At 34.8% G+C, this 97,180-nt stretch carries 96 protein-coding genes, 1 tRNA gene and 1 pseudogene (1 of these 98 running past the window's edge); 64 read left to right on the forward strand and 34 right to left on the reverse strand.

Features of this window, described 5'->3' with window-relative positions:
• Positions 1–1,605, forward strand: partial view of a M14 family metallopeptidase gene (locus WBG07_RS16615; RefSeq protein WP_340203033.1) — the 3' portion only. The gene continues 126 nt to the left of window position 1, outside the view; 1,605 of the gene's 1,731 nt are visible here — the last part of the coding sequence; its start codon lies beyond the left edge, outside the window; its stop codon occupies positions 1,603–1,605.
• Here WBG07_RS16615 and WBG07_RS16620 read toward each other — a convergent pair whose 3' ends face one another.
• Complete coding sequence (locus WBG07_RS16620; protein ID WP_340202874.1) at positions 1,606–2,193, reverse strand: NUDIX hydrolase; 588 nt, start codon at positions 2,191–2,193, stop codon at positions 1,606–1,608.
• Positions 2,194–2,200: 7 nt separating this feature from the next.
• Between WBG07_RS16620 and pyrE the strand changes: the two genes are divergently transcribed.
• Positions 2,201–2,851, forward strand: coding sequence for an orotate phosphoribosyltransferase (gene pyrE, locus WBG07_RS16625; protein WP_340202876.1), 651 nt, complete (start codon positions 2,201–2,203; stop codon positions 2,849–2,851).
• 10 nt (positions 2,852–2,861) lie between these two features.
• Positions 2,862–3,254 carry an SRPBCC family protein gene (locus WBG07_RS16630; protein WP_340202878.1) on the forward strand — a complete coding sequence of 131 codons (393 nt, stop codon included), beginning with the start codon at positions 2,862–2,864 and terminating at the stop codon, positions 3,252–3,254.
• A 5-nt stretch (positions 3,255–3,259) separates the two neighbouring features.
• Here WBG07_RS16630 and WBG07_RS16635 read toward each other — a convergent pair whose 3' ends face one another.
• Positions 3,260–3,991 (reverse strand): biotin--[acetyl-CoA-carboxylase] ligase, encoded by a 732-nt coding sequence (locus WBG07_RS16635; protein ID WP_340202879.1) that lies wholly within the window; start codon positions 3,989–3,991, stop codon positions 3,260–3,262.
• Between the two features lie 96 nt (positions 3,992–4,087).
• Here WBG07_RS16635 and rsfS point away from each other — a divergent pair, with 96 nt between their 5' ends.
• The 6 genes from rsfS to WBG07_RS16665 all read left to right on the forward strand — a co-directional run bounded on the left by rsfS (position 4,088) and on the right by WBG07_RS16665 (position 8,861).
• Entirely contained in the window at positions 4,088–4,459 is a 372-nt protein-coding gene (gene rsfS / locus WBG07_RS16640) for a ribosome silencing factor (RefSeq protein ID WP_340202880.1), read from the forward strand.
• A 15-nt stretch (positions 4,460–4,474) separates the two neighbouring features.
• Complete coding sequence (gene ftsH, locus WBG07_RS16645) at positions 4,475–6,424, forward strand: ATP-dependent zinc metalloprotease FtsH (protein WP_340202881.1); 1,950 nt, start codon at positions 4,475–4,477, stop codon at positions 6,422–6,424.
• 105 nt (positions 6,425–6,529) lie between these two features.
• On the forward strand, positions 6,530–7,144 hold the full coding sequence (locus WBG07_RS16650; RefSeq protein ID WP_340202882.1) for an LUD domain-containing protein: 615 nt from the start codon (positions 6,530–6,532) through the stop codon (positions 7,142–7,144).
• A 1-nt stretch (position 7,145) separates the two neighbouring features.
• Positions 7,146–7,961, forward strand: coding sequence for a phosphatidate cytidylyltransferase (locus WBG07_RS16655; RefSeq protein ID WP_340202883.1), 816 nt, complete (start codon positions 7,146–7,148; stop codon positions 7,959–7,961).
• A complete protein-coding gene (locus WBG07_RS16660) occupies positions 7,951–8,598 on the forward strand; it encodes a phosphatidylserine decarboxylase family protein (RefSeq protein ID WP_340202885.1) in 648 nt (215 codons plus the stop codon). The genes WBG07_RS16655 and WBG07_RS16660 overlap by 11 nt, the downstream gene beginning before the upstream one ends.
• A complete protein-coding gene (locus WBG07_RS16665) occupies positions 8,598–8,861 on the forward strand; it encodes an acyl-CoA-binding protein (protein WP_340202887.1) in 264 nt (87 codons plus the stop codon). The genes WBG07_RS16660 and WBG07_RS16665 overlap by 1 nt, the downstream gene beginning before the upstream one ends.
• A 47-nt stretch (positions 8,862–8,908) precedes the next feature.
• On the opposite strand, the gene WBG07_RS16670 is transcribed toward WBG07_RS16665, so the two are convergent.
• Positions 8,909–11,539: a valine--tRNA ligase gene (locus WBG07_RS16670; protein WP_340203035.1), complete on the reverse strand. Its 2,631-nt coding sequence runs from the start codon at positions 11,537–11,539 to the stop codon at positions 8,909–8,911.
• 128 nt (positions 11,540–11,667) lie between these two features.
• Here WBG07_RS16670 and WBG07_RS16675 point away from each other — a divergent pair, with 128 nt between their 5' ends.
• Positions 11,668–12,078 (forward strand): DUF1573 domain-containing protein, encoded by a 411-nt coding sequence (locus WBG07_RS16675; protein ID WP_340202888.1) that lies wholly within the window; start codon positions 11,668–11,670, stop codon positions 12,076–12,078.
• A 50-nt stretch (positions 12,079–12,128) separates the two neighbouring features.
• On the opposite strand, the gene WBG07_RS16680 is transcribed toward WBG07_RS16675, so the two are convergent.
• Positions 12,129–13,424 (reverse strand): PDZ domain-containing protein, encoded by a 1,296-nt coding sequence (locus tag WBG07_RS16680; protein ID WP_340202890.1) that lies wholly within the window; start codon positions 13,422–13,424, stop codon positions 12,129–12,131.
• Between the two features lie 199 nt (positions 13,425–13,623).
• Here WBG07_RS16680 and WBG07_RS16685 point away from each other — a divergent pair, with 199 nt between their 5' ends.
• The 4 genes from WBG07_RS16685 to WBG07_RS16700 all read left to right on the forward strand — a co-directional run bounded on the left by WBG07_RS16685 (position 13,624) and on the right by WBG07_RS16700 (position 18,205).
• Entirely contained in the window at positions 13,624–14,814 is a 1,191-nt protein-coding gene (locus WBG07_RS16685) for a pyridoxal phosphate-dependent aminotransferase (RefSeq protein ID WP_340202891.1), read from the forward strand.
• Positions 14,815–14,818: 4 nt separating this feature from the next.
• A complete protein-coding gene (gene murB, locus WBG07_RS16690; protein ID WP_340202893.1) occupies positions 14,819–15,832 on the forward strand; it encodes a UDP-N-acetylmuramate dehydrogenase in 1,014 nt (337 codons plus the stop codon).
• Positions 15,833–16,351 carry a signal peptidase II gene (gene lspA / locus WBG07_RS16695; protein ID WP_340202894.1) on the forward strand — a complete coding sequence of 173 codons (519 nt, stop codon included), beginning with the start codon at positions 15,833–15,835 and terminating at the stop codon, positions 16,349–16,351. It begins immediately after the preceding gene.
• 774 nt (positions 16,352–17,125) lie between these two features.
• Complete coding sequence (locus WBG07_RS16700; RefSeq protein WP_340202895.1) at positions 17,126–18,205, forward strand: PD-(D/E)XK nuclease family protein; 1,080 nt, start codon at positions 17,126–17,128, stop codon at positions 18,203–18,205.
• A gap of 84 nt (positions 18,206–18,289) precedes the next feature.
• Here the strand turns inward: WBG07_RS16700 and WBG07_RS16705 are convergent, their stop codons facing one another.
• Entirely contained in the window at positions 18,290–19,636 is a 1,347-nt protein-coding gene (locus tag WBG07_RS16705) for an FAD-dependent oxidoreductase (RefSeq protein WP_340202897.1), read from the reverse strand.
• Positions 19,637–19,770: 134 nt separating this feature from the next.
• Between WBG07_RS16705 and WBG07_RS16710 the strand changes: the two genes are divergently transcribed.
• The 7 genes from WBG07_RS16710 (at position 19,771) to WBG07_RS16740 (ending at position 25,797) form a co-directional block, all read left to right on the forward strand.
• Positions 19,771–20,409, forward strand: a complete 639-nt coding sequence (locus tag WBG07_RS16710) for a flavin reductase family protein (RefSeq protein ID WP_340202899.1) — start codon at positions 19,771–19,773, stop codon at positions 20,407–20,409.
• Entirely contained in the window at positions 20,406–20,555 is a 150-nt protein-coding gene (locus WBG07_RS16715; protein WP_340202901.1) for a DUF2256 domain-containing protein, read from the forward strand. Before WBG07_RS16710 ends, WBG07_RS16715 begins: the two co-directional genes overlap by 4 nt.
• Positions 20,525–21,838, forward strand: a complete 1,314-nt coding sequence (locus WBG07_RS16720; RefSeq protein ID WP_340202903.1) for a DASH family cryptochrome — start codon at positions 20,525–20,527, stop codon at positions 21,836–21,838. The genes WBG07_RS16715 and WBG07_RS16720 overlap by 31 nt, the downstream gene beginning before the upstream one ends.
• 15 nt (positions 21,839–21,853) lie before the next feature.
• Positions 21,854–23,389, forward strand: a complete 1,536-nt coding sequence (locus tag WBG07_RS16725; RefSeq protein WP_340202905.1) for a cryptochrome/photolyase family protein — start codon at positions 21,854–21,856, stop codon at positions 23,387–23,389.
• A gap of 177 nt (positions 23,390–23,566) precedes the next feature.
• Complete coding sequence (locus tag WBG07_RS16730) at positions 23,567–24,409, forward strand: helix-turn-helix domain-containing protein (RefSeq protein ID WP_340202907.1); 843 nt, start codon at positions 23,567–23,569, stop codon at positions 24,407–24,409.
• Positions 24,410–24,514: 105 nt separating this feature from the next.
• Positions 24,515–24,919, forward strand: coding sequence for a DoxX family membrane protein (locus WBG07_RS16735; RefSeq protein ID WP_340202909.1), 405 nt, complete (start codon positions 24,515–24,517; stop codon positions 24,917–24,919).
• Between the two features lie 119 nt (positions 24,920–25,038).
• Positions 25,039–25,797 carry an SDR family oxidoreductase gene (locus WBG07_RS16740; RefSeq protein ID WP_340202910.1) on the forward strand — a complete coding sequence of 253 codons (759 nt, stop codon included), beginning with the start codon at positions 25,039–25,041 and terminating at the stop codon, positions 25,795–25,797.
• Between the two features lie 93 nt (positions 25,798–25,890).
• On the opposite strand, the gene WBG07_RS16745 is transcribed toward WBG07_RS16740, so the two are convergent.
• Together WBG07_RS16745 and WBG07_RS16750 are read right to left on the reverse strand one after the other, a co-directional pair.
• Complete coding sequence (locus WBG07_RS16745) at positions 25,891–26,112, reverse strand: hypothetical protein (protein ID WP_340202912.1); 222 nt, start codon at positions 26,110–26,112, stop codon at positions 25,891–25,893.
• Between the two features lie 23 nt (positions 26,113–26,135).
• Positions 26,136–26,573, reverse strand: coding sequence for a hypothetical protein (locus tag WBG07_RS16750; RefSeq protein ID WP_340202914.1), 438 nt, complete (start codon positions 26,571–26,573; stop codon positions 26,136–26,138).
• Between the two features lie 670 nt (positions 26,574–27,243).
• Between WBG07_RS16750 and WBG07_RS16755 the strand changes: the two genes are divergently transcribed.
• The 12 genes from WBG07_RS16755 to WBG07_RS16810 all read left to right on the forward strand — a co-directional run bounded on the left by WBG07_RS16755 (position 27,244) and on the right by WBG07_RS16810 (position 39,773).
• Positions 27,244–28,521 (forward strand): J domain-containing protein, encoded by a 1,278-nt coding sequence (locus WBG07_RS16755; protein ID WP_340202915.1) that lies wholly within the window; start codon positions 27,244–27,246, stop codon positions 28,519–28,521.
• A 53-nt stretch (positions 28,522–28,574) separates the two neighbouring features.
• Positions 28,575–28,973 carry an ACT domain-containing protein gene (locus WBG07_RS16760; protein ID WP_340202916.1) on the forward strand — a complete coding sequence of 133 codons (399 nt, stop codon included), beginning with the start codon at positions 28,575–28,577 and terminating at the stop codon, positions 28,971–28,973.
• A gap of 119 nt (positions 28,974–29,092) precedes the next feature.
• The gene (locus WBG07_RS16765) at positions 29,093–29,728 is read left to right on the forward strand and encodes a hypothetical protein (RefSeq protein WP_340202917.1); all 636 of its coding nucleotides are present in this window, start codon (positions 29,093–29,095) and stop codon (positions 29,726–29,728) included.
• A 592-nt stretch (positions 29,729–30,320) separates the two neighbouring features.
• Positions 30,321–31,328 carry a hypothetical protein gene (locus tag WBG07_RS16770; protein ID WP_340202919.1) on the forward strand — a complete coding sequence of 336 codons (1,008 nt, stop codon included), beginning with the start codon at positions 30,321–30,323 and terminating at the stop codon, positions 31,326–31,328.
• 323 nt (positions 31,329–31,651) lie between these two features.
• On the forward strand, positions 31,652–32,200 hold the full coding sequence (locus tag WBG07_RS16775) for a carboxymuconolactone decarboxylase family protein (protein WP_340202921.1): 549 nt from the start codon (positions 31,652–31,654) through the stop codon (positions 32,198–32,200).
• Positions 32,201–32,223: 23 nt separating this feature from the next.
• The gene (locus WBG07_RS16780) at positions 32,224–32,586 is read left to right on the forward strand and encodes a cupredoxin domain-containing protein (RefSeq protein ID WP_340202923.1); all 363 of its coding nucleotides are present in this window, start codon (positions 32,224–32,226) and stop codon (positions 32,584–32,586) included.
• 324 nt (positions 32,587–32,910) lie between these two features.
• Positions 32,911–34,119 (forward strand): phosphatidylserine decarboxylase, encoded by a 1,209-nt coding sequence (locus WBG07_RS16785; RefSeq protein WP_340202925.1) that lies wholly within the window; start codon positions 32,911–32,913, stop codon positions 34,117–34,119.
• 257 nt (positions 34,120–34,376) lie between these two features.
• Positions 34,377–35,870 carry a beta-1,3-glucanase family protein gene (locus tag WBG07_RS16790; RefSeq protein ID WP_340202927.1) on the forward strand — a complete coding sequence of 498 codons (1,494 nt, stop codon included), beginning with the start codon at positions 34,377–34,379 and terminating at the stop codon, positions 35,868–35,870.
• A gap of 41 nt (positions 35,871–35,911) precedes the next feature.
• A complete protein-coding gene (locus WBG07_RS16795; RefSeq protein WP_340202929.1) occupies positions 35,912–37,186 on the forward strand; it encodes a patatin-like phospholipase family protein in 1,275 nt (424 codons plus the stop codon).
• A 120-nt stretch (positions 37,187–37,306) separates the two neighbouring features.
• Positions 37,307–37,849: a DUF4287 domain-containing protein gene (locus WBG07_RS16800; protein ID WP_340202931.1), complete on the forward strand. Its 543-nt coding sequence runs from the start codon at positions 37,307–37,309 to the stop codon at positions 37,847–37,849.
• Positions 37,850–37,954: 105 nt separating this feature from the next.
• Positions 37,955–38,710, forward strand: a complete 756-nt coding sequence (locus tag WBG07_RS16805; RefSeq protein ID WP_340202933.1) for an isocitrate lyase/PEP mutase family protein — start codon at positions 37,955–37,957, stop codon at positions 38,708–38,710.
• Between the two features lies 1 nt (position 38,711).
• Positions 38,712–39,773 (forward strand): bifunctional transcriptional activator/DNA repair enzyme AdaA, encoded by a 1,062-nt coding sequence (locus WBG07_RS16810; RefSeq protein WP_340202935.1) that lies wholly within the window; start codon positions 38,712–38,714, stop codon positions 39,771–39,773.
• Positions 39,774–40,013: 240 nt separating this feature from the next.
• On the opposite strand, the gene WBG07_RS16815 is transcribed toward WBG07_RS16810, so the two are convergent.
• The 4 genes from WBG07_RS16815 to WBG07_RS16830 form a co-directional block, all read right to left on the reverse strand.
• Positions 40,014–40,814 carry a tetratricopeptide repeat protein gene (locus tag WBG07_RS16815; RefSeq protein ID WP_340202936.1) on the reverse strand — a complete coding sequence of 267 codons (801 nt, stop codon included), beginning with the start codon at positions 40,812–40,814 and terminating at the stop codon, positions 40,014–40,016.
• Positions 40,815–40,819: 5 nt separating this feature from the next.
• Complete coding sequence (locus tag WBG07_RS16820; protein ID WP_340202937.1) at positions 40,820–41,317, reverse strand: hypothetical protein; 498 nt, start codon at positions 41,315–41,317, stop codon at positions 40,820–40,822.
• Positions 41,318–41,441: 124 nt separating this feature from the next.
• Complete coding sequence (locus tag WBG07_RS16825) at positions 41,442–43,133, reverse strand: eCIS core domain-containing protein (protein WP_340202938.1); 1,692 nt, start codon at positions 43,131–43,133, stop codon at positions 41,442–41,444.
• A gap of 166 nt (positions 43,134–43,299) precedes the next feature.
• On the reverse strand, positions 43,300–43,851 hold the full coding sequence (locus tag WBG07_RS16830) for a ClpP family protease (RefSeq protein WP_340202940.1): 552 nt from the start codon (positions 43,849–43,851) through the stop codon (positions 43,300–43,302).
• A 162-nt stretch (positions 43,852–44,013) separates the two neighbouring features.
• Between WBG07_RS16830 and WBG07_RS16835 the strand changes: the two genes are divergently transcribed.
• A complete protein-coding gene (locus tag WBG07_RS16835; protein WP_340202942.1) occupies positions 44,014–44,673 on the forward strand; it encodes a hypothetical protein in 660 nt (219 codons plus the stop codon).
• Positions 44,674–44,684: 11 nt separating this feature from the next.
• Here WBG07_RS16835 and WBG07_RS16840 read toward each other — a convergent pair whose 3' ends face one another.
• Complete coding sequence (locus WBG07_RS16840; protein WP_340202944.1) at positions 44,685–45,857, reverse strand: MFS transporter; 1,173 nt, start codon at positions 45,855–45,857, stop codon at positions 44,685–44,687.
• A gap of 313 nt (positions 45,858–46,170) precedes the next feature.
• Between WBG07_RS16840 and WBG07_RS16845 the strand changes: the two genes are divergently transcribed.
• The gene (locus WBG07_RS16845) at positions 46,171–47,034 is read left to right on the forward strand and encodes a helix-turn-helix domain-containing protein (RefSeq protein WP_340202946.1); all 864 of its coding nucleotides are present in this window, start codon (positions 46,171–46,173) and stop codon (positions 47,032–47,034) included.
• Positions 47,035–47,117: 83 nt separating this feature from the next.
• On the forward strand, positions 47,118–47,831 hold the full coding sequence (locus tag WBG07_RS16850; protein ID WP_340202948.1) for a pirin family protein: 714 nt from the start codon (positions 47,118–47,120) through the stop codon (positions 47,829–47,831).
• 62 nt (positions 47,832–47,893) lie between these two features.
• On the opposite strand, the gene kynU is transcribed toward WBG07_RS16850, so the two are convergent.
• Positions 47,894–49,156 (reverse strand): kynureninase, encoded by a 1,263-nt coding sequence (gene kynU / locus WBG07_RS16855; protein ID WP_340202950.1) that lies wholly within the window; start codon positions 49,154–49,156, stop codon positions 47,894–47,896.
• A 63-nt stretch (positions 49,157–49,219) separates the two neighbouring features.
• Here kynU and WBG07_RS16860 point away from each other — a divergent pair, with 63 nt between their 5' ends.
• Positions 49,220–49,861 (forward strand): O-methyltransferase, encoded by a 642-nt coding sequence (locus WBG07_RS16860; RefSeq protein WP_340203037.1) that lies wholly within the window; start codon positions 49,220–49,222, stop codon positions 49,859–49,861.
• A gap of 65 nt (positions 49,862–49,926) precedes the next feature.
• On the opposite strand, the gene WBG07_RS16865 is transcribed toward WBG07_RS16860, so the two are convergent.
• From WBG07_RS16865 to WBG07_RS16885, 5 genes are all read right to left on the reverse strand, one after another.
• On the reverse strand, positions 49,927–51,429 hold the full coding sequence (locus tag WBG07_RS16865; protein WP_340202952.1) for a S8 family peptidase: 1,503 nt from the start codon (positions 51,427–51,429) through the stop codon (positions 49,927–49,929).
• A 49-nt stretch (positions 51,430–51,478) separates the two neighbouring features.
• A complete protein-coding gene (locus tag WBG07_RS16870; protein WP_340202954.1) occupies positions 51,479–52,027 on the reverse strand; it encodes a phosphatase PAP2 family protein in 549 nt (182 codons plus the stop codon).
• Positions 52,027–52,299, reverse strand: coding sequence for a Sec-independent protein translocase subunit TatA/TatB (locus WBG07_RS16875; protein WP_340202956.1), 273 nt, complete (start codon positions 52,297–52,299; stop codon positions 52,027–52,029). The genes WBG07_RS16870 and WBG07_RS16875 overlap by 1 nt, the downstream gene beginning before the upstream one ends.
• 92 nt (positions 52,300–52,391) lie before the next feature.
• Positions 52,392–54,695, reverse strand: a complete 2,304-nt coding sequence (locus WBG07_RS16880; RefSeq protein ID WP_340202957.1) for a M1 family metallopeptidase — start codon at positions 54,693–54,695, stop codon at positions 52,392–52,394.
• A gap of 64 nt (positions 54,696–54,759) precedes the next feature.
• The gene (locus WBG07_RS16885) at positions 54,760–55,266 is read right to left on the reverse strand and encodes a DUF6702 family protein (protein WP_340202959.1); all 507 of its coding nucleotides are present in this window, start codon (positions 55,264–55,266) and stop codon (positions 54,760–54,762) included.
• 36 nt (positions 55,267–55,302) lie between these two features.
• On the opposite strand from WBG07_RS16885, the gene WBG07_RS16890 reads away from it, so the two are divergent.
• Positions 55,303–56,640 carry a sialidase family protein gene (locus WBG07_RS16890; protein WP_340202960.1) on the forward strand — a complete coding sequence of 446 codons (1,338 nt, stop codon included), beginning with the start codon at positions 55,303–55,305 and terminating at the stop codon, positions 56,638–56,640.
• Between the two features lie 5 nt (positions 56,641–56,645).
• On the opposite strand, the gene WBG07_RS16895 is transcribed toward WBG07_RS16890, so the two are convergent.
• Together WBG07_RS16895 and WBG07_RS16900 are read right to left on the reverse strand one after the other, a co-directional pair.
• Complete coding sequence (locus tag WBG07_RS16895) at positions 56,646–57,338, reverse strand: hypothetical protein (RefSeq protein ID WP_340202962.1); 693 nt, start codon at positions 57,336–57,338, stop codon at positions 56,646–56,648.
• 89 nt (positions 57,339–57,427) lie between these two features.
• Positions 57,428–58,171, reverse strand: coding sequence for a carboxypeptidase-like regulatory domain-containing protein (locus WBG07_RS16900; protein ID WP_340202964.1), 744 nt, complete (start codon positions 58,169–58,171; stop codon positions 57,428–57,430).
• A 125-nt stretch (positions 58,172–58,296) separates the two neighbouring features.
• Between WBG07_RS16900 and pepE the strand changes: the two genes are divergently transcribed.
• Entirely contained in the window at positions 58,297–59,001 is a 705-nt protein-coding gene (gene pepE / locus WBG07_RS16905; RefSeq protein ID WP_340202966.1) for a dipeptidase PepE, read from the forward strand.
• Between the two features lie 32 nt (positions 59,002–59,033).
• Here pepE and WBG07_RS16910 read toward each other — a convergent pair.
• Positions 59,034–59,106, reverse strand: a tRNA-Gly gene (locus WBG07_RS16910).
• 153 nt (positions 59,107–59,259) lie between these two features.
• Here WBG07_RS16910 and WBG07_RS16915 point away from each other — a divergent pair.
• From WBG07_RS16915 to WBG07_RS16935, 5 genes are all read left to right on the forward strand, one after another.
• Complete coding sequence (locus WBG07_RS16915) at positions 59,260–59,538, forward strand: GNAT family N-acetyltransferase (protein WP_340202967.1); 279 nt, start codon at positions 59,260–59,262, stop codon at positions 59,536–59,538.
• A complete protein-coding gene (locus WBG07_RS16920) occupies positions 59,535–60,083 on the forward strand; it encodes a GNAT family N-acetyltransferase (RefSeq protein WP_340202969.1) in 549 nt (182 codons plus the stop codon). Before WBG07_RS16915 ends, WBG07_RS16920 begins: the two co-directional genes overlap by 4 nt.
• Positions 60,058–60,780: a M15 family metallopeptidase gene (locus WBG07_RS16925; RefSeq protein ID WP_340202971.1), complete on the forward strand. Its 723-nt coding sequence runs from the start codon at positions 60,058–60,060 to the stop codon at positions 60,778–60,780. Before WBG07_RS16920 ends, WBG07_RS16925 begins: the two co-directional genes overlap by 26 nt.
• A gap of 44 nt (positions 60,781–60,824) precedes the next feature.
• Entirely contained in the window at positions 60,825–61,592 is a 768-nt protein-coding gene (locus tag WBG07_RS16930; protein ID WP_340202972.1) for a M48 family metalloprotease, read from the forward strand.
• A 259-nt stretch (positions 61,593–61,851) separates the two neighbouring features.
• Entirely contained in the window at positions 61,852–62,019 is a 168-nt protein-coding gene (locus WBG07_RS16935) for a DUF6747 family protein (protein ID WP_340202973.1), read from the forward strand.
• A gap of 68 nt (positions 62,020–62,087) precedes the next feature.
• Here the strand turns inward: WBG07_RS16935 and WBG07_RS16940 are convergent, their stop codons facing one another.
• Positions 62,088–62,489 (reverse strand): ankyrin repeat domain-containing protein, encoded by a 402-nt coding sequence (locus tag WBG07_RS16940; protein WP_340202975.1) that lies wholly within the window; start codon positions 62,487–62,489, stop codon positions 62,088–62,090.
• A 281-nt stretch (positions 62,490–62,770) separates the two neighbouring features.
• Here WBG07_RS16940 and gpmI point away from each other — a divergent pair, with 281 nt between their 5' ends.
• The 8 genes from gpmI (at position 62,771) to WBG07_RS16980 (ending at position 71,726) form a co-directional block, all read left to right on the forward strand.
• Positions 62,771–64,288, forward strand: a complete 1,518-nt coding sequence (gene gpmI / locus WBG07_RS16945) for a 2,3-bisphosphoglycerate-independent phosphoglycerate mutase (protein WP_340202977.1) — start codon at positions 62,771–62,773, stop codon at positions 64,286–64,288.
• Complete coding sequence (locus tag WBG07_RS16950; protein ID WP_340202979.1) at positions 64,288–64,824, forward strand: thioredoxin family protein; 537 nt, start codon at positions 64,288–64,290, stop codon at positions 64,822–64,824. Before gpmI ends, WBG07_RS16950 begins: the two co-directional genes overlap by 1 nt.
• Before the next feature lie 121 nt (positions 64,825–64,945).
• Positions 64,946–65,617, forward strand: coding sequence for a TetR/AcrR family transcriptional regulator (locus WBG07_RS16955; protein ID WP_340202981.1), 672 nt, complete (start codon positions 64,946–64,948; stop codon positions 65,615–65,617).
• 6 nt (positions 65,618–65,623) lie between these two features.
• Positions 65,624–67,276 carry a peptidase domain-containing ABC transporter gene (locus tag WBG07_RS16960; RefSeq protein WP_340202982.1) on the forward strand — a complete coding sequence of 551 codons (1,653 nt, stop codon included), beginning with the start codon at positions 65,624–65,626 and terminating at the stop codon, positions 67,274–67,276.
• A gap of 10 nt (positions 67,277–67,286) precedes the next feature.
• Positions 67,287–68,645 carry an HlyD family secretion protein gene (locus WBG07_RS16965; RefSeq protein ID WP_340202984.1) on the forward strand — a complete coding sequence of 453 codons (1,359 nt, stop codon included), beginning with the start codon at positions 67,287–67,289 and terminating at the stop codon, positions 68,643–68,645.
• Complete coding sequence (locus WBG07_RS16970) at positions 68,642–70,045, forward strand: TolC family protein (protein WP_340202986.1); 1,404 nt, start codon at positions 68,642–68,644, stop codon at positions 70,043–70,045. The genes WBG07_RS16965 and WBG07_RS16970 overlap by 4 nt, the downstream gene beginning before the upstream one ends.
• A 74-nt stretch (positions 70,046–70,119) precedes the next feature.
• The gene (gene map / locus WBG07_RS16975) at positions 70,120–70,938 is read left to right on the forward strand and encodes a type I methionyl aminopeptidase (RefSeq protein WP_340202988.1); all 819 of its coding nucleotides are present in this window, start codon (positions 70,120–70,122) and stop codon (positions 70,936–70,938) included.
• 23 nt (positions 70,939–70,961) lie between these two features.
• Positions 70,962–71,726 (forward strand): class I SAM-dependent methyltransferase, encoded by a 765-nt coding sequence (locus WBG07_RS16980; protein WP_340202990.1) that lies wholly within the window; start codon positions 70,962–70,964, stop codon positions 71,724–71,726.
• A gap of 16 nt (positions 71,727–71,742) precedes the next feature.
• Here WBG07_RS16980 and WBG07_RS16985 read toward each other — a convergent pair whose 3' ends face one another.
• From WBG07_RS16985 to WBG07_RS17020, 8 genes are all read right to left on the reverse strand, one after another.
• Positions 71,743–72,792 (reverse strand): FAD:protein FMN transferase, encoded by a 1,050-nt coding sequence (locus WBG07_RS16985; RefSeq protein ID WP_340202992.1) that lies wholly within the window; start codon positions 72,790–72,792, stop codon positions 71,743–71,745.
• Positions 72,770–73,087 carry a Na(+)-translocating NADH-quinone reductase subunit F gene (locus WBG07_RS16990; protein ID WP_413788834.1) on the reverse strand — a complete coding sequence of 106 codons (318 nt, stop codon included), beginning with the start codon at positions 73,085–73,087 and terminating at the stop codon, positions 72,770–72,772. Before WBG07_RS16990 ends, WBG07_RS16985 begins: the two co-directional genes overlap by 23 nt.
• Before the next feature lie 125 nt (positions 73,088–73,212).
• Positions 73,213–74,505, reverse strand: a complete 1,293-nt coding sequence (gene nqrF / locus WBG07_RS16995) for an NADH:ubiquinone reductase (Na(+)-transporting) subunit F (protein WP_340202996.1) — start codon at positions 74,503–74,505, stop codon at positions 73,213–73,215.
• Positions 74,506–74,528: 23 nt separating this feature from the next.
• Complete coding sequence (gene nqrE / locus WBG07_RS17000; protein WP_340202998.1) at positions 74,529–75,143, reverse strand: NADH:ubiquinone reductase (Na(+)-transporting) subunit E; 615 nt, start codon at positions 75,141–75,143, stop codon at positions 74,529–74,531.
• A 26-nt stretch (positions 75,144–75,169) separates the two neighbouring features.
• On the reverse strand, positions 75,170–75,889 hold the full coding sequence (locus WBG07_RS17005) for an NADH:ubiquinone reductase (Na(+)-transporting) subunit D (protein ID WP_340203000.1): 720 nt from the start codon (positions 75,887–75,889) through the stop codon (positions 75,170–75,172).
• 8 nt (positions 75,890–75,897) lie between these two features.
• Positions 75,898–76,620 carry a Na(+)-translocating NADH-quinone reductase subunit C gene (locus WBG07_RS17010; RefSeq protein ID WP_340203002.1) on the reverse strand — a complete coding sequence of 241 codons (723 nt, stop codon included), beginning with the start codon at positions 76,618–76,620 and terminating at the stop codon, positions 75,898–75,900.
• Between the two features lie 2 nt (positions 76,621–76,622).
• Positions 76,623–77,792 carry an NADH:ubiquinone reductase (Na(+)-transporting) subunit B gene (locus tag WBG07_RS17015; RefSeq protein ID WP_340203004.1) on the reverse strand — a complete coding sequence of 390 codons (1,170 nt, stop codon included), beginning with the start codon at positions 77,790–77,792 and terminating at the stop codon, positions 76,623–76,625.
• A gap of 12 nt (positions 77,793–77,804) precedes the next feature.
• Entirely contained in the window at positions 77,805–79,160 is a 1,356-nt protein-coding gene (locus WBG07_RS17020; RefSeq protein WP_340203039.1) for a Na(+)-translocating NADH-quinone reductase subunit A, read from the reverse strand.
• A gap of 160 nt (positions 79,161–79,320) precedes the next feature.
• Here WBG07_RS17020 and WBG07_RS17025 point away from each other — a divergent pair, with 160 nt between their 5' ends.
• The 3 genes from WBG07_RS17025 to pruA all read left to right on the forward strand — a co-directional run bounded on the left by WBG07_RS17025 (position 79,321) and on the right by pruA (position 82,901).
• The gene (locus WBG07_RS17025; protein WP_340203006.1) at positions 79,321–80,577 is read left to right on the forward strand and encodes a type IX secretion system plug protein; all 1,257 of its coding nucleotides are present in this window, start codon (positions 79,321–79,323) and stop codon (positions 80,575–80,577) included.
• 222 nt (positions 80,578–80,799) lie between these two features.
• Positions 80,800–81,186 carry a Co2+/Mg2+ efflux protein ApaG gene (gene apaG, locus WBG07_RS17030; protein WP_340203007.1) on the forward strand — a complete coding sequence of 129 codons (387 nt, stop codon included), beginning with the start codon at positions 80,800–80,802 and terminating at the stop codon, positions 81,184–81,186.
• 86 nt (positions 81,187–81,272) lie between these two features.
• Positions 81,273–82,901: an L-glutamate gamma-semialdehyde dehydrogenase gene (gene pruA / locus WBG07_RS17035; RefSeq protein WP_340203008.1), complete on the forward strand. Its 1,629-nt coding sequence runs from the start codon at positions 81,273–81,275 to the stop codon at positions 82,899–82,901.
• 108 nt (positions 82,902–83,009) lie between these two features.
• Here the strand turns inward: pruA and rsmG are convergent, their stop codons facing one another.
• Positions 83,010–83,654 (reverse strand): 16S rRNA (guanine(527)-N(7))-methyltransferase RsmG, encoded by a 645-nt coding sequence (rsmG, locus tag WBG07_RS17040; RefSeq protein WP_340203010.1) that lies wholly within the window; start codon positions 83,652–83,654, stop codon positions 83,010–83,012.
• 138 nt (positions 83,655–83,792) lie between these two features.
• On the opposite strand from rsmG, the gene WBG07_RS17045 reads away from it, so the two are divergent.
• From WBG07_RS17045 to WBG07_RS17085, 9 genes are all read left to right on the forward strand, one after another.
• Positions 83,793–84,896 (forward strand): fatty acid desaturase family protein, encoded by a 1,104-nt coding sequence (locus tag WBG07_RS17045; protein WP_340203012.1) that lies wholly within the window; start codon positions 83,793–83,795, stop codon positions 84,894–84,896.
• A 27-nt stretch (positions 84,897–84,923) separates the two neighbouring features.
• Positions 84,924–86,114 (forward strand): pyridoxal phosphate-dependent aminotransferase, encoded by a 1,191-nt coding sequence (locus tag WBG07_RS17050; RefSeq protein WP_340203014.1) that lies wholly within the window; start codon positions 84,924–84,926, stop codon positions 86,112–86,114.
• Between the two features lie 254 nt (positions 86,115–86,368).
• The gene (locus WBG07_RS17055; protein ID WP_340203016.1) at positions 86,369–88,687 is read left to right on the forward strand and encodes a phosphotransferase; all 2,319 of its coding nucleotides are present in this window, start codon (positions 86,369–86,371) and stop codon (positions 88,685–88,687) included.
• A complete protein-coding gene (locus WBG07_RS17060; RefSeq protein ID WP_340203018.1) occupies positions 88,680–89,195 on the forward strand; it encodes a CDP-archaeol synthase in 516 nt (171 codons plus the stop codon). The genes WBG07_RS17055 and WBG07_RS17060 overlap by 8 nt, the downstream gene beginning before the upstream one ends.
• On the forward strand, positions 89,195–91,666 hold the full coding sequence (locus tag WBG07_RS17065; protein WP_340203020.1) for a PEP/pyruvate-binding domain-containing protein: 2,472 nt from the start codon (positions 89,195–89,197) through the stop codon (positions 91,664–91,666). Before WBG07_RS17060 ends, WBG07_RS17065 begins: the two co-directional genes overlap by 1 nt.
• Positions 91,641–92,381: a hypothetical protein gene (locus WBG07_RS17070; protein WP_340203022.1), complete on the forward strand. Its 741-nt coding sequence runs from the start codon at positions 91,641–91,643 to the stop codon at positions 92,379–92,381. The genes WBG07_RS17065 and WBG07_RS17070 overlap by 26 nt, the downstream gene beginning before the upstream one ends.
• A gap of 811 nt (positions 92,382–93,192) precedes the next feature.
• Positions 93,193–93,636 carry an HU family DNA-binding protein gene (locus WBG07_RS17075; RefSeq protein ID WP_340203024.1) on the forward strand — a complete coding sequence of 148 codons (444 nt, stop codon included), beginning with the start codon at positions 93,193–93,195 and terminating at the stop codon, positions 93,634–93,636.
• 486 nt (positions 93,637–94,122) lie between these two features.
• A complete protein-coding gene (locus WBG07_RS17080; RefSeq protein ID WP_340203026.1) occupies positions 94,123–94,683 on the forward strand; it encodes a Crp/Fnr family transcriptional regulator in 561 nt (186 codons plus the stop codon).
• A 62-nt stretch (positions 94,684–94,745) separates the two neighbouring features.
• Positions 94,746–96,239: an alpha/beta fold hydrolase gene (locus tag WBG07_RS17085; RefSeq protein WP_340203027.1), complete on the forward strand. Its 1,494-nt coding sequence runs from the start codon at positions 94,746–94,748 to the stop codon at positions 96,237–96,239.
• A 113-nt stretch (positions 96,240–96,352) separates the two neighbouring features.
• Here the strand turns inward: WBG07_RS17085 and WBG07_RS19525 are convergent.
• The 3 genes and pseudogenes from WBG07_RS19525 to WBG07_RS17100 all read right to left on the reverse strand — a co-directional run.
• Positions 96,353–96,481, reverse strand: a pseudogene (locus WBG07_RS19525) (IS1 family transposase); the annotation flags it as partial.
• 318 nt (positions 96,482–96,799) lie between these two features.
• On the reverse strand, positions 96,800–96,958 hold the full coding sequence (locus WBG07_RS17095) for a hypothetical protein (protein ID WP_340203029.1): 159 nt from the start codon (positions 96,956–96,958) through the stop codon (positions 96,800–96,802).
• A gap of 11 nt (positions 96,959–96,969) precedes the next feature.
• A partial coding sequence (locus WBG07_RS17100) for a hypothetical protein (RefSeq protein WP_413788833.1) occupies positions 96,970–97,180 on the reverse strand: 211 nt, incomplete at its 5' end.

Consider the following 97,180-nt stretch of genomic DNA (forward strand, 5'->3'; position numbering starts at 1 on the left):
ATTGAATTAGCAAGAGAATTTCCTGAAATAAATATTCAGACTATGGGGCTTACAGATAGTGGTATGCCTTTGCATATTGTAACCTATAATAAAGAAGGTAATTTTAACTTTGCTAAGATTAGAGAGCGCAATGCCATCATTCTTATCAATAATGGTATTCATCCAGGTGAAAGCGACGGAATTGATGCAACTATGATGCTTTTTAGAGATATGGCAACAGAAAAAATCACCCCTCCCAAAAGAACTGTTTTAGTTACTATACCTATATACAATATTGGAGGCGCTTTAAATAGAAATTCCACCACCCGATCTAATCAAAATGGACCAGAAGAATATGGATTTAGAGGGAATGCCAGAAATTATGATCTCAATAGAGATTTTATAAAAGGTGACACCCAAAATAGCTTTTCTTTTGCTGAAATTTTTCATTTAGTAAAGCCAGATGTTTTTATTGATAACCATGTAAGTAATGGTGCTGACTACCAGTATACACTTACCCACCTATTTACACAACACAATAAACTTGGTGGAAATTCTGGAAGTTATCTTCACAAACGTTTAATGCCAGAATTAGAAGACTCATTGGCAGCAAAACAATGGGATATCACTCCTTATGTTAATGTCTTTAATCGTCCTCCAGAAGTAGGTTTTTCTCAATTCATGGATTTCCCGCGTTATTCTACCGGATATGCATCTTTGTGGAATACTTTTGGCCTAATGGTAGAGACCCATATGCTTAAACCTTATAAAAAAAGAGTTATGGGTACGTATGAGCTGCTTAAAAGTACTATTGAAATTGTTGAAAAAAATAAAGACACCCTTACTCCGCTAAAAAGATCAGGCAATGAGAAATGGATACAAATGCAGTACTATCCCATACAATGGATTAAAGATACTACTCAATTTACCAATATCAAATTCAAAGGATATGAAGTAGACACTCTAGCTAGTGAGGTTACAGGGCTATCTAGGCTCTTATATGATAGGTCACGCCCTTTTGAAAAAACAGTAAAATATGAAAACTATTTTATCCCATCAGATAGTATTGAGATCCCTTACGCATATCTTATTCCAAAAGGCTGGTATAAGATAAAACAAAGATTAGAGGCCAATGGAGTTTCCTTTAATGAAATAGAGACAGACACCATTATACAGGCAGAAGTATATAAGATTGCTGCGTTTGAGACGGCCTCGCAGCCTTATGAAGGCCACTATCCGCATTTCAACACAAAGGTTACCAAAATCATAGACAGTATCCATTTAAGAAAAGGAGATTTAGTAGTAGAAACAGCACAGCCTGCCCTAAGGTATTTACTAGAAACTTTGGAACCTCAAGCTACAGATAGTTTTTTTAATTGGAATTTTTTTGATACTGTTTTGCAACAAAAAGAAGGATTTTCACCTTATGTTTTCGAAGATGAAGCATTAAAAATCCTTCAAAACGATTCTGTTTTAAATACATCTTTTCTTCAAAAGAAAAAAAATGATACTGTTTTTGCCAATAGTTGGTATGCACAGTTAGAGTGGGTTTATAAAAGATCGCCCCATTATGAAAAAGAACATATGACCTACCCAATCTTCAGAATTCCTAAAATTAAAGAATAATTAAAAATCAAATAAATCAACAATATTTTGATATGAATTAGAAAGTGCTTGTTTGGCTTCCTCAGCATTTTTCCAAACTACTTTCTCTATACCTTCATTCAATTGAGGTGTGAGTTTTCCATTGTAAGAAGTACGCATTTTGTACCAGTACGTTTCCTTTAATTTGAGCACTCCATTACGCTTAAAAAGATGATACGTTTTTCTATACAAAGACTTAATTTTTAGCTTTTTAACACCTGTTTCCTCTTTTACTTCCCTAATTGCCGCATCTGGAATGGTTTCCCCTTTATCTAATTTTCCCTTAGGTAAATCCCATTTGCCATTTCTAAAAATAAAAAGCACCTCTTTTTGATCATTTATCACATAACCTCCAGCAGCAATTACTAACGGCAGACGCTTTTTTAATTTCTCTAAAAGCAAGTCAGAATCCGGATGATAAAAATGAGCTTGCTTGATTTTCCCATGGTTAAGTTGTTTTACAACATCGGTAATATTTACGGTATCTATAAGGAATAAATTATGATCATTCTCTTTTGTAATCTCGTTTGTTAAAATAATAGGATGGTCGTTTACAAAAACTTTATACATTTGCAGTATGGTTTTAGATAAAGATACCGCTAAAAAAACAGCAGAACTTTTATTGCAAATTAATGCAATAAAATTAAATACCAAAAATCCTTTTTCATGGGCTTCGGGTTGGAAATCGCCTATATATTGTGATAATAGAATTATACTTTCTTTCCCTCCTATTCGTAATTTTGTTCGTGAAAACATAGCAAAACAATTAGAACAAGAGTTTGGAAAGCCAGATATTATAGCTGGAGTAGCTACGGGTGCAATTGGCATAGGCATGCTTGTTGCTGAGTATTTAGGACTCCCTTTTATTTATGTAAGACCAGAGCCTAAAAAACACGGGCGACAAAATCAGATTGAAGGCTTTATGGAAGCTGGTCAGAATGTAGTAGTAATAGAAGACCTCATAAGTACTGGAAAAAGTAGTTTGAACGCAGTAGCTGCTTTAAAAAATGCTGGAGCAAGAGTTAAAGGAATGATTGCCATATTTTCGTACGGATTTACTATTTCCGAAACAAGCTTTACAGAAAATGATGTAAAATTGATTACGCTTTCAGATTACACTTATTTATTAGAGCAAGCAGTACGCACTAACTATATCCAAGAAAACGAGCTTAACACACTGAATAATTGGCGTATTAATCCATCCGAATGGACACCAAATAACATTTAAAATTCAAAAAATGCAGCTAGAAAGCCCAAAAACAAAAGTTCATAAATCATCAGAAGAACTTTTCAATTTCCTGATAGATGTAAAAAATTTTGAAACCTTAATGCCTGAGAATATTAGTAAGTTTGAAGTATTAGAAGAAGGTAAATTTGTATTTGCCCTTAAAGGCATGCCAGAAATAATCTTGAAGCTAAAAGAAGAGCATCCTTTCCATAAGATAGTATTAGGTGCTGCCAGTGATAAAATTCCATTTAACCTTACGGCAGACATTAAAGAGATAGACAGTAGTTCTTCTGAAGCGCAACTTACTTTTGAAGGAGAATTCAATGCCATGATGGCCATGATGATAAAAGGGCCTATCACTAGTTTCATTAAGACTCTTTCTGAAAAGATGGGTAATCTCTAAAAATCTTAATAAAGTAATTTCACTTCCTTAATATCAAAATCCTCTTCTATTTCGTCTTCTAAAAGAATTTTTAGTTTTCCACTTGGTGTTACACCTTGAATAAACCCCATAAACCGTTCACCCTTTTTATTTTCGAAAGTAGAAGGTTTAAAAATGCGAAATAAATAAGACAAATAGATTTCTTTTAATTTAATCTGTGTATTCTCCTGCGTGTACATTTTTTCAAAATATCTAAGTTGCGCTAGCAGTTGATCTCTAATTTCTTCTACATCAAACTCTTTATTCGCCTGCATTTTCATAGAGGTAACCGCTTTCAATCCTTGAAAATTTAATTGATTTACATTGAGTCCAACTCCTATTATTGCAGTATCCATGACACCATTTTTGATAAATGTTTCTATCAAAATACCACAAATCTTTCTATTTGCTGACAAAATGTCGTTAGGCCATTTTATTTTTAAATCTGGAATTTCAAAATGCTCTAATGTTTTTACAACAGCCAAAGAAACCGCCATACTTAGAAAAAAATGTGCGCCTGTTTTTAAACATGAAACTTTCTTAAACACACTAGTTATCAAGTTTTTATCTGGTTCCGTTTGCCAAAGAGATCCCATCTGCCCTCTTCCTTCTGTTTGTTTTCTAGCAGTAACTACGGTATAATCTTGCAGTTTTTTTTCTTGAATTAACCGCTTTAAAAAAGCATTTGTAGAATCAATGGCATTAAGTTTGATTATCATGTGGTTATACAATATGGATTATTCTGTAATCTTATGTTAATTCTAAAGGAATAAGAAACAAAAAAGTAATAACTTTGCGTAAAATAAAGAAATTTAATGGCATTAGAAAAAAGTAGTGCAGATCAATTAATATCACTTGTTTTAAAAGGAATCGAAGAGGTTAAAGGAAAAGACATAAGTATTCTGGATTTGAGAAACATAGAAAATACGGTTTGCGACTATTTTATCATTTGTAATGGTACTTCTAACACTCAAGTTAATGCAATTGTCAATTCAATTCAAAAAACGGTAAGTAAGGAGACTAAAGATAAACCGTGGCATGTTGAAGGAGAAAGCAATGGGGAATGGGTATTACTTGATTATGTAAATGTGGTAGTTCACGTATTCCAAAAACACATCAGAGAATTTTACGATATTGAAGGACTTTGGGGAGATGCTAAAGTAACATCTATCCCAAGCAATTATTAATTTTATTATAGTTTAATGGCAAAAGACACTAACCCAAATAAAAAATCGAAATTCAGTTCTTACTGGATTTATGCGGTAATTTTGGTAATCATCATAGGATTTCAATTTTTCTCAGGAGGTAGTAGTTGGCAAAAACTAACTCAAACCACACCGCTGCAACTTCAAGAATTTCTTAAAAATGGGGATGTAGCAGAAATTAAAATTATCACTAATACAAGACATGCAAAAGTATTTCTTAAAGAAGAAGCGTTAGAAAAAGAAGAACACAAGGGTATTGATAATAAAACCCTCATTCCTTCAAATGCGAAAATCCCTAGTTATGAACTTGAGTTTGGGGATCTTCAAAATTTTGAAAATGAAATTAAAAAAACCATTTCGGAGAATAATTTAGATACTGTAATTCAATATGAACAGGAATCAAATTATTTCGCTGAAATTATAAGTTTCATACTCCCATTTTTATTAATTCTAGGTATTTGGATTTTTCTGATGCGAAGAATGTCTGGTGGAGGTGGCGGTGGCGCTGGTGCTCAAATATTTAATATTGGAAAATCTAAAGCAAAGCTTTTTGATGAAAAACTAGACACAAGAGTTACTTTTAAAGATGTAGCGGGTCTTGAAGGAGCAAAAGAAGAAGTAGAAGAAATTGTAGAGTTTCTTAAAAACCCGGATAAATATACCTCTTTAGGTGGTAAAATACCAAAGGGTGCCTTGTTAGTAGGCCCTCCAGGAACAGGTAAAACTTTGCTCGCAAAAGCCGTTGCAGGAGAAGCCAAAGTTCCTTTTTTCTCTCTTTCAGGTTCTGATTTCGTAGAGATGTTTGTTGGGGTGGGAGCCTCTAGAGTTCGAGACCTTTTTAAGCAAGCAAAAGATAAGTCTCCAGCTATTATATTTATTGATGAGATTGATGCCATTGGTCGTGCAAGAGGTAAAAATAATTTTACAGGTTCTAATGACGAACGAGAGAATACGTTAAATCAGTTACTAACCGAAATGGATGGCTTTGGCACCAATACGAATGTAATTGTTCTTGCCGCAACAAATAGAGCAGACATCTTAGACAAGGCATTGATGAGAGCGGGTAGATTTGATCGTCAGATTTACGTAGACTTACCAGATTTAAGAGAGCGTAAAGAAATTTTTGAAGTTCATCTTAGACCTATCAAAACCTCAGAAGCGCTTGATATGGATTTTCTGGCCAGACAAACCCCTGGTTTCTCAGGAGCAGATATTGCCAATGTATGCAATGAAGCTGCACTTATTGCAGCGCGTAATGGTAAAAAAGCGGTAGATCGTCAAGACTTCTTAGACGCTGTTGACAGAATAGTTGGTGGTCTTGAAAAGAAGAATAAAATAATTACTCCAGGTGAAAAGAAGACAATTGCTTATCATGAAGCTGGCCATGCAACTGTAAGTTGGATGCTTGAGCATGCGGCTCCATTGGTGAAAGTTACTATAGTCCCACGGGGACAATCTCTGGGGGCTGCTTGGTATTTACCAGAAGAAAGATTAATTGTTAGACCAGATCAGATGTTGGACGAAATGTGTGCAGCATTAGGTGGTAGAGCTGCAGAAAAGGTAATTTTTGATAAAATTTCTACAGGTGCATTAAGTGATCTTGAAAAAGTCACAAAACAAGCAAAAGCGATGGTTACCATTTATGGCCTTAATGATAAAATTGGAAACCTTACGTATTATGATTCAAGCGCGCAAGGGGATTATGGTTTTACCAAACCCTATAGTGAAGAAACTGCGTTGACAATTGATAAGGAAATTTCAGGAATTATAGAAGAACAATACGAGCGCGCGGTTGAACTTTTGAAAAATAATAAAGATAAACTCACAGAATTAGCAGAGCGTTTATTAGAGAAAGAAGTAATTTTTAAAGATGATCTTGAGAAAATCTTTGGAAAAAGACCTTTTGATAAAGAAGAAGAGGAAGAAGAAAAAACTATAGAAGGTTAATTGTCATATTGTTAATTTTTTAACAGAAATGTAAAGGCTAATAAAAAATTTCGTTAGCTTAGTAGTACCGTTTAATTCTATACTTAAATTTTCTATTCGTCCCAAATGTTGAGTGAATTTCTTAAAAAACTATTTGGCAACAAGAAGAACAAAGCTCCTTCTGGAACTAACCCAATAGAAAGAAGTAAATATATGCCGGAAATTATACTTCCGGTAGACGAAAAATTTACCATCAATTTTAAAAAAAATGGTGGTAAATTTATTTATTGTGACTCCTTAGAAGAATTAAGCGAAAGTTTTCATAATATACTTTGTGAAAATTCCTGGGAAAAATCGGATGTGTTTTGCAATGACACAGGATTACGTAAAAAATTTAAAAGTTTCAGTTTAAATTATATTAAAAACCCAAGAAAAGCTGCTTTTTTCCTTACAGGATGTGAAAATTTAGTAGCAGATATGGGCGCTATTTTAATAAGTTCTAATCAAATTGGAGAATTAAAACTTCCTGATTTTCCAGATAATTTTGTGGTGCTATCCACTACCAGTCAACTTATTGACACTATTGGCGAAGGACTACAACGTATCAAAAATGAAAGCGGTAAAAAAATCCCAACCAATATAACTACCATAAAACACTTTGACGTAAAAGACGAAAAAGACTTTCTTTCTTATGGAAGTAGTGCGAAAAACTTATATTTGTTGCTACTGGAAGATTTATAATATGAAAGAACTCTTCAAGCGATCTATTACTGGTATATTGTATGTTTTCTTATTACTGGCTGCGGTAATGCTAAATACACAAGCGTTCAATTTTTTATTTCTGGTATTTGGTCTAGTTTGCCTTTACGAATTTAAAAAACTTATTAAATTAAGTGGTTATTATATATTTCTTGCCTTTTTAGGACTTTGGTGGTTGTTTATTTACTTAATTGAAGATTTCCATCAAAAAAAATCTTTAGCCTTATTATTACTAGCCGCTACTATACTAACCAACTTTTTTCTATTAAGTGAATTGTTTGGAAAAAAAACTCCTAAATATTCCAATACTGCAAGATTCACCATCAGTCTATTCTATATTGGTACTGGCTGTATATTTTTAACAATGATTCCGTATTACGAATATCATTTTTCAAAATTTTTGATTATTGGTATTTTTGTTTTGATTTGGGTAAATGATTCTTTTGCATTTCTAGTAGGGAAAACTTTGGGGAAAAATAAACTCTTCCCTTCAGTATCACCAAAGAAAACAATAGAAGGCTTTGCAGGAGGTGTTTTTTTTGCATTAATTGCAGCGTATGTCTTGTCTAGATACCATAATGATCTTTCACTATTACAGTGGTTTGTTCTAGCCATTGTTGTGGTAGTAACAGGTACTGTTGGAGATCTTGTTGAATCTAAATTCAAAAGAATGGCTGGTGTTAAAGACAGCGGAGCAATATTACCAGGACATGGTGGGCTTTTAGATAGACTTGATAGTTTAGTCTTTGCAGCACCTTTTGCTTATTTAACTTTACAAATATTTGGTTATGTTTCATAAAGAAGGTCATAAAATAATTACTTTTTCACTTCTGTTCGTGATCATTGTATCATTGTGCGCTTTTTACTTCATTGATATCACTTGGCTGCGCCTGGGAATACAAATTGCAGCATTGATTTTTTTGATATTGATCTTACAATTTTTCAGAAATCCAAAACGTTCTCTATTTATCAATGAGACCACTGTAGTAGCTCCTGTTGATGGAAAAGTAGTGGTAATAGAAGAAGTGGAAGAAAAAGAATTTTTTAAGGGAAAAAGAAGGCAAGTGAGTATTTTTATGTCTCCCATAAATGTGCATGTTACTCGGTTTCCTATTGGAGGTAAAATCATTTATAGTAAATACCACCCTGGTAAGTATCTAGTTGCATGGCATCCAAAAGCCTCTGAAGAAAACGAAAGAACTACGGTGGTTGTAGAAAATAAAAATTTTGGAGCTGTTCTGTACCGCCAGATTGCTGGTGCATTGGCAAAACGAATCGTAAACTACGCCATTGAAGGCGAAACCGCAGCTCAGGGCGCTGATAGTGGTTTTATAAAATTTGGATCTCGGGTAGATGTATTTTTACCTTTAGATGCCGAAATAACCGTTCAACTCAATCAAAAAGTAAAAGGCGGCATAGATGTTATCGCCAAATAATGATGGAAAAGGATACATTATTGGATATCAAATTTAACGAAGCTGTAGACAAGGTAAATGAATATCACAGCCCTTTACCCGCAGATATTCTTTTGCGACTCTATGCGTACTACAAAATCGCAAATAAAAATTTTGAAAACCCCAGAAGCCGAAAGCCCTTAATAAATGCCTTTAAAACAAATGCCCTCTTTCAAGCAAAAGATGTGACAGAGGATGAAGCCAAACAGAAATATATTGATTTGGTGGAAAAATATATTTCTTAAACAATTCATCTAATTAACAAAACATAACGCAAGTTGAATGTCAAGTACTACTTCAACCCCGCTAAGCTTTCTTTAATCATCTCAATTTTAGCCAAGGCATCTGCTTCTTTCTTTCGCTCTATTTCCACCACTTTTTCCGGAGCATTGTTTACAAAACGTTCATTAGATAATTTACCACGAACCGATTTAAGAAAGCCTTCCGTATAGTTGAGCTCTTCTTTGAGTTTAGCAATTTCTTCTTCAATATTTACTGCGGTTTCAACCGGAATAAAATATTCATTAGATTTCACCCTAAAAGATAAAGCCCCAGAGGGTTTCTCGCTTATGTTTTCAATAGCGCTGAGATTGCCAAGCTTGGCAATTACCGAATGAAACCTCTCAGACACTCCTTCACTATTAAGAAGTAGTAGACTCAAGGACTCTTTAAAAGCAATTCCTTTATTTTTTCGAATAGTTCTAATACCGGAGATCACTTCAGAGGCAATTTCAAAATCTGCTAGCAACGTTTGATCTATGCGCTTAGCTTGCGGCCAATTTGCAACAATTAGCGCTTCCTCAGGAGTTCTTTTGGCTATTAAATGCCAAATTTCTTCCGTCAAGAATGGCATAAATGGATGTAACACTTTTAGATTATCTTCAAAAAGGCCAATAACCGCATTGTAGGTAGCTTGATCTATGGGCTGTTGATAAGGTGGTTTCACCATTTCCAATAACCAGGAGCAAAAATCATCCCAAATTAACTTATAAGTTCCCATTAAGGCATTTGAAATACGATATTTATTATAATCACTTTCAATACACTCTAATGCTTCATTAAATCTGGATGTATACCAATCAATAGCTAAGCTAGCAGATTCCGGTTGTTCTATAGATGAAGAAACTTCCCAGCCCTTTACCAGCCTAAAAGCATTCCATACTTTGTTTGAAAAAGCGGCTCCCTGCTTACAAAGATCTTCATCAAACATCAAATCGTTCCCCGCAGGCGAACTTAAAAGCATCCCAACTCTCACACCATCTGCCCCATATTTCTCTATAAGATCTAAGGGGTCTGGAGAATTCCCCAACTGCTTAGACATCTTTCTTCGTTGCTTATCACGTACAATTCCGGTAAGATATACATTCTTAAAAGGCTTCTCGCCGCGGTACTCATATCCGGCAATAATCATTCTGGCTACCCAGAAAAATAAAATTTCGGGTGCAGTCACTAAATCGTTCGTTGGATAGTAATAGTTTACCTCCTCATTGTCTGGCTCTAAAATGCCATTAAAGACACTTATAGGCCATAGCCAAGAAGAAAACCAAGTATCTAAAGCATCCTTATCACGCGTAAGCTGATCTAGGGAAAGTGCATTGTTACCAGACTTCTCTTTTGCTAATCTTAGCGCTTCCTCTTCATTTTCGGCCACTACATAATCTTCTTTTCCATCGCCAAAAAAATAGGCAGGAATTTGATGCCCCCACCAAAGTTGTCTGGAAATATTCCAATCCCGTACGTTTTCCATCCAGTGACGATAGGTATTGATAAATTTTTCTGGCACTAACTGCACGTCTCCATTTATAACCGCATCCAAAGCTGGTTTCGCAAGATCTTTCATCTTTAAAAACCATTGATCAGACAATCTGGGTTCTATAACCGCTTTGGTGCGCTCTGACGTTCCTACTTTATTGAGGTGATTTTCTGTTTTAAGTAAATATCCTTTAGCCTCTAATTCTTTTGCGATTGCCTTTCTAACTTCAAATCGGTCTTTCCCTTCATAGTGAAGTCCGTATGAATTAAGAGTAGCATCTTCATTGAAGATATCAATAATTTCTAGATTATGCCTTTCTCCTAGCGCCTTATCATTTGCATCATGGGCTGGTGTTACCTTTAAACAACCTGTTCCAAATTCAATATCTACATAGGTATCTTCTATAATAGGAATCACCCGATTACATATAGGAACAATTGCTTTTTTACCTTTTAAATGCGCATATCTTTCATCATCAGGATTAATACAAATGGCAGTGTCTCCAAGAATGGTTTCCGGTCTGGTGGTGGCAATAACCACTTTCTCGTTACTTCCCTCAATCTCATAAGCTATATAGTAGAGTAATCCCTGTTTTTCTTCATAAATAACTTCTTCATCAGAAAGGGTGGTTTTAGCTTCCGGATCCCAATTCACCATTCGGTAGCCTCTATAAATAAGACCTTTGTTATATAAGTCTACAAATACTTTGATTACCGAAGCAGACATATTGTCATCTAGGGTAAATTTAGTGCGTTCCCAATCACACGAGCATCCTAGTTTTTTTAATTGTTCTAGAATAATCCCACCATGTTTATGTGTCCATTCCCAAGCATGCTCTAAAAATTCTTCTCTGGTGAGATCAGACTTTTCAATTCCTTCATCTTTTAATTTTTTAACTACTTTTGCTTCTGTAGCAATGGAAGCATGATCTGTTCCTGGCACCCAGCATGCATTGTAGCCATTAAGACGCGCTTTTCGGATTAAAACATCTTGTATGGTGTTATTTAACATATGTCCCATATGCAGCACTCCAGTCACGTTTGGTGGTGGAATTACGATACTATAAGCCTCTCTTTCGTCCGGTTCTGAATGAAAATATCCATGTTCCATCCAATATGAATACCACTTGTTTTCTACGGCTACAGCATTATATTTTGAAGGAATTTGCATGTTTGGTCTGATTTTTGAATATAAGTTTGCAAAAGTAGCCATATCCCAAATAAATTAAAAGGAATATGGTTTATTTTGAATGTTAGACAAAAATTAGTTAATTTACAATTCATTTAAAATTAAAAACCATGAAAAAATTTGTTGCTTTAGTAATGTTTATTGCCTTAGGTACAGCCCTGAACGCCCAAGACAAAGTTGCTAAGATTGAGTTTAAGGAAAGTACTATAGATTATGGTGAGATTGCAAAAGGAAGTGATGGTGTAAGAGTTTTTGAATTCACAAACACTGGAAACACTCCTTTAGTTATTTCCAATGTAGCTTCTAGTTGCGGTTGTACGATTCCTAAAAGACCAGAAGAACCTATTCAACCTGGGCAAACTGGTGTCATTGAAGTAAAATATGACACGAACCGTGTAGGACCCATTCGTAAAACAGTTACGGTAACCTCAAATGCAGACACTCCTACTGTTGCTTTGAAAATTAAAGGCAAAGTTTTAGATCCTAATCAGGTAAGCAGTGTTCTTATGAAAAACAATTAATTTATTAAAAATGTATAAAAAATTACCCAGCAAATTGCTGGGTAATTTTTTTACAATACTTTTTTAAGTTTAAAATAAAACATTAGCTTCTTTCCATTTCGGTCTACCTGCAACTTAATGTTCTTCTCAGGTTTCTCATTTAACATTTCAACAATCTCCTGAAGAGAATATCTATGCGCTTGCTTACCATTTACACTGAGTACCACATCTCCAATTTTAAGTCCAGCTATTGCAGAGGGACTATTAGGTCTTATTTCTGCAATCTCAAAGGAAGGGAAAAGGGTTAATTTAAAATCCTGACTTAATAATACTTGTACGGTCCCTGTTGGATCATTGTCATTTTTTACAAAACCGTTTGCACTGGTAGAGGATCCTTGTACATAACGCATCCCATTGTGCTGTAACTCTATACCACTCATATTATATTTGAATGCATCCTTAAAATTGCCGTTTTTACTTAGCGTTATTTTTCCATCTTGATAATTTATAATAACATGAAACCGCCTTAAAATTTCTGAACCCACGCTCCCATTTCTTCTATTAAGATTTTTAATATGTTTTAAGGCTAAAGAATCAGGGAAGGCTACTTTTGCATTTGGCAAGGTAAATCTTCCTAAGCGCAGCTCTCTTACTCTGGAGCGTTTTCCATAAATACTTCCACTTAAACCTCTTCCTAAAAAATCATAAAAACTTTTTTCCGGAATATGAATTCCTAATTCTTGATTAGGAAAAAGCCACAAAGCATCACTACTACCAGAATCAATAAGCAAATTGACCTCTTTCTCTACATTTTCTGCAACAGTTACATGTAATTTTATATAAGGTTTGTTATTTATGAGTTCTATGGGATAGGTTTCACATTTCTTGCAAGGATCGTACTTGTATCTGGATTTTTCATAGAATCTAATTTTTTTAGTTATATAATTGATCTCTAACACAAAATCTTTTAGCAAATCAAAACCAATAATTCCATGTACTGCAAATCCTAATCTGGGAGAAAAATTAATTTCTTCATCCAAAACCACATACAAATCCTGCTTATTATTGAAGATTTTCCCCATTTTAAATTGATTCCCTTTAGAGTGGAAGGCTAATGCCGATTCTCCATCTCCAAGACCCCGTAAGTAAATCTCTTCTACGTTTTTCACTTGTAGAGAGTCATTTTCCGTAAGATTAAAAAGTATGGGTTTGTTTACCCCTGTATCTAAAACAAAAGATAATTCTACGCCATTTACCTCTACCGGAATTACAATAAGGTTATTAATAAACTTAAACCGAATACTTTCCTTGAATTGCCCTTGGGGCATTTTAAAAGCAGCCTGCGAAAAGACTAATAATGGAAACATTAAGATTAGCCAACGATATTTTAAAAATCCAGTCAAAAAAAGGTATGTTAGTTTGTTAAGGATGGTTACTTAAATATACTAAAAGCCTGCTATTGCAGGTCTACTATTTAACATTATTTAACTTCCAATATGACCTTACTGTTTTGGGTTTTTGTAAAATATATTTTGCAACTTTGCAACACTTAAATAAAAAATTGTTATGCCTGTAATATCACGAAAAGGAGCTCAAATGCCAGCATCTCCTATCCGTAAACTGGTACCCTATGCAGAAGCTGCTAAAAAAAGGGGTACACATGTCTATCATTTAAACATCGGGCAACCAGATATTGATACTCCTAAAGTAGCCTTAGATGCGATTAAAAATAATAAAATAGAAATTCTTGAGTACAGTCGTAGTGAAGGTTCTGAAGAATACCGGAAAAAGCTGGCCGGATATTATCATAGTAAAAATATAAACGTTGCTCATGATGCCATTGTAGTTACTACTGGAGGCTCTGAAGCGCTTTTATTTGCTATGGGTTCTATTGCTGATGCCGGTGATGAAGTTATCATTCCAGAGCCTTTTTATGCCAATTACAATGGATTTGCAACCGCATCAGGGGTGAAAGTTGTGCCGGTAGTATCTAAATTTGAAAACAATTTTGCCTTACCTCCTATTGAAGACTTTGAAAAACTCATTACTCCAAAGACAAAAGCCATTTTAATTTGTAATCCTGGAAATCCCACAGGCTACCTTTATTCAAAAGAGGAGATTAAAAAACTAGCCGCCATAGTTAAGAAACATGATCTGTTCTTATTGGCAGATGAAGTCTATAGAGAATTTGCTTACGATGGATTAAAACATTATTCCATTTTACAAGAAGAGGGTCTTGATGAGCATGCTATTATGATAGATTCTGTTTCTAAACGTTATAGTATGTGTGGTGCACGTATTGGTTGTCTTGTTTCCAGAAATCAAAAAGTCATCCAAACCGTTTTAAAATTTGCTCAGGCAAGGTTGTCGCCACCTACCTTTGCTCAAATTGCCAGCGAAGCTGCATTAGACACACCGCAGTCTTATTTTGATGATGTTATAGCAGAATATGTAGAGCGTAGAAATGTACTTGTTGCAGGTCTTGAAAAAATAGAAGGTGTTAAAGTTGCCAAACCAAATGGAGCTTTTTACTGTATTGTAGAACTTCCTATTAAAAATGCTGATAAGTTTGCACAATGGTTACTGGAAGATTTTAATTATGATGATGAAACCGTCATGGTAGCACCCGCAGCCGGATTTTATTCGAGTCCAGGGATGGGAGAAAATCAAGTAAGAATTGCCTATGTTCTAAAAAAAGAGCGACTTTTAAAAGCGATTCGTATTTTACAAGAGGCACTAAAAATATATCAGGATTAAATTTTTGAAAATTCAAGAACAAATATCTCTTAAACCTTACAATACCTTTGGCATTGATGTGAAAGCCAGCCATTTTGTTGCTGTCAAAACTATCAGTGAACTTAGGGAGACGCTCTCTAACTCTCTATTTGATAAAAAATTCATACTTGGAGGCGGTAGTAATATGTTACTCACTTCAGACGTTGATGCACTGGTGATTCATTTAGAACTACATGGAAAAGAGGTAGTGTGTCAAGACGATACTCATGTACTAATAAAGGCATACGCAGGAGAGAATTGGCATGAATTTGTGCTTTGGACTTTAGCGCAGGATTATGGCGGATTGGAAAATTTATCACTTATCCCAGGAAGTGTGGGTGCGGCTCCCATTCAGAACATTGGTGCTTATGGCGTAGAACTAAAAGATACTTTTGTGAGCTGTGAAGCGATGGAAATCGCTAATGGAAAAATACACACCTTCTCCAAAGAAGCCTGCCAATTCTCCTATAGAGATTCTATCTTTAAAAAGAGCCATAAAGGTGCTTTTGTGATTACTTCCGTTACTTTCAGGCTAAGTAATAAGAAGCATTTGGTAAACACTTCCTATGGGGCTATTGAAAAAGAACTCGATGATCAAAAGATAAAAAACCCCACTATAAAGCAAGTATCTGAAGCTGTAATCGCCATTAGAAGAAGTAAGTTACCAAACCCTTCAGAAATAGGCAATAGCGGTAGTTTTTTTAAAAACCCCGTCATCTCTCTCGCTGCTTTTGAGCAACTAAAAAACAAGTATCCTGAGATTCCTTCCTATAAGGTGTCAGAAGAGGCTATTAAAGTTCCAGCAGGATGGCTTATAGAACAATGTGGTTTTAAGGGCAAACGTTATGGAGATGCAGGTGTTCACCATAAACAGGCATTGGTATTGGTAAATTATGCAAATGCAAGTGGAAAAGAAATTCTAGCCTTGGCAAAACAGATTCAACAGAAAGTATTAGAAACTTTTCAAATTAATATAGAAACGGAAGTGAACATTATATAAATGAGCGCCAAATACTCCCGGAAAATAATCTTAGTATTCCTTATTCTGCTAAACATTGGCTGTGATCAATTCTCTAAAGAATGGGTGCGTTCTAATGTTGACACTCATGAATATATTGAATTGATGGGTAAAAGCTTTGTATTAACCAAGGTTGAAAATTCTGGAGCATTTCTTGGCTTTGGAAGTTCTTTTCACCCCGTTTTAAAAAGTATTTTATTGCTGGGGTTACCCGTGATTACACTGCTCGGGTTAATCATTTATCTATTTAGCTTCAAAAAATTAGAGAACACTTTTGCCATTGCAATGGCTTTTATTATTGGCGGAGGCATTGGTAATTTATTTGACCGTATGCTTTATGGATCGGTAACCGATTTCTTTTATATCCATATTGGAATTTTTAAAACCGGGATCTTCAATATGGCAGATGTATCTGTAACCACTGGCATCGTTTTTCTGCTTTTTTATCAAATCATGATAAACATGCCCAAAGCGGAAAATAAAAAAATGACTCCTCTTTAATTTTTTATATAAATCATTGATCTACAGTACATAAAAAATGTTTTTCTGTTTAGCCCTAGTATTATACCTAAGGAACCACAAATATGGTTAGACGGCTTGCTGTGAGCTCTAGTGAGCATTTACGAACTTAAAAGCATAAAAAAACAGGTTATGGGTCAAGTAAATTTTGTGAGGAGTACAACACAAATAACGTTTTTACCGAATAACATGATTTACTTTCATTTCTTTTGCTCCTACAAAAGAAACGAAACAAAGAAAAGTAGGCCTTCCTCTATGAATTTTTTGACCATTAAGTCAAAAACCAATTCCAAAGCTTTGCGTCACTACGTACCTCCGCTCCTGTTCTCAAAGCATTTGGAATCTATTCTACGCCTCAGGACTTCACTGCGTGGTGCTTAACGTTTGAATGTTTGCAGTATGCTTTCTTTCCCGACAATATAGTGCATGAATTTCGTTATAAAAAGTTGAAAGGCTGGAAAAGCAAAAAGATAAAAGATTGATTCAATTTTGAAACTTTTTGTGTTCCCATATTTATGAGGAATTCCGTAATGCTTTCAACCTAAATACCTCTATTTTTTGGATTGAAGACGAAGTCAATTATTAATGTATTTTCTGTAAACTATAAAAATGGTATTTTCTACTAAAAAGTATAGAAAAAATTCATTTTAAATAGATTTGATAACAGTTCCTTATTTATCCTCTAGAATAAATATACTTAGGTATAAAGGTAATGAGTGTTTTTGTTTGTTACCACCAATTAGAACAAAACGAACAATGAAAATTGAAACAGTATTTAATTTATTAAATGAATTCGAAAGGCTTCCAAAGAAAAATGTTGAACCTACATTTTTAGAAATATGTAGTTACCCAAATCGTAGATTCGAGGAAATTTGCAGTAGAATATTAAGCTTTTACTTCAACCCCCGAAAAGAACACAAGCTTCAAGATTTATTTATTAGTTCACTTTTTGAATTAATCGATTATCAAGATGTTCAGTATCAAGCAAATCAAATAAGAATTATAACTGAGGACAATGCAGATGGCAAAAGAATTGATTTGGTTATTTACAGTCCAGATTTTATAATTGGAATTGAAAATAAAATAATGGCGTCACTGCATAATCCGCTTGATATTTATAAAAAAAGACTGGAAGAATATAGTATTGAAAAAACCATAAAACTTGTCCTTTCGGTTAAAAAAATTACAAAGAAAGAAGAAATTGAGTTAATCCGAAAAAATGATTTTATCTCAATAACATATGCTGAATTCTTTAAGATTATAAAAAATAATATTGGACAATATATATCTAATTGTGACCAAAAATATTTAATACAATTGTATGACTTTATCCAAACAATAGAAAACATGAATTCATTAAATCCATTAGATAAAAAACTTTCAGAATTTTTCTTCGATAATAGGTCTCAAATTGATTCATTAATTGATTCATATGCTAATCACAATGAAATAATTCTTAAAATTCAAAAAGAAAAAATATCAGAATTAAAAGAAAAAATATCAAACCTCACGGGGAGCGAATGGTGGGCCTGGCAAGGTTGGGACTTAGGGTTCAATTCATATAATTCCAATAAGTCGAAAATTGGAATTGAATCTAGTTTCCAACAAACTAGAGATAGTGCCCTAGGAGAATTTAAAATTTATATAACCACTTGGAGTCTAAAAGATTGGGTTGAATATGAAGATCAATTGATTGAAATGTTACCCAATAAGTCCTTAAAAAAAATAAACAATCGTGTCTACTTACATATGGATACGATTATTGACCAAGATGAAGAACAGATTTTAAGAAAGTTAAAAGAGTATTTCGATATACTAAAGAAAATTACAGAATAAAATTAGTGGTAAACCTGTTACTATTCCTCAAGTCAATATTCTCAAAAAATCCATTCACTTTATCTAGCTAACATCAATTTTAGCCTAGTTTTCCTGGAGCAATTTCAAGATAAGTTGTTCTACGGTACTGTTTTCCCAATTGGTTTTAACATCCGGTAACTGCATCACTTGATCCATAATTGCCTGTTGTCTTTCACCCTCTTGTAAGGCTTCAGCGTAGGGTCTGTGTGTAAACGTAACTCTGCTGTACAAAGGCAACCATTTGTCTGGATGCTTCTCTGAAAACCATTTTTCTATTTTCTTTCTAAGAATAAAGTTTTCATCTGCCGTTTTACTGCTCATTTCAATAAAATTACGGTAGCTAAGCTCTGCAATGGCATCTGCATTTGGCTTGCGGGCTTGCTGGTATTCTTGAAAGATTTTTTCCCAGTCGTCTCCGTATTCTTCCAGAAATTCATTAAGGACACTAATATCTTCAAAACCAGCATTCATCCCCTGCCCGTAGAAAGGTACTATCGCATGCGCTGAGTCGCCCACCAATGCCACCTTATCCCAATACGTCCAAGGATAACACTTCATAGTAACCAATGCACTTGTAGGATTCGTAAAAAAGTCTTTGATTAAATTAGGAATATCTTCTATGATAGAAGGAAAATGCTTTTCAAAAAATGCTTGCACCTGTGTTTCGGTTTGTAAAGATTCAAAGGAGTTCTCTCCTTCGAATGGCATAAATAAAGTACAGGTAAAACTACCATCTAAATTTGGCAGGGCAATAAACATAAAACGACCTCTTGGCCAAATATGTAATGCATTTTTAGCTAATTTATGACTACCATCTATGTTAGGTGGAATGGTTAACTCTTTGTAACCCGTATCTAAAAAATGTTGTGAATAATCAAATCGGCTGCGGCGTTGCATCTTATGACGTACTCTGGAAAAAGCACCATCGGCTCCAAAAATAATATCGTGCTTGTGAGAAGTCCATTCACTTCTTTGTGTTTCTCCCGTAAATAAGGTAGCTTCTGGTAAATCTACATCCCATACTCTTTTTTCAAAAGCAAACTTTACCCCTGCATCTTCGGCTAAATCAATCATCTTTTTATTCAATAATCCCCTAGAAATAGAATAAATAGCCTCTCCTTCTTTTCCATAAGGTTGAAAATACATGGGTTTGTTCAAAACATGAATTGCCCTTTTATCCATAGGAATAGCAATTTCTTTGATAGTCTCGCTTATGCCAGCTACCTCTAACGCTTTCCATCCTCTAACAGACATGGCTAGATTTATAGATCTTCCTGAAAATTTGATTTTACGAATATCTGGTCTTCTATCATAAATAGTTACCTCGTGGCCTTTTTTCTTTAAATAAATTCCCAATAATGAGCCTACAAGCCCGCTTCCTACTATGGCAATGTTTTTAGGGTGTTGCATAAAAATATGTCTGTAATTTAATCTCTAAACTTGTGAAGTTTGACAAATGTAATAAATTAGAATTACTTCACTATTCTTCACATATTTTAATTTTGTTTAATTTTATGTTAGTTTTGTTAAACAAAAATAAATGTATGATTAAACATGTTACCGCATCTGATATCCAGGAAATGTCTAAAGTTAACCGACTCAATTTTGTAAATAGTTGCACTGGGTATAAATCTGCAAATCTTATTGGTACTCGGTCTGAAGAAGAACAAACCAATCTCGCTATTTTTAATAGCTTTGTACACCTAGGAAGCAGCCCTGCACTTATTGGTTTTATTTTGAGACCGCTAACAGTACCCAGACATACGTACGAGAATTTTAAAAAAACAGGGGTTTTTACGGTAAATCATGTGACTAAAAATATGATTGAAGATGCACATCACACCTCTGCCAGTTATGCAGAAACAGTTTCTGAGTTCTCTAAAACAACACTGACTGAGGAATATCTTGACGGTTTTCATGCTCCTTATGTAAAAGAAAGCCCCATAAAAATAGGGTGCTCTTATAAAAATGAGTATCCAATTATTGAAAATGACACTTTACTAATCGTAGCCGCTATTGAACATATTTACTATGATGAATCTTTACAAGCCAAGGATGGTTGGTTGCAATTAGACAAGGGCAATGTGGTAGCGGTAAATGGATTAGATGGCTATGCAGAAACCAAGTTATTAGATCGTTTTTTATATGCACGTCCAGATCAAGAAACCAAATCTTTTGAATGAAAGGCGTTAAAAAACAACATTTACCTCAAAAAATATGTATCACCTGCGGACTCCCCTTTACTTGGCGAAAAAAATGGGAGAAGAACTGGGAAAATATTAAATATTGTAGCGAAAAATGTCGAAAAAACAAGATAAAACAGCCTTAGTCTGGTTTAGAAATGATCTCCGAACTCAAGATCAGCAATCACTTTTAAAAGCATGCGACGGTTTTAAAAATGTGATTGCCGTTTATGTATTTGATGAAAGACATTTTCAGGATACCATATATGGGTTTAAAAAAACGGAAAAATTCCGTGCCCAATTTCTTTTGGAAACAATCACGGAATTAGAGACTTCACTGAAAGCGCTTAACATTTCTATTTTTATCTTTAAAGGGTTGCCGGAAATTCATATTGCAACTTTGGTAGACCAACATCAGGTTTCTGCTATTTTTCTTCAAAAAGAATGGACTTCTGAAGAGGTTGCGGTAACAGATGCTCTTAAACTTTCACTTCCGGCGGTTGAATTTTGTGAGTCTTATGATCAATTCTTATTTCATCCAGACGACATTCCCTATGAATCTGTAGATAGAATTCCCGATGTATTTACGCAATTTAGGAAGAAATGTGAAAAATACAGTTTGGTGCAACAAATACTTCCAGAAGCGGAAACCATGCCCGTTTCCAATTTAAAAGAAAACACTACAAAAATTCCTTCACTAGAAACGCTAGGTTTTGAAACTTTTCAAATGGATTCTCGTACTGCATTTCCCTTTAAAGGTGGTGAAAACCAAGCATTGCATCGTGTAAATGAGTACTTCTGGGAAACCAAAAAACTCCAAGTCTACAAAAAAACACGGAATGGGCTTATTGGGAAAAATTACAGTTCTAAGTTATCTGCTTGGTTGGCAAATGGAAGTATCTCTGCTCGTACTATTTACTGGGAAGTGAGAAGGTTTGAAAAAGAAATCGTTAAAAATCAAGATACTTATTGGCTCATTTTTGAATTGATCTGGCGTGATTACTTTAAATATATTTCTTTAAAATACGGAGATCAAATTTTCTTTTTAGGTGGTATTCTCCATAAAGAGTACCAATGGTATGAAAAAGAGACGAATTTTAAAAACTGGACTCAGGGAACCACTGCGGAACCCTTTGTGAATGCCAACATGAAAGAATTACTGAATACCGGATGGATGAGCAATCGCGGCAGACAAAATGTAGCTAGTTTTTGGTCTAAAGAACTTCAGGAAGACTGGCGCAAAGGAGCCGCTTGGTTTGAGAGTTTGCTTATTGATTATGACGTACATAGTAATTGGGGAAACTGGATGTATAACAGCGGGGTTGGAAACGATCCAAGAGACCGTAAATTCAATATCAAACGCCAAGCCGATATGTATGATGCACAAGGTAAATTTCAAAATTTATGGCTACAAGAACTTTTGTTCTAACAAAATGTTATTAAAATGAAGAAAAAATTACGATTAATACTAGGCGATCAGCTTAATCATAATCATCCTTGGTTTGATGATCAAAACGATTCCATTATTTATTTAATGGCTGAAATGAAACAAGAAACCAGCTATGTAAAGCATCATATCCAAAAAGTGGTTGCTTTCTTCTGTTCTATGCGAAACTTTGCAGCATGGCTTGAAGAAAGAGGTAATAAAGTATTGTATTTTAAAATTGATGATGAACAGAATCCGCATCAATTAGACAAACTCATCAAAAAGCAAGTAACAGCAACAAATGCCTCTATTTTTGAGTACCAGTTACCTGATGAATATCGCTTAGATGAACAGCTTAGAACCATCTGTTCCTCTTTAGAAATTGAAACTGCCTCCATAGATACCCATCATTTTTTTACTACACGTAATGAATTAAGCAACTTTTTTAAGGGCAAGAAGCAATTGTTAATGGAAAGTTTTTACCGAATGATGCGTAAGAAACATGAGGTGATGGTTATAGATGGCCAGCCTGAGGGTGGGAAATGGAACTTTGATCAAAGCAATCGAAAAAAATGGAAAGGAAGTCCGGAAATTCCTCATGAACGTGGGTTCAGGAAGGATGTGAGTACGATTGTAGAGGCAATAAAAAAAATGGAAATAACAACGTTTGGTTCTATTGATAAAACTAATTTTAGTTGGCCTACCAGCCGTGAAGATTGCCTATCTGTATTGAATTACTTTTGTAAAAATCTGCTTGTCCATTTTGGTGATTATCAAGATGCGATGCATACTCAGGAAAAATTCTTGTTTCACTCACGATTATCTTTTGCAATGAACAGCAAAATGTTAGCACCCAAAGAGGTCATTGATAAAGTAATTTCTTTTTATTACGAACATAAAGAGCAGGTTGATATTTCTCAGGTAGAAGGCTTTGTAAGGCAAATTCTAGGATGGCGTGAATATATGCGGGGAGTTTATTGGAAAGAAATGCCAGCCTATGCCAATTGCAATGAACTAGACAATCACAATCCATTACCAGACTTCTACTGGACGGGAGATACGAAAATGAACTGCCTCCATCATAGTATTCGTCAAAGTCTGGAAGAATCTTACGCACATCATATTCAGCGCCTTATGATTACTGGTAATTATGCGTTGCTTACACAAACCAACCCAGCAGAAGTAGATGTGTGGTATCTTGGTGTGTATATAGATGCAATTGAATGGGTAGAAATTACCAATACCAGAGGTATGAGTCAATATGCCGATGGCGGAATTGTAGCGACCAAACCTTATGTTTCAAGTGGTAGCTATATCAATAAAATGAGTAATTATTGTAGCTCTTGTCATTACAATGTAAAGGATAAAACAGGTGACAAAGCCTGCCCGTTTAATTCATTGTATTGGCATTTTTTAGATGACAAAAGAAAACAGCTTGAAAACAACCCGAGAATGGGAATGATGTACAGTCTGTTGAATAAAATGGATCCGCAAAAACTTGCGGATTTGAAGGAAAGAGCGAACGATGTTATTGAAAATCCACAAAATTTTTAATTTTTTTTAATCTGCGTGATCCAAATACAACTACTCCTTCGTATATATATTGAAGACTACAAAAAAATACGTATTTTCCGCTATAATGCGTCTATATATTTTCACTTGACACCCCCTCTTTCTTCGAGGGGGTTCTTTATTATGTAATGTTTCTCTTTTTAGTAAGACTATTACACCATGACACATGAATTTAAAGAGTTTTCTACCGGTGCGCTGCTAACGGTTGGAGATGAAAATCTCTTAAGCACCTTTAAAATACCTAAACAAACAGGATTATATATGTTTCTATGGGCTCGTATGAAGCCTGTATCTATAATTGTAGATAGCGTACCTATAACTTTAGATAAAGATGAAATTATGTCCCTTACTCCCATTCAGTATTTGCAATACCAAGAAGGAACAGACCTGTTGGTTTACCAATTTAATCGAGAATTTTATTGCATCAAAGATCACGACAAAGAAGTAAGCTGTGCTGGATTGCTGTTTTATGGAGATAATGCGCTTCCGGTCATGAAACTTTCAAAAAAAGAAGTGGAGAGCTTTAATCTATTACATCAAGTTTTTCTTGAAGAGTTACAAACAGAAGATACGATTCAAGCAGAAATGCTACGTATGTTGATGGCTCGTTTTATGATAAAGTCTACTCGCATTCTCAAACAACAGCATGAAAATAATAACAATACCATACTAGACACCAAAACAGAAACACTTCGCACCTATAATTTTTTAGTGGAGAATCACTTTAAAGAATCCCATAGTGTAGCATTTTATGCAGAAAAGATGTTTAAATCTCCCAAAACCTTATCAAATTCTTTTACCTCTACTGGAAAAACACCTATTCAAATAATTCATGACCGTATTGTATTAGAGGCAAAACGCCTTTTGTATTATACAGACAAGTCTTCAAAAGAAATTGCTTATGAACTAGGTTTTGAAGATGCATCGCACCTAAGCAGAATATTTAAAAAACAAACCGGAATCACCCCAGGCGCTTTCAAAAAACAACAACAAAGTGCCTAATCGGGAAAAATTGACAATTATTTAGGAACTATACTCCTTTTGAAAACCTAGCCAATGCCTCAACTTTGCATCAACAATACTAAAACAACTTAAAAACACATCATTATGAAAACTATAAAAAAACACCTTCCGCTAGTTCTAAGAATTGTAACTGCTATCATATTAATTCAAACTCTTAGGTTTAAGTTTACCGCACATCCAGACAGTGTCTATATTTTTACAGAGGTAGGTCTAGAACCTTTTGGAAGAATTGGTATTGGTGTATTAGAGCTTATTGCCTCTATTTTGTTATTAATCCCTAAAACTATTTGGGTAGGAGCGGGTCTCACTTTGGGAATTATTGGTGGTGCTATAATGATGCATTTAACTATTTTAGGAATTGAAGTGCGTGGTGATGGTGGCACCCTATTTGGGATGGCAGTACTTACATTTAGCCTTTCTGCTAGTATCCTATTTATGTATCGTGCACAAATCCCTTTTATTGGAAAACGATTTTTAAAAAGTGCTTAGTACAGTATATACTTGTTATAAAAATGCCTTTATTATATCTAAAGGCATTTTTTATGCGCTATTGGATAGTTTCACCTTAACAATTCTGCCTATCTTTAAATTCCTAAAATTTACAAATCATGTGGCATTTAAAACATAAAATCGCTCTGGTAACAGGAGGCACCAAAGGTATAGGAAAAGCAATTATTCAGGAATTTGTTGATTTGGGGGCTACGGTAATTTTTACTGCCCGAAATGAGGAGGAAGTCAAAAAAGTTGCTTCCGATTTTAAGTCTAAAGGCTATCCTGTATTTGGAAGAAAAGCAGATGTATCTGTTCTGGAAGATAGAAAAGAGTTACTGGAATTTATCCAAAAGCGTTTTAATCGTTTAGATGTATTGGTGAATAATGCAGGGATAAACATTCGTAAAAATGCGGTAGATTATACAGAAGAAGAATACCGAAAAGTGATGGATATTAATTTATTGGCTCCTTTTGAACTAAGTAGAGAAGCATTTTTATTACTTACTAAAAGTAAAGCGGCAGCCATTGTTAACATTGCTTCAACGGCTGCAAGTTTTGATGTTCGCTCTGGAACACCCTATGCAATGGCAAAATCAGGATTACTTCAACAAAGCAGGAGTCTTGCCGTAGAATGGGCAGAAAAAAATATACGCGTAAACAGTGTTTCTCCTTGGTATACTGAAACCCCTTTAACAGAAGCTGTTCTGAGTAAAACGGAGCGGTTGGCGCTTATAAAAGAGCGTACCCCTTTACATCGTGTGGCTCAACCTGAAGAAATAGCCGCCGCAGTTGCCTTCTTAGCAATGGAAAAGTCCTCATATATCACCGGACAAAATCTAAATGTAGATGGAGGTATTAGCGTGAGCGCTTTATGAAAAATATATTTTTAATGATTTCTTTGAATATATTCTAATTTAAACAAAAGCTTTGTGGATTCAACTAGATTAATCACTTCTCAAGAAAATATTCTATTCAAAGTCTTTACGGGTATATGATCTATATTTTCCGGCATTTATAGGCCTTTCTAACTCTAGAAATAGTAATTCTTCTTTAGCAATACTTAGCTTACAGAAGCTTTTTGCTATTGTTTTAAACATTCGCTTTTCAGGAGGCAAAGGCACATTTAATTCACTCATACACCAGGTATAAAAGTCTATTAGTTTGGCTCTTTGTAAATCTGGCGTAGGCATATAGGCATTTGCAAAGTTGTACTCTAATTTATTTGCTTGTCTTCAACAAACATTTGGAAGACTACACTTTTTCCTGAAAAAAGATTAAAAGACAAATAGTAATCCCATTTCCCCCAAATACCGAGTATGGGTAATGTTAAAAATAATAGCAGCACCAAACGTTTTACAGTATTTGCATTACTGTTCCAAAGATACCTTAATGATAATTTAGTATCTGATTTAAAGAAACAGCTATACAAAAATATGATTAACGCAAGATTCCAAGGAATAATTATAGAATTAAAATCACCTCCTAACGGACTTAAATACAATATAATGAGTGAGTGCATTAAGAATCCTATGATTACTGCACTCTTTTGTGTTTTTTGAAATAATAGACCAAAGGCAATAAAAATTTCTGTAATAGGAACAATGTATCCTATTTCCTTAAAGCTAGTTAACTGCCAGTTTGTAAGGTTCAAAACAAAATGTGGAAAAACCTGATCTATAAAGTAAAAATTAAATTTATTGAGTCCGCCCCAAAAATAAATCCCAACAAGTATCCACTGAAAATAGGCGATACTAGTTTCTCTACTTTTAAAACAAAAAGTAGTGATAAGACCATGGTTGCCAACGCGTTTGATCTTGAATGGCTAATAAAATTAAAAGACCAAATAATAAGATCACTAAAACCTGGCGGTATAAAAAAAGGTTTATAACTAACAAGGATAGTGTGATTCCAATAATAAGATACCCCATTGTAGAAGATAATTCTGGCAAATCAAAAAGAGGTAATAAAGGAAAATTACGATTGTTAATCCATAATTTAAAAAGATATTAGAATTCCAATAATAAGAAATGCATTAGTTATCCTAAAAATTATTTTATGCTTTGCAGTCATTTGTATGCTGGTACAGAAGCGTTAGAGATTGCTAAAGAAACCAACTAATAACATCTTAGTACCATTGATGTCTTATGCAAGATGTTTTCTTTTTATTTAGCAACCAATTTACTAAAAATTTAAATGCCTACTGTTTTCAGGATGGTAATCTGGTTTTAAAGGCAACTATTTTTTTCAAAGAATGTGTAACTTCTCTACTTTGTTTGTGAATATCAATTGCTATAACTAGCTTTGGTAGGTATTGCTTATTTATGACAAATCATTACGACATTCTTGAAATTGAATCCTCCGCTACGGAAGCTGAAATCAAAAAGGCATTTAGAAGTTTAGCTGTTAAATACCACCCTGACAAACATATGGGGGATAATTTCTTTGTTCAAAAATTCATTGAAGTAAAAGAAGCCTATGATGTACTTATAGACGCTGATTCCCGAAAAAGCTACGATTTTAACTTAAAGCAGTATCAATATAGAAAAGTACAGGAAAAACAAAATCCACAAAAAACTCAGGCGCAAGATGCTCCAGATGAGAGTTCGTACTATGAACCCTATAGACCATTTTATTCATCTAAAGACAGGGAACAACAAGAAACACCAAAAACGTATCCTAAGTATGATCTTTGGGGCGAAGCTTTAAGCGGAGGGTGGGAATTCTTTAGGTTTCCAGAGAATATAGGCAAAATAATTGGCGCCTATTCAGATTTAAAAGAAGGGGAACAACCAATTACTTTTATGCAAAGAGCCTTTTATGTTTTAAAAAGACTGGGGATTGGTTTTCTTATCGGGTTGCTTATACTGTTCATTGCAAATCCAAGTTGGGTATTGGCAATACTAGGTTTTGCTGTTCCATTGGCTATAGCTATTATATCTATGAAGCCTATTAAAAGATTTGAGCACGCCAACTATTTTGTAGCAGTAAATGGTTTTGCAGAATATAAATGTAAAGGTCAAAGATCTCAAATCACTGCATATAAAGAAGTTAATTTTAACGAAATTACAGATGTCTACCTATATCAGGTAGAAATGATGTTAAACTCAAAATATCAATACACAGAATATTTCTATTTTTTCTTTCATAATGAAAGTGGGCAGCACATTTATGTGAAGAAGGGGCGTTTCAATAAAAAGAAACCTAAAAAAATCCCTTTAGATTTTCAATTTTGCCAGAAAGCAGAACATTACTGGACGGTGTATCTACTTGACAATCTTGAGAAAAAACTAGAAGAAGATGGGCATTTATTATTCAATTTATACGATCTGGAGAAAAAAACAATTACGCCCTATATTCAATTAAGCTTAGGGCAAATTACATTTCTTAGAAATGGAATTCCTGTATTTACGTATCAATTTGATGAAATAAAAAGAATTTATGCAAAGGGTAATGATTTATTTATAGAACATACTAATTTTCATAAAACCATGTTTTTCTTTAAATCTGGAAATGCAGATAAAATTCCCGTTCTCAACTTATGTAATCGGCCTTTCTTCTATAATGCGATGGAGTTATTGCTAGGGTATAGTTTGTATTAGCCAGTATCTCTTTAATGGTATGTTGCAAGTTTAATATTAGATAGTCTAAAAAAATGTCTGGAGAAAAAGATCTTGATGAATTAATAAAAAACATAAATCCTAAGCTAAACCATGGTGAATATGTATTTTGCACGGTATCCGATCTTACTATGGTTGACCGAAAAGCAACGCTCTGCGAATTCAAAGAAAAAGAAGGAATCACTATTGTTTTAGAGAAGAAAAAGGCAGATCAATTAAATTTAGACTATACCTATATTGCCTCTTGGATTACACTACAGATTCATTCATCTTTAGAAGCGGTAGGTTTAACCGCCGTATTTTCACATGAATTGGCCAAAAATAATATTAGTTGTAATGTGATTGCCGGATATTACCATGACCATATCTTTGTAGATCAAAAAGATGCACAAAAGGCTATTCAAGTGTTGAACAAACTCTCCATAAAAAGATGACTCATAACAATCAGAAATTCTATATTTACCATACACTTCAAAAACGATCGTATATTTTTTAAATCACCACTTATTACAAAGTTTTGTAGCCCATTATTTTTTTTTCATAACTTGCGTTTATGATGCGAAACATAAGATTGCCGGAAGAATTAACTACGGTTTTAAGCGGAGAAACTCGGGACTTCACAGTAAAAGCAGGTAGGGAAAAACCCCTTGCAAAATCATTTTCATTAATTGTGTTTGGAGTTATCTGGACAGCTTTTACAAGTGTTTTTGTATTTGCATTCTTAGGACCTCTTTTCTTTGGAAATGAAGTTCATTTTTCAACTAACGGAAAGCCTACTGTTGCGAGTCCGGATAATTTGGAACCTATCATTTTTCCTGCTGTCTTTATTGGTGTTTTTGTATTAATTGGTATCGCTATACTCTCCTCAGGTATTTACTCTATGTTTAAAAAAGGAGGATATTTTGTAGGTACTCCCACTAGATTAGTGAACTACCGTAAAGGTAAAATAAGATCTATTGATTGGGAACAATTTTCTGGTGATATTCGGGTTAGTGGTAATGATCAAAAAGGGAATATTACTCTTGGAATGAGGACTGGTAAAATGGTAAGCCGAAAAAACCGTTCCAGTCAATACGTCCCAGACATGATTTATATTTCTGAGGTGAGAAATGTATTCAATATTGAGAAACTATGCAGACAAAGAATTAAAGAGAATGATCCTACCCCTGCTGTCACCTCAAGTAACTAGAATAGGTTTTAGAAGGGCATTTACTTTTATCAAACAAAACATTGCCTTAATAGTTTCAAAATTTTGTACCCATTCTTGATATTATAATACATTCCATATTTAAATATTCTTATTGAACCTCAGCTATTCTTAACATTTATAAAGACACCAAAAAAACCTTTAAAAAAAGGAGGCTATTTTGTTAACACTCCAAATAGACTTATAAATTTTCGTAACGGAAAGATAAATTCCATAGCCTAAAAAAATCGTCTCATCCAATTTTCCACCGACATGATTTATATTTCTAATTTAAGGAAGGTTTTACTATTGAAAAAATCTTAAAAAAAACACTTCCTTTTAATCCTAGAACTCCAGTTATTCTTTAGAGAAACAAATTTATATCATTTAAACTTCGTAAAAAAAACACCTGTTTTTTCTATGGTAAAACCGTAAGTTAAAATTTATATTATTTAGTAATTTGTAAGTATTTACGTTCTTTAGAGTATCCTTCTTATTTAATGCTTTTATATATAATTCAAATAGTATTAAAAGTATTATTTAGGCTCTTTATAGTACCTAGAATACTTAATGAACTTTAATTAAAACTAAGATTATGAAATTAAAAATTGGAGTTTACAATGTAGAATGGATGAGAGCTTTGTTTAACAAAGATGGCTCCCCCATAATTTCTGGTGAAAAATTTGAGAGAAGTCAAAAGCTTGCTTCCATACTAAAAAAAATGAACCTTGATTTCTTAGGCATCGTGGAAGGTCCAGACACTTTAGCAGATGGTTCAAAGACAGCAGCTATACAACTTGAAAATTGGGTAGAAGAATTTGGATTGAACCTTAATTATAAAGGTGTGAATGGTACTCATTCTCGTGGTCAACAAGAACTATGTGCCCTTTATGATTCAAGCAAAATAAGTGTTGATTTTACGCCAACTTTAAGTTCTAAAAATCAATTTGATCAGCCATTTCTGGTAGACACTACAAATAAATTAATAAAAGAACAGTATAAACATTTTAGACCTCCCCTAGAATTAAGCATCAAAAGCAATACTTCTAACCTTGAATTCGCTAAAGTTATCATTGCTCACACAAAGTCAAAAGGAATATTCTCAGCCGTTGACTATGCTAAATTTGAACAAATATCGGCTAGAGATAGAATGAGGCTCTATGCAGAATGCATGTCAATAAGGCTTAAATGTGACGAGTATATAGAAAATGGTTCTGAAGTAATTGTCATGGGAGATATTAATGACGGTATTGGAATGGATTTCTACGAAAATAAATTCAGTAAAAGTGCGGTAGAAATTTTACTAGGTGATGTATGGGAAACCGATAAAATTTTAAAATCTGTAATCGTAAAACCTAAATGGACAAGTTATGGCTGGAAACCATCCTCAAGTCGGTTTACAGATAGAATAACTGAAGATAAAGTAAATGTATTAATTGACCATATCATGGTAAGCAAAGGAATTTCTTTTGAAAATGGAAAAGTTTGGAATCCCTATGAGCTAAAAAACGATCTAGAAGTGCAAGAGTTAAAAACCGACTTGAAAAAAGCATCAGATCATTTTCCAATCTCAGTAGCTGTAGAAAATAGCAAAATAAATTAGCGCCTCTAAAATTTCTAATGTTCGCGCTACCCTATAACATTCCTTTCAATAGATAGAGGCCCCCGCAACAGTGGAGTCTAGTTTCAACTAGCGCTCGTAATGTCTATTATCTAAACCCTATTCTACAGACTAAAAAGAATACCTTCCATCATTCTTAAAATGAATCTTTTTTCAAAAACAGGTGAAAAAGGAAAAATTGACATCTTAGCGGGAAAAACACGCCTGTTTCTGCCCTCTTATGTGCCGCATCTTTGTACTATGAATTTGAAACCACAAGAAATTCAAATTATAAAACAAAGTATAATCGTATAAAAATTAAAATTATGAACACCTTTAATGTACCTAACAGAACAGAAGTGAACGAAACGAATCAGGCTATCTTTGATCAGCTGGAAAAAGGAATTGGATTTGTACCCAACCTTTACGCTACCTATGCACATTCTGAAACTGCTTTAAAAACCTATTTAGCTCTTTCTGGAGCCAAAACTTCTTTAAGCGCTAAAGAAAAAGAAATAGTCAATCTTGCCGTTAGTGAGGTAAATGAATGTATTTATTGTTTATCTGCACACACTGCTATTGGTAAAATGAATGGTTTTACTGAAGAACAAATACTTGAATTAAGAGCTGGGTATGCTTCCTTTAATGAGAAATACAATGCTTTGGCTGCATTGGCAAAAAATTTAACTAAAAACAGAGGTAGCGCAAACGCTGAAATTTTAGAAAACTTTTTTAACGCGGGCTATACTAAAGGAAGCTTGGTAGATGTAATTGTATTAGTGGGCGATAAAACTATTAGTAATTACCTACACAAAGCTACACAGGTTCCTGTAGATTTTCCAGTAGCCCAACCTTTAGAATCCATAAACGCTTAAACTAATCCACAGAAGAAAATATTATGAAAAATCTTTTAATTGTATTTACACTAACACTGGTCTTCTTTACGAATAGTGTTGCACAAGAAGTACAAACCGTTCAATTAGAACAAACTAAAGGGCAATTTACGCAACAAGAAGTTACCCTAAAAGCTGGCACTTATATTTTTGAAATAAGTAATCACAACGTAGATCATAAAGTGGGGTTTGTTTTGGCTCCTAAGGGAAAAACAAGCCAGAAAGATCATATCAAAGAAGCGTATGTTACTAAAACCATAGACATCGGAGAAAAATCAAGCTCTCAAGAAGTTACCTTAGAAAAAGGTGAATATGTTTACTTCTGCCCTCTTAACCCTACCCCCCAGTATAGATTAAGAGTTGAATAATTTAAATAATGAGTGTGAATTTCAAGGCTTCCTTTTTCAGGAAGTCTTTTTTATGATTAAAAAAGTTACTTATAAAGTTAGCACTCATAAACAGGTATAAATACCTGTAAATATTTCAGTGATTATGCATACCTTTAAAGTATTCTTTACAATTTACGACCTTATAATAGGATATTCTTTGTTCTCATTAAGCGCTCAGAATATTTATTTATAGCACACACTTCCCCCCTTAGTGTATTGCACGATTATTCTCTAAGGAAGACCTTTATTTTTTTATAAAACTGCCTTTACCAAAAAAATGATAAACACCTAAACCCACAAATTATGGAAGTACTTGAATTTAAAACATCTCAAGATGTTATTGACTACCTTTCTAAAGAAGCACATAACGAAAGTTTCATAGCTCTTTTAAAAGAGTCTTTAAAAACTGCCAAAGCCACAGCTCAAAAAAATCTAGACAAAGCACTTTTTAATGCGTTAGACTGGCCGCTAGATTTGACAAGCTATATAGAATTTCTAGTAGAATTTTCTATGTGGACACCACAACAAAGTGATCTGCCTGCATGGAAAAAACCGGGAACTGGAAACAGCCAAGAGGTATATGACCGTTTATGTCATTTCTATTTTTTAATAGATCAAAAAGTAGGATCCAATAAAACTACGATTGTACAAGATATTCCCTGGTTTAGCCAGTTCTTAGTAGATTATGCAAAACTTTGGGGTAGTTTTCTTAATACTACTGCTTCTTTTAATGAAAAAATATTACAATCATTTATTAAAAATTCACCCCAGTATCGCATACAGGATTCAATGATAAACGGGAAGCCAAACAACCCTAGCGGATGGCTTACGTTTAATCAATTTTTTGCAAGAGAACTCAATCCGGGCTTAAGACCTATTGCACATCCTATGAATAATAAGGTAGTGACCTCTCCTGCTGATTGTACTTTTAGAAAAAAGTATCAAATTGATTCGGATTCAAACATTCCTGAAATTGTTATTAAGCAAACTCATACAGTAGCAAACATTGCTGAATTACTCAAAGGAAGTAAATATGCTAATGACTTTGCAGACGGTCTTTTTGTACACTATTTTCTAGGCCCGTACTCCTACCATAGGTTTCATACGCCTGTATCAGGTACTATCAAGGAATGCTATCCTGTAAAAGGTTTGGTTTCATTAGATGTAAATCTTGATACTATGCAATTTGATGCGCCCGATAATTCAGAAGATGGTTATGAATTTATTCAGGCAAGAGGTATTATTACTATTGACACTACCAATTCACCCTACGGAAATATGGGTATTGTAGCCGTTATTCCTATAGGAATGTGTCAGGTTTCCTCTGTAAACATGATTGCACAAGCAGGAAGCAAAACCTTAAAAGGAGATGAATTTGGTTATTTCCTCTTTGGAGGGTCAGACATCATTCTGTTATTCCAGAAAGATCATATTCCCATAATTGATGAATGTAGTAATTACAGGCATTACGGCACTTCTATTAGTCAGTGTCCGCCTAAAGTAAATCACTAACCACATTGAAAAGCGCAGGAGACTAGTCGAGTTTTTTTACTTACTAAGACTTCAACGCTTACCATATTATTTGACTATACTATATTACAGATATATATTTTCAGTATAGAAAAAGTAGCCATAAAACTAGTACACATTTGGAGATTTGGGTTCTATAGACATTTTTTTGTTTGTAGAACTCTAAAAATCACGTATAAATACGCATAGTTAAGAGGCTATTTCTACATATTTTTAGATCAACCAAAAACTTATTAAATATGCAAGCCTCAGTAAGCTTAAAAATTCACAATACTTCAGGTATGAATCTTGTTATTGCTTTTTTACAAGGAAGCACTTCTACCCAATCTGCAGATCAACTCGCCTGGTTAAAATTTGGAAAAACACCTACATGGGACATTCCTAACAAACCAAAAACCAATGCTGATCTTGCACCTTACATAATGGATATTGCAGACCAATCTATCGCTACCGTTGTAATTCCTGCCTATATTGCCAAAGTAGGTTTTAGATGTTTGGTGGCTGATACGAATTACAAAACCAATGCATTACAAAAATTAGGATCTGTAAATTACATGGCGTTTCCTGATTTGATGACAGCCGATTACTATTTTGATAAATTTGAGGCCGGACTTACTATAGGAGTTCCTGGAATCTGGAATATTACCTCTGTAGACTTTGTGGGTATTCCTATGCAATTAACAAAAGGGTCTGAAGTAGTAGGCTATAAAAATGGGGTTACTGCAGAAGGTTTACATCAACTACTCAATAAATTATCCAAACCTTATAATGAAGGTGGCACAATAGCTCCTAATAAAACGAATACTATTTATCGCTTTTTTGCACCTTCTCATATAGATAGTTCTATTGATTATTTAGATCAGCAAATTAAAGACGGTCTCACCAATCTACAAACCAATACGACCACCGTAAATTACGGCCAAGATGTGTTTTCCAATTTTACCACTTCTAGTAAAAAGGTAACCAATGCAAATGGAGTTTCTCATAGAGTGGGCACTGTTACCTGTAATTCCAAAGCAAATGGTGCTATTACCATAGCGGATGTGACAACCGTAAAAGCTGTAGCAGGCACTATCGCTATTAATGGAAATAGTTCTCAGGTATTGTTGGGTGCCTTACTAGCTTCCGCTATTTGCCGAGGTGTTTTAGGCAATCCAAAGCATTGGGGAGATATTGTCTATACAAATACCCAATGCGCTACCCCATGGAATTATTATCCGTCTAACGTAGAGTATGATGAATATTCAAAACTCATTCATGAATATTCAATTAACGGGAAAAACTATGGTTTTTCTTATGATGATTATTTTGGTGATGAGGCAGGCTTCAATGTAGTACCGGGCGAACAAGTCACCTTAGATATCCTTCCAATTAGTGGTAATATGACTGCCACTCCAAACCCAAAACCACAAATAAAAAAAGGATGCCTCGCCATTACTATTCCGCAGGGTACCACCGCAAATTTAGGTGAAATGTATTGCGACAATCATCTATTAGATGCTATTACCAATAAGCTTTGCTTTGTTGATGACACCGTAGTAGTTACTTTTCACAACTATCCTTCCCATCTTAAAAACCCGGAAATACATATAGATTTAACCCAGAAAACAGCAAGTGCAGCCATTTCATATTACAATAATGGCACTAAAAGCACTACTTTATCTGTTACCGGACTTTATTACAGTCCGGATGACCGTCAACTTTCTTTTGGATTAACTTCTAAATGGACATGATTATAAAATGATCTCTAAAAATCAATTTAAAACAAAGTAAGATGAAAATATACTCCTATTATATGATATTTCTATTCTTGGCTTTACTGGTAATTTCCTGTGATCCAAAATTAGAACCCGTTATACAAAAACCTGCAATAGAAACAACAACTCCTAAAACCATTGTTTTAGCCATTGATGGTGGAGGTATTAAAGGTATTATTCCTGCTATTTTTGTAAAAGCTATTGAAGACAGTCTTAATAATACACAGAGTTATAAACTATATGACCTTATTGGTGGTACTTCCACCGGAGGTATTATCTCTGTAGCACTCACTTCGCCTAATATGGTGGTACAAAATGGTAAATATCCTTTTACAGGGAGTGCCGTGGTAGATATTTATAAAAAGAACGGAAAAAAGATTTTTGTAGCACAATGCAGCCCGTTTAATCCTGTATGCAGAAGTGAGTATGCAGCGTATGTAGCGCATGGTACCGGAAGCCATTCTCATGATGGTATTGAGCCCTATATGCAATCACTTCTGGGTGCGACTACCAAACTTTCAGATACTAAAAAATTTATTGCTGGTCTTAACGGACGCGTAAAACAGATGTTCACCACCTCTTATACCGTAAATAGCACAGGTTCTGTTGTGAAAAATCCGCAACTTGGAACGGATTATGGCCCGTATCTTTTTAATTGGTATGATGCAGAAAAGGCAACAAAAGACAACTATTATGTATGGGAAGCGGGTAGAGGGACCAGTGCTGCACCCACCTATTTCCCTATTGCCAGAGCAGGTGGTAATGCTAACGGACACTCACCAGCAGCAGAACGTTGGGTAGTAGATGGCGGTATGATGTCTAATGACCCTTCCTTATGGGGAGTTACAGAAGCGCTTAGAACCGGTCTCGCTAAAAAGCTTGAAGACATTGTAGTGATCTCATTAGGTACAGGACTCTATCCTGGTGGTGCTGGTATTGGCGTGAATAATAATACCGGTTTTGGAGCACCCGCTTTTGGGAATTGGGGTACGGCTCCATGGCTAGGAGAACGCCTCTATAATCTGGAAGGCAAAAAGAATGACAGAGGTACCATGGTAGAAATTATTCTAGACGCTGTACAATTGGTGACCGATAAACAGATGAATATGCTAAGAGCGGGTGGTTTAACTTATCACCATTTGGAGCCTACCCTTACTGCCGGACAGTCTCAAATGGATAATATTGACCCCGCTAATATTACTTCTCTTGAAAATACAGCTAACGCCTATATAAAATCTGGAGAAGGTAAAAAAATAATGAATGAGATAGTGACGCTTTTAAGAAATAACTAAACAAAAGTGGTTAAGTAAAAAATCCTTCCTTGTATTTTATATTAGGAGGGATTTTTTTATGTTTTAGATTCTTAAAAAAATAATATCTTTATAGAACAACCAACCAATACACTTTTTAGAATGGAATCCGCACTGCAAACCATGATTAACAATATGCCGGAAAAAACCGGAAAATCTTTAGACGAATGGAAAAAAATTCTCAAAACCAAATCCTTTACTAAACATTCAGAAGCTGTTAAATTTCTTAAAGAAACGCATCAAGTAACCCATGGCTTTGCCAATACTATTGTCACACTTTCAAAAGAAGAAACGGCTGCACCAGCAGATTTAGTCACAGAACAGTACAAAGGCAAAGAAATGCTGTTTCCGGTTTATGAAAAGTTACTCCAAGTGATACAAAGCTTTGGAAGCGATGTAGTGATTACTCCAAAGAAAACCTCCGTAAGCATCATACGCAAAAGGCAGTTTGCTCTTATTAAACCTGCCACTAAAACTCGCATAGACTTAGGGCTTAAACTCCCGGGGAAAGAACTAACTGGAAGACTTGAGAACTCGGGTCCCTTTGGAACCATGTGCACACACCGTGTAAAACTCACCTCTGTTGAAGAAGTAGATGATGAACTGACAAGCTGGTTACGGGAAGCGTATGAGCTAGCCTCTTAGCTCTTTTCAACATATTGATGCCTTGCTCTATTTAAAAAAATACACGTCCATTTATCGGTTGCTGATGTTTTAAGAAGTCACGTGCTTTGTATAAAGACGTAAAACATGCAATTCAAAGAATTACATCTACAATCCACCCCCTTACTGCTTGCCAATGTATGGGATGTGCCTAGTGCTCAGGCAGCAAAAAAACTAAACTACGGTGCTATTGGCACTTCCAGTGCTGCTATTGCAGCGCTATTAGGCTATAAAGATGGAGAGGAAATACCCTTTTCTGAATTGGCATTTATGGTAAAACGTATTGCTGCCAACACCAAACTTCCCTTAAGTGTAGATATAGAAGCCGGCTACAGTAGTGAACCACACCAAATAGTTAATCATATTAAAGAGCTGGTTGATCTGGGGGTACAAGGGATTAATATAGAAGATAGTTTAGTTGGCAAAGAACGTTCTTTGCAAAATGCAAGTGCTTTTTCAAAAACTCTTGAGACCATTGCTAATGAATTACAAAAAGACAACACAGAAGTTTTTCTAAATGTAAGAACCGATACTTTTCTGTTGGAATTAGAAAACGCCCTATCTGAAACTCTTAGAAGAAGTAAATTATATGCAAATGCTGGAGCATCCGGTATTTTCGTGCCTTGTATTACAAGAGAGAATGATATTAGTGCCGTGGTAAAAAACACTGCTTTACCTGTAAATGTGATGTGTATGCCCGTACTCCCCCATTTTGATACACTTACCCAATTAGGTGTTAAAAGAATAAGTATGGGTAACTTTGTTTTTAGTGAACTTTACATCCATTTTGAAAATGTAATGCAATCTATTCGTCATCAAAATTCATTCAAATCATTGTTTTAATATGATCATTACCGATAAGAAAACCATCGCCACTTATTACAATGCATTGCTCCATAGGCAAGAGGACTTTATTGGAATTTTCTTTGTAGGTGTTAAAACTACCTCTGTATTCTGTATTGCTACTTGCCGTGCCCGAAAACCTAAATTAAAGAATGTAATATTCTACACTACTTTTAAGGAAGCATTAGACAATGGCTATAGACCCTGTAAGATTTGTAAGCCCACCGAAAATGCCAACAAGGCGCCTCGGCCTGTAGCTCAGGCAATAGAATTATTTAAACAAAACCCCAAAGAAAAACTTACAGATGCGATGCTTAGGGAAGTATCTATAAGCCCCGAAATGGTGCGCAGATGGTTTAAAAAACATTATGGGATCACATTTCAGGCTTTTCAACGAATGTATCGGATCAATGAAGCTTTTCAGGAATTAAAACACGGAAAGAAAACGACGGCAACGGCATTTGATAGTGGTTATGAATCCCTCAGCGGATTTGGATATACCTTTAAAAAAGTAATTGGAAAATCACCTCAGCAGAGTAAAGAAAAAAATGTTTTATTGCTCCATCGCTTTACTACAACCTTAGGGCCTATGTTTGCTTGTGCTTCTGAGAAAGGTATTTGTCTTTTAGAATTTGTAGACCGAAAAATGTTGGAAACGGAATTTAGAGACCTACAAAGACTACACAAAGCAACTATTATTCCTGGGGAAAATGAGCATACCCAACAAGCTCAAAAAGAACTCACTGCCTATTTTGAAGGTAAGAGAAAAGTCTTTAATGTGGCGTTGGATATGGAAGGAACTTTATTTCAAAAAGCAGCTTGGGAAGCATTACAGCAAATTCCGTATGGCAAAACCATTTCTTATCAAGAGCAAGCCCAGAAAATAAAGCAACCTACAGCTATAAGAGCTGTAGCTTCCGCCAATGGTTCCAATAGAATTGCCATTATAGTACCTTGCCACAGGGTGATTGGTAAAAACGGAAAACTAACAGGCTATGGCGGTGGTATTGAACGAAAACGCTGGTTGATTGCTCATGAAGTAGCACATACTGAGCTTATTTAACGTGAGTACGATCTAATTTCAGTTTTATATTTTAATCTTAAATAGAGTATTTGAATTATTAAAAATAGTGTATATAAGTTACTTACGTTCATTTTCTTTGCTTCTTCACCCATCTACTCCGCTAGGGTTCAGATAACGAAACAAAAGAAAAGACAATTTCGAACTCGATTTTTAATTCTTAATTACGTCGAACTGACGTCATAAGGCTGCTACAACCATTCAAACCTATTTTAAACAAAATTAAAGCACGAGCCTATTGCGCAGTGCTTCAATATCTGTTTTATAGACTTCATTTAAATACTCTTTGTAATAATCGTCTCTTTTGTAAGGCAATGTTTTGGTGGCTTGTTCCAGATGAAACCTTGCCTTTTCCAAATTTCCTTCCCTTACGTAGATCCGTCCCAATGCAACGTGTGCTTCGCAGGTGGTTTGCGCATACTTAAGGGCTGTTTCAAATGCGGTAACCGCCTCTGCTGTTTTATCTAGTTGGTCTTTACATAGGCCTATGAATACAAAGGTTTGTACGTCTGCCCAATCTTCTTTTTGATTTTGAAGACTTTGCTGAAAAGCAGTTATTGCAAGCTCGTATTGCTTTAGTCCGTAATAGCATTCTCCTCGTAAAAAATCAATATCCTCGCCCCAAGGTGCATCTACAAAATTAGGGGTAAGTGAGTCTAATTTTGAAAAGTCGGTTAAAGCTCCTTCATAATCTCTTAAAAACCGAAGCTTCATATAACCTCTATATCCATGATGTGCTTTAGGGTTTAGAGCAACCGCCTTATTTAACAATGAAAAACCCGTAGTAAAATCGCCTCTTTTGTTATGAGGTACAGACATCTCAAAGTAATTGCGAGCGTCTTCCGGATACTCTTTTATGAGTATTTGAAAAACCGCTTGGGAGAGTCCGTTGCCTTGCATATGTGCTGCAAAATTATAGCGTTCTTCCTTGGGTGCCATAAAAAGAAAATATACAATATATCCTGTATAGGCGAGTAACAGCACACTAAAAATAATCTTGCTAAGGTTTATGATTCGTTTCATGGTATCTAAAATATATCTGTAATTATACCCTCTTCAACTTTTACGGTGAGTTGGCAATAACTATCATAAGCCACTTGATTACGCATACCGGGCTCCCAATTTTTCAGTTTTCTTAGGTGTTGCAAGATTTGCTGCACTTTTTCTTGATCAAAATCAGTAGGTTGTAGCTCTTTATTTGTCATTTTCACCTGAAAACGACCAGATTCTCCTTTGCAGTTCACTACAAATCTAAAAACCAGATAACCAGAATTTTCAAACCTAAGATCTTTTGGTAATTGATTCTCCAGAGCATGTTTGATGGCACGTTTTCCACCTTCATAAGTGGTTCCTATTCCATAGTATTGCAAAATTTTCTTCTCATTACAGATCTTAAAACTAGTATTGGTCTGTAATTCTTTAGGAATATCACCTACTCTGGTATTTAGTTTTAGGTACAACCAAGCGGTTAGGCTCGCAGCTATTAAAAAACATATCAGCAGAAGAATGGTTAAAAAGCGTCTCAAGAGCGGTATCCGGTTTAATTCTTATTTAATTATCAATATAAAATAAAGATCGTATTAAAACCTAAATTTAGAAAATGGTAAGCACCACATTTTAGGATATTGTTTATAAAAACTTGCAATAGGTTTAAGCTTTTGAAGTTGTCTTAGCTACAAAATCATTGTAATCATCATAATATTTATCTTGAGGTATGGGTTTTGTCTTTTTGAGATTGTCGCGGTGTGCATGTCCCATAACGGCAATAGAGGGTGCTCCCATGGCACGTAGCCTTAATGTCATAAAATGTTCACGCAGCGGTGAAGCACTATCCAGTACATCATGGTCTGAGGTATTAGCACCAATAGCACCAATTCTTTTCCGCTGCTCTGTTAGCGCTAGGTTCATTCCATACGCATCGCCAGGTTTTGTTTCTTCTTCAATGAGTGCATGCAACAATTCAATAACCATTTCTATGTTTTTAGTTAGTGTAGCCGCGTAATTGATCCAAGTTTCTAACTCATTAATTTTAGTGGGTGTTTTAAAAGTGAAAAGACCTATTGGATTTGCCTTTAATTTCTTAAGGTCTTTAGTAATAGCTGCGCCTTTATCACTCATTAGATGAACGAGTATTTTTTCTGCATGAGTTCTGGTGTCTTCTGCTTTTTGGCTGGCAGTTTTACCTGCTTTTACATAATCCATATTCCAATAAAAATCAAAATCGGATAATTGACTGCTTACCGTTTTTCTTGTCTGCTCTCCCATAGCTTTCATCTTGGTAGCTTCCACATCATTGTCTGATTCCAGATATAGTTTCATGTTGCTATAGATACTTTTTAAACGCTTAGACCCATACAATGCCACTACTAAGTCCGTAATATTTTTAGCATGCAAATTTTCTAAAATATTTTCCCGCTTAACATCAGCATCGGTTGCTAAATGGTGGGCTGTCTCCGAGCTTTTTACAGTAGCACTGTCACTAAGTTCCTCATAGGTGATTTTCCCTGTATACCCCCACTTCTTTTTAATAAGTGCCCATTTAGAGGCACTGTGATTCTCTCCTATTATATGCACATAAGGACCTACTAATTGAGCTCCTTTTGAAGAGCCTATCGCTTGAATATCCTTATTATTTTCAACAAAATAGGTTTGTTGATTGTTGCTAGCTGCTGTTAATGCCAAATTTACACTTTGGGTTGGAGGCAAACTATGGGTATGATCATACATGCCATCTTTAGTTAAAATTTTAGCTTGAACCACCAAAGAAGTAGGTTTTACCAAAACCTTAGAAGGGACAAAGGAGTTTAATGATTTCATTTGCAACGCCTTGGCTCCCATAATATCGGCTTCTTTTTCCAAACCCATATCATCATTAATAGCCACTTTCGCTTGTAATTGTCTGGTGGGTTTTACTCTGCCCTGCTTTTGTTGTACTACATGCCAGGCTTCGTGCGGCAGGTGTTTTTCCTGACCAGATGCCAGATGGATCTGATTTCCTTGTGCATAGGCATGCGCTTGTAATTGGGCAGGTTTTGGAGAGTTGTAATGTACCTTTACATCATCCATAGAATGACCTGATAAATTTTCTATACCAGATTTCAAGGTATCAGGTAAGCCTGTAGAATTTGCTTTGGCTTGTATTGGGTTTGAAGTTGTGGCGGTATAGACATTTGCCTTTTGTTGCATTATAGCAACCCCATTATTGACCGTACTTTGGTTTGCCATATGCTGTAACTTAAGCTGTTTTACTTGAGCAGGACGTTGATTTTTAAATGATTGCGTCCCTAACTTACCAGAAGTATTGTTTACAGTTTTTGGGGCTTGCTTAACATGTTGGCGCATAAAAGAAGAAATAGGTTATGTACTACTTTTCTCAAATATATGCATTTTAAAGACTTTATTTATAGGTACTAATACGGCTTTTTCCAAATAACGGCTTTTAAAAAATATTAAAACAAAAAAAAGCTTCTCTTTTTAGAGAAGCTTTAAGACGTTATTTTACTAATACTTATTCGCCAATAATACCATCTACAATACCATATTCAACAGATTCTTTAGCATCCATCCAATAATCTCTATCAAAATCTTTCATCACCTTATCAAAAGGCTGTCCACAATTCTCTGCAAGAATTTTTGCTCCAATTTCTCTAGTTTTAATGATTTCTCTTGCCTGAATTTCTATATTGGAAGCTTGTCCGCTTGCACCTCCACTCGGCTGGTGTATCATTACTCGTGCATGTGGATAAATAAAACGTTTTCCTTTTTCCCCTACAGATAGAAGAATAGACCCCATAGAAGCTGCCAAACCAGAACAAACTGTTGAAACAGGACTTTTTATGGCTTTAATCGTATCATAAATAGCAAATCCAGAAGTTACATAACCTCCAGGACTATTTATAATGAGTTGAATCTCTTTAGTTTCTAAAGAATCCAGATAAAGCAAACGATCTATTACATGTTTGGCAGAATCATCATCTACCTGCCCCCACATAAAGACTTTTCGCTGTTCCAGAATATTTGCATCAATCGTATCTTGTATCTTGCTTTTGTCAGATTTCATGTTCAATTTAATTTCGGACTAAAATATGAAAATTAATCCTTTTACCATATCAAATAAAAACCAAAATAAGAACAACTGTTAATTTTCATTCTAAAGAGATCAACAAAGAAACAAGTGTAAGACCGTTGGTATATTTTTGTATTTTTGTAAAAATTACTACTTATGAGAATTTTTGTGTACTGCGCCCTAATAGTTATGTTGTTTTCATGTAAAAATAACAAAAGTGATTTTGAAAATCTCCCTGTTTCAGAAAGGATAGCTAAAGCACATGGGTTTGACTCTTGGGAGGACATCGCTCAAATAGATTTCACCTTTAATGTAGATAAAGATGATTCTCATTTTGAAAGGAGTTGGTCATGGCAACCAGATTCCAGAAAAGTAGTACTAACAGTTGGTGAAAATAAAATTTCATACAATAGAAGTAAGATTGATAGCGTCATGGTAAACGCTGATAAAAGTTTTGTTAATGATAAATATTGGTTACTTGCTCCCTTTAATTTGATTTGGGATAAAGAAATTAAACAAACGTATACCGAAGAAACAAAGGCGCCTATTAGTAAAGTCACCATGCAAAAGCTTACTATTGTTTATGAAGGTGATGGAGGTTATACCCCTGGAGATGCGTATGATTTTTATTTTGGTGAAGATTATTTGATTAAGGAATGGGCGTTTAGAAAAGAAAATTCAGCTGGCCCTGGATTAATCACCACTTGGGAAGATTATGAAGAATTTGATGGCTTACAAATAGCCACTACTCATAATAAAAAAGAAGGAAATTGGAAACTCTATTTTACCGATATTGAAACAATCACCAAGGATTAACTTGAAATTTTTTATCTGCTTTTAGTAGTAACTTTAAGCGATGAAGCCAATGCAATTATAGTAAAACAAAGTAATGCTATAAAACTAAGTTTCAAACTACTTAAGTCTGCTAGTAAACCTAGAAAAACAGGACCCAGTAAAAATCCTGCAAAACCAGAGCCTGCTATAAACGATACCCCTTGGGCACTATCTACACCCTTAGTTTTACCTCCCAGACGAAAAAGTTCAGGTACAATGGTAGAAAAACCTAGACCTACAAGACCAAATCCAAGAATAGCTAGCATGGTTGACTCCATCAAAATAAAAACAAAACCTACTACACCAAGCATATTACCTACTATCATTATTGACCTAGCACCAAAACGTGAACTTATACCATCGCCTGCAAATCTTCCCAAGGCCATTGTTAAGGAAAATGCTGTTAGACCAAGACCTATATAAACCTCCGGAGCATTAGACACATTCTCCAAATACAATGCGCTCCAGTCTACAATAGCACCCTCACTTGCCATCACAAAAAAACCAATAATACCTAACCATATTAAAGGCCTGAATTGTTTAAAACTAAATTGCATTTTCTCTATTGCATCAGCAACTACACTCCAATAGTTATGCATTAGAAAAAGATGTACTATTAAACATAGTCCTACCACCACCAGCGCGTGATATATAGGTATTTCCACATAAGGTAAAAACAATGTACCCACACCAGCTCCTATCATCCCGCCTAAACTAAAAAAACCATGTTTAGCAGACATCACATGAACGTCATCTCTTTTTTCTAGTTCTGTTACCAATGTATTCATGGCAATATCAGTGAAGCCCAAAGCGGTCCCTACAAAAAGTAAACCTAAACATAAAATAAAATAATTGGGGGCTAAAAATGGAATTAAGATCATAATAAACATGACAATTCCACCATACGCTGTAGCCTTGCCTACTCCCAATTTACTAATTAACAAAGGAGCTGTAAATAACATAATGAAGGTACCTAAAGCCATAAAAAAGATGGCGAAGCCTATTTCTCCTTCATTAATACTCAACTTTTCCTTGATAGTTGGAATGTAAATAGCCCAAGTACTAAATATTACATTCATAGAAAAAAACACCAAGGCAGTAGCCAAATATCTTTTATTTCTTAAAATCGTAACAAGAGCATTACTTGAGGTTATCCTTGATTCCACACTCTAAAATTTTTAAGATACGAAAATACTCATTTAATCAATCCTAGGGATCTTCTACTTTATTTATTCGCTATTTTTATAGATAAATAAATGATTCTCTTTATTGAAGATTCCAAAAAGGTATCTGGAAATGAGAAGTACAGTAAAATGGCATCGAAATAAAACCAACGTATTAAAAATTCCTCAGGAAATTTATCTATTAAAAACGAGTATCGTTTGTATTTTGGCTTAAGAGATATGAAAAGTGGTATTATGAATAGCGCATTGAATGGCTTTAAATTTTGTAAATAAGTATGAGGCAGACCATTAAAGTATGAAGCATTTTCAGTTTAAAGAAACCTATTCAAAAGATGCCTTTTTTAATATAGAAGCCATCCAGCAAAAACCTGCTGAAGCATATCCAGTAAAACATGAAGCTCATGCCCATGATTATTATGTAATTGTTCTTACTACAAACGGCAAAGGCACTCATACTATTGATTATCATACATATGCTATTGAAGCTAATAGTGTATTCTTTATTAGCCCTCATCAAGTTCATAAGGTGGTTGAAACTATTCCTAATGAAGGATATGTAATTTCATTTAATGATGATTTTCTTGTTCGTGCCAATATAAGCAATCAGTTCTTTACCAATATAAATTTGTTTCAACCGCTAGGAGAAGCACCTCCTCTTATTCCAGAGAAAGAAACTTTTTTAAAACTACTCGCTTATTGCAAAGAATTACATGAATGTTTCCAAACCGTTTCTGATTTTAGGTATGAAGCATTGGGGGCTATATTGAGGCTCTTTTTTATTCAAAGCAATGCCGTATGCGATTTATTTAAGAAACCCATACTGCAAATGGACAACGCATTGATAACACTGCGAAAGTTTATAAATTTGGTAGAAACTCATTACAAACTGGAACATAAAACTTCTTTTTATGCAGAAAAACTCTTTATTTCTGCCAACTACCTTAACAAGCTTACTACCACTTACCTTCACACAAGTGCGAAAGAGTATATTATGAATAGAGTTATACTGGAAACCAAAAGAATGCTGGGTCATACTTCAAAAACAGTAAAGGAAATTACTTTTGAACTGGGTTTTCAGGAGTCTTCGCATCTCAGTCATGCTTTTAAAAACTATACGGGTGAAAGTATTAGTACCTTTAAAACCAGTATTGAGAACTGATTTTTACATCGCTATTCCCGTTTTTCGTATCGTTTTTTCTATTGATTTTCTGGAACTTTGTACTAACAAAAAAGGATATAATCATGAAAACAGTAATTCATAAAGCTAGTACAAGAGGTCATGCAAATCATGGCTGGTTAAATAGTTATCACACTTTTAGTTTCGCCAATTATCACAATACGGAGCGAATGAACTTTGGTGCGCTTCGCGTTTTAAATGATGATACCGTAGCGGCAGGAATGGGGTTTGGAAAACATGCACATGATAATATGGAAATTATCTCTATTCCATTAAAAGGAGATCTAGAGCATGAAGATAGTATGGGTAACAAAGAAATAATCAAAGAAGGAGATATTCAATCTATGACTGCTGGTACCGGAATATTTCACAGTGAATACAATAAGAACAAAGACAGAGAAGTGAAGTTTTTACAAATTTGGGTGATTCCACAGGAACGAAATGTCACTCCTTCTTATAGTCAGATTACACTAGAGCCTGAGAATATTCATAATAATTTATATCAAATTGTATCTCCTAATGCCAATGATGATGGGGTACAGATTAATCAGCAAGCTTGGTTTCACCTTGGTGATCTGGAAGAAGGCACTAAAATTGAACATGCTTTAAAAGCCAAAAATACGGGTGTTTATGCTTTTGTTATTGAAGGTTCCGTGAATATTAATGGGAAATTATTAAACCAACGGGACGGTTTGGGCGTTACCGAAACAGATTTACTTCAGATTCAAGCACTAACAACAGCCAAACTGCTTTTAATGGAAGTACCAATGCAGTTCTAAATTCACTAAGTTGAGAGCTATCTGCCCTGTGTTATTATAATGTACACAGGGTTTTTAATTTATTAGCTTAGACCTTCTTTTAAAATCTGTCCAAACTTATACATATCTTCAAAACTACAATAAAAAGGTGCTGGAGCCAACCTTATTACATTGGGTTCTCGCCAGTCTGTAATTACCCCTTGCTCCATTAAGTAATTAAAAATAGCCTTGCCTTCTCCATGTAAAAAAACTGAAAGTTGGCAACCTCTTTCTTCTGGTGTTATAATTTCAAAGGAAGCTTTTACCTCTTTGTCTACTTCATGGAGTATAAACTCTAAATAAGATGTGAGTAATTTACTTTTAGCAATGAGTGCTGGCATCCCTACTTCCTCAAATAATTCTAAAGATGCAAGATATGGTGCAGTTGCCAAAATAGGGGCATTGCTCAACTGCCAAGCTTCTGCTCCATCCATAGGATCAAATTCCGATTCCATTAAAAACCTTCTTTCCTTATTATGACCCCACCAACCTTCAAATCTGGGAATTTCTTTTTTATTGTGATAACGCTCATGTACATAAACACCAGAAGCATTACCAGGACCACTGTTCATATATTTATAACTACACCATGCTGCAAAATCTACATTCCAATCGTGCAGCTGCAATTCTACATTTCCAGCAGCATGTGCTAAGTCCCATCCTACCATAGCACCTGCCTGTTGCCCGGCCGCTGTAATGGTTTTCATATCAAATACTTGACCGTTATAATAGTTTAATCCCCCAATAAGAACCAAAGCAAGCTCATCTCCTACTTCATTTATTTTTGCAACTACATCTTCTGTTCGCCAAAAATGTTCACCTTCTCGTTTTTTAACCTCAACAATAGTTTCTTGAGGATTATATCCATGAAAACGCACCTGACTCGCTAACATATATTGATCTGACGGAAATGCTTTTTCTTCACATAAAATTTTAATACGTTTTCCTTGAGGCCGATAAAAAGAAACTAGTAATAAATGTAAATTTACCGTTAGAGTATTCATTACGGTTACCTCTTTAGGCTTAGCTCCTACTACCTTTGATAAAGGAGCAGCCAAACGTTCATGGTAATCCCACCAAGGTTTAGCAGCTTTAAAATGACCTTCTACTGCGAGTTCTGCCCAATCTGTCATGATTTCATTAACAAAAGCTGCACTTCTCTTGGGTTGAAGCCCCAATGAGTTTCCAGTAAAATAAATCACATTTTTAGTATTCACCTTAGGAAAAATAAAAGCATCCCGATAGGAATACAGTGCATCTTTCTTATCTAATACTCTGGCGAAATTTTGTGTATTCTGAAATTGCATTCTTTTTCAATTTTCCTCAAAAATAAGCATTCAATTTAAGTAATTTTGCAAAAAACATTAGCCATGCACTTTTTATCTGAAGATCTTGAAAATTATGTAGCAAAGCATTCACAAGATGAACCCGATTTATTGAAAGAACTAGAAAGAGAAACTTATAAAAAAATAATTCACCCTAGAATGCTGAGCGGTCACTTTCAAGGGCGAGTATTGAGTATGCTTTCCAAAATAATTTACCCTAAAACCATTCTGGAAATAGGCACTTATACTGGGTATTCTGCTATTTGTCTGGCAGAAGGGCTTCAAGCAGATGGCACTATTGATACTATAGATATCAACGAAGAATTGCAAGACCTACAACGTGATTTTTTTGATCGGAGTGGTCATGGAAACCAAATTAAGCAACATGTGGGTAATGCTTTGGAGGTAATACCAACCTTAGATAAGGTATTTGATCTTGTTTTTATTGATGCAGATAAGGATAATTACAGTGCTTATTTTGACTTGGTTATTGAAAAAATGCGTCCGGGTGGTATTATTTTATCTGATAATGTTTTATGGAGCGGGCAGGTTCTTGAACCTAAAAAATTTAATGATAAAAGTACCCATGCATTAGTAGCATACAATGCTAAGCTAAAAAATGATAACAGGATTGAGACTGTTTTGTTGCCTATAAGGGATGGTTTAACGGTTTCCCGTGTAAAGTAAAAGACCTACATCTTGACGAAGCAGGTCTTTATTGCATTGATTATGAACTTAAATCGATGACTAAATTATTGTACGGCGGCTTGAGCATTAATATTACCCCAACCATAACTTCCGCTTTTGTTTGGATACAGTTCTGCTGATTGTATAAGTTTATTAAGCACTTGTGTACGACTCCAGTTTGGATATCTTGCCCATACTAATGCTGCGATACCCGCTGTGGTTGCAGTTGCTACGGAAGAACCTCCTACATAATCTGATTGTCCATTATAATAACCTAAGATAGGTATGTGATTATTATTACTCCGTTCCATGGCTATGGTAAAATCTACTTTACTCCCTTTATGGCAAGTGTCACATTCTTTGTAACGCCCTTCTTCAACTCCTGTTACAGCTACAGTTTCACTCATTGAAGCAGGAAATATTACCCCTACAAAATTGGTAAATGAAGTAGATGTTCCCGCGGCACAAAAGATAAGTTTTCCTCTGTTATTTGCATAACGAATAGCGTCTTTGATACGACCTACAGAAAACACATGCCCCATAGACATAGAAATAATTTTTACATCACTTCTGTTTCCTAGTGCTGTAAATGCATTAGCAACTCCTTTTTGCTCATGGTATCCATCAAGCACCACATTTTTTGCAGCTCTATAGCTTATAAGGTTTGCATTATAAGCAACCCCTACTGGAAGTCCGTTATCATTTCTTGGTGCAGTAGCAACTGAGGTCATACTAGTACCATGACCACATTTATCATTAGGCCCATCCGTTTTACTACTCCATGGCCAGAAACTATCTACATAGGTGCCATATTTTTGAACGAATCTTCCGGAAGAATACCCATCATTAAAGCTCCCATTCATTAAAGACTGATTGGCAGACAAACCGGTATCTACAACTCCTATAGTAACTCCCCTACCTGTACTGTAAGACCATGCTTGTGGTATTTTATGAACATCAAAAGCCCATGGAACTTTTGCATTTGGTGTAATAGTTCTGTAATCTGAACTACTAAGGCTCTCTCCTCCTAAATCACATCCTGAACTTGATCCTTGTGCTTGTTCTACTTTCATGTACTCGTAGCCACCTGGCTCTAAATAACGTAAACCTTCGCTTTTTCTCAATTCTTTAATAGTTTCTATTTTTTCTACTCTAAGATCAAAAACAGTTAAAATTTCATCATCATAGATAAGCATCGTTTCATTTCTATTGGTAGATACATCTTCCAAATTTCTGGCTATATCCAGTAAATTATTTTTAATGTTTTCTTGACTTCCATCTAGATCTTTTTGAAATGCCTGATCTGAATTGCCATACCCAACGGTTAGAATATTGCTTCCCTGCAATACTGCACTCCATAGTAAATGGTCTGAAGCATCTTTCCATTCAAAAGATCCATTCAAACGAATTTCATTATTAATTACTTGATTAATCTGCTCAGGTGTTAGAGGGTCTTCTTGTAATTGTTCTTGACTAACTTCTTGATTAATAGCCTCTTTTTCTTCATTGCTACAAGATATTGTGAACAACATAGAGAGCAATGACATGCTAATAAATAGTTTTTTCATTTTGATATAAATTGGTTTATTTTAACTAAATGTAGTAAAAAACCTTCGACTACTTTAACGTATTAACCAAAAATCGATGAAATACAATTCCAATAAATATTCCTACAAAAGTGCCTGCTATAATATCGCTAGGATAATGAACGCCTACAAAGATTCTACTAAGACAAAACAGCACCGGCCAGATAAAAAGAAGTTTAATGTAGCGTACTTGCTTTCTAAGCACTAGAAATAAAATGGTAACTATCGCAAAAGAGTTGGAAGCATGGCCTGAGAAAAAACTAAAATCATGGGGAGATTGTAATACTTTGATTAAAGTACTAAGCGCAGTGTCATTATTAGGACGTAAACGCCCTATCCATTCTTTTACAAATTCTGTAAATAATAAGGTAAATAGCAACGTAATTAGAACAGTGATGGTAATAATAACCGCCTGTTTTTTATCATAGTGTTTAAAAACCAGTACAATCATGAAGATAAAAAGTGGAATCCAAGTGTAAATTTGGGTAACCACTATCCAAAAAGGATCAAGAAAATCACTACTCAACTGATTGAGAAATAAAAACAAAGACTTATCATATTGATGCAATTGCTCTAACATTAAAGTTTTCGTTTAATAGAGCCCGTAAAATCTTCTATATCGTCTTTGACTTTATTAATCTCTTCCTTGATATCTTTAGTGACGCTTGTATCAATTCCCTGTTTTTCTGCACTTTTTTGAATTTCATGTTTAATATCGTTGGTGGCATCTTTTAATTGCCGCATACCTTTGCCTAAACCACGCGCAATTTCTGGAAGCTTATCTGCCCCAAAGACCATGATTACTATAAATAGTATGAATATTATTTCTGTACCGCTTATGAATAAAAACATATAACAAGATAAAAGTGGTAATACAAATATAAGGAAGTTTGGTATGGGTGCATAAAAAAAGCCGACTTACAAGTCGGCTTTTTTAGAGAGCATTATTTCTTTCCCTTTATCTTCTCTTTGAATTTATCAAAATCAGATTTTGATGTTTTTAAAGGCCATGAATTATTAGAAGTGTCTACATCTGCTGTCTTTTCTTCTGGATCAACTGTAATACCAGTTAGCTTCTTATCAGAAGCTATTACCTTGGTAACTTCTTTATCGTTTAGTCTCCATACCTGTGGTGGGTAGGTAACTTGCTCTTTAGTGCCATCTTCATACACATATTCTACAATTAATGGCATTGGTAAACCTCCTGGTTTTTCAAATTTAATCTCGTATAAATATTTAGGCACTTCCATATTTGCACGTTCTTCTGGCGTAAAGTTATCTTGAAGATATGCATTGAAAGATACCGGAACTTTAAGATTATTATTTTTTAACGCTTTGTTGTAGTCTTCTGTACCCTCTTCAACATAATAAATTACTGGGTTTAACTCTGACTCCTTCATATTACGCCTTTTCATTTCTTCTAACGTTGGCTCATTAGGCTCTGCAGAAACATAAAGTGTTTTTACATCTTTTACTCCGATATCTGTATAATCAGTTGAGTAAAACCAGCCTCTCCAGAACCAATCTAAATCTATAGCAGATGCATCTTCCATAGTTCTAAAAAAATCTTCTGGTGTAGGATGTTTAAATTTCCATCTTTCAGCATAGGTTCTAAATGCGTAATCAAACAATTCTGGCCCCATCACCGTTTCCCTTAAAATATTGAGTCCGGTAGCAGGTTTACCGTAAGCATTATTACCAAACTGATAAATATTTTCTGAATTTGACATAATGGGAGATATTCTACTTTGATTACCACCCATATAAGGCACTATCTTTTTCGCAGGACCTCTTCTTGAAGGGTATTCCTTTAGTTCTGGCAAATACGCCTTTTGAAAATCTTGTTCTGCCAAATATTGCATAAAGGTATTTAAACCTTCATCCATCCATGTCCATTGCCGCTCATCTGAATTCACAATCATAGGAAAGAAGTTATGACCTACCTCATGAATAATTACGCTAATCATTCCAAACTTAACACGGTCTGAGTACTTTCCATTTTCATCTGGTCTTCCATAATTCCAACAAATCATAGGATATTCCATTCCTTGTCTTTTAGAATGCACTGAAATCGCTTTGTGATAAGGATAATCAAATGTATATTTTGAATAACTTTTTAATGTACTGGCAACCGCCCTGGTAGAATATTGTTCCCATAAAGGGTTTCCTTCTTTGGGATACATAGAAACCGCCATTACATCACGCCCGTTGATATCTACAGCCATCATATCATAAACGAATTTTCTAGAAGAAGAAAATGCAAAATCCCGAACGTTTTTTGCTTTAAAAATCCAAGTGCTTTTTTTACTAGAAAAAGATTTCTCTTTTGCCTCCGCTTCTTCTTGCGTTACAATAAGAACAGGTTTATCATAAGATTTTTTAGCCTGCTTATAACGCTTCATCATGTCTTTAGTAAAAACCTTCTCTCTATTCTGGAGTTCGCCAGTTGCATCTAGAACATGGTCTGATGGCACTGTTATGCTTACCTCATAGTCTCCAAAGGGTAAAGCAAATTCTCCCCTTCCCCAAAATTGATTATTTTGCCAACCTTCTACATCATTGTAAACACACATTCTTGGGAAAAACTGTGCTATTATATACAAGTTATTCCCGTCTTTCTCAAAATGTTCAAATCCACTACGAGCTCTGTCCGTGACATGATTATTTACTTGATACCACCATTTGATACTGAAAGTAACACTTTCACCAGGCCCTAAGGGTTTTGGTATATCTACCCGCATCATGGTTTGATTAATAGCGTATTTTAAAGGTTTGCCATTAGCGTCTTTTACATGCTCAATATTAAATCCTCCATCAAAATTACCTTTCAGATAATCTTTGTAAAACTTATCAAAACTCGCGGAAGAATTTCTCTCCTTTTGCTGACCTATCAGTGGAGTTTTTGAATCCTTTTTGCGAACATTTTGATCTAATTGCACCCAAAGAAATTCTAAGGTATCTGGTGAATTATTAATATATGTAATCGTTTCATCACCATAAAGTTTTTGATCTTGATCATCTAACTCAATGTTCATTTTGTAATTAGCCTGTTGCTGATAGTAGGCAGGTCCAGGTGCACCAGAACCCGTTCTAAACATATTTGGGGTAGAAAACTCTTGATATAACTGCCTGAACCTGTTACTGTTTATGTGACCAGGTTCTTTTTCAGTCCCCCCATTTTCTTGAGAAAACACCAGTCCTCCCGTCATTATTAGCAGGGATAAGATGTAATACTTTATTGAATTCATAATGTGCTAGCTTGAAAATTTTGAGTGGTAAATTAGGTAATTTTAGAAACCTTTGAATGAATTCTTAAAAGTTTAACAATCCTTTATAATTTTCTTTCAGCAGCAAAAGGCTTTTGATTTTTCCTGGTAGCCTAAAATGAACTATATTTTGCTGTTCTTCAAATTGTTCAAAAAGAATTTCATTGGAGACTTCTATACTTTTTAAATCCTTATATACAATTTCCTGTATTTCTATGTAGCATTTAACAACATCTGTATCATATTCTTTACCTATAAAACTAAGATTCATTCTGGTGCCGTTCACTTTAACTTTAAACTTCGTATTTAGATATTGTTCCAGATAGGCATCCAGTTGCTTATGTTCCTTTTGTGAAGCCATCTCAGGTTTTATACCATAACGTTCTTCCAGTGTTCTTTCCAAATCGTCTATAAAAATTCTTAATACAATTTGTATTGTCTCATCCTTATCAGAATATCGCACCTCTGTTACACTTACATAAAACTTATGAATTGCTACAAATGAAAACAAAGGAATAATGAAAATGAGAAATAGTTTTTTTAAATTTTGCATCGTAATCGCTTATTTTTGAATCAAATTTCTAAGTATATGAGACCGTTAGCTTTGCAGATTCTTATTCTTATCATGCTTTTTTTAGCGGGTTGTGAAACTACAAAAAGTCCAATAGAAAATAAGCAAAAAGCATTCCAAAGTAAAAAAGCTAAAAATATTAAAATTTTTGAAGCTTCTGTAGGATTAGGTCCTTGTGAACCTAGCATTTACATAAATCCTCTAGATACTAATAATATGGTAGTAGGTTCTGTAATAAACTATGCACATACTTCTTTTGATGGCGGGCTCACATGGGAAACTAAAGCCCTTAAATCTTCCCTTGGTGTTTGGGGAGATCCGTGTGTTATTGCAGATAAAGACGGGATTTTTTACTATCTACATCTTTCTGATCCAGAGGGCACTAGTTGGCAAAGTGATAAAATATTAGATAGAATAGTCATACAACGTTCTGAAGATGGGGGTAAATCTTGGAGTGATGGAAACAGTATTGGACTTAATCCTCCAAAGCAACAAGATAAAGAATGGGCAGCCACAAATCCAAAAACAGGAGAAATTTACGTTACTTGGACAGAGTTTGACAAATACGATAGTGAAAACCCTAAAGACAAAAGCCGTATTCTTTTTTCAAAATCTAATGATAAAGGCACTACCTGGAGCAAACCTATAGCTATTAATGAATTTGATGGTAATACTTTAGACAACGATCTAACCGTAGAGGGAGCGGTTCCGGCGGTTGCTAATAATGGAAATATTTATGTTGCCTGGGCTTTTAATGATAAAATCTATTTTGATAAAAGTATCGATAATGGAAATACTTGGCTTGAAAAAGACATTGTTGTTACTGAACAAATTGGAGGATGGACTCAAAAAATTCCAGGTATTGGCCGAAGTAATGGAATGCCCGTAACTTGTGTAGATAATAGCAAGGGTACTCATTCAGGTACTATTTATGTGAATTTTACAGACCAGCGAAACGGCCCCAATAATACAGATGTTTTTATTACCAAATCAATCGATAGTGGAAATTCATGGAGTACCCCCGTAAAAGTGAACTCAGATAGTACTAATACACATCAATTTCTTACTTGGATGAGTGTAGATCCAGCAACTGGTTTTCTTTATGTAATTTATTATGATCGCAGTGCTTATAACAATACCAAAACAGATGTTAGTATGGCAGTATCTTATGATGGAGGACACACATTTGAGTCAAAGGTAATTTCTGAGTCTCCATTTACTCCAAATGATGCTGTTTTTTTTGGTGATTACAATAATATCAATGCATTTCAAGGAGTCGTAAGACCCGTATGGACTAGCGTAGATAATTATACATTAAGTATTTGGACTGCCATTATTGATCTGGAAAAAAATTAGTTTAACTATTCTGGTATAAAAACACCAAGACTATTATACTCCTTACTCTTCTTTTCCAGATACTCAAGCATTACCAGTAAATCTGAAGTTTGACGGATGGATTCAAAATTTGCATCTTGCGCACAATAGATAATAAAACCTTCTATATATTCATCTGGAATATTAAATGTTTCACTGTAAACTCTACGATCATAGGCGTTCATTACAGTTAAACTCTTGGCGGTTTGACGTTCTAATTTTAATTGTTGCTTAAGTCGTTTTGTTCTTCCACTTATAGCATTTAAAATAGGATTTAGAGGAATGATACCTCCTCCTGTGGTAGCTTCATATATTCTGCGCTCTGATTGAGTTTTTGATTTAACATATTGATTGGGAAGCCCAAGTCTTACCCCTGTAATTATCTTGTCTTGATCTACCTGATTGAGGTCTTTTGAAAGGTCACCAGTTAAATTATGCGGCCTAAGGGTAATCTCATCTAGTTCATTTACCTTAACTTCTAATGTTACTTCTATAAAGCCAGATTTAAAAACAGTAGGTGTAATCTGGAATTCTTCCCTTTGAAACTGCACCGAAGAAAATACGAGTGTATCCTTTAATCGTACTCTAATAGAGAAAGCTCCGTTTTCATCAGTTATGGTAAATCTACCCAACGTTTTGTTAAGTACATGTATAGAAGACAAATCTGTAGAGTCTGCCAACAGCCTTCCTCTAATTACTTTCGTTTCTTGTCCTAAACTATAAAATAAGCCAAAAAAGAAGAAAACACTATATATTAAAAATCTGGTCTTCAGTTTTGGGTAGTCTTTAAAAAGTCTTTACTCTGGTTGACCAAAAAATCTATAAGTTCAAATTCATTGTCCTTCTTCAAAAGAGAAGAAGCTGGCATTTTTGTGTCTAAGTAATAAAGAAAATCTTCAATTTTATCAGAAGGAATTTTTAAATCAGTTACGAAAAAATCATCTTCATAAACCTGACGTAATACTTCGCTCATTTTTATTTGTCGTTCTGCCGGTACGTCTTTTTCTTTATTTGATTTAAAAATTGCTTTAAAGATGTTCACAAAATTTAATCCATTTTGAAGTCCCGTAACAGATTGTGGTAAAGCAACATTTGTAACTTGTGTGGAGGCATCCTGTTCATAGTCTACCTTTTTAAATTTTTCCTCTTGTAATTTAAGAAATGCCTCTTCACTATCTGGACTAACGGTAACCTCATCAAGCTCTGTGACTTTCTCTATGACTTCAACCACCAAACGTTTGTTCTTTAGAATATTCTGATCAATAATAACAGATTCTATACGATAGTTGACTGCTGAAAAAACAAGTTCATCTCCTTCTTTAACGTAAATTTGAAATTCTCCATTTTCATTAGTAACCGTTGCTTTTTCTGTGGTTATATTAACCACATTTTCATTTGGCACATTATTACTGCGATACAATACAGTACCTCTTAATAATACTCTATCGTTATCTTGCGAAAACATAGAAAAAGTAGTTGATAATATGAGAAGGAGACAATAGATTTTTTTCATTTATATAATTTTGAACAATATGTTAAGTTACTAAAGAAATGACAAGTTTGTCACATAAAAAAATAAGAAGGCTTTAAACTTTTGTTAAAACAGCTTTATCTATAAATTTACGAAAAATCCTATGTATGAAAACTATGATTCTTGCGAGTACTTCTACCATCTATGGTAGTAGCTACCTCGAATATCTTTTAGAATCTCTAGAAATACTATATCAAAACAGTAATGAAATAGTATTCATTCCATTTGCTAGACCAAGTGGCATCACCTTTGAGGAGTATACAGGAATTGTATCTAAAGCCTTTAAAAGATTAGGTAAAAACGTTAAAGGCATCACTAAACTAGAAAATACTCAAAAGCAAATAAATGATGCTGAAGGTATTTTTGTTGGTGGAGGTAACACCTTTTTATTGGTTAATACACTTTACCAAACCAACAGTATGGGACTTTTGCGAAACAGGGTGGTAAACGGAATCCCATATTTAGGAACAAGTGCAGGATCTAATATCGCAGGACTAACTATGAAAACTACCAATGATATGCCTATTATTCATCCGCCATCTTTTAAGACTATGGGGCTGATTCCTTTTAACATAAATGCACATTATATAGATCCTGAACCCAACAGTAAACATATGGGTGAAACTAGGGAAACTCGAATTAAGGAATTTCATCAATTTAATACACCTCCAGTGCTAGGTCTTCGTGAAGGTAGTTGGTTAGAAATAAAAAAAGATAAAATAACGCTAAGAGGCAATTTAAGTGCAAGAGTCTTTGAGAAAGATAAATTACCCTATGAAATAGCCACAAATCAACCCGTTATTATAAAATAAGAAACCTCATACAATTAGGTATGAGGCTTTTGAGCGGGAGACGAGGTTCGAACTCGCGACATTCAGCTTGGAAGGCTGACGCTCTACCAACTGAGCTACTCCCGCTTTTGCGGGTGTAAAGATAGAAAATGTTTAAAAAGCTATCAAGAAAAAATGAAGCTTCTTCTATTTAATGAATCTATGGGCATTTTATTTTTTAACACCAAGACAAGAGTATAAAAAATATTCTAATTTTATAGGGTTCATAAAACGATGCCATTGGAAATTAAAATCAAACATCAAGATAAGGAGACAAAAGGAATCTTTTTTGTTCAACACAGAGGCAAAATATTTGCCGAAGTTACTTATTGTAAGGCAGGAATGGATAAAATCATTATAGACCACACTCGTAATGAAAAATCTCTTTCTGGGCAAGATTTAGTAGGTAAGTTAGTGAAAGTAGCTGTAGATTATACCCTAAAAGGTTTATTAAAAACGCTTCCTTTTGTAAATGCAGAATTTAAGAAACATTCAGCATATGAGAATGTAAAAGCATGAAAATTAAACTAGAAACTACAAGACTTCTGTTAAGACCCTTTGCTGTTGAAGACAGTAGAGATCTTTATGAAATGAATACAGATTTAGAAGTAGTAAAATACACTGGAGATAGCCCATTCTCGTCTATTGAAAAGGCAACAGAATTAATTGAATTCTATGATCAATATGAAAAATATAAAATGGGTAGACTTTCTGTAATTAGAAAATCGGATAATAAATTTCTAGGCTGGTGCGGTTTAAAATATCATCCTAAAGAAAAAATAGTTGATCTGGGATATAGATTTTATCGCAAATATTGGGGGCATGGTTACGCCACTGAAGCCGCAGAAATGTGTTTGCAATACGGTTTTAATAAATTGGCACTTACTACTATTCATGCACATGTACATGAGCAAAATAATGCATCTCAAAAGGTATTAGAAAAATGTAGATTTAAGTTTCTGAAAAAAATACTTTATGATAAACAACCTGCAAAATTGTATATTTTACACAAAAAAGATTTTATTAAAAAAAACGCTAATGAATCATCACAGCTTAAAAAATAATTTTCTCATACTCATTTTTGTTTTCTTTTCTTTTCAGATGGGTAACTCACAAAATAAATTCTCTAATGAAGAATTGATAGGTAAAGGAAATCCTGAGCTATTTGGAGAAGGCAAGCTTCGTAAAGAAGCCTATACATCATTTGAAAAAATGAAGGTGGCCGCAGCTAAAGATGGATTTAAAATTAAAATAGTCTCTGGTTATCGCAATTTTGAACGACAAAAAGGAATCTTTGAACGTAAATTTACCCGTTTTACTAAACAGGGTATGACCGGTATGGAAGCTATTAGAAAAATTATAGAGTATTCTACTATACCTGGAACATCTCGTCATCATTGGGGAACAGACATTGATATTATTGATGATAATGCTACGTATTCTGGTGATGTATTGGTTCCAGAAAAATTTCATGGAGATGGCCCTTTTTGTAAGTTTAGAGAATGGTTAGAAAAACACGCAAATTCATTTGGCTTTTATATTGTTTACACCCCAGAAAGCAATCGTAAAGGATTTAAGTATGAACCCTGGCACTATAGTTATGCCCCTATTTCTAAGCCAATGTTAAAAGTATACCAAAAAATAGATCTTATAAAAGTACTTCATCAAGAAGAGTTAAAGGGTGCCTCTTATTTTACAGATGCATTTATTAAACAATATTATCAAGAAAACATTCTTGATATCAATCCTGAATTGAAGTAAAAAGTTTATTAAATTTAAACGGTAAATTTAAAAGTTATTACGGTATGAGAAGAGGTAATTTTAAAATCAGATTATTGATAGGTTTAGCAATAGTCGCGTTTGCTTTTTTCAAAAAATGTAATAATAGTCAGGAGAATCCTTACACCGGAAGAGTTCAGAATATTGATATGACTTCTAAACAAGAAATAGCTATTGGTCTGCAAAGTTTACCTGAAATGAAAGCAGCATATGGCGGACTTTACCCAGACCAGGCAAGTCAGGCGTTTATAGACCAAGTTGGCAATAAACTGGTACAAAACAGTATTGCTAGAGATACTCCATATAGATATGAGTTTCATTTACTTGCTGATTCAAAAACCATAAATGCCTTTGCACTACCCGGTGGTCAAATATTTATAACATATGCGCTTTTTTCAAAATTAAAAAACGAAAGTCAGCTAGCAGGAGTGCTCGGGCATGAAATTGGTCATGTTATTGGAAGACATTCCGCAGAACGCATTGCAGAAAGTGAATTTTGGCAAACCATTTCTATGGGTGCTTCCGTAGGTGCAGATGCTGGAAATCTTGTTGGGGGTATTGCACAGAGTACCCTACTAAAAAACGGTAGAGGCGATGAATTAGAAAGTGATGACTTAGGAGTTTTATTTATGATTAATTCTGGATATGATCCACAAGAAATGATTGGTGTTATGAATATTCTGAAAGCAGCAGCAGGGCCAAATCGCACACCGGAATTTCAAAGTACACATCCTGATCCAGAAAACAGAATTGAAAAAATTAAGGAAGCTATTAGAAAATACGGTAGGAATTAGCAGCTTTTGCAGTTCATAGATAAAATGATTGGTTTGATCTAATTCTCGATAATTTCTATCTCTAATTCTTGCCAAACTCTATAAAGAGTTCTATTTTTAACTTAAGATTATCCCAAATCTTCCATACATTACAACTTTTTCTCTTAGGCTATAACGCCCCTATTTTACAGTACTTTTCATATATCTTGTATTTCTAAAGATTCACTTTGGCATGGTTAATGCAAAAATAATTACATGTTTAATTTAAAAAATACTTGATATGAAAACACTTCTACTCTTTAAAGAACTTTATACAGACGCTTTCCGAGGAATCGGAGGAAATCCGCAAACACTAATTCTTAAATCAATGAGCTGGTTATGCTTTTTATGCATTAGTGTTGCTTTCTATGCATTTATATATAGAGCCGTAACAGGATTTCGATTTTAAAAAATTATAAACGTAAAAAAACCCGGAATTAATATTCCAGGTTTTTTAAGTTTATGAAAAATTAGACTTTATTTCTTTTCTAAATGAGATTTAATGATTTCTGCAGCTTCATTGGCTCCGGAAAGTTCTGCATACTTTAAAGCACGATGTCCTTCCGCAGATTTTGTCTTAAGATTTGCCCCATGTTGAATTAAGGCTTTTAAAATTTCTGTGCGATTGTATCTCGCTGCATACATTGCTGGAGTCATTCCGTTAGATTGTTGATTCACATTTTCACCTAACTCAATAAACTTCTCTACTGTTGTTTTGTCCCCCTTTATAATAGCCATACAAAAATCATTCACTAATACAACTGAAATTTCAGAACTTGTATTATTTGAGTGATTCATGTTTTCTGTTTTTCCAGATGCAAATACTAAACTTGTTGCACAAAATACCGCCATGGTGATAGTTAAAATTGTTTTTTTCATGATGAATGTTTTAAATATTGGTTAATAATGTGATTGTTACACTATAATAGACTTCAATAAGTCTGAATTGTTTCAGAAAAAAACGGTTATAACATATATTTAACTTATTGATGCTGAAATCACTAGACTTTAATTAACTTATAGTTTTCATAATCAAATAGTTACAAATTAAAACATAGTTACAACCTAAAACACGTAACTATCATTTGATTTCTTTTTTATGAATGAAAAGCATGCTTTTAAGAAAATATCGTTATTCGTATCTTTGACAAAAATCAAAAATGAGTAAAAAAGTAGTTCTAATGATTCTCGACGGTTGGGGTAAATCTCCAAATCCAGAGGTCTCCGCCATAGAACAGGCAAACACCCCATTTATAGACAGCCTTTATAGTACATATCCAAACTCAGACCTTAGAACAGATGGCATGAATGTGGGGTTACCCGAAGGACAAATGGGAAACAGCGAAGTGGGACACATGAACCTAGGAGCAGGTAGAATTGTCTATCAAGATCTTGCTAAAATTAATCTTGCCGTAGAAAAAGGCACACTTAAAGAAGAAAACGTGTTAAAGGAGGCTTTTGCTTACGCAAAAGAGAATGATAAAGCAGTTCATTTTATGGGATTGGTTAGTAACGGTGGAGTTCATTCACATATTAATCATTTAAAAGGATTAATAGACGCAGCTAACGCTTACGATCTTGAAAAGGTATATGTACATGCTTTTACAGATGGTAGGGATGTTGATCCGAGAAGTGGAGCAGGTTTTATTAAAGAGCTTCAAAAACACCTATCTAAAGGCAAAGCAAAACTAGCTTCCATCATTGGGAGATATTACGCAATGGATAGAGATAAGAGGTGGGAAAGAGTCAAACTTGCCCATGATCTTATTGTCAATGGTAAAGGAGCTACGTACAAAGATCCAATAAAAGCCATTCAAGAAAGTTATGACAATGGGGATACTGATGAATTTATCAAGCCTATTGTCATGCAGGGTGAAGATAACCAGCCAATAGCTCGTTTACAAAAAGATGATGTGGTTATATTTTTTAATTTTAGAACCGATAGAGGTCGCCAACTCACCCAGGTTTTAAGTCAGGAATGTATGCATGACTATGAAATGCACAAACTCCCTTTGTATTTTGTTACCTTAACAAATTATGACGATACCTTTAAAAAGGTAAAGGTAGTATATGATAAAGAAAATATAAAAGATACCCTTGGCGAGGTGCTCGCTGCTCATGGTAAGAAACAAATTCGAATAGCCGAAACCGAAAAATATCCGCATGTTACTTTCTTTTTTAATGGCGGTCGCGAAAAACCTTTTGAAGGCGAACAAAGAATTCTTTGTCCGTCACCTAAGGTGGCAACCTACGATTTAAAACCAGAAATGAGTGCTTTTGAAATTCGGGATAAGATAATTCCAGAACTGCAAAAAGGCGAGGTGGATTTTGTTTGTTTGAATTTTGCCAATCCAGATATGGTGGGGCATACCGGAAGTATGGAAGCAGCCATTAAAGCATGCGAAGTAGTAGATCAATGTGCAGAAGCTGTGGTAAATGCAGGAACTTCAAACGGATATACCACATTAATCATAGCAGATCATGGTAATTGTGATACTATGAGAAATCCAGACGGAAGTCCTAATACCGCACATACCACTAATCCTGTTCCATTAATTGTTGTAGATAAAGCTATTACAAAAGTTAAAGATGGCATTTTAGGAGATCTTGCGCCCACAATTTTGAAACTCTTAGAAGTTCCTCAACCAGCATTAATGACTCAAAAATCACTTCTATAATGAAAAAATTATGTTTGCTCGTACTTAGCTGTTTTATGTTTAGCTGTGCTACTTCTCAGGAAGCAAAAACAGAAGAAACTAAGGTTAATAAAGCACCCGAAATCTTAATAGGGAAATATAAAAGAGAGGCACTTTCAAAGGTTCCCTTTGATTCTTGGTTTGTGAAAAATTACGAATCCTATTTAGTAGATCAGAAATCAATAGACACCTTAAACCCTTTGCTAAAAGGGGTAAAAGTAAAAATATTTATGGGCACTTGGTGCGGAGATAGCAAAAGAGAAACCCCTCGTTTTTACAAAATAATGGATGCTGCACAAGTAAAGGAAAAGAATATTACCCTAATCACAATGGATCGTTCTAAAAAAACACCTGACAATTTTGAAGAAGGCTTAGACATTACCAATGTGCCCACTTTTATTTTCTACAAAAATGGGAAAGAAGTAAACCGAATTGTAGAATATCCTATTAAATCTCTTGAAAAAGACATGATTACTATTTTAAGTGGTCAAGAATACAAACATGCATATGCAAACTAGAAAATAAGAACTTTTATCCTAAAAATGCCAGCTATAAAAGCTGGCATTTTTTGTTAAAGATTACTTAATAACCACTTAAGTGAAAGTAATACTATTATATTTGCATGTATTATTTTTATATATGAAATCTTTACTTTCAAACATCTCGGTTCATGTGAACAATAAGCTTTATCTAAAAAATCCAGAATCTTCTGAGTTAGGTAAAAAAATAATTGAGAACAGTATCAATATGATTTATGAAGTGGGCTTTGAGAAATTTACCTTTCGCAAGCTTGGAGATCAAATAGGATCTAATGAAAGTTCTATTTATAGATATTTTGAAAACAAACATAAACTACTTCTCTACCTATCTTCATGGTATTGGGGGTGGATAGAATATAAACTGGTTTTCACCACCAATAGCATTCCAGATGCAAATGAAAAACTTAGACAGGCACTTATCATTATTACAGAAACTGTAGAAGAAGATTCCTCATTTTCTCATATTAATGAAGTTTACCTAAACAAAATTCTTATTTCAGAACATTCCAAATCCTATTTAACCAAAGAAATAGATCTGGAAAACAAAGAAGGTTATTTTACTATTTATAAACGACTTATTTTAAGACTCACAGAAATGCTTATTTCAATAGCACCTGATTACAAATACCCAAGAAGCTTAATCTCTACGGTACTTGAAGGTGCGCTTTATCAAAACTTTTTAAAAGATCATATGTCTTCAATTACAGACTGTGACTCTAAAACCAATCCCACAGATTTTTTTACCAACCTGGTATTCTCCGCAATAAAATAAGATTTTATGATCACATCTTGGCAACGTTTAATTGGCCTTTTAAAATTAGAAAAAGCAGATCTTTTTCAAATAGTGTATTATGCTATTTTCGCTGGTCTAGTAAATTTATCATTACCCCTGGGTATTCAAGCTATTATAAATCTTATTCAAGGTGCACAAATAAGTACTTCTTGGATAATATTAGTAATATTAGTAACTATTGGGGTTGCATTTGTGGGGATCTTACAGTTTATGCAAATGAGAATTATTGAAAATTTACAACAAAAGATTTTCACTCGCTCCTCTTTTGAATTTACCTATAGGTTTCCTAAAATTAAAATGAGTGAATTACACGATTATTATCCCCCAGAATTAGCGAATCGCTTTTTTGATACGCTCACCATTCAAAAAAGTCTTTCTAAAATATTATTAGATTTTCCAGCAGCGACTTTACAAATTATTTTTGGTCTTATCCTGCTATCGCTCTACCATCCGTTTTTTATTATTTATGGTCTACTTCTCGTATTACTTATTTACGTAGTGTTTAAGTATACTGCAAAGAAAGGACTTGAAACCAGTTTGATGGAATCAAAAAATAAATACAAGGTAGCCCATTGGATACAGGAGGTTGCCAGAACTATTATTAGTTTTAAACTTTCTGGTAAAACTACTCATGCCGTAGACAAAGGAGATGAATTAGTTTCTAAATATTTAGACTCCAGAGAAAGTCACTTTAAAATTCTAATGATCCAATTTGCGCAGATGATTGGGTTTAAAGTATTAGTTACAGCCGGACTCCTTCTAATAGGTGGTATTTTAGTATTAAACCAAGAAATGAATATTGGACAATTTGTAGCTGCAGAAATCATTATTCTTTTGATCATAAGCTCTGTAGAAAAATTGATAATGGGGTTAGAATCATTTTACGATGTACTAACCTCATTTGAAAAACTAGGCCAGGTAGTAGATAAGAAATTAGAGCCGCAGGAAGGGACACGTCCTTTTAAAGAAAATGAGGACTTCACCGTAGAATTTGAGAATGTAGATTATTCTTACCCAGACGATACTACTAAAATACTGCATGATGTTTCGCTAAAAATCACTCCTAAATGTACTATTTTGATTCAAGGATCTAACGGTTCTGGTAAATCAACATTACTTAAACTTATTGCAGGTATTTTAGAACCAACTGAAGGAAATATTTATGTTAATGAGATTAGACTTTCTGGTATTAACCTCAATTACTACAGATCACATTTAGGACAATCCTTTACAGAAGAATCGCCTTTTGAAGGAAGTTTGCTTAACAATATTACTTTTGGCGATAAATCTATTGAAATGGATCAAGTAATGTGGGCCATAAAAATGGTAGGTTTACAAGATTTTGTTAAAAAACAGGCACAGGGTATACATACCATTATCTATCCAGAAGGAAAAAGGATTCCATATACGGTTTCTAAAAAGATAGTCTTAGCAAGAAGTATTCTTCGTAAACCCAAACTTCTTATTTTAAAAGATCCTTTAGATCAAATGGATGAAGAAGAAGCCATCAGAATCATGAACTTTTTAACAGACAAATCTAATCCTTGGGCGTTGGTAGTGGCCAGTCAAAACATGGACTGGAAAAAATACTGTGGTAGAGTGATTAAATTAGAAAAAGGGAACGTCATCAATCTATAAAAAATAGACAATGCTTAATATCTCAAATAACAAGCTAAATAAAGAAGTTGATCTTACTCAGTATAAATCGGGAAAGAAAGTATTCCATAAAAAGCATTATGAATTCTTTAATCAATTCTTACTTATCTTCTCCCTTATAGGCATTATTGTTTTGTTTCTTCCATGGACACAGAATATTTCTGGGCGCGGATATTTAACAACACTAACGCCAGATCAAAGGCCACAAACCATACAATCACCTATTGCAGGTCAAGTTGAAAAATGGTATGTACGAGAAGGAGATTTTGTTAAAAAGGGTGACACCATTATTCATATTTCTGAAGTTAAATCGGAGTATTTTGACCCGCAATTAGTAGAGAGAACAGGACAGCAAATGAAAGCCAAAGAAATGGCAGTTGCCTCGTACAACGGCAAGGTTGGTGCTCTTGAGAGTCAGATTGGAGCGTTACAAACAGAGCGAAAGCTCAAGCTAGAGCAAGCAAAAAACAAGTTACTTCAAGCAAATCTAAAGGTACAGAGTGACAGTATTGAATTTGAAGCAGCAAAGACCAATCTTATGATTGCAGAAAGACAATTTGGCCGAACAAGTCAATTGGAAGAAGAAGGTTTAAAAGCAGTGACCGATGTGGAAGAAAAAAGATTAAAACTTCAAGAAACTCAAGCTAAAATTATTGCACAAGAAAACAAACTACTAGCCTCTATAAATGAAGTTATTAATGCAGAAGTAGAAATTAATAGAATTCGAGCAGAATACACAGACAAAATATCAAAGGCTCAAAGTGATCAATTTACCGCTTTGTCTAATCAATATGATGCCGAAGCACAAGTTACCAAGCTTCAAAATCAATTTACTAATTACGAAATACGTAATGGCCTTTATTATATTAAAGCACCTCAAGATGGTTTTGTGAACAAAGCAATTCAATCTGGAATTGGTGAAACGTTTAAAGAGGGGGCATCTATGGTAAGCATCATGCCTACTAATTACGATATGGCTGTTGAAACATTTGTAGATCCTATAGATCTTCCCTTGATTCATAAAGGTGAGAAAGTACGAATTCAATTTGATGGTTGGCCAGCTATTATTTTTAGCGGATGGCCTAACGCATCTTACGGTACCTATGGAGGCGAGGTAGTAGCCATTGAAACCTTTATTAGCCCAAATGGGAAATATCGTATTTTAATAGGGCAAGATAAGGAAGCAGAAAGCTGGCCGGAAGCCCTAAGAGTAGGATCTGGAGCATTTACACTTGCCTTACTAGAAGATGTACCAATCTGGTACGAACTATGGCGTAGACTCAATGGCTTCCCCCCAGATTACTATCAGCCTAACGATACTAAAACCACAAAAAAATCTGATAAGAAATGAAAAACATAGTGGTTTTTATTTGTTTTCTCATTGGATTTAGTGCAACGAGTCAAACATTAGACAGTGTTCCCGTTAATGAGTTAACATTAAATGAATTTCTAGGTTATGTTAAGTTATACCATCCCGTTGCAAGACAGGCACAGTTAAAAGTGAATATGGCACAAGCTGAATTATTGAAATCAAGGGGAGCTTTTGATCCTAAAATAGAAGTTGATTACGATAGAAAGGAGTTTAAAGGTTCTGAATATTATGATATTCTTAATGGAAGTTTCAAAATTCCAACTTGGTTTGGAATAGAATTAAAAGCTGGTTTTGAACAAAATGAAGGTGTATTTCTAAACCCACAACTCACAGTGCCGGAAGATGGTTTATATAGTGCAGGCATATCTGTACCTCTAGGCCAAGGATTATTTATCAATGAACGAATGGCGACTTTACGCCAGGCAAAGGTTTACAGAGAATTGTCTAAAGCAGAAAGAGATCTTCAGTTAAATCAGATTTTAACAGATGCAGCGCTAACCTATTTTGAATGGTTTAAATCTTATAATGAAGTGCTACTTTATGATAGTTTTCTTGAAAATGCACGCATTCGTTATGAAGGAATCAAAAAACGGGTTATTGCTGGTGATATTGCTGCTATTGATAGCCTTGAGGCTGGAATTACCATAAAAAACCGTAAGCTGAGTTTTGAACAGGCAAAAGTAAAACTCATGAAAGCTGGATTAGAACTTTCAAACTTTCTCTGGCTGGAAGGAAACATCCCGCTAGAGGTACAATCAGATGTGATCCCGGAAAATGATCTCCTTTTCTCCATAGATCAAACGTTAAAAATTAACAATGAATTAGCTATTGATTTTAATTTAGAAGAACATCCTAAAATAAAAGCACTAGACTATAAAATAAGGGCGTTGCAAATAGACAGGCGATTTAAGGCAGATAAGCTGAAACCTAGAATTGATGTAAACTATAATTTCCTTACCAGTGATGCAGGTAATTTGAATAGCATTAACTCAGGAGATTATAAAGGTGGAATACTTTTTAGATTTCCCTTGTTTTTACGAAAAGAAAGAGGAGCTTTGAAGTTAGCCAAATTTAAAATACAAGATGCACAATTCAATTATGATCTAGAATCTTTAAGATTGACTAATAAAATAAGTGCAGGGTATCAAGAGTTACAATCCCTAGAAAGACAAATTTTACTAATTGAAAGAATTACCCAAGATTATGGATCTTTGCTTACGGCAGAAGAGCGGAAATTTAGTTTTGGAGAAAGTTCCGTTTTTCTTATCAATAGTAGAGAACGAAGTCTTCTAACTTCTCGGTTAAAGCAAATTGAACTTTACACCAAGATATTCAACAGCAAAGCAAGTCTTTTCCAAAGCCTTGCCACCCAGCTATAGCACAATGTTGAGCTATACTGCATAAATATTCTTTGTATCTTTACATCTAAATTAAAAAGAATTTCAACCACTCCATGATTATTACAAAAACACCGGAAGAAATAGCTTTAATGCGTCAAAGCGCTCTTATAGTTTCAAAAACCCTAGGCATGCTTGCCTCAGAAGTTAAACCAGGTGTCACCACAGAAGAACTTGACAAACTAGCAGAAGCTTTTATAAGAGATCATGGTGCTATCCCAGGATTTTTAGGGCTGTACGGTTGCCCATCTACACTCTTAACAAGTGTAAATGAAGCGGTAGTTCATGGACTCCCTACAAAAATTCCATTGAAAGAAGGAGACATAGTATCTATAGATTGTGGTGCACTTATGAATGAGTTTTACGGAGATCACGCCTATACTTTTGAAGTAGGTGAAGTAGCTCCTGAAACTAAAAAATTATTACAAGTCACCAAAGAATCCCTCTATATTGGCATCCAAGAATTCAAGATAGGAAACAGAGTGGGCGATGTTGGGTATGCCATTCAAAATTATTGCGAAAAACATGGATATGGAGTCGTGAGAGAATTGGTTGGACATGGTCTCGGAAAAAAAATGCATGAAGACCCTGAAATGCCTAATTACGGTAAAAGAGGACGTGGCAAAAAATTTATAGAAGGCATGGTAATTGCTTTAGAGCCTATGATTAATATGGGTACCCATAGGGTTAAACAACTAAAAGACGGCTGGACGATTGTAACAAGAGATGGAAAACCAAGTGCCCACTTTGAGCATAATGTTGCTTTGGTGAATGGAAAACCAGAACTACTCTCCACTTTTAAATATGTATATGAAGCATTGGGTATTCAAAGTGATGAAGAAATCGCTTTTCGTGAAGAAGCATCTGTTCTATAAATTAAGATTTGCCTTCACCTTTTATGAAACGACTTTTTAAATTTTTTCTCAACTTAATCCCCAGACCTTTACTCATCCGATTAAGTTATTTTGTAAAACCTTTATTTGCCTTCTTATTAAGAGGTAATAAATATATAGATCCTATTGATGAAAAAGGCTACAGGAGCTTTCTTCCTTATGGATATGAAAACCCGAGAGACAATGTCTTAGCCCCAGGTACTTTATCGCTAGAACGCCACAGATTGCTCTGGATATATCTTAAAAATGAAACCGATTTCTTCACAGCTCCTAAAAAGATACTGCACTTTGCTCCGGAACAGGCTTTTTATAAAAGATTTCGTAAAATGAAACATCTAGACTACATTACTACTGATCTCCATTCGCCTTTAGCTGATGTAAAAGCAGATATTTGTGCACTTCCTTTTGAAGAGAATGCGTTTGATGTGATCTTTTGCAACCATGTACTGGAACACATCCCAGATGATCAAAAAGCAATGCAAGAATTGTATCGGGTTTTAAAACCTGGCGGTTTAGGAATATTTCAAGTTCCACAGAATCTTAGTTTAGCAAATACTTTTGAAGATAATAGTATTACAGACCCAAAAGAACGCGCACGTATCTTTGGGCAATATGATCATGTTAGAGTCTATGGCAAAGATTATTTTAACAAACTGAGAGCGGTTGGTTTTAACGTAGATGAAGTAGACTACATGAAAACCTTAGCAGAAGAGTCTATTGAAAAATACAGACTTGCTAAAGGAGAGATTCTACCTATTTGTACCAAATAAACAAACCTACCCTTTTTTATTTATCATCTTCTATCATTAATTCTTTAAATCCAGAGGTAATATATTTTTCAATGCTACCATCATCACCAGACATAAGCATATACGTTTCTAGCTGAGGTAAAGATTCTGATAATTGTTTTACTTTATCTACTTCCATTACCATAAATGCAGTAGCAAAAGCATCTGCTTCCATACAGTTAGGTGCCACTACGCTAACGCTTAAAATATTACTCTTTTCTGTATACCCTGTTTTGGAATTAATGGTATGTGCATACAATTCTCCCGTACTTTCCTCTACCCTATATTTTCGGTAGTTTCCAGAAGTAGCCATCGCTTTATCTTTAAGGTTAACCAAAGCAATAGTAATACGCTTTTCTTCTTCTTGACGGGGATCATCTATAGCCACAACCCAGTCTCGATCCATTTCTGTATTTCTACCTTTAGTTAAAATTTCTCCTCCTATTTCAATAAGATAATTTTCAACATTTTTTTCTTCCAAAAGCCGGCCCACCACGTCTATGGTATATCCTTTAGCAAGTGCATTGAAATCAATAAAAATATTTGGATTTTCTTTTTTCACAGTTCCTTCAGCAGTTATCTGTACTTTATCAAATCCCACGAGTGTAAGAATACTATCTACCTTTTCTTTAGTAAGATCATCTATTTGTTCTCCTGGGCCAAAACCCCAAGCATTCACCAGACTCCCAACGGTAGGATCAAAATCACCATCTGTAATAGCCCATACATCATATGCTTTTGAAAATACTTCTTTAAAGTAGGCATCTGTTACTATTGTAGAATCTCCTCTGTTCACCTTGGAGATTAAGGAGGTAGGAAGATATGTAGACAAAGATTCATTCATCTTTACAAAAATAAGCTCTATTTCATCCCTGTAATCAATAGAATCGTTTGCTACTTCATATTTAATCGTGTAATCTGTACCTAATGAATACCCTTTTTGCACTTTGAGTACAGAAGTATCAAAAAGATTGCAAGAGGTAATCACGCAAAATAGCCCAAAAAAACAAAATAATGAGCATTGCCTAAACTTCAATGATTCCATCATAATTAACCACATAGTTTTTATTTTTAAACACAGGTTTTTCATAATCTTCTGCATTGGCTATACCAACGCCAGCATAATAAGTTCGCGCTTTAAATTTCAATGCATGCTCTTTCATAATCTCTAAAGATACAAGGTTCATTTTTTTAGGGTCTTCCGGATATAATATTGCCTTAACTATAATAAAGTGTAGCTTCTTTTCCTTTAGACAAACAAACTGTGGATCTTTCCTAGGCTTACTATTCACAGCTAAAAACTCAAAACCTTTTGATTCAAGATCTTTCCCTACCACATTCATAGCGAGGTTAAGTAATTCCTGTTCATTTAAGATTTGATTCTCCACCCTAGTAGTTTTTAAAATAGAAAGAGTTAAAAAGGAAAGCCGGCTAAGAACCGGCTTTCCTTATATAAATATATTATAAATTATCCTCCAAAATCATCAAAACGAACATTTTCAGGAGGCACCCCAAAATCATCACACATTTTTTCCACCGCTTTATTCATTAATGGAGGCCCACAAAAATAAAACTCTATATCTTCTGGTTCTTCATGAGAAGAAAGATAATTATCAATTACTACTTGATGTACAAACCCGATAAATCCGTCTCCTTCTCCATCCAAACTATCCTTTACTTTCCAATTATCCTCCTCCATAGGTTCAGATAAAGCTACATAAAATTTAAAATTTGGAAATTCTTTTTCCAAGTCTCTAAAATGTTTCAAATAAAAGAGCTCTCTTTTAGAACGTCCACCGTACCAATAAGTAACTTTTCTACCTGTTTTTAGGGTTTTGAAAAGGTGGTATAGGTGTGATCGCATTGGAGCCATACCAGCTCCACCACCTACATACAACATTTCTGACTCGCTATGGTTAATAAAGAATTCACCATAAGGACCAGAAATAACTACTTTATCTCCCGGTTTTTGTGCAAAAATATAAGATGATGCAACCCCAGGATTTACATCCATCCAACCGTTTTTAGACCGATCCCAAGGTGGTGTAGCAATACGCACATTCAGCATGATATCTTTTCCTTCCGCAGGGTAAGAGGCCATTGAGTAAGCTCGCTCCACAGTTTCTGTATTTTTCATTACAAGATTCCATAAGTTGAACTTATCCCATTCTAATTGGAATTTATCTTTTTGATCATGTTCTTCTGGATGTGCAGAAATATCAATATCCTTATAGTTAATTTCACAAGGAGGAATTTCTATCTGAATATAACCACCCGCTTCATAATCCATTTCTTCTGGTAATCTCACTACAAACTCTTTAATAAAAGAAGCCACATTCCAGTTTCTAACTACCTCTGCTTCCCATTTTTTGATACCAAAAACTTCTTCTGGAACCTCTATAATCATATCTTGTTTAACCTTTACTTGGCATCCTAATCGCCATCCTTCGGCAATTTCTTTACGCGTAAAATGTGGAGCTTCTGTAGGGAGAATTTCTCCTCCACCTTCTTTCACGATGCATTTACATTGTATACAAGTTCCACCTCCACCACAAGCAGACGGTAAAAATATTTTATTATTTCCTAGTGTAGACAGCAAAGTTCCCCCTGAAGAGACTTCCACCTCATTATCTCCATTTATTTGTAAGTTTACTGGACCTGAAGGTACTAACTTTGCTTTGGCTCCTAATAAAACAGCTACCAAAATAAATATCAATACTAAAAAGACGACTAAACTTGCTAAGATTACTGAAAAATCCATAGTTCTTTTTCTTAGTTATTTTTTTATAATTTAATTCCCATAAAGCTCATAAAGCCAAATGCCATTAAGCCTGTTATGATAAAAGTAATTCCAAGGCCTCTTAAAGGCGCAGGAACATTAGAATATGCGATTTTCTCACGAATAGCCGCAATTGCAAGGATGGCTAAAAACCAGCCAACACCAGAACCAAGACCATAAACTGCTGCTTCTGAGATACCACCAAAATCTTTTTGTTGCATAAACAGAGAACCACCTAAAATAGCACAATTTACAGCAATAAGAGGTAGAAAGATGCCCAATGCGCCATAAAGTGCTGGAGCAAATTTTTCAACAATCATTTCCACTAGTTGCACCATTGAAGCGATCACTGCAATAAACATAATAAAGCTTAAGAAGCTTAAATCCATTTCTGCATATTCGGGCCCTAACCAACTTAAAGCCCCTGGTCTCAATAAATAAGTATCAAGCAAAAAGTTAATTGGAATAGTAATTCCTAAAACAAATATTACAGCCGCTCCTAAACCAACAGCTGTCTTAACGGTTTTAGATACTGCCAAATAAGAACACATTCCTAAAAAATAGGCAAAGATCATATTCTCAACGAAGATACTTTTAACAAATAAGTTTACGTAATCCATATCTTTAATAATTTAAAAGCCGGGGCTTAATTTTTTTCAATTAGACTTCTGTTTCTTGAACGTTGTACCCAGATAATGATTCCAACTACCAATAGTGCTGCTGGAGAAAGTAACATAAGTCCGTTATTTTCATATCCAAGTGCATACAAACCAGTTGATTCTGCTAGGGTAACGCCTTTATGTCCCAGTACTTCAAATCCAAATAATTTTCCAGATCCTAATAACTCTCTGAAAAAAGCTACAATAACCAGAAGTAATCCGTAACCCGCAGCGTTACCAATTCCATCAAGAAAAGATTTCCATGGCCCATTTGCTAATGCAAATGCCTCAAGTCTTCCCATCACAATACAGTTGGTTATAATAAGACCTACAAAAACCGCTAACTCTTTACTAACATCGTAGGCGAATGCTTTTAGCACCTGATCTACCAAAATCACCAAAGCTGCAACTACCACTAACTGTACAATAATTCTAATTCTATTTGGAATTAAATTACGCATTAGAGAGACAATAACATTACTACATGCCATTACCGCTATTACGGCTATTGCCATTACAACAGAAGGTTTCAACTGCACTGTAATTGCCAATGCAGAACATATTCCTAATACTTGAACTGTAATGGGGTTATTATCATCTAGAGGGTCTGATAGTAGTTTTCTGTTTTTCTTAGAAAAAAGAGGTTCTCTCTCTTCTGCTACAAACAGCACTACAGGCTCTTTAACTTCTTTATTTTTTTCAGCCATAACGCGTATTATTTATATGCTACTTTTGATTTTTGATTTTCAAGGTAAGGCAAGTAATGCTCAAGACGTTCTTTAATCATATCAGAAACTCCATCTCCTGTAATAGTGGCTCCTGAAATTGCATCTACTGCATTATCTTCTTTGTTATTTCCTCCAGAGTATCCTTTAACTACAGATACACCAATGAAGTCCCCGTTCTCATCATAAATTTTTTCTTCTTCAAAACGCTTTTCAAACCATGCTTGTGTAATTTCGGCACCAAGTCCAGGAGTTTCCCCTTTATGGTCAAAAACAGTACCTTTAATAGTATTTAAATCATTTTTTAAAGAAACATATCCCCAAATTGCATCCCAAAGACCAGAACCTCTTAGAGGAACTATATAGTATTTAGTTCCTTCCACATCCGCCAAATAAAGCGGAAAATTTTGTTCTGCAATAGGCTTTTTAAGCTCTTTTTTAAGATCTACCTGAAATGCGTTTACGGACTCATCAATAGTACCATCACTTTTAACCGTTACCGCTTTTGTTATGTACTTATTATATAGTTCTTCTGCGCCATCTCTATCTGTTTCTACACCTATGGTGGTAAGAATATTTTGCATTTTCTCTTTTCGCACATTATCATCCTGACGCTCTTTTAGACCTGTAGCGGCAAATGCAAGAGCAGATGCTACAACAATCACCATTATGGTGGCGAAAATAAACGTATACGCGTTACTATCTCTATTCATAATTAGGCGGTTTTAAGTTGTTTTACTGCCAATCTTTTCTTTCTTCTTTTAACACTGGCTTCAATTACATAATGATCTACCGTTGGTGCAAACACATTCATCAATAGAATAGCCAACATAACTCCTTCTGGATAAGCGGGATTAAACACTCTAATCATTATACAAAAGATTCCCACCAGAATACCATAAATCCATTTCCCCTTAGTAGTTTGTGCGGCAGAGACTGGATCTGTTGCCATAAACACAACTCCAAAAGCAAAACCTCCCACTATTAAGTGCTGGTACCATGGAAAACTCATTAATGCATTTGCGCCCCAAAGATTGAATAAAAAGCCCATGAAAGCACCGCCTATGATACCACCGGCAATAATCCTCCAACTACCTACTCCTGTGAGCACTAAAATAGCAGCACCCGCCAATATCCACAAAGTAGATGTCTCCGAAATAGAACCTGGTATAGAACCTGCGAACATACTCCACATATCATAATTAGCCGCTACTGCCGCATCCTTGCCTTGTGCCAAATACCCTAAAATAGTTTCACCAGAAATTGCATCTGCATTAGAAGCTTCTGAAACCCACACTTTGTTTCCAGACATATACGTAGGATACGCAAAGAATGCAAATACCCTTGCTGTAAGTGCAGGATTTAATATATTCATACCAGTACCTCCAAATGCTTCTTTACCTATGAGCACAGCGAAAGCAACTGATATAGCTACCATCCATAACGGTATATCTACTGGCATAATCATAGGTATGAGCAATCCAGTAACCAGATAACCTTCGTTAACCTCATGACCTCTGTAGACAGCAAATGCAAATTCAATTGCCAAACCTACTCCATAAGACACTGCAATCATTGGCAATACTTTCCAAGATCCGTGTATGAAAGCATCCATAAAAGTAAAATCAGCACCCAATTGAGATAAATACTGATATCCAGTATTGTAAATCCCATAAATCAATGCCGGTACCAGTGCAATTACCACAGTAATCATAGTACGCTTCAAATCTACAGAGTCACGTATGTGAGCTCCCCCTTTAGTGGTATGGTTAGGCACAAACAAAAAGGTGTCTAACGCATTGACCGCAGGTGCGTATTTTTCAAATTTTTCACCTTTATTAAAAGGCTTTTTTAGCTGATCTATTTTCTTTCTTAAAAAATTCATAGCATTTTATATTTAACCAACTTCTTTTATCATCATATCAAGACTCTCTCGAATAATTTCTTGCGCTTCTATTTTGGAGGTATTTGTATAATCTACCAAACAAAAATCTTCTGGAGCAACTTCGTAAATACCCAAGTTTTCCATTTTCTCAATATTTCCTGCAAGGCATTCTTTTAATAATTGCATTGGAAAGAGATCCATTGGAAAAACTTTTTCCATTTCACCCGTTACCACTAAGGCGCGCTCTTCTCCATTCAAATTTGTATTCACCTCATAACGCTTGTTAGGAAACAACCATGATAGAGATGTCCTGGACATACTAGGTATGTTATTATCCTTAAACGGAAGCCAACCAAAAAGACGGTATTCTTTTCCTTCTGGAATTACTGAAATTAAAGTGGAATAAAAACCTAAGTACCCATCCGGCGCTACGGTATTCCCTGTGAGAACATCTCCACTAATAATACGTATGTTATCAGGAGTATACACTCCTGCATCATATACATAACCTGAAATTTGTGATCCTATGATTGCCTTATAGTATTTAGGTTTTTTTACTTCAGAACCCGCTAAAGCAATAATACGACTCGCATCAAATTTACCTTTATTGAATAAGGCTCCTATAATGGCTACATCTTCCGGATTAATCACCCATACTCTTTCCCCGGCATCAATTGGATCTATATGATGAATTTGCACACCTACATTTCCAGCAGGGTGCGGTCCAGAAACTTTATGATGTGTTACTCCTTTAACATCGTCCAAGAAGGTTTTTTCATTTTTCCCTGTAGATAAATGTACTTTACCCTCAGTAAGCTTGGCAATAGCATTCACTCCTATTTGAAAATCTTCTTCTCTTCCTTGAAGCACAAAAGAAACATCTGCAGCTAAAGGAGCAGAAGCATACGCAGAAATAAAAATAGCTTTTGGCTTATCTTCTGGATTTGCCACCACATCATAGGGACGCTGCTTGATAAAAGGCCAACAACCAGATTCTAAAATATGATTCTTCACCTCAGCAGCTTCCATAGAAGAAGGATCTTTTTTCCCAAATTCCTTAAAAGCATCTTTACCATCAGCTTCAATAATCACTTCTAAAATTCTTCGTTTAGCACCTCTTCTTATTTCTTTCAAAACACCACTAACAGGTGAAGTGAATTTTACCGACTCACTGTATTTAGAAAAAAACAATACATCACCAGCCAAGACAGAAGCTCCTTCTTTGAGAACCATCTTTGGAGTAACTTGATGAAAGTCGGTGGGTTTTATTGCGAAGAATTTTGATTTTGGCGCCTCAGAAACCGTTTTTTCCGCTACACCTTTTAGCTTTAAATTTAAGCCTCTTTTAATACGGATGTCATTGGACATGTCTATAAAATCTTTAGAATTACGTTCATTCAAAATTCGTGCAAATTTACAAATTAAAAAGAATGTTTTGCTAATAAAAATCCATAAATTTCTTTTAATCAGAGGGGTTTCAAATTTAGGCATGCATTTTGTTTATCTTTGATAGCTGAAATCAAGAAAAATGACGAAAAACGTTCAACTATTATTTATTCTCTTTTTTTTCACTGGCCTTTTAACACCGCAATCACAAGTACTCACAGAGGTAATTGAACCAGAAGAAATAAGATCTATTATATTTAAAAGTAAAAATGAAGGAGACCAGTTTCCTATCCTAAAACTAGGAGACCAACTAACTTTAGAGTTTGATGATCTAACCGCAAATGAGAACGATTATTACTATAAAATAATTCATTGTAATTTTGACTGGACTCCCTCTGATTTAATGAAACAGCAATACCTAGAAGGTATTGACAATCAACGAATTATTACTTACCAAAACTCTTACAACACCTTACAGCCTTATTCGCATTATACACTTACCCTTCCTAATAGATATTCAAAACTCAAGATTACAGGTAATTATATGCTATCTATTTACAATAGATTTGACGAATTATTATTTTCAAGAAAATTTATTCTTTATAAAGATGCAGTAAGTGTTGGAAGTATTATAAAAAGAGCTAGAGACCTTAACTCTATCAACAGTAGCCAACGAATTCAATTTACCATTAACAGTAACGGCTTTGAGTTAGTAAATCCACAACAAGAGGTAAAAGTAGCTATTTTACAAAATTATTACTGGCCAAGTGCTATCACCAACCTCAAACCTCAATTTTACTCTGGGAATCAATTAATATATAAATATGATAAAGAGGCTTCTTTTAATGGACAAAACGAATACTTGTTTTTTGATACAAAAGAAATTAGGGCTTCCAACAGCGGAATTAACAAAATTCAACTAAACAAACTCTATGAACATTTCCTCTTTCGCGACAGAAGCCGTAATAACCTCGCCTATACTTTCTATCCTGATATTAATGGAGATTTCTTTGTTCAAATTCTTGATGTAGAAGACCCAAACACCGAAGCAGATTACTCTATTGTACATTTTGCCTTAGAGTACAACGAAAGTATTGGGCTAAATCAGGTATATGTTTTTGGCAAGTTTAATAATTATGCGCTTACAGAAGAAAATAAGCTGAAATTTAATGAAGAAAATGCTATGCTTGAAACAGATATATTAATGAAGCAAGGTGTTTACAATTATAAATATGTGGTTAAAAACGAAAAGGGAGAAGTAAATACTTATGCCATATCTGGCAACCATTTTGAAACAGAAAATCAATACCTCATTATTGTTTATTACAGAAATTTTGGAGATATGTATGATAGCATTATTGGGATTGGAACCGCCAGTTCAATCAATATTTCTAATTAGGCCATTTTCAATATAAAAAATTAACATTTTACAGGAAATTAATTATTTTTATAACGATAATATCCTTTTTAAAAGCTTTTTTGCTAAAAATTATAGCGACAACACCTTTATAACAATAATAAAATTTGTATTTTTGGTTATGTTTGTTAATTTAATGAAAAGTAATTTTATTTTAATTCACTACTTTACTTAAATTTGCAAATCTAAAAATTGATGAATTAGATGATTACGCAAGTAACCAAAGGCATAAAAATTTCTGTAGAAACTAGTTTTGAAGGCACCTTCTTCAAGAACTACAAAATGCATTTTGCTTTTGGATATAAAATCACTATTCAAAACAATAGTAAAGATTCTGTTCAGCTCACCAGTAGGCATTGGGAAATTTTTGATTCCCTAAACGGCACAGAGGTTATTGACGGTGAAGGTGTTATAGGCAAAAAACCCGTTTTAAAACCAGGAGAATCTCATACCTATAGTTCAGGATGCCTCCTCACTTCACCTATTGGAGCCATGAGAGGTTATTACAACATGGTTAATTTTACTTCTACCCGAAGGTTTCGGGTATTCATACCTACCTTTAAGTTGTGCGCCCCCTTCGCGTTAAACTAAATGAAACGTATTAAATTTCTTTTTCTTGCTATTACGATTTCGTATTTAGTACCTTTGCATTAAATTTAATTTAAACATATTCTATCATGGGAAAAGGGTTTTTTCATGTTCCTATTGCAACAAATGAAGCAGTTAAATCATACGCTCCTGGAACAACTGAAAGAGAAGAAGTTTTAAAACAATATAAAGACTACTTTAATAGTCATGTAGACATTCCTTTCTATATTGGAGACGAAGAAATTCGCACTAACAACACAAGAAATATTACGCCCCCACACGATCATAAGCATGTGGTTGGACAGTATCATTTATCAGACAAAAACCATGTAGAGCACGCCATTAGTAATGCACTTGAAGCAAGAAACGCATGGGCCTCGTTAACCTGGGAACAAAGAGCTGCTATTTTTCTACGCGCCGCAGAATTAGTTGCAGGACCATACCGTGCTAAGATTAATGCGGCTACGATGATTGGCCAATCAAAAAACATTTATCAGGCAGAAATAGATGCCGCATGTGAGTTTATTGATTTTCTGCGTTTTAATGTAGAATACATGACGAAAATATACGATGAACAGCCAGAATCTGGAGAAGGGGTATGGAATCGTATAGAATACAGACCCTTGGAAGGTTTTGTATACGCTATTTCTCCATTTAACTTTACGGCAATTGCGGGCAACTTAACCGCTAGTGCCGCAATGATGGGCAATGTAGTGGTTTGGAAACCTAGTGACCATCAAATTTTTTCTGCTAAAGTAATCATGGATATCTTTAAGGAAGCAGGGCTTCCTGATGGGGTTATTAACGTAGTCTATGGAGACCCCGTTATGATTACAGATACGGTTCTTGCTAGTCCTGATTTTGCTGGGATTCATTTTACAGGTTCCACCTTTGTTTTCAAAGAATTATGGAAAAAGATTGGAAATAATATTCACAACTACAAAACATACCCCCGCATCGTAGGAGAAACAGGAGGAAAAGATTTCATTATTGCACATCCAAGTTCCAAAGCAAAACAGGTAGCTACCGCTATCACAAGAGGTGCTTTTGAATATCAAGGACAAAAGTGCAGTGCTGCCTCCAGAGTATATTTACCAGAATCTATGGCACAGGAAGTGCTTGATTTTGTAAAAGCAGATATTGAATCTTTCAATAAGCCAGGAAGTCCTGAGGATATGAGTAATTTTATTACGGCGGTTATTCACGAAGGATCTTTTGATAAATTAGCTAGCTATATTGACAAAGCGAAAGCAGATGCGAATGCAGAAATTTTTGCTGGTGGTGGTTATGATAAAACAAAAGGATACTTTATAGAGCCTACGGTAATTGTAACTACAGATCCTAATTATGAAACGATGAGCACAGAACTTTTTGGTCCTGTGGTTACTGTCTACATATACAAAGACAAAGATTGGTCTGAAGCCTTAAAGTTGGTAGATAGTACCTCAGAGTATGCATTAACAGGTGCTGTTTTTTCTACAGACCGATATGCTGTAGAAGAAGCTTCAAAAGCACTTCAAAATTGTGCGGGTAATTTTTATGTAAATGATAAACCTACCGGAGCAGTTGTAGGGCAGCAACCATTTGGTGGTGCCAGAGCTTCCGGCACCAACGACAAAGCAGGTTCTCCACAAAATTTATTGAGATGGGTCTCTCCAAGACTTATCAAAGAAACCTTTGTTTCGCCAGAAGATTACAGATATCCGTTTTTAGGTTAAATAATAATATATTATTTTATTACAAAAGGCGTTTGATTTCATCAAACGCCTTTTTTATTCCCATTAAATATCTCCCTTAAATGTAGATTCACTACACCTATGTCTTACTTACTGTTTACCTGTACTTGGCTTATACTTTAAGGGAAGGTATACCACTTTTTTAGTTTCAAAAAACGAATTTTCAAAATAATCAGACAGTAAAAATTCCTGATGTGTTGTAAACAATTTAAGTTCGTCTGTAAGATCACCACCCTTTAAATACAAAATCCCGTTCTTCATTTCATGAACAGATTTTTTAGCAATTTTACTTCGTACCCACTTCACAAAATCGGGCATATTTGTGACAGCTCTACTCACAATAAAATCGAATTCCTTATTTACTTTTTCTACTCTGGTATGAGACACTTTTACATTAGTAAGATTTAATGCTTCTACCACAGCTTCTACTACTTTTATTTTTTTACCAATAGCATCTACCAAATAAAAGTTGGTTTCAGGAAACATAATGGCCAAAGGAATTCCAGGAAATCCACCCCCAGTTCCTACATCTAGCACCTGAGCTCCGGGCTTAAAAGACTGAATTTTAGCTATTCCCAACGAATGTAATACATGGCGTTCCAGCAAAAAGTCTATGTCTTTTCTTGAGATCACATTAATTTTAGAATTCCACTCTTCGTAGAGTGCGGGCAATCTTTTATATTGACTTATTTGGTATTCTGTTAATTCAGGAAAATACGTAAGCAATTTTTGCATCTATGTGTTAATTTATCACAAAAATAACCTTTTTGATACGTTTATTACATATAAGGAGACACATCTCAATAGTAAACACTACTTTTGATGTTTATATAATATTATCTATTTTAGCTATAGAAAAAGCATTAATTATTTATGTCACATACTTCAATTCGATTTTCACGAAAGGATTCGGCACAATTTTTTAAAACTTTAAATTCACGAGTCAATTCATACTTTAAAGAGAACAATTTAAAAAGGACTGGAAACTGGAAATTACACGTAAAAACAGTGGTTATGTTTTCCATTTTTCTTACTCCATATTTTTTAATCCTCACACTTGATATGAACCAATGGATTCAATTACTCCTTACGGTAGTAATTGGTATTGGCATGGCTGGTGTAGGCATGAATGTAATGCATGATGGAAATCATGGTTCCTATTCTTCTAAAAAATGGTTGAATAACCTAATGGGAAGTAGCATTTATATTCTTGCAGGTAATGCATATAACTGGAAAGTACAGCACAATGTTTTACACCATACCTATACAAATATCCATGGGCATGATGAAGATCTTGAAAATAGCGATTTGATTCGTTTTTCAGTGCATGCAAAATGGAAACGCTTCCATAGATTTCAACATTATTATTCTATTTTCCTTTATGGATTGCTTACCATTAATTGGGCAATTACCAGCGATTTCAAGCAAATGCGCAGATATGTAAAAGCCAAATTATCTTATGGTAAATTTCCTAGTGTTACTACCAGATGGAGTATTTTGATCATTACTAAAATATTGTATGCTGCTATTTGGATTGTAATTCCTATGTTGGTACTTGAAATTTCATGGTGGAAAATTTTGATTGGATTTTTTGTGATGCATTATACTGCAGGGCTTATTCTAAGTGTAGTATTCCAATTGGCACATGTAATAAAAGAAGCAGAGACACCATTACCAGATGAAACTGGGTCTATGAAAAATACTTGGGCTATTCATCAACTTTTTACCACCGTTAACTTTTCAACTAAAAATAGAATTGTAAACTGGTTTACTGGAGGTTTAAATCATCAGGTAGAACATCATATTTTCCCTAACATAAGCCATGTGCATTATACAAAGATTTCAAAAATAGTTAAGGAAACGGCTAAAGAATTTAACTTGCCTTATAACGAATATAAAACTACTCGTAAGGCAATTATATCACACTTTAATCATTTAAAGGAGCTTGGAAAAAGACCAAACCTCCAGCTTTCCTAATAAAATTATATCATTTAAACCGCCAAAATGAATCATTTATTATCGGACAGAGTTGTGAACATGTCCACTTCAGCCACCCTAGCGATGGCTGCCAAAACCCGTGAATTAAAAGCAGAAGGTAAAGATGTGATAGGCCTTAGCTTGGGAGAACCAGATTTTAACATTCCGGATTTTATCAAAGAAGAAGCTATACAGGCTATTCATGACAATTACAGCAGCTACACGCCAGTTGATGGCTATGCAGATTTAAAAGCTGCCATTATTGAAAAATTCAAGAGAGATAATAATTTAACCTATACACTCCCTCAGGTGGTTGTATCTACAGGTGCTAAACAATCTCTTGCTAATGTTGCCATGGTTTTAATTAACCCGGGAGATGAAGTAATACTTCCTGCTCCCTATTGGGTAAGTTATGCCGATATTGTGAAAATTTCTGGAGGTGTTCCTGTAGAAGTACCTACGAGTATTGATACAGATTTCAAAATGACTCCTGAGCAACTGGAAGCAGCTATTACACCTAAGACCAAAATGTTGTGGTATAGTTCTCCTTGCAACCCAAGTGGATCTGTATATAGCAAAGAGGAGTTAGAAGCCTTAGCAGCCGTGCTTAAAAAGCATCCAAATATCTATGTGGTATCTGATGAAATCTATGAACATATCAATTTTAAGGGAGGTCATGTAAGTATTGCCGGAATTGATGGTATGTACGAAAGAACCGTTACCGTCAATGGTGTTTCTAAAGCGTTTGCTATGACTGGATGGAGAATAGGCTATATTGGTGCACCAGATTGGATTGCCAGAGCTTGTAACAAAATTCAAGGACAGATTACCAGTGGTGCTAATGCTATTGCGCAAAGAGCTACCATTGCGGCCTTAAAAGCGCCCGTTAGTAAAATCCAGTTTATGATAGACGAATTTCATAAACGAAGAGATATGGTATTAGAACTTTTAAAAGATATTGAAGGCTTTAAAGTAAATGTACCAGAAGGCGCCTTTTACGTGTTCCCAAATATTTCTTATTTCTTTGGAAAAACCTTAAAAGGAAAAACAATTGAAAATGCTTCTGATTTTGCTTTGTATTTGCTTGAAGAAGCCAATGTTGCTACAGTAACCGGAGAAGCTTTTGGAAATCCTGCCTGTATTCGTATTTCCTATGCAGCGTCTGAAAAAGAATTACGTGAAGCTTTTAAAAGAATAAAAAAAGCAGTTACTGTTTAATAAGAAAAAATTAATAGTATTAAAGCACGGCTCCTTCTAGTCGTGCTTTTTTATTGACATCATCGCTAACTCTTTTATTTTACGGAATTCCTTACTTATGAAAGACTTTTATTCTGCTTAAACACCAATAATTTTCTATATTCGTTTAAATAAAATGATCCCCATTAGACGAAAGTCCACATACCTGTTCTAATTAAAACAAAACTAATGAGCGTTTTGAAAATGCTATTTTCTTAAGGCTTACTTAAAAATGGATGATGCAAGAGATTAAAACAATACCGGGAAGAGGCTTGGTGAGTCCGGTTTCTTTAAATTTAAGACTTGACTATCTAAAAAAATTAAATTTTAAGACAGATAAACTGGTAGTTTCTGGTTTAGATCTTAACGACATTCAAAAAAATATTGAATCCTACATTGGTTCTGTAGAGATTCCTGTAGGGATATTAGGGCCGCTTTTATTTAAAGAAAAAGACGCTGAAGAATTTGTGTATGGCGCAGCAGCTACATTAGAAGGTGCGCTGGTGATGAGTATGAACAGAGGTGCCAGAGCCATTAGTGAAAGTGATGGGTTTAAAGCATCTATTGCGTGGCAAAGAATGACCCGTGCCCCTATGTTTCTTTTTGAAACCAAAGAAGAAGCAGGCCTATTTAAGAAATTTACAAAAAGACATTTTGAAGATATTAAAAAAGTAGCAGAAGGCTATTCAAATCATGCTGTACTGCATGAGATAAAATCCATACAAAAAAAGAAGGTGGTACACCTGCGGTTTAATTATACTACGGGTGATGCTTCTGGGCAAAACATGACAACTACCTGTACATGGCATGCTATGCTGCATCTGGTAGAAAGCTTTCGTAAAGAATCTGGCATCAACCCAATAGATTTTGTGATTGAAGGTAATGCCTCTTCAGATAAAAAAGTATCCCTATACACCATTGCATCTGGAAGAGGAATTAGAGTAACCGCTTCTTGTGTCCTTAAAGAAGAGGTTATTGCACAGGTATTACGTACTACTTCAGATAAATTGGTTCGCTGTTTTAAAGCCTCCAGAAAACTGGCGAGACAGAACGGGATGATAGGCTACAATATAAATGTAGCCAATGCTATTTCCAGTATTTTTGCGGCAACCGGGCAAGACCTCGCCTGTATACATGAGTCTTCGGTAGGTATTTTTTCCCTTAAAAAAGTGAAGAAAGGACTAGCCGTTAAACTCACCCTCCCTAATTTAGTAATAGGTACGGTAGGTGGCGGAACACACCTTCCTAAACAATCACAAGCCTTAGAATTAATGGGTTGCATGGGACCCGGCAAGGTTGAACGCTTTGCCAAGCTTATTGCAGGCTTTGCCTTAGGCCTGGAGATTTCTACCAGTGCAGCCATTGTTAGTGGTGAATTTGCAAAAGCTCATGAAAAACTAGGGCGTAACAAACCTAAAAACTGGTTATTAAAATCAGAACTCAACCCTAAGTATCTACAAAAAATACTAGTTGATTCTGGTTTGACAGATATAGAACTCCTCCAAAACAAGACTATAGAAAATGGCATTCTTACCAGCATTACCGGTAAAATTAGCAAAAAACTTATTGGTTTTGTACCCTTAAAAGCCTTCCGTAAAGCAGATTACCAAGAAGTTCATGTATTACTCAAGTCTAAACCAACAGATGCCGAAGTAATTAAAGGACTCCACATGATGGCAGCATCTGTAAATCCGCTGCTTTCCAATCTGATAAAAGACACAAAAGAGGATCTAGAATATAAAAAATGCCATCTAAAAGAACTGGAGGTATATGAATTTCTAAACCGCAAAGGCTTTAAAAATATGCCTGAATTCTACGGCACCTATATTAACAAGCAACGTGAAATTTATATTATAGCGCAGGAATTCTTAGAAGAAGACGCACTTTCTATCTACAATAGTGAAAATCATCCGGAAAAATGGGATAAAACTTCTATTGAAAATGTTATTAAAACTGCAGCTCATTTTCATCAATTAACCAACCAGCCCGAAGCGCTGCAAAGCATGTCCTCGGTTCAGCATTTTGTTCCGCATAAAGGAACCGAATTATATGATGCACTGCTGAGAATCTCCTTAAAAGAAACAGGAGATGCTTACAAAGTTGAACAGCTCAAAGCTTTAAAAACCGAAATAAGATCAGATCGCTTTATTAACCAGTGTGAGTTACCAAAAACCATTATTCATAATGATTTTAACCCCCGTAATATTGCTGTAAGAAAAGACGGTACTATTGTTATTTATGATTGGGAGCTGGCGGTGATAGATTACCCCCATCGTGATATTGTGGAGTTTTTAAGTTTTGTACTTCCCAAAGACTTTTCAAAAGAAGAGCTAATGTACTATTTGGAATATCATTTTAACTTGTTACCAGAAGAATGGAAAAAAAGTTATAGCAAGGCAGCATGGTTTGAAGGGTATAGACAAAGCCTAGTTAACTTTATGGTTTCTAGAGCGGTTTTTTATGATGTGGCAGGTATTCTTATTAAATATAAGTTTTCAGACAGAATTCTTCATACGGCTTTTCGTATGTTGGCATTTCTTGAAGAAAATGAGTAAGCTCTTAACACATATACTTATACTTTTTATACCCTTAACGCCTACGCTTATTTTGCATATGTTGGTGGTAAAAAAAAATTGGTTCTCCAGCTGGTGTATTCCTATAGCCACCCATACTTTTGGTAAAAATAAAACCTGGCGAGGGGTACTTTTTGTGCCTTTGGCAAATGGCTTCTTTTGTCTATTATTAGGGATATTTTTGCAAAGAAATCTATTGTATTTCTTAGGCGTAGGCATAGCACTAGGTCTTGCCTACATAGTTGCAGAACTACCCAATTCTTATATGAAGCGTTCTCTGAATATTCCACCAGGAGGCAGACACCCTAAGTATCCATTTCTTTTTCTTTTAATTGACAAAGCAGACTCCATAACCGGAGTACTCCTCATGTATTATTTTTTGGCTGATATTACACTATCAGAAAGTATGTATATATTTATATTGGCCATGGGGTTACATCTAGCTGTTTCCACCTTGCTTTTTAAGTTAAAAATTAAATCTTCCATTTAATGTATCTATGCTCTTTAGATCATCATATCACTGAAAATCTGGCGGGAGCCAAAGGGTACCATTTAAGCTTGATGAAAGCAGCAGGGTTTCCCGTACCTGAAGGATTTATTGTAAAAAGTAATGCCTTTACCCACTTTTACCTTGCACAAAAAGAACCAGATGCTACCTTTAAAGAAGAACTGATACAACAATTAAATGCAATAGGGGCAAACGCCTATATGGTGCGGAGTTCTGCTATTGGTGAAGATGGTGCCGAAACCTCTTTTGCCGGACAATTAGATTCGTTTATTTGTAGCGGAGATACCAATGCTATTATATCCGATATCATTCGCTGCTGGCAATCGTATGAAAAAGAAAATGTAGCCGTCTATGGGGCACATAAAGGAAAGCAACTGGCAGGGATGGCGGTAGTGGTTCAAAAGTTAATAGATCCAGATTATGCTGGCGTTATTTTTACCCGAAGCCATTTACACGAAGGACAAATGCTGGCAGAATATGTAGAGGGACATGGAGAAGCATTGGTATCAGGGCAAGTAAATCCAGCAAGTGTCCATTACCATATTGCTACCGAAACCTTAGATGAAGCGGTAGATTTTAATTTAAAACAGGGGTTTGAAATAGCCAGAAAGCTAGAATTACATTACGGGTATCCGTTAGATGTAGAATGGGCGGTAAAAGAAAATCTCTTTTATGTGGTGCAATCAAGGCCTATTACCACAGTAGTGAAAGAATTACCACAGTACTGGTCTAACACCAACGTAAATGAAAACTACCCAGATCCCATTAGTCCGCTACTCTATTCTATCGCCAGAGATTCTTATTATCATTACTTTAAAAACCTTTCCAAATTGTTTCAGGTAAATGAGCATACTATAAGATCTTTAGAGGGCGCCTATACCAATATTGTAGGTGTTTGGGGCTGCCATATGTATTACAATATGAGTAGTATTCATGAAATTATCTCACAATCTCCCTTCTCAGAAATGTTGATGAAATCTTTTGATAATTTTGTGGGATATACGGCAGAACAGGCACATAAACCTAAAAAAGCAAGCTTTAAAAACAAGCTCAGATTTGTACGTGACTTTGTAAAGTTTAATTTTTTTCTGGAGAAAAACGTTTCTTACTTTGAGCATCTGGTTAATGGCTATAGCAAGCAAGCAAAAGAAGCAGTAAGCCTTCAAGAATTAAAGAAAGCGTTTCACGGGTTTATAGAAATTAGAATGCATAGCTGGTACAGAGCCTCTTTAGCTGATTTTTTTGCGATGGTCTCTCATGGTATTTTAGGCGCCTATTGTAAACTTTTTTACAAAGAAGAAGGTGTTGCTATTCATAACAAACTCATTCAGGCCATTCCTAATCTTATTAGTAGTGAACCCATTATTGATACCCATAGAATCAAATTAAAAATCAGAGAAAACAAAGAGCTGTATGCGCAGTTTCAAAAGTTAAGTGCGGTAGACTTTTACAGTGTATTACAAACGAACAAAGGCTATGTAGAGGTTTTGCAATTGGTACATAATTATCTGGAGAATTGGGGCTATCGTTGTTCTGGAGAACTCATGCTTACCCACGACAATTATACGGAGAATCCTGCCTTGTTTATTGCCCTATTGCAACAGTACAATCGCCTTCCTGACAACGATCCGGAAGCATTAATCCAACAAAAATACAAGGAACGTCAAAATGTGATTCGTAGATTCCAGAAGAAAATCATTTCAAAATATCATATCCTTTTTCCTATTTCGCTTTTTCATCTTTTTATACTTCATTTGTTAATTAAATTAGCGTCTAATGGCATTAGCAGTAGAGAAAGAGCGCGCTTAAAACAAGCCTTACTCTATTTTAGGTTTAAACAGGTTATTCAAAAAATAGGACGAACTTTTGTTAGGCAAAAACAACTAAAAGATCCAGAAGACATCTTGTTTTTGCGCTATCAAGAAATAGCAGAAAGCCTCTCTAGCGCTGAGATGCTTCCCGTAAATTTAAAAAATTGTGTAGCTGCTAGAAAAGAAGCTTTTAAGCTTCAAAGCAAATTAGCATATCCAGACGATTTTCAAACTTTTATGGGCTCCTACCCTTCTCCGGATGAACTGGTTATTCCCAATGTAGCAACAGAAGGGAGTGATATTGATCTAAAAGGTTTGTCTGCTTGTGGAGGAATCGTAAAAGGGCGAGCAATGGTACTGGCATCGGTTTTAGAAGCCGATAAGTTACTAAAAGGTGATATCTTAGTTACCAGACAAACGGATCCGGGATGGGTGGTGGTTTTTCCATTGATTAGCGGACTCATTGTAGAACGTGGCGGAATGCTTTCACATGGCGCCATCGTTTCCAGAGAATTTGGAATCCCTGCCATTGTAGGAGTTCCAAAAGCAACTACCAGATTAAAAGACGGGGATCAAATATTATTAAACGCAAACACAGGGCATATTGCTATTTTAGATGAAAATACTACGGCTATATCTTAAACAACGTTTTAAGCCTGTAATTTTTGGCGCGCTTACTTTGTTACTGATCCTTTTCTCAGTAGCGCATTCACTTACCAATAGCCAGGTTTTTCTTTTTATACTACCCGTTTTTCTTTTTTTAGGGATGCTCCGCTTGTATGATGATCTAATGAATTATCAAGTAGATGTAGCAAAGCCTAATCGTATTTACACCCAGCCCAAATCGCGCAATTTACTCGCCCTTATTCTGGCGGGCTTTGCATTTTTTTGCAGTCTGGTTTTATTTCTGCTTCATCCTATTTCTGCAGGGGTATTGGTTTCATTTTTAGTACTGAACGATCTCATGTATAGGTTACTTTTTAACCGAGGAATCTGGAGGCATTTTCTCCCCTTGTTTAAATATCCGATGGTGGTTGGCTTTCTCTATTTTTTAAGTACTGCTCAATTTTCATCCCTAGAAATTACTGGCTTGATGGTAAGTATTTTTTGCGCCTTTATTGTCTTTGAACAATTAGATGACACCCACTTCCCTATTGCTAGAAAATATAAGGGGCTCTTTGCAAACCTCAGTTTGATTGCTTTGCTCATTGCTTTTATTGATTTGCAGTTCTGGTGGGTTTCTATAGCAGTTCTGGTGAGTGGCAACCTTGTAGTAAGGCTCAATCATAAAAGTACTCCGTACCTTTTTTTAGCTTTTGTCTTGGTGTCCAAATTGGTATTGGAGACACTGGCTTAATGAGCCTTGTACTTACCAAAGACTATCCCACAACTTTTCAAAAACCCTCATATTCTATTTATCTACTGTATAAAAGTAACTGCACCAACAGGGAGCATTCGCTCAAAACAATACATTATTAATACTTTCAATTTTCACAAACTACAGCTGAAATAAAGAGTGAATATGTTATTTAACGTCGGTTCGACGTAAACAAGAATTAAAATCGATTTCGAAATTGTCTTTTTCCGCAGTATAACAAGGTTTTCCGTTAAGAATTTTCGAAACCCCGATCGTTCGGGGGAGAAATGTAAATTCATGAACTCCTTTGAAGAAAATAGAGTATAGTGAACTAAAATTTAGGAAAGCCTTGTGGTTTTGTCCACTTTATGGACAAAAATACCTTGGAAATCGAAGATTCATGAATACCTTCATGCAAAACAGATATGACATGAACTAAAAAGTGTCTTTTCTTTTGGTTTCCCCGCGCCACCTGTCTGCTTCACTAAAAACAGCTACTAGCTGTTTTCTTTACGTTCGCCCCTAGACAAGCAAAGAAAATGAACGTAATGATCTAAAAATAAGATGGTTAAATTAAAATAGTGTAAAAAAATTTAAATCATATTTTATGAAAGTTATATCGAACTCACGTTATTTAGCAATAGCAAACCAAACCCATTAACAACTTTTTAATCTTTTTATTATTTTGTTAAGAAATTCTCATGAAAAATAACATTTCTTAAGAATATTATGGGTTATTCTTAACAAAATACCATAGAATTCTCAATCATCTTTGTGATAACGAAATATAAACTTAACAAGTAAAACAATTATGAGTGTAACATTTAGAACAATCCAAAAACGAAATCCACAAGATCTTACCGCAACTCCTAAATATTATGCGTTGGCGATACCTAAAGGCACCTCAGATATAGACCGCCTTTCTGAATTGATTGCCGATGGTTCTACTGTACGCCAAGCAGATGTTTATGAGGTTATTATTGGTTTAGTAAATGCCATTCAAGGCGAACTTAAACAAGGACGTAATGTAGTGCTGGGTAAACTAGGCACTTTTAGTTTAGGTGTGAACAGTGAGGGGGTAGAAGAGGAAGAAAAAGTAACGGCCAATCAGATTAAAAAAGCGAGAATACGTTACCGCCCTGGCACCAAAATTCGCAATATGCTGAAAACTCTTCGGTATCAAAAAGAACGTATCGAAAAGCTTACAGATGCAGATACCTCGCCCGAAATAGAACTTACAGATGTGGGCAACTAATTAGTTGGTTTTAACAGTTAGTTTTTAGTGTTAGTTGACACATTTTGTTAGAAAAGCCCTTCGGGGCTTTTTTTATGCTTTGTTATTTCCTTAAAAACATGCGAAGGTTTTGACCCAAACATGCGGAGCTTTACATACAAAGTTGCGGAGCTTTTTGTTTGAAGCTCAAAACCTTTAGAATATAGCCTTTAAAACGTCTTTTAAAAACCTTAAGTGTAAACTATACACGATTTGTAAAGTATTATCGATGCTTGCTTTTAAAAATAGCATCCATGTCTCTTTAATTTTTTCACTTTTGTCTGAGCATCTTGTTAAGAACAATGAAGTACCATGCGACCTCACTTTTAGTTAGCTTTTGTACAGCATTTATCTTTAAAAAAACAACTATTTGAAATCTATATGTTTCTTATAATTCGTTTTTTGTATACTTGTTAGGGCCAATTTTTATACTACAATTAAAAACTGATCCCTATTATTTTAAAAAAGATGAAGGAAACTATTACCTCATACATCAATCTATCAGATAAGGTATATACGCTATTTTTTAATTCGGGAGAAAAAAAAGAAGCTCCTAAGCATCAAATTTTATTTGCTCCGCCCAAAGTCAGTAGAAAATGTTTATTTATAGAAAGCGGGCTGCTACGGGGCTATAAATTAATAGAAGGGAAAGATTATACCCATCATTTTTATGCTCCTAAATGGTTTGCTACAGACTTTAAAAGTTTTCTAACCAATACACCCAGCACCTTGTTTATAGAGACCTTAACAAAGGTGCATTATTATGAGTTTGATAAAGAACATTTGTATAAACTATATGCGTCTTATCACGAATTAGAAAGACTAGGTAGAATTATTGCAGAAAAAGCATACCTTTTTACCGTTGAAAAATTAGCAGACTTACAAACTCTTGATCTAACAGAACGTTACCAAAGCTTAATAATTAAAAATGCTGAGTTATTTCAACAGGTACCTCAAAAATATATTGCTTCTTATTTAGGTGTATCAGAACAAAGTTTAAGCAGAATTAAAAAGAAATGCATTTCTTAACAAATGTGAATTTGAGAAACACTAAATCTATGTTTCTTTGTAATTCACAGAATTCGCTAAAAATGAAGTTTCGGTTATTATTTTTTATACTGTCTATACTGCTTATTGGCTGCAAGAGTACCAAAGAGATTACAAAACCATTTGTACCTACTTTTACTATATCTAAGGAAACAACTCATAAAATTCCTGAAGGACAAGTATATACATTTGGCTATCTGGAAGTACTTGAAAATCGTTTTAAACCAAACGGCAATAAAATACAGCTCCCTGTTTACATTTTTAAAAGCAGCAATAAAAACCCTAAAAAAGATCCTATCATCTACACAGTGGGTGGTCCTGGCTATTCTACCATGAGAACTGCTCAATACATGAAGTATTATACCTATCTGGATGATAGAGATTTTATTTTATTTGAACAACGCGGTACTCAATATGCACAACCAAGTTTGGATTGTCCGGAATGGTCTAAGGCTATCTATTTATCTCAACTTCCAGGCTATAGAGGCAAAAAGGAAGACAGCTTATTGAATGATGCCGTATTAAAATGCAAAACCCGCCTCTTAAAAAAAGGCATTGACTTAAATGCCTACAACACTCATGAAATTGCTTCCGATATTGAGGACTTACGAAAAGTTCTAAAAATAGAACAGTACAACTTATTGACTATTTCATACAGTACAAAAATAGCGCAAGTCCTACTAAGAGATTTTCCACAGGCTATTAGAAGTGTTGTTATGGACTCCCCCTTACCGCTAGAAGTTACTTACGACGAAGTAAGCGTTGAAAATCTTTTAGACGTAGCAGCTAAGTTACTTTCAGATTGTGAGTTAGACGAGAAATGTAATAAGGCATTTCCAAACATTAAAAAAAGGTTCTTTACTTATTTAAAGGAGAAAACAGAAAATCCATTACTTGTTGAAATCGAAAATCCGACTAACGGAAACTTAGAAACTTTTTACTTAAAAGGAAAAGATTTAATGAGTGTTTTCACTTCTGCTTCTACGGGTAGCATTGCCAATGTGCCATTTGAATTGGAAAAACTTTTAAATAATGATCTCAGTACTTTAAAAGAAGAATTGTTAAGTATATTCAAGAAACCAGCCGCGTATAACGGTTACGGAATGGGCATGCGATTGTCTGTTTGGTGTGCAGAGGAATACCCTTTTGCTTCTCAAAAAACAATTGAAAGCGAATCAAAAAAACACCCACAAACCAAGGGGCTTTCGCCAGCAGTTTTTGAATCGAACATCTGCAAGCTTTGGGATGTAAAAAAAGTAGGGAGTATTGAAAACAAAGCGGTTATTAGCAATAAACCGGTGTTACTAATTAGTGGTGCCTATGATTATGAAACTCCTTTAAAATGGGCTAATGCCATGCAAAAGAATTTACCAAATAGTTTTCATTTAATTTTTAAAGGTTGGACGCACACCCCAACCACCTACTGGAGTAACCCATGCGCTATGGAAGCAGCAAATGTATTTTTTAATCATCCTGAGAAACTGCCAAATCTGGAATGCCTTAAAAACCTAAAACCTCCTAAGTTTAAAACAGATTAAAAATACGGTTTATTGAAATGGTTACTGGTGTAAACAACTTTTATTTCAAGGATTCTAGCAAGTCTTTACGTTTTAAAGAAATACTATTTAACGCGAGTTCGATGTAAAAAGAACTACTTTTCTATAGTTTTTCTGCTTAATCTTTTAATATGAGTTCTCAATGTGAGATTCATTCGCTCAATTTTATTAGTACACTATTGAAATACGCTATGGATTTTTGATGGAACCAGACCGAGGTAAATAACGTGAGTTCGATCTAATTTCAGTTTTATATTTTAATCTTAAATAGGGTCTTTGAATTATTAAAGTTGTTGTATATAAGTTGCTTACATTCATTTTCTTTGCTTGTCCAAAGAAAACGAACCAAAAGAAAAGACAATTTCGAAATCGATTTTAATTCTTATTTTCGTCGAACTGACGTTAAATATTAAGTCTATAGGTATAAATTCACTTTGGGTTATTAAACCATTCCTATCATTATCTGAATAAGATAGTCCCCCCGCGCCAACTGGCTCGTTCACTAAAAACAGCCACTGGCTGTTTTCTTAACGTTCCGCCCTCTAAATGATCTTATACTGGTATACGTAATCAAAAGAACTTCCATTGGGTTCTACATAGCCTTCAGCTGTATTGAAAAACTGTAGCGTACCATTCTCATAGATATAGTTTCCAGCATATTTGCCAATGCGCCAGCTGGCCTGTTCGCTAAAAATATCCACTGGATATTTTTTTAACGCTCCATCCTCAAAGAACTTTCCGCAGTGTTTTTTACTATCTTTTTTAGCTTCACCCCTACGGCATTATAAATATACTGAATATTTCCGTCTGCCATAGTTACCTGAGTAGGTAAATTCAAATGGTTGTAGGTGATATTGGTAATGCCTTTGTTGGCATCAGTTGTCATATTTCCGTTTTCATCATAACTATAATCTGTTCCATTG

Origin of the sequence: Ascidiimonas meishanensis, assembly GCF_037782385.1 — a bacterium.
Taxonomy (GTDB): Bacteria; Bacteroidota; Bacteroidia; order Flavobacteriales; family Flavobacteriaceae; genus Ascidiimonas; species Ascidiimonas meishanensis.

What these genes read in the sequence shown, in the direction of transcription:
- WBG07_RS16770 (WP_340202919.1), top strand. Translation starts at nt 30,321, where the DNA reads ATGAAATTAAAAATTGGAGTTTACAATGTAGAATGGATGAGAGCTTTG.
- WBG07_RS16885 (WP_340202959.1), bottom strand. Translation starts at nt 55,266, where the DNA reads ATGCAAAATTTAAAAAAACTATTTCTCATTTTCATTATTCCTTTGTTT.
- kynU (WP_340202950.1), bottom strand. Translation starts at nt 49,156, where the DNA reads ATGCAATTTCAGAATACACAAAATTTCGCCAGAGTATTAGATAAGAAA.
- WBG07_RS16900 (WP_340202964.1), bottom strand. Translation starts at nt 58,171, where the DNA reads ATGAAAAAAATCTATTGTCTCCTTCTCATATTATCAACTACTTTTTCT.
- WBG07_RS16860 (WP_340203037.1), top strand. Translation starts at nt 49,220, where the DNA reads ATGCACTTTTTATCTGAAGATCTTGAAAATTATGTAGCAAAGCATTCA.
- WBG07_RS17050 (WP_340203014.1), top strand. Translation starts at nt 84,924, where the DNA reads ATGAATCATTTATTATCGGACAGAGTTGTGAACATGTCCACTTCAGCC.
- WBG07_RS16755 (WP_340202915.1), top strand. Translation starts at nt 27,244, where the DNA reads ATGACAAATCATTACGACATTCTTGAAATTGAATCCTCCGCTACGGAA.
- map (WP_340202988.1), top strand. Translation starts at nt 70,120, where the DNA reads ATGATTATTACAAAAACACCGGAAGAAATAGCTTTAATGCGTCAAAGC.
- WBG07_RS16660 (WP_340202885.1), top strand. Translation starts at nt 7,951, where the DNA reads ATGTTTCATAAAGAAGGTCATAAAATAATTACTTTTTCACTTCTGTTC.
- WBG07_RS16880 (WP_340202957.1), bottom strand. Translation starts at nt 54,695, where the DNA reads ATGAATTCAATAAAGTATTACATCTTATCCCTGCTAATAATGACGGGA.
- WBG07_RS16875 (WP_340202956.1), bottom strand. Translation starts at nt 52,299, where the DNA reads ATGTTTTTATTCATAAGCGGTACAGAAATAATATTCATACTATTTATA.
- WBG07_RS16655 (WP_340202883.1), top strand. Translation starts at nt 7,146, where the DNA reads ATGAAAGAACTCTTCAAGCGATCTATTACTGGTATATTGTATGTTTTC.
- apaG (WP_340203007.1), top strand. Translation starts at nt 80,800, where the DNA reads ATGATTACGCAAGTAACCAAAGGCATAAAAATTTCTGTAGAAACTAGT.
- WBG07_RS16760 (WP_340202916.1), top strand. Translation starts at nt 28,575, where the DNA reads ATGTCTGGAGAAAAAGATCTTGATGAATTAATAAAAAACATAAATCCT.
- WBG07_RS17015 (WP_340203004.1), bottom strand. Translation starts at nt 77,792, where the DNA reads ATGAATTTTTTAAGAAAGAAAATAGATCAGCTAAAAAAGCCTTTTAAT.
- WBG07_RS16890 (WP_340202960.1), top strand. Translation starts at nt 55,303, where the DNA reads ATGAGACCGTTAGCTTTGCAGATTCTTATTCTTATCATGCTTTTTTTA.
- WBG07_RS16940 (WP_340202975.1), bottom strand. Translation starts at nt 62,489, where the DNA reads ATGAAAAAAACAATTTTAACTATCACCATGGCGGTATTTTGTGCAACA.
- WBG07_RS16825 (WP_340202938.1), bottom strand. Translation starts at nt 43,133, where the DNA reads ATGCGCCAACATGTTAAGCAAGCCCCAAAAACTGTAAACAATACTTCT.
- WBG07_RS16970 (WP_340202986.1), top strand. Translation starts at nt 68,642, where the DNA reads ATGAAAAACATAGTGGTTTTTATTTGTTTTCTCATTGGATTTAGTGCA.
- WBG07_RS17025 (WP_340203006.1), top strand. Translation starts at nt 79,321, where the DNA reads ATGACGAAAAACGTTCAACTATTATTTATTCTCTTTTTTTTCACTGGC.
- nqrF (WP_340202996.1), bottom strand. Translation starts at nt 74,505, where the DNA reads ATGGATTTTTCAGTAATCTTAGCAAGTTTAGTCGTCTTTTTAGTATTG.
- WBG07_RS16710 (WP_340202899.1), top strand. Translation starts at nt 19,771, where the DNA reads ATGATTAAACATGTTACCGCATCTGATATCCAGGAAATGTCTAAAGTT.
- WBG07_RS16745 (WP_340202912.1), bottom strand. Translation starts at nt 26,112, where the DNA reads ATGCCTACGCCAGATTTACAAAGAGCCAAACTAATAGACTTTTATACC.
- lspA (WP_340202894.1), top strand. Translation starts at nt 15,833, where the DNA reads ATGAGCGCCAAATACTCCCGGAAAATAATCTTAGTATTCCTTATTCTG.
- WBG07_RS16775 (WP_340202921.1), top strand. Translation starts at nt 31,652, where the DNA reads ATGAACACCTTTAATGTACCTAACAGAACAGAAGTGAACGAAACGAAT.
- WBG07_RS16965 (WP_340202984.1), top strand. Translation starts at nt 67,287, where the DNA reads ATGCTTAATATCTCAAATAACAAGCTAAATAAAGAAGTTGATCTTACT.
- WBG07_RS16735 (WP_340202909.1), top strand. Translation starts at nt 24,515, where the DNA reads ATGAAAACTATAAAAAAACACCTTCCGCTAGTTCTAAGAATTGTAACT.
- WBG07_RS16925 (WP_340202971.1), top strand. Translation starts at nt 60,058, where the DNA reads ATGAATCATCACAGCTTAAAAAATAATTTTCTCATACTCATTTTTGTT.
- WBG07_RS16675 (WP_340202888.1), top strand. Translation starts at nt 11,668, where the DNA reads ATGAAAAAATTTGTTGCTTTAGTAATGTTTATTGCCTTAGGTACAGCC.
- pyrE (WP_340202876.1), top strand. Translation starts at nt 2,201, where the DNA reads ATGGTTTTAGATAAAGATACCGCTAAAAAAACAGCAGAACTTTTATTG.
- WBG07_RS16725 (WP_340202905.1), top strand. Translation starts at nt 21,854, where the DNA reads ATGAAGAAAAAATTACGATTAATACTAGGCGATCAGCTTAATCATAAT.
- WBG07_RS16780 (WP_340202923.1), top strand. Translation starts at nt 32,224, where the DNA reads ATGAAAAATCTTTTAATTGTATTTACACTAACACTGGTCTTCTTTACG.
- WBG07_RS16815 (WP_340202936.1), bottom strand. Translation starts at nt 40,814, where the DNA reads ATGAAACGAATCATAAACCTTAGCAAGATTATTTTTAGTGTGCTGTTA.
- nqrE (WP_340202998.1), bottom strand. Translation starts at nt 75,143, where the DNA reads ATGGATTACGTAAACTTATTTGTTAAAAGTATCTTCGTTGAGAATATG.
- WBG07_RS16810 (WP_340202935.1), top strand. Translation starts at nt 38,712, where the DNA reads ATGATCATTACCGATAAGAAAACCATCGCCACTTATTACAATGCATTG.
- WBG07_RS16630 (WP_340202878.1), top strand. Translation starts at nt 2,862, where the DNA reads ATGCAGCTAGAAAGCCCAAAAACAAAAGTTCATAAATCATCAGAAGAA.
- pruA (WP_340203008.1), top strand. Translation starts at nt 81,273, where the DNA reads ATGGGAAAAGGGTTTTTTCATGTTCCTATTGCAACAAATGAAGCAGTT.
- WBG07_RS16795 (WP_340202929.1), top strand. Translation starts at nt 35,912, where the DNA reads ATGAAAATATACTCCTATTATATGATATTTCTATTCTTGGCTTTACTG.
- WBG07_RS16790 (WP_340202927.1), top strand. Translation starts at nt 34,377, where the DNA reads ATGCAAGCCTCAGTAAGCTTAAAAATTCACAATACTTCAGGTATGAAT.
- pepE (WP_340202966.1), top strand. Translation starts at nt 58,297, where the DNA reads ATGAAAACTATGATTCTTGCGAGTACTTCTACCATCTATGGTAGTAGC.
- WBG07_RS16805 (WP_340202933.1), top strand. Translation starts at nt 37,955, where the DNA reads ATGCAATTCAAAGAATTACATCTACAATCCACCCCCTTACTGCTTGCC.
- WBG07_RS17010 (WP_340203002.1), bottom strand. Translation starts at nt 76,620, where the DNA reads ATGAATAGAGATAGTAACGCGTATACGTTTATTTTCGCCACCATAATG.
- WBG07_RS16930 (WP_340202972.1), top strand. Translation starts at nt 60,825, where the DNA reads ATGAGAAGAGGTAATTTTAAAATCAGATTATTGATAGGTTTAGCAATA.
- WBG07_RS16785 (WP_340202925.1), top strand. Translation starts at nt 32,911, where the DNA reads ATGGAAGTACTTGAATTTAAAACATCTCAAGATGTTATTGACTACCTT.
- WBG07_RS17075 (WP_340203024.1), top strand. Translation starts at nt 93,193, where the DNA reads ATGAGTGTAACATTTAGAACAATCCAAAAACGAAATCCACAAGATCTT.
- ftsH (WP_340202881.1), top strand. Translation starts at nt 4,475, where the DNA reads ATGGCAAAAGACACTAACCCAAATAAAAAATCGAAATTCAGTTCTTAC.
- WBG07_RS17020 (WP_340203039.1), bottom strand. Translation starts at nt 79,160, where the DNA reads ATGTCCAATGACATCCGTATTAAAAGAGGCTTAAATTTAAAGCTAAAA.
- WBG07_RS16960 (WP_340202982.1), top strand. Translation starts at nt 65,624, where the DNA reads ATGATCACATCTTGGCAACGTTTAATTGGCCTTTTAAAATTAGAAAAA.
- WBG07_RS16985 (WP_340202992.1), bottom strand. Translation starts at nt 72,792, where the DNA reads ATGATGGAATCATTGAAGTTTAGGCAATGCTCATTATTTTGTTTTTTT.
- rsmG (WP_340203010.1), bottom strand. Translation starts at nt 83,654, where the DNA reads ATGCAAAAATTGCTTACGTATTTTCCTGAATTAACAGAATACCAAATA.
- WBG07_RS16980 (WP_340202990.1), top strand. Translation starts at nt 70,962, where the DNA reads ATGAAACGACTTTTTAAATTTTTTCTCAACTTAATCCCCAGACCTTTA.
- WBG07_RS17045 (WP_340203012.1), top strand. Translation starts at nt 83,793, where the DNA reads ATGTCACATACTTCAATTCGATTTTCACGAAAGGATTCGGCACAATTT.
- WBG07_RS16705 (WP_340202897.1), bottom strand. Translation starts at nt 19,636, where the DNA reads ATGCAACACCCTAAAAACATTGCCATAGTAGGAAGCGGGCTTGTAGGC.
- WBG07_RS16935 (WP_340202973.1), top strand. Translation starts at nt 61,852, where the DNA reads ATGAAAACACTTCTACTCTTTAAAGAACTTTATACAGACGCTTTCCGA.
- WBG07_RS16680 (WP_340202890.1), bottom strand. Translation starts at nt 13,424, where the DNA reads ATGTTTCCATTATTAGTCTTTTCGCAGGCTGCTTTTAAAATGCCCCAA.
- WBG07_RS16920 (WP_340202969.1), top strand. Translation starts at nt 59,535, where the DNA reads ATGAAAATTAAACTAGAAACTACAAGACTTCTGTTAAGACCCTTTGCT.
- WBG07_RS17070 (WP_340203022.1), top strand. Translation starts at nt 91,641, where the DNA reads ATGAAAATACTACGGCTATATCTTAAACAACGTTTTAAGCCTGTAATT.
- WBG07_RS17060 (WP_340203018.1), top strand. Translation starts at nt 88,680, where the DNA reads ATGAGTAAGCTCTTAACACATATACTTATACTTTTTATACCCTTAACG.
- WBG07_RS16635 (WP_340202879.1), bottom strand. Translation starts at nt 3,991, where the DNA reads ATGATAATCAAACTTAATGCCATTGATTCTACAAATGCTTTTTTAAAG.
- WBG07_RS16990 (WP_413788834.1), bottom strand. Translation starts at nt 73,087, where the DNA reads ATGAATGTGGTAGGGAAAGATCTTGAATCAAAAGGTTTTGAGTTTTTA.
- gpmI (WP_340202977.1), top strand. Translation starts at nt 62,771, where the DNA reads ATGAGTAAAAAAGTAGTTCTAATGATTCTCGACGGTTGGGGTAAATCT.
- WBG07_RS16740 (WP_340202910.1), top strand. Translation starts at nt 25,039, where the DNA reads ATGTGGCATTTAAAACATAAAATCGCTCTGGTAACAGGAGGCACCAAA.
- WBG07_RS16800 (WP_340202931.1), top strand. Translation starts at nt 37,307, where the DNA reads ATGGAATCCGCACTGCAAACCATGATTAACAATATGCCGGAAAAAACC.
- WBG07_RS16665 (WP_340202887.1), top strand. Translation starts at nt 8,598, where the DNA reads ATGATGGAAAAGGATACATTATTGGATATCAAATTTAACGAAGCTGTA.
- WBG07_RS16685 (WP_340202891.1), top strand. Translation starts at nt 13,624, where the DNA reads ATGCCTGTAATATCACGAAAAGGAGCTCAAATGCCAGCATCTCCTATC.
- WBG07_RS16955 (WP_340202981.1), top strand. Translation starts at nt 64,946, where the DNA reads ATGAAATCTTTACTTTCAAACATCTCGGTTCATGTGAACAATAAGCTT.
- WBG07_RS16720 (WP_340202903.1), top strand. Translation starts at nt 20,525, where the DNA reads ATGTCGAAAAAACAAGATAAAACAGCCTTAGTCTGGTTTAGAAATGAT.
- WBG07_RS16870 (WP_340202954.1), bottom strand. Translation starts at nt 52,027, where the DNA reads ATGTTAGAGCAATTGCATCAATATGATAAGTCTTTGTTTTTATTTCTC.
- WBG07_RS17065 (WP_340203020.1), top strand. Translation starts at nt 89,195, where the DNA reads ATGTATCTATGCTCTTTAGATCATCATATCACTGAAAATCTGGCGGGA.
- WBG07_RS16620 (WP_340202874.1), bottom strand. Translation starts at nt 2,193, where the DNA reads ATGTATAAAGTTTTTGTAAACGACCATCCTATTATTTTAACAAACGAG.
- WBG07_RS17055 (WP_340203016.1), top strand. Translation starts at nt 86,369, where the DNA reads ATGATGCAAGAGATTAAAACAATACCGGGAAGAGGCTTGGTGAGTCCG.
- WBG07_RS17080 (WP_340203026.1), top strand. Translation starts at nt 94,123, where the DNA reads ATGAAGGAAACTATTACCTCATACATCAATCTATCAGATAAGGTATAT.
- WBG07_RS17005 (WP_340203000.1), bottom strand. Translation starts at nt 75,889, where the DNA reads ATGGCTGAAAAAAATAAAGAAGTTAAAGAGCCTGTAGTGCTGTTTGTA.
- WBG07_RS16715 (WP_340202901.1), top strand. Translation starts at nt 20,406, where the DNA reads ATGAAAGGCGTTAAAAAACAACATTTACCTCAAAAAATATGTATCACC.
- WBG07_RS16700 (WP_340202895.1), top strand. Translation starts at nt 17,126, where the DNA reads ATGAAAATTGAAACAGTATTTAATTTATTAAATGAATTCGAAAGGCTT.
- WBG07_RS16845 (WP_340202946.1), top strand. Translation starts at nt 46,171, where the DNA reads ATGAAGCATTTTCAGTTTAAAGAAACCTATTCAAAAGATGCCTTTTTT.
- WBG07_RS16830 (WP_340202940.1), bottom strand. Translation starts at nt 43,851, where the DNA reads ATGAAATCTGACAAAAGCAAGATACAAGATACGATTGATGCAAATATT.
- WBG07_RS17085 (WP_340203027.1), top strand. Translation starts at nt 94,746, where the DNA reads ATGAAGTTTCGGTTATTATTTTTTATACTGTCTATACTGCTTATTGGC.
- rsfS (WP_340202880.1), top strand. Translation starts at nt 4,088, where the DNA reads ATGGCATTAGAAAAAAGTAGTGCAGATCAATTAATATCACTTGTTTTA.
- WBG07_RS16950 (WP_340202979.1), top strand. Translation starts at nt 64,288, where the DNA reads ATGAAAAAATTATGTTTGCTCGTACTTAGCTGTTTTATGTTTAGCTGT.
- WBG07_RS16730 (WP_340202907.1), top strand. Translation starts at nt 23,567, where the DNA reads ATGACACATGAATTTAAAGAGTTTTCTACCGGTGCGCTGCTAACGGTT.
- WBG07_RS16670 (WP_340203035.1), bottom strand. Translation starts at nt 11,539, where the DNA reads ATGCAAATTCCTTCAAAATATAATGCTGTAGCCGTAGAAAACAAGTGG.
- WBG07_RS16865 (WP_340202952.1), bottom strand. Translation starts at nt 51,429, where the DNA reads ATGAAAAAACTATTTATTAGCATGTCATTGCTCTCTATGTTGTTCACA.
- WBG07_RS16765 (WP_340202917.1), top strand. Translation starts at nt 29,093, where the DNA reads ATGATGCGAAACATAAGATTGCCGGAAGAATTAACTACGGTTTTAAGC.
- WBG07_RS16850 (WP_340202948.1), top strand. Translation starts at nt 47,118, where the DNA reads ATGAAAACAGTAATTCATAAAGCTAGTACAAGAGGTCATGCAAATCAT.
- WBG07_RS16835 (WP_340202942.1), top strand. Translation starts at nt 44,014, where the DNA reads ATGAGAATTTTTGTGTACTGCGCCCTAATAGTTATGTTGTTTTCATGT.
- WBG07_RS16650 (WP_340202882.1), top strand. Translation starts at nt 6,530, where the DNA reads ATGTTGAGTGAATTTCTTAAAAAACTATTTGGCAACAAGAAGAACAAA.